Source organism: Streptomyces sp. BR1 (assembly GCF_052373795.1).
Taxonomy (GTDB): Bacteria; Actinomycetota; Actinomycetes; order Streptomycetales; family Streptomycetaceae; genus Streptomyces.
Genome location: NZ_CM126252.1, coordinates 6729539 through 6844881, shown reverse-complemented (window position 1 = coordinate 6844881; position 115343 = coordinate 6729539). Strand labels below are relative to the sequence as shown.

At 70.6% G+C, this 115343-nt stretch carries 97 protein-coding genes and 1 pseudogene (1 of these 98 cut by a window edge); 49 read left to right on the top strand and 49 right to left on the bottom strand.

The features are described from left to right. The first annotated feature begins 23 nt into the window (after window positions 1–23). Window positions 24–2714, top strand: coding sequence for an ATP/GTP-binding protein (locus ACT1U9_RS30110; RefSeq protein WP_444535775.1), 2691 nt, complete (start codon window positions 24–26; stop codon window positions 2712–2714). A 4-nt stretch (window positions 2715–2718) separates the two neighbouring features. Beyond that, window positions 2719–3663: a phosphotransferase gene (locus ACT1U9_RS30105; protein ID WP_444535774.1), complete on the top strand. Its 945-nt coding sequence runs from the start codon at window positions 2719–2721 to the stop codon at window positions 3661–3663. Here the strand turns inward: ACT1U9_RS30105 and ACT1U9_RS30100 are convergent. From ACT1U9_RS30100 to ACT1U9_RS30085, 4 genes are all read right to left on the bottom strand, one after another. Further along, window positions 3660–4607 (bottom strand): phosphotransferase, encoded by a 948-nt coding sequence (locus ACT1U9_RS30100; RefSeq protein WP_444535773.1) that lies wholly within the window; start codon window positions 4605–4607, stop codon window positions 3660–3662. The two genes, ACT1U9_RS30105 and ACT1U9_RS30100, sit on opposite strands and share 4 nt — an antisense overlap. Window positions 4608–4649: 42 nt before the next feature. Next, window positions 4650–5696 (bottom strand): hypothetical protein, encoded by a 1047-nt coding sequence (locus ACT1U9_RS30095; RefSeq protein ID WP_444535772.1) that lies wholly within the window; start codon window positions 5694–5696, stop codon window positions 4650–4652. Between the two features lie 344 nt (window positions 5697–6040). Beyond that, window positions 6041–6841, bottom strand: coding sequence for a 2OG-Fe dioxygenase family protein (locus ACT1U9_RS30090; RefSeq protein WP_444535771.1), 801 nt, complete (start codon window positions 6839–6841; stop codon window positions 6041–6043). 29 nt (window positions 6842–6870) lie between these two features. Next, window positions 6871–7761, bottom strand: coding sequence for an ATP-grasp domain-containing protein (locus ACT1U9_RS30085; protein WP_444535770.1), 891 nt, complete (start codon window positions 7759–7761; stop codon window positions 6871–6873). 179 nt (window positions 7762–7940) lie between these two features. Here ACT1U9_RS30085 and ACT1U9_RS30080 point away from each other — a divergent pair, with 179 nt between their 5' ends. After that, window positions 7941–8360: a chaplin gene (locus ACT1U9_RS30080; RefSeq protein WP_444535769.1), complete on the top strand. Its 420-nt coding sequence runs from the start codon at window positions 7941–7943 to the stop codon at window positions 8358–8360. Window positions 8361–8423: 63 nt separating this feature from the next. Here ACT1U9_RS30080 and ACT1U9_RS30075 read toward each other — a convergent pair whose 3' ends face one another. Then, entirely contained in the window at window positions 8424–9920 is a 1497-nt protein-coding gene (locus ACT1U9_RS30075; RefSeq protein WP_444535768.1) for a DUF6851 domain-containing protein, read from the bottom strand. Between the two features lie 256 nt (window positions 9921–10176). Between ACT1U9_RS30075 and ACT1U9_RS30070 the strand changes: the two genes are divergently transcribed. The 6 genes and pseudogenes from ACT1U9_RS30070 (at window position 10177) to ACT1U9_RS30045 (ending at window position 14943) form a co-directional block, all read left to right on the top strand. Continuing rightward, window positions 10177–10647: a Crp/Fnr family transcriptional regulator gene (locus ACT1U9_RS30070; RefSeq protein WP_444535767.1), complete on the top strand. Its 471-nt coding sequence runs from the start codon at window positions 10177–10179 to the stop codon at window positions 10645–10647. Between the two features lie 144 nt (window positions 10648–10791). Beyond that, complete coding sequence (locus tag ACT1U9_RS30065; RefSeq protein WP_444535766.1) at window positions 10792–12303, top strand: alpha/beta hydrolase; 1512 nt, start codon at window positions 10792–10794, stop codon at window positions 12301–12303. A 128-nt stretch (window positions 12304–12431) separates the two neighbouring features. Beyond that, window positions 12432–12797 carry a YrdB family protein gene (locus tag ACT1U9_RS30060; protein WP_444535765.1) on the top strand — a complete coding sequence of 122 codons (366 nt, stop codon included), beginning with the start codon at window positions 12432–12434 and terminating at the stop codon, window positions 12795–12797. A 39-nt stretch (window positions 12798–12836) separates the two neighbouring features. Beyond that, a pseudogene (locus ACT1U9_RS30055) lies at window positions 12837–13032 on the top strand (IS5/IS1182 family transposase); the annotation flags it as partial. Window positions 13033–13151: 119 nt separating this feature from the next. Continuing rightward, complete coding sequence (locus ACT1U9_RS30050) at window positions 13152–13853, top strand: hypothetical protein (RefSeq protein WP_444535764.1); 702 nt, start codon at window positions 13152–13154, stop codon at window positions 13851–13853. A 67-nt stretch (window positions 13854–13920) separates the two neighbouring features. Next, window positions 13921–14943: a radical SAM protein gene (locus ACT1U9_RS30045; RefSeq protein ID WP_444535763.1), complete on the top strand. Its 1023-nt coding sequence runs from the start codon at window positions 13921–13923 to the stop codon at window positions 14941–14943. A gap of 48 nt (window positions 14944–14991) precedes the next feature. Here ACT1U9_RS30045 and ACT1U9_RS30040 read toward each other — a convergent pair whose 3' ends face one another. Beyond that, on the bottom strand, window positions 14992–15507 hold the full coding sequence (locus tag ACT1U9_RS30040) for a GNAT family N-acetyltransferase (protein ID WP_444535762.1): 516 nt from the start codon (window positions 15505–15507) through the stop codon (window positions 14992–14994). Between the two features lie 290 nt (window positions 15508–15797). On the opposite strand from ACT1U9_RS30040, the gene ACT1U9_RS30035 reads away from it, so the two are divergent. The 4 genes from ACT1U9_RS30035 to ACT1U9_RS30020 all read left to right on the top strand — a co-directional run bounded on the left by ACT1U9_RS30035 (window position 15798) and on the right by ACT1U9_RS30020 (window position 19129). After that, complete coding sequence (locus tag ACT1U9_RS30035; RefSeq protein WP_444535761.1) at window positions 15798–16772, top strand: ADP-ribosylglycohydrolase family protein; 975 nt, start codon at window positions 15798–15800, stop codon at window positions 16770–16772. A 153-nt stretch (window positions 16773–16925) separates the two neighbouring features. After that, window positions 16926–18215, top strand: coding sequence for a cytochrome P450 (locus tag ACT1U9_RS30030; RefSeq protein ID WP_444535760.1), 1290 nt, complete (start codon window positions 16926–16928; stop codon window positions 18213–18215). Between the two features lie 63 nt (window positions 18216–18278). Next, complete coding sequence (locus ACT1U9_RS30025) at window positions 18279–18599, top strand: ArsR/SmtB family transcription factor (RefSeq protein WP_444535759.1); 321 nt, start codon at window positions 18279–18281, stop codon at window positions 18597–18599. After that, window positions 18596–19129, top strand: coding sequence for an SRPBCC domain-containing protein (locus tag ACT1U9_RS30020; RefSeq protein ID WP_444535758.1), 534 nt, complete (start codon window positions 18596–18598; stop codon window positions 19127–19129). The genes ACT1U9_RS30025 and ACT1U9_RS30020 overlap by 4 nt, the downstream gene beginning before the upstream one ends. Before the next feature lie 8 nt (window positions 19130–19137). Here the strand turns inward: ACT1U9_RS30020 and ACT1U9_RS30015 are convergent, their stop codons facing one another. Continuing rightward, window positions 19138–19512: an HGxxPAAW family protein gene (locus ACT1U9_RS30015; protein WP_444535757.1), complete on the bottom strand. Its 375-nt coding sequence runs from the start codon at window positions 19510–19512 to the stop codon at window positions 19138–19140. 108 nt (window positions 19513–19620) lie between these two features. On the opposite strand from ACT1U9_RS30015, the gene ACT1U9_RS30010 reads away from it, so the two are divergent. Beyond that, window positions 19621–20112, top strand: a complete 492-nt coding sequence (locus tag ACT1U9_RS30010; protein ID WP_444535756.1) for a MarR family winged helix-turn-helix transcriptional regulator — start codon at window positions 19621–19623, stop codon at window positions 20110–20112. 43 nt (window positions 20113–20155) lie between these two features. On the opposite strand, the gene ACT1U9_RS30005 is transcribed toward ACT1U9_RS30010, so the two are convergent. Continuing rightward, on the bottom strand, window positions 20156–22378 hold the full coding sequence (locus ACT1U9_RS30005; protein ID WP_444535755.1) for an RICIN domain-containing protein: 2223 nt from the start codon (window positions 22376–22378) through the stop codon (window positions 20156–20158). Between the two features lie 234 nt (window positions 22379–22612). Here ACT1U9_RS30005 and ACT1U9_RS30000 point away from each other — a divergent pair, with 234 nt between their 5' ends. After that, window positions 22613–24976, top strand: coding sequence for a family 20 glycosylhydrolase (locus ACT1U9_RS30000; protein ID WP_444535754.1), 2364 nt, complete (start codon window positions 22613–22615; stop codon window positions 24974–24976). Between the two features lie 7 nt (window positions 24977–24983). On the opposite strand, the gene ACT1U9_RS29995 is transcribed toward ACT1U9_RS30000, so the two are convergent. Further along, window positions 24984–25901, bottom strand: coding sequence for an AraC family transcriptional regulator (locus tag ACT1U9_RS29995; protein ID WP_444535753.1), 918 nt, complete (start codon window positions 25899–25901; stop codon window positions 24984–24986). A 101-nt stretch (window positions 25902–26002) separates the two neighbouring features. On the opposite strand from ACT1U9_RS29995, the gene ACT1U9_RS29990 reads away from it, so the two are divergent. Then, window positions 26003–26917 (top strand): MBL fold metallo-hydrolase, encoded by a 915-nt coding sequence (locus ACT1U9_RS29990; protein WP_444535752.1) that lies wholly within the window; start codon window positions 26003–26005, stop codon window positions 26915–26917. 50 nt (window positions 26918–26967) lie between these two features. On the opposite strand, the gene ACT1U9_RS29985 is transcribed toward ACT1U9_RS29990, so the two are convergent. The 9 genes from ACT1U9_RS29985 to ACT1U9_RS29945 all read right to left on the bottom strand — a co-directional run bounded on the left by ACT1U9_RS29985 (window position 26968) and on the right by ACT1U9_RS29945 (window position 37010). Beyond that, entirely contained in the window at window positions 26968–28026 is a 1059-nt protein-coding gene (locus ACT1U9_RS29985; RefSeq protein ID WP_444535751.1) for a threonine aldolase family protein, read from the bottom strand. A 53-nt stretch (window positions 28027–28079) separates the two neighbouring features. Next, window positions 28080–29360 carry an MFS transporter gene (locus ACT1U9_RS29980; protein WP_444535750.1) on the bottom strand — a complete coding sequence of 427 codons (1281 nt, stop codon included), beginning with the start codon at window positions 29358–29360 and terminating at the stop codon, window positions 28080–28082. Beyond that, the gene (locus tag ACT1U9_RS29975; RefSeq protein ID WP_444535749.1) at window positions 29353–30606 is read right to left on the bottom strand and encodes an ATP-grasp domain-containing protein; all 1254 of its coding nucleotides are present in this window, start codon (window positions 30604–30606) and stop codon (window positions 29353–29355) included. Before ACT1U9_RS29975 ends, ACT1U9_RS29980 begins: the two co-directional genes overlap by 8 nt. Beyond that, the gene (locus tag ACT1U9_RS29970) at window positions 30603–32237 is read right to left on the bottom strand and encodes a class I tRNA ligase family protein (protein WP_444535748.1); all 1635 of its coding nucleotides are present in this window, start codon (window positions 32235–32237) and stop codon (window positions 30603–30605) included. The genes ACT1U9_RS29975 and ACT1U9_RS29970 overlap by 4 nt, the downstream gene beginning before the upstream one ends. Further along, window positions 32234–33346: an FAD-dependent oxidoreductase gene (locus ACT1U9_RS29965; protein WP_444535747.1), complete on the bottom strand. Its 1113-nt coding sequence runs from the start codon at window positions 33344–33346 to the stop codon at window positions 32234–32236. Before ACT1U9_RS29965 ends, ACT1U9_RS29970 begins: the two co-directional genes overlap by 4 nt. After that, window positions 33339–33713 (bottom strand): cupin domain-containing protein, encoded by a 375-nt coding sequence (locus ACT1U9_RS29960; protein ID WP_444535746.1) that lies wholly within the window; start codon window positions 33711–33713, stop codon window positions 33339–33341. The genes ACT1U9_RS29965 and ACT1U9_RS29960 overlap by 8 nt, the downstream gene beginning before the upstream one ends. After that, window positions 33710–34939 carry a lysine N(6)-hydroxylase/L-ornithine N(5)-oxygenase family protein gene (locus ACT1U9_RS29955; RefSeq protein WP_444535745.1) on the bottom strand — a complete coding sequence of 410 codons (1230 nt, stop codon included), beginning with the start codon at window positions 34937–34939 and terminating at the stop codon, window positions 33710–33712. Before ACT1U9_RS29955 ends, ACT1U9_RS29960 begins: the two co-directional genes overlap by 4 nt. A 17-nt stretch (window positions 34940–34956) precedes the next feature. Beyond that, window positions 34957–36180, bottom strand: coding sequence for an ATP-grasp domain-containing protein (locus ACT1U9_RS29950; protein ID WP_444535744.1), 1224 nt, complete (start codon window positions 36178–36180; stop codon window positions 34957–34959). Between the two features lie 413 nt (window positions 36181–36593). Then, complete coding sequence (locus tag ACT1U9_RS29945) at window positions 36594–37010, bottom strand: hypothetical protein (RefSeq protein WP_444535743.1); 417 nt, start codon at window positions 37008–37010, stop codon at window positions 36594–36596. A 294-nt stretch (window positions 37011–37304) separates the two neighbouring features. Between ACT1U9_RS29945 and ACT1U9_RS29940 the strand changes: the two genes are divergently transcribed. From ACT1U9_RS29940 to ACT1U9_RS29925, 4 genes are all read left to right on the top strand, one after another. Next, a complete protein-coding gene (locus ACT1U9_RS29940) occupies window positions 37305–38285 on the top strand; it encodes a trypsin-like serine peptidase (protein ID WP_444535742.1) in 981 nt (326 codons plus the stop codon). Window positions 38286–38383: 98 nt separating this feature from the next. Beyond that, window positions 38384–38572: a DUF6381 family protein gene (locus ACT1U9_RS29935; protein WP_444535741.1), complete on the top strand. Its 189-nt coding sequence runs from the start codon at window positions 38384–38386 to the stop codon at window positions 38570–38572. Between the two features lie 215 nt (window positions 38573–38787). Then, window positions 38788–38919 (top strand): hypothetical protein, encoded by a 132-nt coding sequence (locus tag ACT1U9_RS29930; protein ID WP_444535740.1) that lies wholly within the window; start codon window positions 38788–38790, stop codon window positions 38917–38919. A gap of 16 nt (window positions 38920–38935) precedes the next feature. Then, complete coding sequence (locus ACT1U9_RS29925) at window positions 38936–39805, top strand: methyltransferase domain-containing protein (protein WP_444535739.1); 870 nt, start codon at window positions 38936–38938, stop codon at window positions 39803–39805. Window positions 39806–39841: 36 nt separating this feature from the next. Here the strand turns inward: ACT1U9_RS29925 and ACT1U9_RS29920 are convergent, their stop codons facing one another. After that, window positions 39842–41941 carry a phosphocholine-specific phospholipase C gene (locus ACT1U9_RS29920; protein ID WP_444539289.1) on the bottom strand — a complete coding sequence of 700 codons (2100 nt, stop codon included), beginning with the start codon at window positions 41939–41941 and terminating at the stop codon, window positions 39842–39844. A gap of 227 nt (window positions 41942–42168) precedes the next feature. Here ACT1U9_RS29920 and ACT1U9_RS29915 point away from each other — a divergent pair, with 227 nt between their 5' ends. Next, complete coding sequence (locus ACT1U9_RS29915) at window positions 42169–42876, top strand: alpha/beta fold hydrolase (protein ID WP_444535738.1); 708 nt, start codon at window positions 42169–42171, stop codon at window positions 42874–42876. A gap of 22 nt (window positions 42877–42898) precedes the next feature. Here the strand turns inward: ACT1U9_RS29915 and ACT1U9_RS29910 are convergent, their stop codons facing one another. After that, window positions 42899–43681 (bottom strand): vWA domain-containing protein, encoded by a 783-nt coding sequence (locus ACT1U9_RS29910; protein ID WP_444535737.1) that lies wholly within the window; start codon window positions 43679–43681, stop codon window positions 42899–42901. A 29-nt stretch (window positions 43682–43710) separates the two neighbouring features. Beyond that, window positions 43711–45060, bottom strand: a complete 1350-nt coding sequence (locus ACT1U9_RS29905; RefSeq protein WP_444535736.1) for a glutamate-cysteine ligase family protein — start codon at window positions 45058–45060, stop codon at window positions 43711–43713. A gap of 214 nt (window positions 45061–45274) precedes the next feature. Here ACT1U9_RS29905 and ACT1U9_RS29900 point away from each other — a divergent pair, with 214 nt between their 5' ends. From ACT1U9_RS29900 to ACT1U9_RS29890, 3 genes are all read left to right on the top strand, one after another. Next, on the top strand, window positions 45275–46438 hold the full coding sequence (locus tag ACT1U9_RS29900; RefSeq protein ID WP_444535735.1) for a thioester domain-containing protein: 1164 nt from the start codon (window positions 45275–45277) through the stop codon (window positions 46436–46438). An 88-nt stretch (window positions 46439–46526) separates the two neighbouring features. Further along, window positions 46527–47645 carry a trypsin-like serine peptidase gene (locus ACT1U9_RS29895; RefSeq protein ID WP_444535734.1) on the top strand — a complete coding sequence of 373 codons (1119 nt, stop codon included), beginning with the start codon at window positions 46527–46529 and terminating at the stop codon, window positions 47643–47645. Between the two features lie 43 nt (window positions 47646–47688). Further along, window positions 47689–48435, top strand: a complete 747-nt coding sequence (locus ACT1U9_RS29890; RefSeq protein ID WP_444535733.1) for a DUF4142 domain-containing protein — start codon at window positions 47689–47691, stop codon at window positions 48433–48435. A 13-nt stretch (window positions 48436–48448) separates the two neighbouring features. Here the strand turns inward: ACT1U9_RS29890 and ACT1U9_RS29885 are convergent, their stop codons facing one another. From ACT1U9_RS29885 to ACT1U9_RS29825, 13 genes are all read right to left on the bottom strand, one after another. Then, a complete protein-coding gene (locus ACT1U9_RS29885; protein ID WP_444535732.1) occupies window positions 48449–50365 on the bottom strand; it encodes an InlB B-repeat-containing protein in 1917 nt (638 codons plus the stop codon). 148 nt (window positions 50366–50513) lie between these two features. Next, window positions 50514–51380 carry a geranyl diphosphate 2-C-methyltransferase gene (locus tag ACT1U9_RS29880; RefSeq protein WP_188273706.1) on the bottom strand — a complete coding sequence of 289 codons (867 nt, stop codon included), beginning with the start codon at window positions 51378–51380 and terminating at the stop codon, window positions 50514–50516. Window positions 51381–51446: 66 nt separating this feature from the next. Then, window positions 51447–52655, bottom strand: coding sequence for a family 2 encapsulin nanocompartment cargo protein terpene cyclase (locus tag ACT1U9_RS29875; protein ID WP_444535731.1), 1209 nt, complete (start codon window positions 52653–52655; stop codon window positions 51447–51449). 53 nt (window positions 52656–52708) lie between these two features. Next, window positions 52709–54109, bottom strand: coding sequence for a family 2B encapsulin nanocompartment shell protein (locus tag ACT1U9_RS29870; protein WP_444535730.1), 1401 nt, complete (start codon window positions 54107–54109; stop codon window positions 52709–52711). A 310-nt stretch (window positions 54110–54419) separates the two neighbouring features. Continuing rightward, window positions 54420–55580 carry a CapA family protein gene (locus tag ACT1U9_RS29865; protein WP_444535729.1) on the bottom strand — a complete coding sequence of 387 codons (1161 nt, stop codon included), beginning with the start codon at window positions 55578–55580 and terminating at the stop codon, window positions 54420–54422. After that, window positions 55577–56371, bottom strand: a complete 795-nt coding sequence (locus ACT1U9_RS29860) for a DUF3050 domain-containing protein (protein ID WP_444535728.1) — start codon at window positions 56369–56371, stop codon at window positions 55577–55579. The genes ACT1U9_RS29865 and ACT1U9_RS29860 overlap by 4 nt, the downstream gene beginning before the upstream one ends. After that, window positions 56368–58074 (bottom strand): M3 family metallopeptidase, encoded by a 1707-nt coding sequence (locus ACT1U9_RS29855; protein WP_444535727.1) that lies wholly within the window; start codon window positions 58072–58074, stop codon window positions 56368–56370. The genes ACT1U9_RS29860 and ACT1U9_RS29855 overlap by 4 nt, the downstream gene beginning before the upstream one ends. Window positions 58075–58081: 7 nt before the next feature. Further along, window positions 58082–58936 (bottom strand): methyltransferase domain-containing protein, encoded by an 855-nt coding sequence (locus ACT1U9_RS29850; protein WP_444535726.1) that lies wholly within the window; start codon window positions 58934–58936, stop codon window positions 58082–58084. 22 nt (window positions 58937–58958) lie between these two features. Then, window positions 58959–60116: a HesA/MoeB/ThiF family protein gene (locus ACT1U9_RS29845; RefSeq protein WP_444535725.1), complete on the bottom strand. Its 1158-nt coding sequence runs from the start codon at window positions 60114–60116 to the stop codon at window positions 58959–58961. 305 nt (window positions 60117–60421) lie between these two features. After that, on the bottom strand, window positions 60422–63169 hold the full coding sequence (locus ACT1U9_RS29840) for a LuxR C-terminal-related transcriptional regulator (RefSeq protein ID WP_444535724.1): 2748 nt from the start codon (window positions 63167–63169) through the stop codon (window positions 60422–60424). 186 nt (window positions 63170–63355) lie between these two features. Continuing rightward, the gene (locus ACT1U9_RS29835; protein WP_444535723.1) at window positions 63356–63748 is read right to left on the bottom strand and encodes a hypothetical protein; all 393 of its coding nucleotides are present in this window, start codon (window positions 63746–63748) and stop codon (window positions 63356–63358) included. 143 nt (window positions 63749–63891) lie between these two features. Next, a complete protein-coding gene (locus ACT1U9_RS29830; RefSeq protein ID WP_444535722.1) occupies window positions 63892–64950 on the bottom strand; it encodes a helix-turn-helix transcriptional regulator in 1059 nt (352 codons plus the stop codon). Window positions 64951–65015: 65 nt separating this feature from the next. Next, entirely contained in the window at window positions 65016–65399 is a 384-nt protein-coding gene (locus tag ACT1U9_RS29825; protein WP_444535721.1) for a peptidoglycan-binding domain-containing protein, read from the bottom strand. A gap of 235 nt (window positions 65400–65634) precedes the next feature. Here ACT1U9_RS29825 and ACT1U9_RS29820 point away from each other — a divergent pair, with 235 nt between their 5' ends. The 3 genes from ACT1U9_RS29820 to ACT1U9_RS29810 all read left to right on the top strand — a co-directional run bounded on the left by ACT1U9_RS29820 (window position 65635) and on the right by ACT1U9_RS29810 (window position 68626). Further along, on the top strand, window positions 65635–66480 hold the full coding sequence (locus tag ACT1U9_RS29820; RefSeq protein WP_444535720.1) for an alpha/beta fold hydrolase: 846 nt from the start codon (window positions 65635–65637) through the stop codon (window positions 66478–66480). An 81-nt stretch (window positions 66481–66561) separates the two neighbouring features. Next, on the top strand, window positions 66562–67377 hold the full coding sequence (locus ACT1U9_RS29815; RefSeq protein ID WP_444535719.1) for an alpha/beta fold hydrolase: 816 nt from the start codon (window positions 66562–66564) through the stop codon (window positions 67375–67377). 130 nt (window positions 67378–67507) lie between these two features. Continuing rightward, entirely contained in the window at window positions 67508–68626 is a 1119-nt protein-coding gene (locus tag ACT1U9_RS29810; RefSeq protein ID WP_444535718.1) for a PP2C family protein-serine/threonine phosphatase, read from the top strand. A gap of 139 nt (window positions 68627–68765) precedes the next feature. On the opposite strand, the gene ACT1U9_RS29805 is transcribed toward ACT1U9_RS29810, so the two are convergent. The 3 genes from ACT1U9_RS29805 to ACT1U9_RS29795 all read right to left on the bottom strand — a co-directional run bounded on the left by ACT1U9_RS29805 (window position 68766) and on the right by ACT1U9_RS29795 (window position 72584). Further along, window positions 68766–69254 carry a lamin tail domain-containing protein gene (locus ACT1U9_RS29805; RefSeq protein WP_444535717.1) on the bottom strand — a complete coding sequence of 163 codons (489 nt, stop codon included), beginning with the start codon at window positions 69252–69254 and terminating at the stop codon, window positions 68766–68768. A 287-nt stretch (window positions 69255–69541) separates the two neighbouring features. Next, window positions 69542–70330 carry a class I SAM-dependent methyltransferase gene (locus ACT1U9_RS29800; protein WP_444535716.1) on the bottom strand — a complete coding sequence of 263 codons (789 nt, stop codon included), beginning with the start codon at window positions 70328–70330 and terminating at the stop codon, window positions 69542–69544. Window positions 70331–70454: 124 nt separating this feature from the next. Continuing rightward, complete coding sequence (locus ACT1U9_RS29795; RefSeq protein WP_444535715.1) at window positions 70455–72584, bottom strand: FGLLP motif-containing membrane protein; 2130 nt, start codon at window positions 72582–72584, stop codon at window positions 70455–70457. A 572-nt stretch (window positions 72585–73156) separates the two neighbouring features. On the opposite strand from ACT1U9_RS29795, the gene ACT1U9_RS29790 reads away from it, so the two are divergent. Beyond that, on the top strand, window positions 73157–73960 hold the full coding sequence (locus ACT1U9_RS29790) for a hypothetical protein (RefSeq protein WP_444535714.1): 804 nt from the start codon (window positions 73157–73159) through the stop codon (window positions 73958–73960). 67 nt (window positions 73961–74027) lie between these two features. On the opposite strand, the gene ACT1U9_RS29785 is transcribed toward ACT1U9_RS29790, so the two are convergent. The 4 genes from ACT1U9_RS29785 to ACT1U9_RS29770 all read right to left on the bottom strand — a co-directional run bounded on the left by ACT1U9_RS29785 (window position 74028) and on the right by ACT1U9_RS29770 (window position 78222). Further along, complete coding sequence (locus ACT1U9_RS29785) at window positions 74028–75284, bottom strand: S1 family peptidase (protein ID WP_444535713.1); 1257 nt, start codon at window positions 75282–75284, stop codon at window positions 74028–74030. A 127-nt stretch (window positions 75285–75411) separates the two neighbouring features. Beyond that, a complete protein-coding gene (locus ACT1U9_RS29780) occupies window positions 75412–75657 on the bottom strand; it encodes a WhiB family transcriptional regulator (RefSeq protein WP_444535712.1) in 246 nt (81 codons plus the stop codon). 193 nt (window positions 75658–75850) lie between these two features. Next, window positions 75851–77089, bottom strand: coding sequence for a phosphodiester glycosidase family protein (locus ACT1U9_RS29775; RefSeq protein ID WP_444535711.1), 1239 nt, complete (start codon window positions 77087–77089; stop codon window positions 75851–75853). 179 nt (window positions 77090–77268) lie between these two features. Further along, on the bottom strand, window positions 77269–78222 hold the full coding sequence (locus ACT1U9_RS29770) for an NADP-dependent oxidoreductase (protein ID WP_444539288.1): 954 nt from the start codon (window positions 78220–78222) through the stop codon (window positions 77269–77271). Between the two features lie 199 nt (window positions 78223–78421). Here ACT1U9_RS29770 and ACT1U9_RS29765 point away from each other — a divergent pair, with 199 nt between their 5' ends. After that, entirely contained in the window at window positions 78422–78787 is a 366-nt protein-coding gene (locus ACT1U9_RS29765; protein ID WP_444535710.1) for a winged helix-turn-helix transcriptional regulator, read from the top strand. A 178-nt stretch (window positions 78788–78965) separates the two neighbouring features. Next, entirely contained in the window at window positions 78966–79790 is an 825-nt protein-coding gene (locus ACT1U9_RS29760) for a COG4705 family protein (protein ID WP_444535709.1), read from the top strand. 47 nt (window positions 79791–79837) lie between these two features. Here ACT1U9_RS29760 and ACT1U9_RS29755 read toward each other — a convergent pair whose 3' ends face one another. Then, complete coding sequence (locus ACT1U9_RS29755; RefSeq protein WP_444535708.1) at window positions 79838–81415, bottom strand: serine hydrolase; 1578 nt, start codon at window positions 81413–81415, stop codon at window positions 79838–79840. Between the two features lie 126 nt (window positions 81416–81541). Between ACT1U9_RS29755 and ACT1U9_RS29750 the strand changes: the two genes are divergently transcribed. Together ACT1U9_RS29750 and ACT1U9_RS29745 are read left to right on the top strand one after the other, a co-directional pair. Then, complete coding sequence (locus ACT1U9_RS29750) at window positions 81542–82627, top strand: hypothetical protein (RefSeq protein ID WP_444535707.1); 1086 nt, start codon at window positions 81542–81544, stop codon at window positions 82625–82627. A 17-nt stretch (window positions 82628–82644) separates the two neighbouring features. Next, complete coding sequence (locus ACT1U9_RS29745) at window positions 82645–83328, top strand: YoaK family protein (RefSeq protein ID WP_444539287.1); 684 nt, start codon at window positions 82645–82647, stop codon at window positions 83326–83328. Between the two features lie 15 nt (window positions 83329–83343). On the opposite strand, the gene ACT1U9_RS29740 is transcribed toward ACT1U9_RS29745, so the two are convergent. Then, entirely contained in the window at window positions 83344–83871 is a 528-nt protein-coding gene (locus ACT1U9_RS29740; RefSeq protein WP_444535706.1) for an RNA polymerase sigma factor, read from the bottom strand. Window positions 83872–83955: 84 nt separating this feature from the next. Further along, window positions 83956–85218: a phthiocerol/phthiodiolone dimycocerosyl transferase family protein gene (locus ACT1U9_RS29735; RefSeq protein ID WP_444535705.1), complete on the bottom strand. Its 1263-nt coding sequence runs from the start codon at window positions 85216–85218 to the stop codon at window positions 83956–83958. Between the two features lie 855 nt (window positions 85219–86073). On the opposite strand from ACT1U9_RS29735, the gene ACT1U9_RS29730 reads away from it, so the two are divergent. Genes ACT1U9_RS29730 through ccrA form a run of 3 tightly spaced genes read left to right on the top strand, consistent with a single transcriptional unit; the run spans window position 86074 to window position 99822 of the window. Continuing rightward, a complete protein-coding gene (locus tag ACT1U9_RS29730) occupies window positions 86074–94797 on the top strand; it encodes an amino acid adenylation domain-containing protein (RefSeq protein WP_444535704.1) in 8724 nt (2907 codons plus the stop codon). Then, window positions 94790–98554 carry a type I polyketide synthase gene (locus ACT1U9_RS29725; protein WP_444535703.1) on the top strand — a complete coding sequence of 1255 codons (3765 nt, stop codon included), beginning with the start codon at window positions 94790–94792 and terminating at the stop codon, window positions 98552–98554. The genes ACT1U9_RS29730 and ACT1U9_RS29725 overlap by 8 nt, the downstream gene beginning before the upstream one ends. After that, window positions 98551–99822, top strand: a complete 1272-nt coding sequence (ccrA, locus tag ACT1U9_RS29720) for a crotonyl-CoA carboxylase/reductase (protein ID WP_444535702.1) — start codon at window positions 98551–98553, stop codon at window positions 99820–99822. Before ACT1U9_RS29725 ends, ccrA begins: the two co-directional genes overlap by 4 nt. Here ccrA and ACT1U9_RS29715 read toward each other — a convergent pair. From ACT1U9_RS29715 to ACT1U9_RS29705, 3 genes are read right to left on the bottom strand one after another with little or no spacing between them, the layout of a single operon-like run. After that, window positions 99806–100540: a 4'-phosphopantetheinyl transferase family protein gene (locus tag ACT1U9_RS29715; protein ID WP_444535701.1), complete on the bottom strand. Its 735-nt coding sequence runs from the start codon at window positions 100538–100540 to the stop codon at window positions 99806–99808. The genes ccrA and ACT1U9_RS29715 overlap by 17 nt on opposite strands. Beyond that, the gene (locus tag ACT1U9_RS29710) at window positions 100533–102002 is read right to left on the bottom strand and encodes a class I adenylate-forming enzyme family protein (RefSeq protein WP_444535700.1); all 1470 of its coding nucleotides are present in this window, start codon (window positions 102000–102002) and stop codon (window positions 100533–100535) included. The genes ACT1U9_RS29715 and ACT1U9_RS29710 overlap by 8 nt, the downstream gene beginning before the upstream one ends. Next, window positions 102002–102253, bottom strand: coding sequence for an acyl carrier protein (locus tag ACT1U9_RS29705; protein ID WP_444535699.1), 252 nt, complete (start codon window positions 102251–102253; stop codon window positions 102002–102004). Before ACT1U9_RS29705 ends, ACT1U9_RS29710 begins: the two co-directional genes overlap by 1 nt. Window positions 102254–102442: 189 nt before the next feature. Between ACT1U9_RS29705 and paaA the strand changes: the two genes are divergently transcribed. From paaA to ACT1U9_RS29655, 10 genes are all read left to right on the top strand, one after another. Next, a complete protein-coding gene (gene paaA / locus ACT1U9_RS29700) occupies window positions 102443–103429 on the top strand; it encodes a 1,2-phenylacetyl-CoA epoxidase subunit PaaA (protein ID WP_444535698.1) in 987 nt (328 codons plus the stop codon). Then, entirely contained in the window at window positions 103426–103728 is a 303-nt protein-coding gene (paaB, locus tag ACT1U9_RS29695) for a 1,2-phenylacetyl-CoA epoxidase subunit PaaB (RefSeq protein ID WP_188277614.1), read from the top strand. Before paaA ends, paaB begins: the two co-directional genes overlap by 4 nt. Continuing rightward, window positions 103718–104494, top strand: a complete 777-nt coding sequence (gene paaC, locus ACT1U9_RS29690) for a 1,2-phenylacetyl-CoA epoxidase subunit PaaC (protein ID WP_444535697.1) — start codon at window positions 103718–103720, stop codon at window positions 104492–104494. Before paaB ends, paaC begins: the two co-directional genes overlap by 11 nt. Continuing rightward, a complete protein-coding gene (gene paaD / locus ACT1U9_RS29685; protein WP_444535696.1) occupies window positions 104491–104988 on the top strand; it encodes a 1,2-phenylacetyl-CoA epoxidase subunit PaaD in 498 nt (165 codons plus the stop codon). Before paaC ends, paaD begins: the two co-directional genes overlap by 4 nt. 9 nt (window positions 104989–104997) lie before the next feature. Continuing rightward, window positions 104998–106116: a 2Fe-2S iron-sulfur cluster-binding protein gene (locus tag ACT1U9_RS29680; RefSeq protein WP_444535695.1), complete on the top strand. Its 1119-nt coding sequence runs from the start codon at window positions 104998–105000 to the stop codon at window positions 106114–106116. Between the two features lie 61 nt (window positions 106117–106177). Beyond that, entirely contained in the window at window positions 106178–106960 is a 783-nt protein-coding gene (locus ACT1U9_RS29675; protein WP_444539286.1) for an SDR family oxidoreductase, read from the top strand. Window positions 106961–106991: 31 nt separating this feature from the next. Further along, window positions 106992–107843: a tryptophan 2,3-dioxygenase gene (locus ACT1U9_RS29670; RefSeq protein ID WP_444535694.1), complete on the top strand. Its 852-nt coding sequence runs from the start codon at window positions 106992–106994 to the stop codon at window positions 107841–107843. Continuing rightward, on the top strand, window positions 107836–108639 hold the full coding sequence (locus ACT1U9_RS29665; RefSeq protein WP_444535693.1) for an alpha/beta hydrolase: 804 nt from the start codon (window positions 107836–107838) through the stop codon (window positions 108637–108639). The genes ACT1U9_RS29670 and ACT1U9_RS29665 overlap by 8 nt, the downstream gene beginning before the upstream one ends. 97 nt (window positions 108640–108736) lie before the next feature. Further along, entirely contained in the window at window positions 108737–110224 is a 1488-nt protein-coding gene (locus ACT1U9_RS29660) for an MFS transporter (protein WP_444535692.1), read from the top strand. Beyond that, complete coding sequence (locus ACT1U9_RS29655) at window positions 110221–110793, top strand: TetR/AcrR family transcriptional regulator (protein WP_444535691.1); 573 nt, start codon at window positions 110221–110223, stop codon at window positions 110791–110793. Before ACT1U9_RS29660 ends, ACT1U9_RS29655 begins: the two co-directional genes overlap by 4 nt. Before the next feature lie 15 nt (window positions 110794–110808). Here ACT1U9_RS29655 and ACT1U9_RS29650 read toward each other — a convergent pair whose 3' ends face one another. Both ACT1U9_RS29650 and ACT1U9_RS29645 read right to left on the bottom strand, forming a co-directional pair. Beyond that, complete coding sequence (locus ACT1U9_RS29650; RefSeq protein WP_444535690.1) at window positions 110809–112014, bottom strand: ATP-binding protein; 1206 nt, start codon at window positions 112012–112014, stop codon at window positions 110809–110811. Next, on the bottom strand, window positions 112011–112670 hold the full coding sequence (locus ACT1U9_RS29645) for a response regulator transcription factor (RefSeq protein ID WP_444535689.1): 660 nt from the start codon (window positions 112668–112670) through the stop codon (window positions 112011–112013). The genes ACT1U9_RS29650 and ACT1U9_RS29645 overlap by 4 nt, the downstream gene beginning before the upstream one ends. Window positions 112671–112759: 89 nt before the next feature. Between ACT1U9_RS29645 and ACT1U9_RS29640 the strand changes: the two genes are divergently transcribed. The 4 genes in view from ACT1U9_RS29640 to ACT1U9_RS29625 are tightly spaced (each overlapping or abutting the next) and all read left to right on the top strand, a layout consistent with a single transcriptional unit that may run on beyond the window. Beyond that, complete coding sequence (locus ACT1U9_RS29640; RefSeq protein ID WP_444535688.1) at window positions 112760–113257, top strand: hypothetical protein; 498 nt, start codon at window positions 112760–112762, stop codon at window positions 113255–113257. Next, window positions 113254–114312 carry an efflux RND transporter periplasmic adaptor subunit gene (locus ACT1U9_RS29635; RefSeq protein ID WP_444535687.1) on the top strand — a complete coding sequence of 353 codons (1059 nt, stop codon included), beginning with the start codon at window positions 113254–113256 and terminating at the stop codon, window positions 114310–114312. The genes ACT1U9_RS29640 and ACT1U9_RS29635 overlap by 4 nt, the downstream gene beginning before the upstream one ends. Further along, complete coding sequence (locus tag ACT1U9_RS29630; protein ID WP_444535686.1) at window positions 114309–114998, top strand: ABC transporter ATP-binding protein; 690 nt, start codon at window positions 114309–114311, stop codon at window positions 114996–114998. Before ACT1U9_RS29635 ends, ACT1U9_RS29630 begins: the two co-directional genes overlap by 4 nt. Continuing rightward, window positions 114998–115343, top strand: the beginning of a protein-coding gene (locus ACT1U9_RS29625) for an ABC transporter permease (RefSeq protein WP_444535685.1). Its footprint extends 896 nt past the window's final position; 346 of the gene's 1242 nt are visible here — the first part of the coding sequence; its start codon is at window positions 114998–115000; its stop codon lies off the right edge, out of view. The genes ACT1U9_RS29630 and ACT1U9_RS29625 overlap by 1 nt, the downstream gene beginning before the upstream one ends.

The following is a 115343-nucleotide window of genomic DNA, read 5'->3' as shown; positions in this document are numbered from 1 at the left end:
CGACCTAGGGGTGGGGAGTCGCGGTGTCTTCACGGGCGGATCTGCGTGCGCTGTTCCGGTCCAACGACCGGGAGTTACGGGCGGTCGACTTCTTCGCCGACCGACGTGACGAATGGGTCACCGTGGCCTCCAGCCTCGTACGCCACATACGGTGGGTGAACGATCCCGCCTTCGACGTCCAGGACCTGGAGACACCCCGGCGCAACGTACTGGTCTTCTACGGCGTGGGCGGTATCGGGAAGTCCACGCTCTCCCGTGGTGTGGCGGAGCACCTGGTGGACGCCGGGGCCCACGGGGCGAACTGGCCGCCGCTGGATCCGCAGGTCGGGCCGGTCATTCCGGTCCGGGTGGATCTGGCGCGGGACGCCGGTACGGACTTCGAGGCACTGATCCTGGCCCTGCGCCTCGCCGTGGCGGAGCTCGGGGTCCCGATGCCCACCTTCGACATCGCCTTCCAGCGGTACTGGGAGCGCAACCACCCCGGTGAGCCGATCGAGGAGTACTTACGTCGGCGTACGTGGTTCAGTCGTTTCCCCGCGACCCGCTCGATGCCCCGGCAGATGCAGTCCGCCCTGTCCGATGTCGCCCAGGCACTCCAACTGCCGGGTACGGCAGGCGCGTTGGTGGGGCAGGGACTGCGCGCCGTGGTGCGCGGGCTGCGCGAGCACCGGCGTCAGGTGCGCGCCCTGGCCGACTGCCGCCGCCTCGCCGACCTGCTGGAGGCCGATCCGGACCTGGAGGCGCTGAGCTACTACGCCCATCTGCTGGCCTGGGACCTCAGCCGGGTGTCGGCCCGGAACCGGGCTGTGCTCGTGGTGCTCCTGGACACCTTCGAGGACGTCGGCAGCCGGGTGCACCGGGATCTGGAGCGGCTGATCCAGCGCGTGGTCTGGCTGATGCCGAACGCGCTGTTCATCATCACCGGCCGCAACCGACTCCCTTGGGACGACCCGCAGTTGGAGGGCCAGCTGGACTGGGCGGGTCCGCAGTACTGGCCGCTGCTGGCCGGCGGCTCCGAGGAGGATCCGCGCCAGCACCCGGTGGGCTACCTGTCGGCGGGCGACTGCGAGACGTATCTGTGCCATCGGCTCACGCTCGGCGGCAGCCCGCTGATAGACGACCACACCCGTCGGCTGATCACCGCGAACTCCCACGGTCTGCCGCTCTATCTCGATCTGGCCGTCATGCGGTTCCTGGACCTCTACCGGCGCGACGGCCGCGCTCCCGAGCCCACCGACTTCAACCTCGACTTCCCCGCCCTGGTCGCACGCACCTTCCGTGATCTCACCGCCGATGTGCGGCGGGTGCTGCGCGCGGTGAGTCTGCTCGACTCGTTCTCGGTGGAGCTGGCGACCGCGTCCGCCGGGCTGGAGCACGACGCGCCCGCCCTCGATCTGGTCGAGCGGCCGTTCGTCGACAGCGACCACGGCGCGCCCTGGCCGTACCACCTGCACGATCTCGTACGGGACGCCGTACGCGAGGCCGACTGCACCAGCGACGACCGGTGGAGCCCCGCCGACTGGCAACGCGCCGCGCGACGCACCTTCGACGCCCTGGGCTCCCAGACCACGGGTGAACGGCCGCGCTTGGTGGCCGCACTGCGCCAGGGCTTGCGGCTGGCCCGTGACTACCGGCTCGATCTGGCGTGGCTGGCCGACGCGGCATTCCGCTATGTGGACGATTTCGTCTGGGAACCCATCGAGTTACCGGCCGCCGCCGGAACGGCTCTCCAGGCACCCCAGCCACCCCAGGCACCTCCGGGCATCGACAGCCCGGCCGAAGCGCTCGCCGTGACGCTCTCGGTGATCGCCCGGCGCCAGCGCCGCCACCGGGGTGAGACCGCCGAGCAGCTGCGCACCGTGCTCGCCAGCGGCCAACTGCCCGATGAACTCCTGGAGTTACCCAGGTACTTCCTCGCCGAATGCGACCGCGATCTGGGCCACTTCGACGCGTCGCTGGAAGGGATGCGGCAGGTCGCCGAGGCCGGTGGTCACCTCGCCCCCACGGCCGCCCGGGGTCTGGTGCATCTGGCGCGCCGCATCGGCCGGTTCGGGCACGTCCGTACCGCCGCCGAGGCACTTGGCCCCGAGGGTCGCCGCGACCGGGTCCTCGGCGATCTGTGGTGGACCCAGGGCAGCATGGGGCTCGCCTGCTCCGCGTACGCCGCCGCCCGCGACGAAGCGCTGCGCGCTGGTCAGCCGGGTGAGGCGGCGTTGTCCCAGGCGTGTCTGGCCTACGCCGCCGCCTTCCAGGACCGGCCCCGCTCCGCCGAACAGATCGCCCGGGCCGAGGACATGCTCGCCGGGGTCTCCATCCGCTGGGCCGAGGTCCAGAACCACATCGCGGCCCTGATCCGGGACGCGGGCGTGGCCTCGGATCTGCCCGAGCGGGCCGATGACCTCCTCGCCCAGGCACGCGAGGCGGGTCTCACCTCATCCATCGCGTATGTGCGCCTCGCCATGTGCCTGCACGCGGCCGTTCTGGGGCATCCCGATCAGCTCGACGACGCCCGGGCCCGGTTGCGTACGTGCGTACGGGGTGAGGAGTTTGCGTATCTGGCCGAGCTCTCCTATCTGATGGCCGACGAGGAGCCGCCCGCCGATCTGCCCCGAGCCCACTGGCTCGACGGCCGGCCACAGGTGCGGGCGCGCTGGACGGCCGTCGTGCAGGACCGGCGCCGCGAAGCCGCCGCGCGTGCCGTGAGGGGGGAATGAGCCGATGGCGACCTACACCACGCTCGACGACACCGACCTGTCCGCCGTCGCCTACCACTACGGCCTCGGCCCGATCCGGCTCGCCCCACTGCCCGGCGGCGCCGCCAACTCCAGTTTCCGTGTCACGGCGGCGACCGGCACGTACGTCCTGACGATCCTCGACAACCACGACACCGCGAGCGCACGCCGGCTCTCCGCGCACACCCAGGCGCTCTTCCGGCTGGGTGTGCCGACCAACGAGGTCGTCCCGACCGTGGACGGCGCACCGATCACCCGGTTACGCGGCCGTGGGGCGGTCCTGAAGAAGTGGATCGAAGGGACCGTCAGGCAACCGCTGCCCTTGGCCCACCTCCCCGCGGCGGGCCGTATGCTCGCCGAACTCCACGCGCTCCCAGCCGCGTCACCCGGCCTCGCCGACATCCCGGTCGGTACACGTCGGCTGACCCCTCAACACGAGGTGCTCATCCGGGAGTTCACGGACAAGGAATTCGCCGCCTGGCTCACCGACCACCTCGACCGCGTCCACACCGCAGAGGCCGCCAACCGTCGTACGCCCAGGATCGTGCACGGCGACTTCTTCGACGACAACATCGTGATACGTGCCGACGGCGGCCTCTCCCTGCTCGACTGGGAGACACTCACCCTCGACGACCCCCTCCTCGATCTGGGTGCGGCGGCGGTGGGTGTGGCACGGGAGGCGGGTCTGCTCGCACCGGCTCGGCTGCGCGCGCTGGTCAGCGGTTACGAGCAGGTCGCCCCGTTGTCGGATGCCGACCGGGGCGACCTGCCCATGGAGATCATCCACGCGGCGCTGATCATCGCGTTCCACCGCTACCGCCGCCATCACATCCGCTTCCCCGACCCGCGCAAGAGCGGCTACCACATGGAGATGATCACGTTCGTGGACTCGGTGGCGGAAGGCACCCGGACGCTGCGCGAGCGGAACTAGCCGGACACGACGGCGGGCGTCATGGCCTCGGCCCATTCCCTGCGCATCTGGTCGATGAACGGCGGGATCTCCCGGTAGAGGTGGTGGTTGGCAGGGTCGGGGTGCGTGAGGTGGTGTCGTACGTAACGGTGGTAGGCGATCACCAGTGAGGCGTAGACCGCCGCGTCGAGCAGTTCGGCGGGGTCGATCTCCGCGTCCGTGGCGGCTTCCGCGTACCCCTCCACGAGTCGCCGGGCACGCCCCGCGTGGAACTCGGCGCCGACACGGCACAGCCCGACGATGGCCATGCCGAGGTCGATGAGCGGATCGTCGAGCGAGGCCGTCTCCCAGTCCAGGATGACCAGTTCACCGTCCTCGCCGACCACGATGTTGTCGGCGAAGAGGTCCCCGTGCACCAGGACGGGCTTCACGTCCCGCACGGTGATGCGGTCGACGCTCCCCCACACAGCGGTCAGCCAGGCCGCGAATCCCCGGTCGGGGAAGGTCTCACAGCGCTGCCGGGCATCGGCGGGCAACCGGCGCCCGTACAGCGGCACATCGGGGACGCCGTCGACGGGCAGCACATGAACGGCGGCCAGCGCCGCGCCTGCCGCAGGAAGCAGGTGGACGGGCAGTACGTCATGACACCGGCCGGACACATAAGGCTTGACGATCACAGGGCGGTGTTCGTGGTCCGAAACCGACGAACCATCAGACATGGTCAATGGAGCGGGAGTTGACACTCCCTCGCCGCTGAGGTGATGCAGCAGACGAACCAGGGAGTACGCGGATTCGGCGCTGTGGTTGTCGAGGACGGTCAGTACGTGCGGGCCTTCGAGGCAGGACACCAGGTAGCTTGAGTTGGCCATTCCGCCGTTCAGCGGTGATACCTGATGAACCGTCAACTCATAGCCCTGACACAGACGCTGGACATCGTCGGACTCAAGCGTGGTGTAGCGGGCCATGGTGAGCGGCACTCCTTGTGGTGGGTGTGGTCAGGTTGGCGATCAGGGGTGGGCGAGGTGCGCCCGGCGTTGTTCGACGATCTCGCGCCAGCGCGCCGCCGTGCTCTGTGCCGAGTCGATCCAGTCGGACACCGACGCGGCCCGCCGGTGTTGCGCAGCCCCCTCGGCGAGCCAGAAGTCGATGATTTCCAGCAGATAAACGAACTGCCCGGAATCCACCTGCGCGGCGAGGTTGTCACGAGCGACGCTCATCACCGAGGGGTCGCGCCGCACAGCGGCGTGAAAGGCCCGAGCGAATTCGGCGTAAGCGGCGCTCGAACTCAGCCCGGCGGACCGGGACTTGGCGACCACCTCGTCGCAACGGGCATGGAATTCACCGTCCGCACCCGCCTTCCCCGCATCCGCGAGAAGCACGGCGAGGGTCACCTGAATCTCGGCCCAGGTGATGTCCACGGCGGTGAGCAGTTCCCGCGCCGACTCCACCGTACGCGCGGCATACGCGGGACTGCCGAACCCGGCCGCGAAAGCACGGCAGGCTTCCGAGAGAGCGGATTCACCCACCGCCCCCTGAGACCAGGCCAGATCGCGAGCGGTCAGATAGCACTCATCGGCGCGGTCGAAGCACGCCTGTGTCCACCACAGATCCCCGGCGAGCCGCGACCAGACAGGCGCCGGAGGCAGTGTCTCCAGATCAGCGTGCATCGCGCGGAACTGCCCGGCTCTTCGCCGCAGATGGATCAGGCCCTTCATTGCGGTGTCGGCGATTCTGCGTCCGCCCTCCGCCAGCGTCCGCAGTTCGGCCTCCGATTCGGTGAATCTCCCCAGGTCACGGGCGCACTCGGCATGGAAGTAGGACACCAGGTCATACGCCTCGCCGCTCAGCAGATCCGCGTCCAGACACCGTTCGAGGACGCTCTCCGTCACCCGGCGATGCGTGTGCTGGCGCGCCACCACGGCCACCAGGGCCAGGGCAAACGCCTGCCCGGCGGTGGTCAGTGGAACATCGGGGTCCCCGTCCGCCCCCGGCACACGTGGGCGCAGTGTCCCTTCCCAGACGTGGTCCGCCGTGAATCCGTACGCCGCGTCCACCAGCCATCCCAGGCCGAGCCGGCGTTCATGGGCGAGCTCAAGCCCCTGGTTGAGGCAGTCGATCAGCGTCTGCCTGTCCTGGGCGCCATACGTTTCGTATACGGACCCCAAACGGCGGAAGGCTCGCTCTGCCGCCGCGTGCTCACTGGCCGAGGTCGGGGGATTCTCATGCACAAGCGCGTTCCGTCCGGGCTGCGGGTGGCAAGAAGGAGTCCAGGCATGCGGGGCCGAGGTCTCGGCGAGGGGTGCTCTGGAGAACGCAGAGGCTAGCAGCTCCCCACCGGAGCACCGCCCGTGTTCCGCCGGGCGAGGGCGAGTTGGGGCCAGCGGGAGACCCGGGTGGATCAACCGTTGCGCCGAGTGCCGGTGGTCAACCCGTCCACACTCGTCGAGCGCCGCATACCGACAAGGAGTACGTCACGCAGGCCCCGCGACGGACCGGCCGCCACGACGGTGTGCCGACGTCGTACGGGCGTGGTGAAGTGCCTCAGCCGACGGTCGTCCACCAGGAGGGAGTCCAGTGGGCGCGTCAGGCGTACGCGCCCCAATTCCCGCCCCTCGTCGTCGAATACGCTGCTCACACCTCCTTCGACCCCACTCGCCTCGATCAGGTGAATGGCGATGGCGTCCAGGCCGTCCCGGTGCACCCCTTCCGGAGCCGGCCGGCCAAGGCCGCCGGGCCCCGGCGCGATCCGCACCATATGCATGTCCACCTCCCAGAGCCCCTGCCCCGCCCCGGCCGCGGCCAGGTCGAAGCGCAGCAGCCGCAGTACCAGAGCGCTGCCGCTGATGTGCTCAGGCAGCGGCGCAAACATACGGTCGATGCCGCCCGCGAGGGCGTTGACCTCCGCCTTCTGGTGATACGGGAGATGCGGCAGGCGCAGCAATCGACCCCGGAACCGGCCCGCGCGCGCATTTCCCTGCCACAGCAGACGGCCGTAGCGCCGGTATCGGCCGGTGTCCGGTGGTGCATAGGGGTCGGCGGGCAATGACTCCCAGGTGTCGTGCGAGTCGGCCCGAAATCGCGAGAAGGCTTTCGCCAGCGCGAAGCGGTCGCCGTTCACGAACGTCCAGCCCTGTCCCGAAAGTCTCCGCGCGACCTCCTCCGTCGCCGATTCGGCCAGTAAGTGCTCACCACCGGGCACGCCGCCCCCAATTTCCCAGTGGCCGGTGGCTATGCCCGAGTTCTGCGGCTCTCGGCGGCCACGGCCTCGACGAAACGCTCCAGTCCGCGCGGGTCCGTATCAAGGAACAGATTCGGCTCGACGAGTTCCAGCTCCATCACCATCGGCTGCCGGTTCTCCCCCAGCGCCAGATCCACTCGGGCGAAGAGCAGATCGCCCGGCGGGGGAACCGCCGCCAGTGCCGCCCGTGCTGCGTGCAACTCCGCCTGAGTCGGCTCGTACGGAGCGACACCCGGATGCGGGACGCGCTCGTTGTCGATCACCCCGGCCTCGGTCAGCACCGGCCCCTTGCGGATCGCGTGGCTGAAGTCGCCCGCGACGAAGACCAGCGCCCGCTCCCCCTCCTCCACCAGCGGCAGATACGGCTGGACCATCACCGTGCGGCCCTGCGCAAGGAGCATCCGCGCATGTCCCGCCGCATCCGCGTGCCGACCGGGCAGATAGCGCGCGGTGTCACGCGCCCCGGCGGACACCGCCGGTTTGACCACCACACCATCGGCCTTGTCGAAGACTTCCCCGTCGATCGCCTCGTCCGGTGCGAGAAACCGCGTCGGTACGACGGGAACCCCGCGCTCACCGAGCTCCAGCAGATACCGCTTGTCGCTGTTCCAGTGCACCACCGGCGCCGGATTCCACAGCCGGGTGGCCCGGGACGCCGTGTCCACCCAGGTCAGATACTCGTCGTGGCGTTCCGCGTAGTCCCAGGTGGAGCGGATGACCGCCAGGTCGTACCGCTCCCAGCTGCCGCGATCCGCGTCCCACGTCACCGCTTGCGCGTCCATACCGTCGGCGCGCAGCGCGTCCACGATCAGAGGCAGATCGACGTCGTACTCAAGCCCGGCATCGCTCGTCACCACCGCGACTTTGGTAACGCCGCTCATGCCACCCCCTGGTCATACGTTGGGACGCGCCCTCGACGACATAAGTGTCATGGACCCATCGGGTCGGGGCAAGAACGGCCCGGCCGCACCGGAGGCGGCTTGAATCAACACTCGGACAAACGGGTGTATCTGCGGTGTCGCTACACACTACGACACCATTCCTCCTCTTTCCTGCTTATATGACAAACCCCAAGAAGTACCTCGTCTGCGCCCTCGTCGGCGCCACCCTGTCCATCGGCTTCGCCGCCCCCGCCATGGCCGACGGCCATGGCAACCACGGCTACGGCGACGAGCGCAACCACAACAGCCGGGAGCACCACGGCTACGGCGACCGGGACCACCACAACTACGGTGACCGCGACCGCCGGGACCACAACAGCTACGGCGACCGCGACCACCACGGCTACGGCAACCGCTTCGAGCGCTACGACCGCTTCGACCGCTTCAGCGAGGAAGGCCGGACCTGCCGCAACGAGGGCGGCGGCGCCGAAGCCTTCGGACGCGTCTCCGACTCCCCCGGCGTCCTGTCCGGCAACCTCGTCCAGGTCCCGATCGACATCCCCATCAACGTCTGCGGCAACAGCATCGGCATTCTCTGACGCACCGCATGACCACCGGTCGGCACCGCCGCGCACACCACAGCGGCGGTGCCGGCCGGGGGCCTACTTCGTGCGGTGCGGATCGATGTGGCGCTGGACGAACGCGTAGGCCCGCGTGCCGAACTGCGGGCCCAGCTTCGACGACGCCTTGACGGCGGACGGGAAGTGCACCCCGGCCCACACCCTCGACTGGCCGCAGGTCGCGGCGTAGTCGGTCCAGGTGTCATACGTCAGCGTGAGGTCGTGCGCCGGTGTGACGCCCGGTTCGATGTGCGACGAACCCGCCTTCCGCGGAATGGAGATACCGATGGTGTCGCTGCCGAGGAAGAGCCGCGCCGCCTGCGCGTACGCATAGCAGGCGGCCGTCGAGGCGGACGGGTACTCGGGGTGGTTGGTGACCGGCAGATAGCTCTGCCACTGGTTCCCCGTGATGTCGTCCACGGTTCCCTTGCCCGGACCGCCCCAGGCGGTCACCGGTGTGTCGCCGTAGAGGTAGCGGATCGCACTGAACGGCCGTACCGAGTCGTAGCGCGTCTTCTCGTTCCACACGACGATCGTGGTGTCGAACAACGCGATCTCGATGGTCGCGATGAACTGCACGAACCCCTGGACGTCCAGGTGCCCGGCCTTGACCGCGGCCACCCCCGGGACTTCCGCGAGGGCGATGAACTTGTCGCCGAACATCTCGGCGGCCATCTTTTGACGATCCGTCAACTCTGCAGAGGCCGCGAGGATTTCATCGGCCTGCTTCTTGTACGCCCGCCGGTTGTGGTAGTTGCTGTCGACCGGTGGCGGCACATGGAACCGGCCCGGGTCGTCATAGGTGAACGGTGTGACCAGACGCATCTGCGGGGTCACGAACTTCTGCGCCTCGAAGGTGCCGTCGCCCCGGGGAACGAGGGCAGGCTGCCAGCGTGACGGGTCGCGCAGCTCATACGCGGTGTTGACCGGCTCGTATCCGGTGTAGTCCGCGTACGGCGCCTGTTGGCTCCCGCCCTCGTCGCCCAACCGGTTCATACCGTCGTGGTACCGGGCCTGCATGACGCGCCGGGCCGCGAGATTGCCGAAGCCGATCGCGGTCCGGGTGTTCTCCTGGTGGTCGTCGGGGTCCAGGCCGACCGAGGTCATCATCGACCGCCAGGCCGCCGCGGCCTGCGGGATACGGGCGGTGAAGACGCGGTAGGACGCGTAGAGAACCGCGATGTTCCGGTTCCGGGTGGTGCGCTCGGCCGCCGGGCGGCGGCCCAGGTTCGAGTAGATGCCCACCGCTGTGTCGTGGTACGGCGCGATGGAGTCGAACCAGGAGATCTCAAGCAGCATGCCGTAGTCGACGATGAGCGTGATATCGGAGCCGTCCCGCGAGATCGCCGCCCTCTCCTGCTGCTGGAGCGCCGGGTAGACCACTTCGAGCGCGGCGTTGCCGGTGTCGAAGTCGAACGACTGCGCCGTGCGCTGTGCGGCGGGGTTGCGCTGTGCGCCGGGGGCGCCGGAGGCCGGGTCGGCCGACGCGAGGCCGGCGGACGTCCCGAACAACAGGACCGCGCTGCAGGTGGCCGCCAACCGTAGAGATCCCGGCCGCCTCAGCCGCCTTCGCTTCCTCATGGGTCAATCTCCCTTCGTAGGGATTTGGCCAACGAAGGCACGGTAGAGCCTGCGACCATTCGCGGTGCCTCGGGATCCGGTCGACTTGACGGTGTACGTCCAACCACGTTTCGCCCCGCGAAGACGCCCGGGCCGCGCGGCCCCCACCGGTCGCACCCGCGCGTGAGCGCCTCCTGGGCGACACTGAAAGGGGACTCGAACAAGGAGGTTGTCCATGAGCAGCCCTGCGCTTCCCTCGATCACCACCGCGCTGCCGACCGAATACCGCGAGCGCCTGATGGACATCGCCCGCGAGGTGAATCACCCCGCCGGGACGCGGATCTTCAACGAAGGCGGTCACGCCGACCGGTTCTGGATCGTCCGCTCCGGCACCATCACGCTCGACATGCACATCCCCGGCCGACGCCCGGCCGTGATCGAGCAACTGGGCTCCGGTGAACTGGTCGGCTGGTCCTGGATGTTCCGCCCCTTCGTGTGGCAGCTGGGCGCCGAGGCGATGACACCGGTCCGTACGCACGAGTTCGACGCGGCGACCGTGCGGACGATGATGGACGACGACCCCGCGTTCGCCGCCGCGATCGGTTCCTGGGTGGGCCGCGTCCTCGCCCACCGCCTGCACGCGGCCCGCATCCGGCTGCTGGATCTGTACGGCCCGTACGGCAGTGGCAGCCAGAACCTGCTCTGACTCGTACACCTTCCGCTACTCACCGTAATCATGCGTGCCGGTGGTCCACCGGGCAGAAACCCCCGGCAGGCCCCCGGCCATGCACCGTCGGACCCGGGGGTCTGCCTCCTGGGGTGCGGGCCGGGCCGTCCCTAGCATGAGGACATGGGACACAGCAAAGCCCGCGCCGTACTCACGCTGGCGCTCGCCGCCGTCGCCACCGGATTAGCACCGGGCACCACTGCGAAGGCCGCCGCGCCCGACGACCTCGACCGGTTCCGCCACCAACCGCTGGAGTGGACCGCATGCAAGGATGCGCAGCTCACCGAGAGCGGCACCGAGTGCGCAACGCTCAAAGTGCCGCTGGACTACGCCCGGCCCCAGGGCCGCACCCTCGATCTGGCGATCTCCCGCATCAAAGCCACCAGCTCGGTGAAGCGGCGGGGCATCCTCCAGACCAACCCCGGCGGCCCCGGGGCTCGTGGCCTGAGTCTGCCGTCCGACCTGCGGCAGAAGATGTCACCCGAGGTGGCGGCCGCGTACGACGTCATCGGGATGGACGCCCGTGGGGTCGGCGAGAGCAGTCCGCTGAACTGCGGTCTGAATCGGGCGAGTTGGCTGCGGTCGGTGGGCACGACCCGGGCGGGCTTCGACGAGAGCTGGCGCCTCGCGAAGAACGACGCCACCGCCTGCTGGAGCAAATACCCCGACGTACTCCCCTACTTCACCACCCGCAATACCGCCCGTGACATGGACCTCGTGCGCAGTGTGCTGGGCGAGCGGAAGACCTCGTTCTTCGGGCAGTCGTACGGGACCTACCTGGGTGCCACGTATGCGCAGATGTTCCCGGGCCGGGTGGACCGGCTGGTCCTCGACAGCTCGCTCGACCCGGTCAGGTACGGGATGCGGATGATGCAGGACATGGGCCCGGCGAACGAGCGGGCGATCGACGACTTCGCCGGCTGGGCCGCGCGCCATGATGCCGAGTACCGTCTGGGCGCCACCCCGGCGGCCGTCCGGGCCACCATCGAGGGGCTGGTCCGTCGCGCGGAGGCGAAGCCGATCCCGATCGCGGGGTTCCGGCTGGACGGCTACATGCTGCCGTACGCACTCTTCGCCTTCGGTACCGACGAAGCCGAAAACGCGCAATACGCGGGCGCGCTGCGGCAGTTGCTGGACGCGGCCGACGGCAAACCGGTCGAGGCGACCCCGGAGCTTCGTGAGCTGCTGACCCTCATGTTCCATCCGCAGGGCACCGGCGCCGACATCGATCTGTCGGCCACACTCGCGGTGCTGTGCGGCGATGTCACCATGCCCCGCGACCCCGAGTGGTACCGCACGGCCATCGAACGGGCCCGGCCCACGCAGCCGGTGTTCGGCCCGATGCACAACGGCCCCACTCCCTGCGCGTTCTGGAAGGAGAAGCCGCGCGAGAAGCCGACGAGGATCGACAACGACGTCCCGGCGCTCCAGATCCAGGCCACCGGCGACACCCATGCCCCGTACGAGGAGGGCCTTGGCATGCACCGCGCGATGCGCGGCTCGCGCCTGGTGACCGTACCCGTCCGCGTCCACACCGTGTACCTCTCCGACCACAGCCCCTGCGCGAAGAAGACGGTCGACGACTACCTGGCGGAGGGGAGGCTTCCGGCGAGGGACACGACGTGCGGAGGTTGAGCGACGACGGGGGCGACGGGGTGCCTGCCGAAAACCCGTCGGCCGAACCGGTTCTCCTCGGCTGGCGCGTTCTGTTCTAATGGCGCGTTCTGTTCACGTGGCTCGCCACCGTACGGAAGGACCGCGCGATGCTGCCCAGACCCCTGCACGTCCTCAACGAGGGATCGGCGTTCCTCCTGGAACTGTGCGCACTGGCCGCACTCGCGTGGTGGGGGTACCGGACGGGCGGGAACACCGCCGTGAGCCTGTTGCTCGCGGTCGCCGCGCCGGGGGCGGCGGCTGTGGTGTGGGGTTTGTTCGCCGCGCCCAAGGCACGAATCCCCGTCCCCTTGGCGGGCGTTCTGACCGTGAAGGCGCTGGTGTTCGCCGCCGCCGTGGCCGGGCTGTACACCGTCGGCCACCACACCCTGGCCATCGCCTTCGCGGCCGTGGCCCTGCTGAACACCACCGTGGCGACGCTGGACCGGCGCGCCCGGATGCACCTGGGGCGCTGACCACGACACACGCGTTGGCGCGGCGTTGAAGGCACCGACGAGTCGGTCTCCCGCCCGGCCGATGCCGCAGAGCGGCCTTGGATCGTGGACGACACGCTGGTCCCGGGCCGCGACCGGGAACGTGGCCGCTTCCAGCCGCGACTACCGTTTCTCGGCAAACGTGCAGGTCATCGTGGACGCATACACCCAAGACCAGAACCGATCCACCGCCGCCTCCAACCTGCCAGTTACCGGCCTTGGGCAACACGCTTTAGAGACGCCGATCGGTCCATTTGGCGGATTGCAGATGGGCAGCCGGTTTGCCCTGAGCGTAACGTTGGGCTACCCGTCCGCCACCTTTCGTTAGGTTGCCAAATGAGTGCTGATGTTCGCGAACCGTTGATTTTGCACCGTCCGGGAATCACCGATCGCGTGGATGAACTCTTCAAGGCGATGTCAATAGACGCCGAGTTGCGTGAGCGATTCGTGAAAGATCCGGCACAAGTGCTGGCCACTTACACCGAGGGTGTACAGCTACCGCCACAGGAGGCGTCCGCCACAAACCAATTGGTGTACGCCGTACTCTCGAATCGACCACTACTGGAGTGGCTGCAGAAGTACGCACAAGAGCACCAAGGCGAACCGCCCTCTCGCCGGACTTTCGGGGTCGACTTCAGTCGTGCGGTGGTCGATCACGGCGGTGACCACGCCATCCTGAAGCTGATCAGAAATTCCGCAACACCTCGGAACTCCCCCGGCCGCGCCGATGAAACCTTCATCACCAGCAGCTCGATTTTCGCGAGCGGCTTCGCTTTTCCGACCGATCATCAGGCGGAAGGGCTCCACCAAATCCAATCGTTCCAGCATTCGTCAGAGTTCGACCACACCGGTGGGCCCAGCACCGAGGGGCACCCTACAGAAGTCCGAACCCGAGAGAATTCCGCTGCCGCGGGCATCTACGGCTCGCCTTACGTGCGCGTGACAATCGATGCGCTGGTCCGCCATGCCACCGAGCTGCGTGAGGCTGGCGTTCTGGGCACGACTCCCGTCCAAGGTGGCTCCGAACATGCCGACTGAAGCAACCCGCGAGGATCAGCTGGGACCACAGCGACACGTGTATCGCGGACCACGGACGCTGTCCGTCATGCCGACATTCACCTGCCCGGCGGCATGCTCCGACTGCGGCACACTGTCCAGCCCGCAAGAGCGGACACGGCTCGAATCCGACCACATCATCTCTGCCATCGACGAAGCAAAGGACCTGGGCTTCTACAACGTTGTCTTCACCGGCGGGGAAGCCACATTGCGGTGGAAGGACCTTCTCCGCGGCATCAGCCATGCGAGGGATCTCGGCTTCCCAGTCCGTCTCGTAACCAATGCTCATTGGGCACGCGATCTCGACACTGCGCGCAAGAAGCTCGGGCTACTCATCGATGCGGGTCTATCAGAGATCAACTACAGCACGGGTGACGAGCACGTCAAGTTCGTACCCATCGACCGCGTCGCACACGCCATCGTGGCCGCCTGTGAGCGTGCCTTTCGAGTTCATGTCATGGTCGAGCTCAAAAGCGATAACAGTGTCACCCGGGACGCGGTGCTGAAGCACCCACTGGTCGCTGCGCTCGACCCCGAGCAGCTTGAGTTTCTCTCGGTCGAGTTCAGCCCGTGGATGCCCATGAGCCACAGCTCCACCCACCGATATCCAGCGGGCGCTGCCGTAGACCGGCGCAACATCGGAAGGCGCCCAGGGTGCGACAGCATCCTGCAGACCTATACCGTGCAGGCCGATGGAAGAATCGGCGCCTGCTGCGGCCTCGGCATGAGAACCATCCCCGAACTCAGTGTGAGTAACGTGGATCAACCGAACTTCCTGCGTCGTGCGATCACGGAGTCCGAGGAGGATCTTCTCAAGCTGTGGATCCACTACGAGGGGCCAGAGCGAATCGTCGCCTGGGCAGCGCGCCACAATCCCGAAATCACCTGGGAAGGCCGTTACGCCCACCACTGTCAGTTCTGCCATCGCTTGTACCACGATGATGCCGTTCGGCAGGTCATCCTCGATCACTGGGAAGAGGCAATCGCGGAAGTACTCCGATCTGCGTGGCTCGACGAGATCCATGTACCGCAGGCCGTCGCGGACGCGCTGCACACACCCATGCCCAATTGAACCCGCTCCGCTTCGATGGGTCTGTGCCCAGACCCATCGAAGCGCCTCCTAAATCCCGAACGGCGCCGGGTAGTGGACGGTGCCGCTCGGCAGCGGGTGGGACTCGTCGAGGGTCATGGCCATCATGGCCTCGTCGGGGACCTCGACCGTCAGGCCGATGCCGTACGTGGAGGCCCGGGTGAAGCCGAAGCGCGGGTAGTACGCCGGGTGCCCGAGGACGACCACGTAATGCTCGCCCAGATCCGCCGCGGCCTTCAACGCGGCCCGGATCGCGGCCGACCCGGCACCGGTCCGCTGGCACTCGGGCCGTACGGACACGGGCGCCAGGCACAGGGCCGGGGTGTCATCGATGTGGCACCGGGTCAGCAGCGCATGCCCGACGACTTCACCATCGTCGTCGACGCTGACGACGGACAACCCGTCGATCCAGGAGCCGTCGCCCCGCAACGCATCGACGAGATCGGCTTCATACGGCTTCTCGAACGCGGCGAGAGTGATCTCACGGATGGCAGGAACATCGGCACCGGTCTCGGCGCGCGTGATCCAGTTCTTGTGTGTACGCATGACGGGATGAGGATCCGTTTCATGTGAGGTTCGTGTGGTGGGGTGTGTACGCGGACGGCCTCGCGAGCTCACGCTCCGCACGAGGCGGTACGGCTACGTCAGACCATCACCCGGGACGCAAGGTCGTTCCGGGCACGACTCGCCGCAGCGGCCTTGAGCACGGTCATCAACCCCACCTCCCCTTCATCCTCATCCGACTCATCGGAAACCGTACGAACGCGCCGAACGTAGCACAGCGCCTGGGCCTTCTTCCTTCGAATTTCCTGGGCGTTTGTCGATAGCCTGCGCTGGTGGAGCGTACGCAGCGGACGGCCGGCGCCGTCATCGGTTCGGCGGTGGGCGACGCGCTCGGGGGCCCTTTCGAGTTCGGCCCGCAAGGCGCGTTCTCCGCACGCTTTCCCCGGCAGGGCACGGACAGTGAGATGCGCGGAGGCGGTGGCTGGGATCCCGGCGAAGCGACGGACGACACCCAAATGGCCGTCCAGGTGGCCGAGTCGCTGCTTGAGCGGGGCGGGCTGGATCCGCCGGACGTCTTCGCCCGCTTCCAGCGCTGGGCGGCGTCCGAGCCCAAGGACATCGGATTGCAGACCGAGGACGTCCTGACCAACGGCATGCCCTGGGACCTGGCGGCCGGCGTGCATTTCCAGGTGAACACCCGAGCGGCGGGCAATGGTTCACTGATGCGGGCGTCGACATCAGCTGTCCACTTCGCCCGTGCCGGCCGGCACACCACGATGGACGCGGCCCGCCGCATCGCCGTCCTCACCCACGGCGACCGCGCCGCGTGGGAAGGCACCGCGATCTTCCATGAACTCGTACGCGTCGCTCTGGACGGCGGCGACCCCCTGGCCGCATTGCCCGCCACCCGGGATCTCGTCCATCCCGAGCACCGGCCCCGATACGCCTCGGTCCTCGCCCCCAGCTGGCACCCGGACCAGGCCACCGAGTCCAACGGCGCCGTCTGGCCCTGCCTCGGCTCCGCCGTCTGGGCTCTGCGCACCACCGCGAGCTTCGAGGATGCGATCCGTGCCGCGATCGACCTCGGCGGCGACACCGACACCGTGGCCGCCGTCACAGGAGGCCTGGCCGGTGGGTATTACGGACTCGATGCCATCCCGGTCCGCTGGACCGATCCGCTCCATGTCCCCCTGCCCGGATTCGACGGCCGGGTGCTGCGGTTGCCGGAACTGCTGGACCTCGCACACCGCCTCGATACCGAGTCCCCCTTCTCCCGGGATGACCCAACTCCTGTTCCTACTGGCTGACTTGGCGGGAGCCCCGTCACACTCCCGAGCGGCACACGAGGGCGCGAGCCCCCGTGGCCCGATCGGGTTGTCGTTCTTCGGGCGTCACTAATCGGCCCGCTGAACATCCAGGATCTTGGGTGGCGTCCATCACCCGAGCGATAGGGTCCGTTTATGAGGAACTTCCGTTCCCTCGTCACCGCCCAGCTGGCCCGTATCTATCTTGCGCGAGTCCGCCGAAGGGGCGGCGGTGGTTCCGGTGAGACTCTGCTTCCCGACTCGTTGTCGATGGCCTTACGGCGCGACGGGCTGGAGCCCGTCGCGGACTTGGACCGGGAGCGGGAGGACGCGCCGGTGGTCAGGGCGGCGCGGTGGTTCGGGGTGAGCGCCTGGCTGGTGACCGGGTATGACGAGGTGAAGGCGGTTCTCGCTGCGGCGGGTGCGGTCAGCAATGACTACTCGCGGCTGGTGGAGCGGGCCGGGCTCGACGCGGGGACTAATCCCGGTGGCCTGGGGTTCAGCGACCCGCCCGACCATACGAGGCTTCGGCGGCTGCTGACGCCGGAGTTCACCATGCGCAGGCTCGGACGGCTCGCCCCGCGGATCCAGGAGATCGTCGAGGGGCAACTCGACGCCATGGCTGAGCACACAGGGCCCGTTGACCTCATGCGGGCCTTCGCCCTGCCCGTACCCGCTCTGACGATTTGCGAACTGCTCGGAGTGCCGCACGCGAACAGCCCCGAGTTCCAGCGGTTGAGCGTGGCGCACTTCGATGTGTCCGGCGAACCGGACGACGTATTGCGTGCGGCGTCGACGTCCTTGTCCCATCTCATGCATCTCGTGCGGGAGCAGCGCGAGTCACCGGGTGACGGACTGCTCGGCACGCTGGTGCGCGAGCACGGCGACGAGATCAGCGACCGGGAACTCGCCGGACTGGCCGACGGCGTACTCACCGGCGGACTGGAGACGACAGCCAGCATGCTGGCCCTCGGCACCGTCGCCCTGCTCAGCAACCCCGTACACCTCCGGCTGAGCCAAGGCGAGGCGGGCGGACCTGAAGTCGACCGGCTGGTCGAGGAGTTGCTGCGCTATCTGTCGGTGGTGCAGGTCGCGTTCCCGCGATTCGTCCGCCACGACATCGACATCTGCGGAGTGACGATGAAGAAGGGGGATGTCGTGGTGTGCTCCCTCAGCGGTGCCAACCGCGATCATTCCCTCGGGTCGGGGGCCCAGGGGTTCGATCCGACTCGGCGCGCCTCCGCTCACCCTTCCCATCTGGCCTTCGGCCATGGCATCCACCGCTGCATCGGCGCCGAGCTGGCGCGGATGGAGCTGCGCATCGCCTATCCCGCGCTGCTACGCCGCTTCCCGGCCATGCGCCTCGCCATCGAGCCGCACGACATCCGGTTCCGGAAGCTGTCGATCGTCTACGGGGTCGAGGCCCTGCCCGTGTTTCTGCGCTGACGACCACGAGTCGGCTGCTTACATGCCCTTGCAGACATATAGCCCAGCAGGTATATTTGCTGCATGCACACCCCCGCAAGCGACGTCATCGAAGTGCTCGCCGAGCCCAACCGGCGACGCATCCTCAACCTCCTCAAGGACGGCGAGCGGCCGGTCGGCGAGCTGGTCGACGCACTGGGGCTGGCACAGCCGACCGTCTCCAAGCACCTGCGCACCCTCCGCGACGCCGGGCTCGTGGAGGTCAGGGTCGACGCGCAGCGGCGGCTGTACCGCATACACCCGGAACCGCTGGCCGCGCTCGACGCCTGGCTCGCCCCGTACCGAAAGCTGTGGAGCGCGAGTCTGGACCGGCTCGAACGCCATCTGGAAGAAGGAGCATCATGAACGACTCCATCACCCCGAACACAGAAGGCACCCCCGCCGACGGCACCCTGAGTACGGACGGAGCCCGCCCGGTCCTCCGGTTCGAGCGGGTCCTCGCCCAGCCACCCGAGGCGGTCTGGCGCGCGATCACCGATCGCGAGGAGCTCAAGGCGTGGTTCCCGTGCGATGTCATCGCCGACGCCTGGAAGCCGGGCGCCGCGATCAGCTTCCCGTTCGCGGGCGACGGGGCACCCACCCTCGCCGGGACCGTCCTCGAAGTCGACGAGCCCCGGCTCCTCGCCTACACCTGGGGCGAGGAGACCCTCCGCTTCGCCCTGACGCCCGAACCGGGCGGCCGCACCCGGCTGGTGTTCACCGACGAGCTGGATCCGGCGGCCGCCGCCCGTAACGCGGCCGGCTGGCAGGTCTGCCTCGCCCGGCTGACCGGCGAGACCTCCGCCGACGGCGCCTGGAAGGCCTTCTTCGACCGGTACGTCGCCGCGTTCGAGCCGGAGCTCGGCCCCCAGGAGGGCCCTCCGGCCGGGCACTGAGCAGCAGGTCAGGTGCGGACCCGTGCCCGCTCGGCGACCTGCACCTGAGCGGGAACCGACCGAGCCGCCTCACCTGCAGAAGGCCGTCGCCCCGCCATGCGGCAGCCGAGGCAGTCGGGGTGGCCATGCCGCGCGGCGGTGTCGCGGGTGCGCCAGTGACGGTCGGCCATCGGGCGCGTCCCGGTGGGCTTGCCCCAGCCCGTCAAGTGCAACACCCAACTGGCGAGCGGCCCGAGGGCGACGACCGACCAGCCCAGCCACAGCCCTGCCGCCGAGTCGCCCGCCAACCCCGCGCCGACGCCTACGGTTCCGGTGAGGACCAGGGCGGTGCCGGTCCAACCCGCGACCGTATGACCCATGTCGTGGTCGCCATGTGCACTCATGCCGCTCCTTTGATGTGATGGTTCCTGCCGCCGGCTGCCGCAGGGCAGAGCGGTGGCGCAGCGTTTTATCTCACGATCTAAGTAACTTAGATGCTAAGGAGTCAGTCGGTGGATGGCAAGCCGCGCCCGGACGCCACGTACGAGCAGGCGCTCTTCGCGATGGACCGCATGATCGCGCTCGCGAACTTCGGACAGCAGGACATCGCCGCGCGGCTCGGGCTCAACGTCACCGACCTCACCTGCCTCGGCTTCATCATCGAGGCCGCGATGGCCGGCAAGAACCTCACGGCCGGCGACCTCGCCGAACAGGGTCGCCTCACCACCGGTGCCGTGACCGGCGTACTGAACAGGCTGGAGAAGACCGGCTACGCCCGCCGCCAGGCCGACCCGAACGACCGGCGCCGGGTGCATGTGGTGATGGAGGAGACCGCGCAGGCGCGGGTGATGGCGGTCTACACACCGTTCTACGAGCGTCTCTGCACGCTGTTCGAGGACTACACCCCGGACGAGATCGCCGTGATGGCGGACTGGTTCACGCGGGCGAGGGCGGCGATGCAGGTGTCACTGGAGGAGATCCGCGAAAGCGGCGCAGCGAGCTGACTCAACGTCAACTGCTGCGCCGCGCTGGGCCGTTAGGGACTCGTCAGCTGATCGTCCAGTGCTGCGACGCCGCGTTCGTGTCGGCCTGCTGCGTCACGAGACCGCCGTCGGAAGTCGACGACGTCGTCACCAGCAGACCGCTGTGCACATTGGCGATCGTGTAGGCGCCGGAGCCGAGTCGCGTCACCTTCCAGTGCTGGTTGTCGGCGCCGGTGCAGGTCCACTGGATCACGGAAGTACCGGGTGCGGTGAAGCCGCCGTTGTCATCGGCGCACAGGTTCGCGTACGCGTTGACGAGGGTGTACGAGCCGTCGGGCTGCTGGGTGAAGTTCCAGTTCTGGTTCTGGCCGCCGTTCAGCGACCAGGTGACGAGCTGAACACCGGTGGCCTTCGACCAGTTGGGGTCGTCAAGAGCCTTACCGGAGACGGAGATCGTGTGCGTGCCGTTCAGGTTGCCGCCGCTCGTCCCGGACGCGGTGAAGGTCATCGTCTGCTCGGCGGCGGTCCGCGATCCACCGACGACGTTGCCGGTCGTGTTGGTCCAGCTCCGGTTCGGGGTGGTCTCGGCGAGCCGAGTCGTGTCCGATGACATACCGAGAACCAACCCGCTGTACCGGTTGACGAGCCGATACGTACCGCTCCGTACACCGATGGAGGACACGTTCGGCACGATGAACCACTGCTGCCCGACGGTGGCGCCACCGGATCCCGGCGCGGTGACGTACGGTTTGGTCGCCCACGCACGGTCGGCCGTCGAGCCTGAGTCGACACCGAGGAGCTGCCCGGTGGCGGTGTTGGTGATCCGGTACGAACCGTCGCCGTTGCCCGTGAAACTCCAGGTCTGCAAGGTCGAGCCGGTCGCGCTCGGCACCGATGCGGTTGCCGTACTGCCCGAAACCTGGGCGAGGACTCGGCCCGATCCGCTGCCGATGACGTAGGTCCGGCTCGGGTCGACGGGGGACGCGGCAGGCGCGGACGATCCCACCGTGATGTTGGCGTACTCGCCGTCGGAGTGGGCGCACGCGATGGAGCAGTACGAGCGGAACGTCTTGCCGATGATGGTCGAGTTGGTCCTGTTCGCACCGTCGACGAGCCAGCGGTACCAGGACCCGGAGGTGTAGCTGCCCGAGTCGCCGATCAGGGACCACTTCTGGGTGGAGAGGTCGTCGGTCACATAGAAGCGCTGCGGCGCCGTGCCGGAGACGACCTCGGGCTCGCCGATGTACAGGCCGAGGTGGGCGTCGTAGGCGATGTTCATGATGAACAGGTCTGATTTGGCGGGGAGTTGGCCCGCCGCGACCTGCTGGTCGACGGTCCCGCTGTTCGCGGGGTTGTAGTCGTGGGAGACCGGCGTGTAGCCCGTCGGATTGGCCGAGGTCGCCGGAACCATGTTGCTCTCCAGACCACCGACACCGGGCTGCGACCACGATCCGTCGTACCACTTCGACCAGGAGCCGGTCGCCATCTTCGACGAGATCGGCGCCCGTGCGACATGCGCAAGACCGCCGGTGCTGCCGCCGACGCCGCCCTTGGGGACGATCCGCGAGCCGTAGTAGACGTAGAAGTAGCCCGACGCCGGGTCGACGAAGAGCCGCTGGTCGCCGTCGCCGTAGTCGTACGTCTGGTTCGGGAAGGCCGACGAGTCGTTGCGGGACGTGCTGTACGGGGACGTGATCGCGTGGCCCAGGATGGTCCACACCTTGCCCTGGTTCTTCGACACCGCGTAGTCGATCGCGTCGTAGTGCAGCCCGTCGCCGAACGGCTGCGGGGTGAACTCGTTGTGCACCAGGCCGTACCAGTCCCCCGTGTCCGGGTCGACCCACACCCCCACCAGGTCGCAGAAGTTCTTCTGGGAGTAGCCCGAGCCCGACCCCGCCGACGTCGCCCCGACTCCGGTCGGGCTGTTGTTGCAGCGCCAGGTCGTGTCGTTGTTGCGGTCGCTGGAGTTGGCGGGGTTCACCGCGTTGCTGATCGCGCTCGACCGCTTGGCGTCGTCGAAGTCCGTGCCGGTGTAGAAGTCCCAGTACCGGGGCTCCGTGGAGCCATAGAGGGCGGCGGACTGCTGGAAGTAGAACGTGCCGTCCTTGTCGATGTACGAGGAGGCGGGTGTGTCGGTGGGATACGCGTACGGGCTGACCGAGCCGACCGAGATCGTGTAGGTCGCGGCTGGTACGGTCGCCGACGCCGGGGCCGCGAGGCCCGCGACGATCACCGAGACCGCTGCGGCCGTGGCCGCGAGCGCTCTTTTCACGCGATGAAGAGCCATGGTTGTCCTCCGAGTTCACCCCGAGCGGTCATTGCCCGATCCCACCGCTCGCGAGGAGCCGGAGTACATGTGTTTTCGTCATGGCGTCTTGGGTTTTCTTCACGGTCACCGCCGCCCCTCGGCTGCGCGTTTGTGCTCGTTCCAGCGGCATTGCCGTCATCTCTTGACATGAACGCGGCACTGCGCTGCACTTGTGCGCCGATCCCCTGCGGCCCTGACCTGGCTGGAGGCACGATGCCGCGTCCACCCTCGCACCCGGCACCACCGCACGCGAAGCGCCTGCTCAGATTGCTGATCGCCGCCGTCTGCACGGTGGCCGCCCTCGCCCTGCCCACCCTCTCCTCACCCGCCGTCGCCGCCGGCCCCGCGCACGCGGCCGCCCCGTCGGCGCCACAGACCGTTCCTGCGCTACGGCAGTGGGCGGCCACATCCGGTGCGTACACCTTCACCGCCACCAGCCGGATCGTCGTCGATCCCGCCTACTCAGCCCAACTGGGCGGTGAGGCAAGCACGTTGGCCGACGATCTGTCGGCGCTGACCGGACGTACCGTGGCCGTCGCCACGGGGACCGCGAGCACCGGCGACATCGCACTCACCCTCGGTGACAGCAGTCTGCCCGCCGAGGGCTATCGGATGACGGTGGGTCAGACTCTCGCCATCCAGGGCGGAACCGCCACCGGTGTCTTCTACGGGACCCGTACGGTCCTCCAACTGCTCCACCAGTCGGCTTCGGTACCGGCCGGGACGGCGGCGGACTGGCCGACCAAGCCCGAGCGCGGGCTCATGATCGACCAGGGGCGGAAGTTCTTCACGGTGTCCTGGGTGAAGCAGCACATCAAGGAGCTGGCCTACCTCAAGCTCAACTACTTCCACTTCCATCTCTCGGACACGTACGGCTTCCGGCTCGAAAGCTCCACCCACCCGGAGATCGTCTCCACCGACCACTACTCCAAGCAGGACATCGCCGACCTCGTCGCACTCGGGCGGAAATACCACGTCACCCTGGTCCCCGAGATCGACACCCCGGGCCATATGAACGCGATCCTGGCCGCACACCCCGAGCTCAAGCTCAAGAACAGCTCGGGCAGTGCCAGCGCCGACTTCATCGACCTCTCGCTGCCCGGCTCGTATACCCTGATCAAGGACCTGATCAACGAGTATCTGCCGCTGTTCCCCGCCACGTACTGGCACATCGGCGCGGACGAATACGTCACCGACTACAGCCAGTACCCCCAGCTGCTCAGCTACGCCCGCGCCCACTACGGCGCGAACGCCACCGCCAAGGACACCTACTACGGGTATGTGAACTGGGCCGACGCGTTGGTGCGGGCGGGCGGCAAGACCACCCGGATGTGGAACGACGGGATCAAGTCCGGCGACGGCACGATCACTCCAAACGCCGACATCGTGGTCGAGTACTGGTACAACTACGGCCTCACACCGGAGCAGTTGGCGGCGGCCGGGCACACCGTCGCCAATGAGTCCTGGACGCCCACCTACTACGTCCTCGGGGGCGCCAAACCCGACACCAAGTGGATGTACGAGACCTGGACCCCGGACCTCTTCCAGGGCGGCACCACCGTCGACGACCCGGCCAGGAACCCCGGTTCGCTGATCCATGTCTGGTGCGACAACCCCTCCGCCGAGACCGAGGACCAGATCGCCTCAGGCATCATGTATCCGCTGCGCGCCCTCGCCCAGCAGACCTGGGGGTCGCCGAAGCCGGTGAGCACCTACGCCGCCTTCACCCCGATCGTGGCCGCCGTCGGCCACAACCCCGCCTGGCCCGGGCTCGCCCAGCCGGGCAACCTCGCCCGCAACCGCCCGACCACCGCCTCCAGCACCGAGACGCCCAACTTCCCGGCCGCGCTGGCCACGGACGGCGATCCCGGCACCCGCTGGTCAAGCGCCTACAGCGACCCGCAGTGGCTCCAGGTCGACCTCGGCAGCACACAGAACATCGGGCGTGTGGTGCTGCGCTGGGAGACGGCGTACGGGAAGTCGTTCCAGATCCAGGTCTCCGACGACGCCGCCACTTGGCGCACCCTCTACTCCACCACCAGCGGCACCGGCGGGGTACAGGACCTCACCGGCCTGTCCGGCGCCGGGCGCTACATCCGCATGTACGGCACCCAGCGCGGCACGGGGTACGGCTATTCGCTGTACGAATTCGAGGTGTACGGCGGCCAGTTGAGCGGAACCAGGGCGCTCACGGCGGGTGGAAAGGCGCTCGACGACCCGGCGAGCTCCGCCTCGTCCGGCACCCAGCTGATCACCTGGACACCACACGGCGGCCCCAACCAGCAGTGGCAGCTGACCCTCGACTCGGACGGCAGCTACACCATGGTCAACGGCGCCTCGAAGCTGTGCGCGGACGTCGCGGACGGCTCCACCTCGGCCGGTGCGGCCGTCGTCCAGGCCACCTGCACGGGCGGCGACAGCCAGCGGTGGCAGATCAACGCGCTCGGCAACGGCGGCTACTCGGTGGCCGACAAGAAGAGCGGGCTGCTGCTGACCACCGCCTCCGGTACGGACGGGTCCCTCGTCACCCAGCAGCCTTCCAACGGCTCGGCGTTCCAGCAGTGGCAGATCGCCTGACCCTCGCTCATGACGGCCGGGCCGCTGCCTCTCGGTAGCGGCCCGGTGTCGTGCCGAACTCCCTGTTGAAGGCGTGGGAGAGCGCGTACGGGGTGCCGTAGCCGACGTGGTGGGCGATGGCGGACAGGGGGTCCGGGGTGTCGCGGAGCAGGGTGGCCGCGCGGGTCAGGCGCCACCAGGTGAGATAGGCCATCGGGGCCCTGCCGACCAGCGTGGTGAACCGGCGGGTCAGGGTGGAGCGGGAGACGCCCACCTCGGCGGCCAGCCGGTCGCTGGTCCAGGGCGCGGCCGGGTCCGTGTGGAGCGCCCGCAGCGCGGCGGCCGCCACAGGGTCGCCGAGGACGCCCGGCCAGGCCCCGGTCGTGCTCTCCTCCATCCAGGCCCGGATCATATAGACGAGCAGGAGGTCCAGCAGGCTGGGCACGGCGATGCACGCGCCGGGCCGCGCCGCGCCCACCTCGCCGCCCAACAGGTCGATGGCGGACCGGAGTTCGGGGTGGACGCCGACACGGTTGGGCAGATGGACGACCTGCGGCAGCTCCGCCATCAGCGGGTGGACGCGGTTGCGGTCGAGGCGGTACTTGCCGCAGAGCACCTGGACGTCACCACTGCCTGCCGGAGCCGCGTCCGTACCGTCGAGCCATCGCTCGAACGGTATCGCCCGCTCGACCGCCGCCGCGTCCACCGGTGAATCGGCGATCACATGCCCCGCGCCATGCGGCAGCAGCACCACGTCACCCGCCCCGAGTGTGACCGGCGGGCCACCGCCGTCGGGCAGCAGCCAGCAGGCGCCTTCCAGTACGACATGGAAACCGGCGCCGTCGTACGACGTGAGGCGGGTACACCATGTCCCGCTCACCCGCACCCTGTTGGAGGAGGGCTGTCCGATGCGTACAGCCGATATCGCGTCACTCACCACATCCACTCGGGCAGGGTATCGCCCGTCTCGCATGTGAGCCGGATGCGTATTCAGAAGACCCGGATGAGCATTGAGAGGGTCAGTCGACCCCTTCTAAGTTCATTTATATGAACCAAGAGAACGTGCAGAGCACCATGGTGGGGGACGTCGAAGTCATCCGGGTCGTCGAGTGGCAGGGGGCGTTCACGCCCGCCCGGGACTTCATCCCGGGGTCCGACGCCGAGGTGTGGAAGGCCAACGAGGACTGGCTGGCGCCGGATCACTGGGAGACCGAGACCGACCGGGCCACGGTCACCCTGCAGACCTGGGTGCTGCGCAGCGCCGGACGGACCATCGTGGTCGACACCGGTGTGGGCAACGGCCGCGAGCGTCCCGGCTCGCCCCGGTTCCACCACTGGCAGGGCGACTTCCTCGGCGGGCTCGCACGGGCGGGTGTGCGCCCGCAGGACGTCGACGTCGTGGTCAACACCCATGTGCACGGCGATCACATCGGCTGGAACACCCACTGGGCCGGGGACGACTGGGCGCCGACGTTCCCCAACGCCCAGTACCTCGTCCCGGCCGCCGACGACTTCCACTTCGGCCCGGACAACGCGTACGCGGGCGGCCTCAGGGTGGACGACCGGCTGATGTACGAGGACAGCATCGCGCCCGTCCACCGCGCCGGGCAGGTCGTGCTGTGGGACCGCGAGTACCGCATCGACCAGCACCTCACCCTGGAGTCCGCGCCCGGCCACACCCCCGGCTCGTCCGTGCTGCGGTTGGCGTCCGGGAGCGATCGGGCGGTGTTCGTGGGCGATCTGCTGCACAGCCCGGTGCAGATCCTCGAACCGTCCTGCAACAGCTGCTTCTGCATGGACGCGGACCAGGCGGTGGCCAGCCGCCGCCGGATCCTCGAACGGGCCGCCGACGAGCGGGAGTTGGTGGTTCCCGCGCACTTCGGCGGGGCGGGTGCCGTCGAAGTGCGGCGGGACGGCAGCCGGTTCGCCCTCGGACCGGCCGGTGTCACTCTGAGGCAGTGAGCTTCAGGCGGCGGCCGGGACGTCGGCCGCCGCCACAAGCAGCGTGCGACTCAGCCCGCCGCCAGCTCCTCGGCGATCGCCGCCGCGAAGGCGTCGACGTCGGCCTCGGTGGTGTCGTACGAGGTCATCCAGCGGACCTCGCCGATCTGCTCGTTCCAGGTGTAGAAGCGGAAGCGCTTCTGCAGGCGCTCGGTGACCGCGGGCGGCAGGATCGCGAAGATCTGGTTGGCCTGCACCGGGCGGGGGATCTCCAGGCCCGGCAGATCGCGGACCGCCTCGTACAGGCGCTGGGTCATCTCGTTGGAGCGCGCGGCCGAGCGCAGCCAGAGGTCACTGCCGAGCAGGGCCTCGAACTGCACCGACATGAAACGCATCTTCGAGCCGAGCTGCATGCTCGCCTTGCGTATGTGGGCCATGCCGCGTACCGCGTCCTCGTTGAGGACGATGACGGCCTCGCCGAAGAGCAGGCCGTTCTTGGTGCCGCCGTAGGAGAGGACGTCGACACCGGCGTCGGTGGTCATCTCGCGCAGGGACACACCGAGGGTGGCGGCGGCGTTGGCAAGGCGGGCGCCGTCCAGGTAGACGAGCATGCCGAGGCTGTGGGCGTGGTCGCAGATCGCACGGATCTCGTCCGGGGTGTAGCAGGTGCCGACCTCGGTGGACTGGGCGATGGAGACGACCTTGGGCTTGGCCCGGTGCTCGTCGTCGAAGCCCCAGGCCTGACGGTCGATCAGCTCAGGCGTCAGCTTGCCGTCCCAGGCGGGCACCGTGAGGAGCTTGATGCCGGCCATCTTCTCCGGCGCGCCGCACTCGTCGACGTGGATGTGGGCCGTCTCGGCGCACACCACGGCCTCCCAGCGGTCGAGCATGGCCGACAGCGCGACCACGTTGGCGCCGGTGCCGTTGAAGACCGGGAACGTCTGCGCGGTGGGGCCGAAGTGGTCGCGCATGACTTCCTGGAGGCGCTCGGTGTAGACGTCCCCGCCGTAGCTGACCTGGTGGCCGCCGTTGGCCTGGGCGATCGCCGCCAGCACCTCGGGGTGCACACCCGCGTAGTTGTCACTGGCGAAGCCGCGGGCATCCGGGTCGTGTCGTCGCTCTACGGTCATCGTGCTCACTCGTTTCGGTCGTACGGTGTGTCGATTGCGGGCCGGAGCCCGGTTCACAGCGCCACGGGCTCCATCCGGGCGCGGGCCTTCTCCAGGCCGCGCACCAGCGGCGGCCCGGCCAGGCCGAGCAGCGCGAACAGCACTGCCAGAACCACCCACCCGGTCGCCGCGGCGCCGACGATCAGCGAGGTCATCAGCCACGGCCCGGCGAACTGCTGGAGTCCGCGCCCCAGGGAGAACACCGCCTGGTACTCCCCCTGCCGGTCCGCCGGGGCGAGCCCGAAGGCGAGCCCCCAGCCCGCGGACGCCTGACACAGCTCGCCCAGGACCAGGACCAGCGCGCCGCCCAGCAGGGCCGCACTGTCCAGGAGACCGCCGTGCCCCGCGCTCAGCGCGAAGACCAGGCAGGACGCCCCCAGCGACCAGCCCGCCCAACGCAGCATACGTGCTGCTCCGGCGGGGGTCCGAGCGCCCTTGCTGACCATGACCTGGAAGAGCAGCACCAGGACGGTGTCGAGGATCAGCAGGCCCGAGACCATCAGCGCGGGCGCGTCGGTGCGGGTGACGATCCACAGCGGGAGGCCGACGGTGAGCAGCGGTTGGTACAGCTCCAGTGCCCCGCACACCAACGCGATCGCGACATAGCGCACGTCCCGTAGCGCGGAGCTGCGCAGCACGCCGGCCGCTTCCTCGCTCTGCGGAGCTTCCTCGGCGGCCCTGGGAGTGCCGCGCATCGTCAACAGGACGGCCACGGAGACGAGTTGGAGCGCCGCGTTGGTCAGGACGGTGGCGTACAGCACGGTCGAGGTGTCGGCCGCGATGGCCGCTCCGGCCAGCACCGCGCCGCCGAGGAATCCCAGATTGAAGAGGCTGCGCATCTGCGCGCTGACCCTCACGCGCTCCTCCTCGCCGACCAGCGCGTCGGTGAGCGAGGCCTGGAGGGCGCCCGCCGAGGTTTCGAGTACGGCGATGCCACAGGCGACCGCCAGGAACCCGGCGAAGTTGTCGACCGCGCAGTACGCGGTGAAGCCGACGGCGGCGAGCAGGAAGTTGGCGGTCAGTACCCGGCCCGCGCCGAGCCGGTCGGCGAGGCGGCCGATCGGCACGGTGCAGAGCAGCCCGCACAGCCCGGCCACCGACAGGGCCAGGCCCACGCGCTGGGCGGAGATGCCGATGGTCTGCGTGAAGAACACCGCGCTGGAGGTGAGGAACACCCCGAGCCCGAGCGACTGGATCAGGGTGAGCACCCCGAGCCTGCGCGCGTTGCCGGCGGCCGGAAGGGTCTCCTGGAGCCAGCCGCGCAGCACGGGGCCGATGCGGTGTGCGTCAGCCATGCGACGGCTCGGTGCGCAGCCCGTACACGTTCATCACCGCGAGCACGGCCCGGCGCACGTCGGCGGCGCTGTCGCCCCGCAGACGGAAGATGCCGCTGCCGTCGTCGTAACTGCCCGGGCCGGTCATGTGCTGCCCGATCGCGGGCAGCTCCTCGTGGTAGACCTCCGGGACGCTCGCGCGGGGCGAGGTGCGGTGGGTGACCGTGCTGGGCAGCTCGCGCGGGGCGGGGTAGATCAGCCACCCTCCCCCGGCCGGTGCCGTGCCGTTGGCCCGCCACAGCGGGGGCAGGCCGATGGCCGCGCGGAACGCCTCGGCGAACAGGTCGATGCCGTAGAGGTCGACGTGCAGGAACGGCACCTGGGCGCCGCCGGGCCGCATTCCGACCTCCAGGAACACCAGCTCGCCGTTGGCGCGGCGGATCGCCTCCAGGTGGAAGGCGCCGTCGCTGAGACCGAGGGCCCGCAGACAGCCGTCGGCGAAAGCGGTGAGCCCGTCGCGCTCCGGCCCCTCGTCGAGGAGGACCGATCCCAGCGGCAGGCCGTGGGCGTAGTCGAGGCAGGTGTTGACGTATTGGGAGGCGCTGACGAAGTGGAGGGCGCCTTCGCGGTAGACGCCGTCGACGTGGAAGATCTCTCCTTCCACGTACTCCTCGCATTCGTACGCCACGGGGTCGACGCCGTGCAGTGCTTCGCGCAGCGCCTCCATCGTGCCGACGACGGTGACGCCTTCGGAGCCCGCCGCGGCGCGCGGCTTGAGGACCAGCGGCAGACCGCCCAGCTCCTCGGCCACCGTCTCGGCGCTCGGCGCGTCGTCGAGGTGGCGGAAGCGGGGCACGCGTATCCCGGCCTCGCCGACCACGCTCTTCATGGCGGGCTTGTCCTTGAACCGGCGTACGAGATCGAGGCCGTAGCCACCCGCGACGCCGAGCTCCGCAGAGAGGCGGGCGGCCGTGAAGATGTCGTACTCGGACTGGCCGAAGACGGCGTCCGGGATGCCGTGCCAGACCGCGATCTCGCGCAGCACGGGCAGCACGTCGTCGTAGGCGAGGCTGTCGAGCACCCGGATCTCCAGGGCGCTCTCCTTGTCGAGCGCGGGCAGCCCGCCAGGGGTGGTGAGGTACACCATCCGGCAGGGGGTGCCGTCGAGGAAGCGGTGGTACTCGCCGAACTCGTCGCCGGAGCGGTTGAGGACGACGTACAGCGGAAGCGGCTCGTTGCCGTACAGGGGAAGGGTCTGGTCGCTCACGCGTCCGCTCCCGGTCGCAGGGTGTCGGGCAGGCAGGCGTCGAGGTCGGCGGCGCTCACCCGGGTGAAGCCGGGGGCGGGCAGGGTCCGGTCGGCCGGGGTCGGGGCGAGGAAGGCGGCCGCGCGCGGCTCGCCGGTGCCGCCGAGCGCCTGCCAGATCTGCTCGGCGAGGTCCGGCATCGCCGGGAACGCGAGCAGGGACAGGCCCTTGAGCCACCAGTACGCGCCGTCCTCGGCCGCGTGCGCCACCGCGTCGTCGGCGCACCAGCGGTCCAGGGCCGTGACCGCGCGGCGGGTGGAGACCCGGGTGGCGTCCAGGGCGGCGGACTGCTCGGCGAGCAGCGATTCGAGGAGTTCGACCGTGGCCGTGGCGGGTGCGTGCGGCGGGCCGTCGGGGAGCCTGCCCCAGGCGGCGGCGATCCGCTTGCCGAGGTCGTCGGCGAGCGTCGCGTTGGCCGTGGTCAGGAAGTCCGCCGTCTCGAAGCTCGCCGGTGCGGACTCCAGGTCGGCCCCGGCGAGGAAGTACCGTACGGCGTCCACCGCGATGGCCGGCGACGCGGCGACATCGGCGGCCCAGATGGCGTGCCGGGCGCTGGTGGAGAACTTGCGGCCGGCCAGTTGGTAGAAGTGGTTGATCAGGCACCGGTCGTACGGCTTCATGTCGCCGTGCAGCAGGCTGGTGCCGACGATCGAGACCAGCGTGGGGATCACGTTGTCGATGCCCAGCGTGGTGATGGTGGTGACCCCGGATTCGGGGTCGAAGGCGTTCACCCCGGTGCCGGAGAGCTGTCCGTGGACGGCTCCGGCGAGCCGCGCGAACATGAAGATCCCGGCGTACGGGAAGAGGGCGTGCGGGACGTCCGCCTCGGGGGCGGGCAGCGGCACGCCCCACTTCTGCGGGGCGCTGAGCCGTACGGTCAGGCCGTCGCGCTCCAGGAACCGCGCCACGGTCTCCCGGTAGCGGTCGGCGATGTCCAGCTCGGCGAGAGTGGCGTCGAGGACATCGCGCTCGGGCACCCGCAGGAACAGGCTGGAGATCTCCCGCCAGGTCAGCGGGCCCTCATCGAGCAGCGGGCGCGGCTCGACGACCGACTCGGGCAGGAAGTGCGCGCTGCACTCCTCGCAGAAGTAACTGGCCACACCCGCACCGCACTCGGGGCAGCGCCCCTGGAGCCAGCCGCCCACGACCCAGCGGTCCGACGCCTCGCAGTACGGCACGCGCTCGGTGCGGGTCAGCACCGCGCCCCGGTCCTTCAGCCGCGCGATGGAGGTGGCGACCTCCTGCTCGAACAGGTCGCGCCACGGCTCCTGGTCGGGGCTGATGAAGGCGTCGACACCGATGCGCAGGGCGGCCAGGTCGTCCTGGATGCGGCGGCCGTAGCGGGCGGCGACCTCGGTGGGCGTCGAGTCCTCGGCGTGCGCCCTGAGCGTCACGTACGACTCGTACACATCGCTGCCGGTGATCACGAGCGGCAGGTCGCCGCGGACGCGCAGATGCCGCGCGATCATGTCCGACCACAGGAAGGGGCCGCCGATGTGGCCCAGGTGCAGCGGGCCGTTGGGGGTGGCCTCCGGCGGCACCAGGAGGTAGTGCTGGGGGACGTGCGCGTCCCCCGTCAGCAGCAGGCTCATATCCGCGTTCTCCTGTAGAGCAGGTCCAGTGCGTCCTCGGCCATGGCCGGGGCGAGTCGGTAGCCGGAGCCCGAGCCGCCGATCGCCATCACCACGTCGTCGTCGCCGACGGTGTCGACGACGGGAAGGCGGCCGGGGGTGAAGCAGTCGCCGAGGACGCGCCCGCCGAGCAGGTGCGGGACGAATCCCGGTACGTGCCGCTCCAGCAGGGTGACGGCGAGGTCCCGGTCGCGGGCGTCGATGGCGAGCGGTTCGTCGGGGCCCCGGTCCCAGTCGGGCGAGGTGATGCTGAAGATCCAGTGGCCGCCGGGGTGGTGGGGCAGCAGGAAGGCGTCGGCGTCCTCGAAGATCAGCGCGGGGGCGTGCGGCGGGGGCGTCGCCATGATGTGGAACGCCACCACCTTCTTCACCCGGGCGCCCCGCTCACGAGCGGCGTCCGCCACCGGGCCGTCAAGGGCCCAGGGACCGGGCGCGACGACGGCCTTGTCGGTCGTGACCCGGCTGCCGTCGGTGGCGACCAGCTCGATGTGTCCACCTGTACGACCGATGGAGGCGACCCGGAATCCTTCGAGGAGGGTGTTTCCGGGGGTGCTCAGCACCTCGTCAAGCAGGTGGTCCGCGAGGAGTTGGGGCTGCCCGGCCGTCATGGGGGCGGAGGCGAGCAGCACCTCGTCGCCGCCGTGGGCGAGCCCGGGGAACGCCTCCTCCAGCATGCGCCGCTGCTGCGGCTCCACGGAGGAGGTCGTGCCGCCGTCGGCCATCGTCGCGTCGAGCGCCGCGATGTTGTCGCGGCCCAACAGCCAGTAGACATCGACTGGTTGGCGCCCGGCGTCCGGCAGGTCCGTCAGCTCGGTGGCGAGCTTGTCGAACAGTGCGGTGCTGCGGGCGGCCAGCTCGCGTTGGGCGGGGTTGTGTCCGGTGGGTGTGTCGAACCCGGCGGACAGGCGGGTGGCGCCCGTCCCGCGCGCCGCGTGGGTGATCACGAGGACGCGCCTGGCGGGATCCTGGCGTACGGCGTAGTACGCGGTGAGGGCGCCCACCACGCCCGCGCCGACGACGGCCAGGTCGTAGTGGGAAGCCACACCGGCACCGCTCGTGGTGTCAGGCATCGGGGGCCGACCACCAGAAGGAGAAGATGACCAGTTCCTCGCCCTGGTCGGCGAAGACCTCGTGCTGCACCTGCGAGGGCCAGCCGACCACCGAGCCGGGGCCGACGACCGACCGCTCGCCGTCCACCACCAGCGTGCCGGATCCGGCGTGCATCACCCAGATCTCCTGCACATCGTGCTGGTCCGGCGAGCTGGTGCCGCCGGGCGGCACCGTGAAGCGGGCCATCTTGAACGGCACGGACGGGAAGCACGAGCGGGCGAAGTCCGCCTCGGCGACGGTGACCCCGTCCGGCTCGATGTCGGTGGGCAGGAAGGGCACGGCGGCCATGGGCACCCCGGACGCAGCCTGCTGCTGACGGGCCGTCATACCTGGTACCTCGTCTCACCGAGCATGCTGTTGAGGATGACCGCGCTGCGCCACGCCAGCAGACTCAGGTTGGGGTCGGCGACGCCCCAGGCGTGCCGGGCGCCGTTCTGGATGTAGATGCGGTTCCCGTCCGGCCCGTCCCAGTCGAGGGAGAAGTCGTCGCGGACGGAGAGCAGCCCGTCGGTGCGCCGCAGCCGGGGTGCGAGCCTCTCCATGAAGTCGGGGAGCTCATAGGCGTATCCGGTGCACAGGATGACGATGTCGGCGGCGAGCATGGCGGGTGCGTCGAGGCCGGAGGACTCCGTGTGGAGCTTGAACTCGTCCGGGCCGCCCTCCAGGGCGGTGACCGCGCAGTCCGGCAGGAACCGCAGTCGGCCGGGGTTGTTCTCCAGGTACTCGTCGCGGTAGCTCAACCGGTAGATGTCCTGGAGGACTTGGAGGTCGATGCCGTCGCTGGTGTACTTCTGCCGCTCCAGGAGGCGGGCCTTGCGCTCGGCGGGCAGCGCGTGGAAGTGGCGGACATACTCCGGGGAGTAGAGGTCGTTGGCGAACGGCGAGTCGTCCATCGGCTGGAACGAGGTGCGCCGGCTGGCCCAGGTGATGCTCTCCGGGGCGGCGTCGGTGGCGAGGTGGCGCACGATCTCCGCCCCGCTCTGCCCACCGCCGACCACGACGACCCGCTTGCCGCTCACATCGGGCGCCCGCAGCAGGAACTCCCCGGAGTGGAACACCGAGGGCCCCAGGAACGGCCGGAACGTCTCGGGGATGGAGGGCGTCAGACCCGTACCGAGTACGAGATGACGAGCCGTCACCTCGCTGTCACCCGTGCGGACTTGGAAGGCGCCATCGTGGAAGTCCACGCTCTGCACGTCCGCGCCGAACGTCAGGCTGGGCAGCCGGTCGGCGACCCACTGGAGGTACTGGTTGAACTCCGCGCGCAGCACGGCCGGGAAGTCCGCCGCGAGGAACCGGTAGAGCCGTCCCTCGGTCGCCAGGAACGACAGGAAGGAGAACGGGCTGGTGGGATCGACGAGGGTCACCAGGTCCTTGAGCAGCGAGACCTGGAGGGTGGCCTCGGGCAGCAGCAGACCGGGGTGCCAGGAGAAGGTCTCCCGGCGCTCCAGATGGGCGCCCCGCAGGCCGTCGACGGGGTGCGCGAGGGCGGCCAGGCTCATGTTGGCGGGCCCGACGCCGACGGCGGCGTAGTCAAGTATGTGTGCGTTCATGGTCCGGTCCCCGAGGGTCAGTTGGGGACGACGAGGTCGCCCAGTGCCTGCCAGCGCTCCAGCGCGCCCTGCGGCGAGTCCGCCGTGAACAGGGCGTGGCCAAGCCGCGAGCGGCAGTCCTCGACGCCGGGGATGGTCTCGCCGGGCGCGAAGTACACCGAGGTCTCGGCGACTTCGGGCAGCGCCGCCATCTCCTGCCAGCCGGTCAGTTCGCGGTACGAGGAGCGGCCCTCGGCGGCGAAGAACCGGATGCCGGCGCTCTTGGCCTCGGGCTCGGTGAAGACTCCGGCCTCCTCGAAGCCGATGCCGAGACCTGCGGCGATGGCCACCTTGGGCAGGCTCACGCCGGTGACCAGGCGCAGCAGTTCCACGATCCGGTCGCCGGGCAGCCGGGCACCGATCTCGATGAGGACCGGCCCGTCGGCGGCGATCCGCAGCTCGCAGTGGAACGGGCCACCGGTGACGCCGACGGCGCGGACGACATCACCCACGTACACCTCGACGGCCGCGAGCGTCTCGTCGTCGACCAGGGCCGGGGTGAGGTGGCCCATCTCCATGAAGTCGGGCTCGGGGCCGAGCAGAGTGCGGGTGAGCGCGACGACCTTCACCTCGCCGCTGTCCAGGACGTAGCCGTCGGCGCTGAACTCGGGCCCCTGGACGTACTCCTCGACGAGCACCCGGTGCTCGTGCAGCTGGCCCATGTCCGGGACGGGGTCGGTGACCAGGCGGTGGAAGGCGGCGGCGAGCTGCTCCGTGCCGTCGGCCCGGCTGACGTGGATGCTGCCGGAGCAGGCCACCGGCTTCATCACACAGGGGAAGCCGACATGCTCGGCGGCCGTACGGAGTTCGTCGTCGGTGGTGGCCTGGGCGAACCGGGGCGTACGCAGCCCGGCTTCGGCCACGGCGGCACGCATGACGCTCTTGTCCCGGACGCGGTCGACGCTCTCCACCGGCAGACCCGGCAGGCCGAGAGCCGCGGCGACGCGCGCGGTGGCCGAGACATAGATGTCGGAGCCCGGCAGAACCGCCTCGAACGGCTCCTGCTGGTGCAGTGCGAGCACGGCGGCTTCCAGCACCGACTGGTCGTTGGTCTCCACCGTGAGGACCGACTCCGCCGCGCCACGCACGGCGTCGGAGAGCCGACGGTCACCGGAGTCGGCGGAGGCGACGACCACCCGCAGGCCCATCTCGGCGGCGACGCCGATGAGGGTCGCACCTCCGGAGGAAGCGGGTTCGACCACGACGACGCGCGCGGGACGGAGTGAATCTATGCGTGGCAAGGCGAAATCTCTCGGGTCAGAGGTGAGTCGGGCCGGCCTTGTGGGCTGAACAGGCCCGGAGAGCCGGGTGTTTCCCCGGCAGGACGGGCATCGGAGCCGCTGGTGTGACTCGCCTTGATCTTTCTATCCGGGACGCTTGATCTCGGTCAATGGCTGGCGGGAAGAATGTCCGCACCATGCGATGTGAACCGCACAACTTCCCGCGTGCGGTCTGTTTTTGGGCGATTTCATACGGTGAGTGGGGGTGCGGGGCGGGTCGTACGGCATGCGCGGGTGACTCCGCTCTCCGGCTGAACGGCCTGAACATGACTGTGCTCCGGCGCCTGTTCTGTCGGCGTCGGAGCACAGTGGATGGGTCTGCCCAGTCAGGTCGGTCAGCGCACGGTGACGTTGAAGACGGGCGAGGCGGTGCTGCCGCTGACGATGCGCAGGTTGTTCTTGCCCTTCAGGCCGAGCTTGACGCCCAGCGAGTAGGAACCGTTGTGCGCGACGGGCACGGAGGCGGGCAGGGTGACCCACTTGGCACCCTGCTTCTGCTGCAGGGCCACCTTGGTGCCCGCCTTGAGGCCGGTCGTCGCACCGGTGACCCGGAACAGCTGCCACGCCTTGACCGAGGTCACCGACGGCTTCGCGCTGATGGTGGCCTTGACTGCCGGCGCCTTCTGCGCGACGGACGCGGTGGGGGCGGCCGGGGCGGCGGCCATCGCGGCGGTGCCCGCCAGGGCGACGGAGGCGGCGCTGATGACACCGACGGCGGCGATACGGAGGGAGTGGCGCTTGGTGACGGTCATGGATGTCCCTTTCCAAAGCACAGTTCTCAATTGGCCGCCATGGCACGATATTTACCCTTGGCGCCCTTCTCACCTGAAAAGACGATCCATCACACGAATGCGTTGTAGGCGCAATTGTCACTGTCTTGCAACAGCCACCGACCCCTCACGACTCGACCGGCACTCCGGACCGGACGGGCCCCGTGACGTCACCCGGTTACCGCGACGCAGCACTCTGGCCACTCCTGGCGCTGCTTCCCGCCTCCCTCGCGCCCTATGGTGAACCGTCATTTGCGTCCGCCCAGAGGGGAACTGATGGTGCGTAGGACCAGATTCATCCGGCACGCCGCCGTGGCCGCGGCGGCTCTCCTGCTCTCCGCCGGGCTCGCCCCGGCCGCCTCCGCCGACGGCGTCACGACCGGGCCGGACCCGGTCGCGGTGCAGCTCGACGCGTACTGGACCGCGGCCCGTATGGCGGCCGCACTGCCCGGCGACGCTGGCAAGGGCGCCGTGGCCGGGCCGTCCACCCGGGCCGCCACCCCCAAGGTGGACGGGCCCCGGCCCGGCGAGTACATCCCGCCCAGCCACAGCTTCGACGGCATGCCCCAGGCGGGCACGTTCTTCTGGACCGACGCCACCAATACGGGACGCACGTGCAGCGGCTCGGTGGTGCGCAGCCCGGATCACGACCTGGTGCTCAGCGCCGGGCACTGCCTGGCGGGCTACTCCGGCACCTCCCCCAAGCGCCATCTGGCCTTCGTGCCGCAGTACCACGACGGGCTCAAGCCGTTCGGCATCTTCCCGATCAAGACCAACGGCGTCTATGTCTCGCAGGAGTACTACGACCTGGGCGAGCACGCGGGCGCGGAGTACGACTTCGGGTTCGCCGTCACCGAGCCCAACCAGGACGGGACACTCCTCCAGGACGCGGTCGGCGGAGTGAAGCTGCTGACGGACACCGGCTACTTCCACGCCCCCGTACGCATGATCGGGTATCCGGGAGGGGCGCAGAAGCCGCTCGAATGCTGGAGCTGGACCACCAAATGGGCCAGTGACGACCCGGCCGACCCGGGCACCTTCCCGCGTATCGCCTGCGACGCGTTCGTGGGCGGGACCAGCGGCGGGCCGATGCTGGTGCCGACCTTCGACGGCTGGGGCGTCATCGGGGTCATCGGCGGCTACCACACCGGCGGCAACACCCCTCAGATCTCCTACAGCGCCTACTTCGGCGACGCGACCCTCGACCTGTACCGCGACGCGATCAGCGGTGAGCCGCCGGCGGGCCCGGCCGCGTGAGCAGCGGCCGTCACGGCGAGTGAGGGTTCAAGATGCGGCCGTACTCCCCGGCTGATTCGCTGGCTCTGCCCGCTCTCCCCCAGATCCGAGGAGTGATCATGAGCGTTGCCGGAGAATCCCGCGAACGAGCTCAGCAGATGCGCGACAAGGCGCAGCAGCTCAACGACGCGGCGGAACGTGCCACCGACCCGGAGCAGCGCAAGCGCCTCCAGGAGAAGGCCCGCCGCATCGAGCAGCAGAGCCAGCGGGAGAGCGGCACGGGGCCCGAGAACATCGACCCCATGTAACAGGCTGTACTCGACCGAGCCGGGGGTGTCCGGCTGGGTCGGCTTCGTGCCCTCGCGCACGTCACGCGCGCGAGGGCACCGGCGCGCCGGAGGCCATGGCCGGCGAGCCGTCCGAGCGCGCCTCACGCGCGCGTGGACGTCGGCCGCCCTCTGGCGATCAGCTCCCGCCCTCACGCACACTGAGTCCCGGCCAACACCCTTGAGGGGGAACCGAGATGGGGCACAGGCGGGACGGCAACGGCGAAGTGGGCGGCGACTACTCCAGCCCCGGAGACCCGGGCAACCCCGTCCCCGACGACCACAGCCACGACGACACCGGCGACGACGCACCCGACGACGAGGACTAGGGCCACTCCGGCGGCGATGATGGACGCGGCCACACTGCGCGCCCGGTGCGCGGCGAAGATAGCGGCCCGGAAAGTCGGTCACTTCCAGGACCGCCCCTGGCTGTACGAGGCGTTTCTGACCGTCCCACGGGAACACTTCGTCCCCGATGTGGTCTGGTGGCCGGTCCAGGACGACACCGGACTCTTTCCCGTCCTCGACCGTACCGCCGCCCCCGACCCATGGCTGAAAGCCGTCTACGACCCCCGCACACCCCTCATCACTCAGATCGCCGACGGAGCCGTACGCCCCGAGGACGGGCCCACCGACCGCGCCGACTTCACCAGCTCCATCTCGTGCGCGGCCGTCGTGGTCGACATGCTCCACCACCTCGACCCGCAGGAACCGGACAGGGTCCTGGAGATAGGCACCGGCACCGGCTACAGCGCGGCGCTGCTGTCCCACCGGGTCCGCGCCGACCAGGTGGTCACCGTGGAGATCAGCCCCGAACTCGCCGACCACGCCGACCGCAAGCTCCATGACATGGGCGTGCGCCCGCTGGTCGTCACGGGCGACGGCGAGCAGGGCTGGGCCGCGCGCGCCCCGTACGACCGCGTCCTGTCCACCGTCGCGGTCCGCCGCGTCCCCCAGGCGTGGCTCGACCAGACGACGGCGGGCGGAACCATCCTCACGCCGCTGGACACCCCGTTCGGCCACGAGGCCCTGTTACGGCTCGTCACCGACGGGAAGGGTGGCGCCGAGGGGAACCTCGTCACAGGCGTCTCGTTCATGAAGACCCGCGCCCAACGCCCCCCTCGCCCGTACGCCGAACTGGGCTGGCCCACCTGGACCGAGTACCGCGTCACCGTCCGCGACGGCACCCAGCGGATCTGGGCGCCGCGCGAGTGACGAGGGCGCCTTTGCCCTTCAGAGCGAGGGTCGGGCTCAACCCGAGACGCTGGTCCGGCCGTTCTCGATGTGGCCCATCAGACGTCGGCGGAAGCCGCCCGAGCGGTCGGCGGTGATCTCCAGGTCGTACCAGCCGTGCGCGTCCGCGGCCGAGTGCGCGATCGTCCGCGTGCGGCCCTGCTTGACGGTGATCGTACGGGTCCAGTCGCGCAGGTCGGACTCGTCGGCGTAGCCGAGGGGGCGGACCGAGAAGGCCACCGTGGTGGTGCCGGTGTTGCGCAGGGTGAGGTGGAGGTCGCGGTGGTCGGGGTCCACATGCGAGGTCACCTCCGGACCCCTCGCCGTCGCGGTGCCCTGGAACTCCCGCCGGAAGCCGTTGGGGCCGGTGACGGTGAAGTGGTATGCGGCATCGGCGAGTTGGGCCGTCGGCACGCTCCACTCGCCCTTGCCACGGACGTCCTTGTGCTGGGGTGCGGTGAACTCCTTGGCGTATGGGTACAGCGCGAAGTGGGCGCTAGCGCGGCCGGTGTTGGCCAGCTCCACCTTCAGGCTGCCGTCCGCCACGCGCGCGTAGGCGTCGGGCTGGTACGGCAGCGGACGTGCGGGACGCGTGCCCTCCTCCTGGACGGGCATGTGCTGCACGGCCGGGGGCAGCGGGCGCCAGCGGTCGCTCATCGGCGGGATCGGGCCCGGGTGCGTCACCTCGGGGCGGTGCCGGGTGCGGGAGAAGTCGAACGCCGAGGTCAGATCGCCGGTGACGGTGCGCCGCCACTGGCTGATGTTGAGCTCGCGCACCCCCGTCCACCTCTCCAGGAAGCGGATCACCGAGGTGTGGTCGAAGACCTCGGAGCAGACGTAACCGCCGACGCTCCACGGCGAGATCACGAGCATCGGCACGCGCGCGCCGAGGCCCGTCGGCTTGCCGTCCCACTGCTCCTCGGTGACCTCGGGCGGGGCCACCGGCGGCGGGACGTGGTCGAAGAAGCCGTCGTTCTCGTCGTAGTTGAGCAGGACGACGGTGTGCCGCCAGACGTCCGGGTTGCGGCCGAGCGCGTCGAGGACCTTGTAGACGATCGTTGCACTGTGCACCGGCGACGAGACGCTGGGGTGCTCGGAGTCGAGCGCGGAGGGCACCAGGTAGGAGACCTCGGGAAGGGTGCCGGCCGCCACGTCCTTCGCGAAGGACTCGGCGAGCGTGCCGGTCGGCAGCCGTCGCAGTCCGCGCTCGAACAGGCTGCGCTCGGCCTTGGTCAGCGTGGCGACGCCCTGCTCCAGGAGGCCGAGCAGGCGCGTGCGTTCGGCGTTGTCAGTGGTGCCGCGTACAACGGAGTAGAAGGACTCCATGTACGTGTGTCCGCCGGTCTTGGCGAGGGCCTTGCGGGCGATGGCTTTGAAGGTGGTGAAGAACTCGATCTGGTTGTCGGTGAAGTTCTCCCATTCCGTGTACGTCTTCCAGCTGTGCCCGGCCGTCTCCAGCCGCTCGGCGTACGTGCCCCAGCCGTATCCGGCGTGCGTGCCCTCGTCGTAGGCGTCGTTGCCGACGGCCCGCTTGCCGTTGGCCTCGAACCCCGTCTTACCGCTCCAGAGGTGGTTGCGGTTGGGGCTGGTCGAGGAGTGGATGGAGGAGTGGTAGGCGTCGCAGACGGTGAAGGTGTCCGCGAGCTCGTAGTGCAGCGGGATGTCCTGGCGGTCGTAGTACGCCATGGTGGCCGAGGTCTTGGCGGAGACCCAGTTGTCCATCCAGCCGCCGTTCCACGCCTTGGCGCCGCCGCTCCAGGAGTGGTCGAGGGCGCCTATGTACTGCAGGTCCTTCTTCTGCGCGGCGGCGGCGCCGCGTACGGGGAAGGGCAGCACGGTGGTGCCCAGCGGTCCCGGCTGCTCGAACACGGGCTTGCCGCCGGGCAGTTGGAGCGCGTTGCGGTCACCGAAGCCGCGCACTCCGCGCAGGGTGCCGAAGTAGTGGTCGAACGAACGGTTCTCCTGCATCAGGATCACGACGTGCTTGACCGCCCGGAGCCCGCCGGACGCCGGTTCGGCGGCCATCGCGGCCTGGAGCGACGGCGGGAGCAGTGAGCCGCCGACGGCGGCCGCCCCGAGTGCGCCGCCGCCGAGGGCGAACAGGCGCCGCCGCGAAATACCGGTGCCCGCGCCGTCCGTGCCGTCTGCGATGTCCGTGGTCAAGGGGTCCTCCTGGGCCGTACGTGGTGAGGTGCTACGACCGTGACGCTACTGACATGCGATGTCCAGGAGAAGACCGGGTTCCGGATTGCTGGTGAACGTCCACAGGTCCGTGCCGGAAGTCCAAGGCCTGCCCGGACGCCGGATCCGGGGCAGTGTCAGACCCCCCAACTACGCTTCCCTCCATGACTGAATTCGTACTTGTGGCAGGCGCTTGGCTCGGGTCCGGCGCATGGGACGACGTGGTGCCGGGGCTGCGCGCGGCCGGTCATGGCGTGCATCCGCTGACGCTGTCGGGTCTCGCCGAGAAGCAGGGCGTGCCGGCCGGGCAGCGGACGCATGTGCGGGACATCGTCGACGAGATCGAGCGTCTCGATCTGCGCGACGTCGTCCTGGTCGGGCACAGCTACTCGGGCATCCCCGTCGGTCAGGCCGCCGAGCGGATCGGCGACCGACTGGCCCGGGTGGTGTTCGTCGACTCCAACGTGCCGACCGACGGCGAGTCGTTCGTGTCCCGCTGGCCCGAGTGGCGCGCGGTCCTTGAGGCGTCGATCGCCGAGAACGGGGGCTTCTGGCCGCCGCTGCCCGCGGCCGAGTTCGAGGGCCACGGTCTCGACGAGAAGCAGATCGCCCGGATCCTGGACGGTGCGACGCCGCACCCCGGCGACTCGCTGACCGAACCGGCGGTGCTGACCCGCCCGCTGGGCGAGCTTCCGGCGACGTATGTGAAGTGCCTGCTCGACGGCGCCGAACCGACCGATGACGTGGCCCAGTTGCTGACCAGCGACAACTGGCGGCTGGTCACGCTGGACACGGGTCACTGGCCCATGTTCTCCCAGCCGCGCGAGCTGACCGCGATCCTTCTGGAGGCGGCGGCCGCTCCCGCGATATGAGCTCGTGGCTCCACAGCCCGGGTCACAGGCTCCGCGCGATCGTGCTGATCACCTCGTCCAGCGCGATGGCCTCCAGGCCCGTGCCTGCCCGGGAGGGGACGAACAAGGTCTTGTCCCAGGTCTCGGCCATGTCACGCCACGGCTCGGCTTCGGGGGCGAACACGAGCAGACGCTTGGCGGACTGGTCCATGACGGCACCGTCGTGGCCGGGACGGCCCCACTGCCCGTGCAGCTCGTCCAGACTGCGCGGGTACACGTCACCGTCGTAACCGGGCACGGGCACCAGCCCCGAGGCCGGCCCGGCGTCGCCCTCGCCCCGGCGCCGCCCCAGCCACGACCGTGTGCGCGCCGCGATCGGGGCCTTCTGCCAGCCGGGGGTGTGCTTGCCCAGCGGGTGGGCCGAGGCGTCGGTGAACATCACGATGATGTGCCGCTCGGCGCCGCCGCGCTCCTCCCCTGACCACGGCGACTGAACGGCCAGGGCCAGCGCCTCCAGACCCGACTCGGGAGCGTCGCCGCCACCGGTCGCCTTCAGAGCGTTCACGAAGTCCTTGAACTCCTTGACCTGCTGCGGGAGTTCGAGGAACGGGGTGCGCTCGATGGAGCGGTCGCCGTCCGAACCGAAGTCACGGAAGGCGATCACCCGCAGCCGGAGCCGCCCCATGGCCATATCCCGCTTGACCATCACCGACTCCAGCCGCTGATGAAAGGAGAGCGCCCCCTTCTTCACCTTCTCCAGCACCGGGCCCATGCTGCCGGTCACATCGATGCACAGCACGATGTCGACGCCACAGCCGTCACTCACACCGGACTCCGCCAACGCCCCCAGCCCCCTCAGACACGGAACGCGTCGACATAGCGGCGCGGATCGCGTCGCAGGTCCCCGTCCCAGCGCTCGGTGCACTGCTCGGCGAAAGTCTTTCCCGTACGCAGCACCTCGTCCAGAGGATGGAGGAAGTCCAGTACCTCGGGCGCTTCCAGGCCCGCGTCCACGCGCGCCCGCAGGCCCGCTCGGGCCAACCTGACCAGCTCCAGGGCGAGTTCGTCCATCCGGTCCTTGCCGAGCAGGGTGCGCAGCCCATCGACGGGCAGCCTGGCCGTCGCCGCGGCATGCTCCGCCACGCTGTACTGCTTCAGGAGCTCCCAGGCCGCCTCCCGGGACGGCGGGTGGTAGGTGAGTCCCACCCACAGCGCCGGGACGGCCGGGATGTTCCGGTACGACGGGCCGTCCGCCGAGCGCAGCTCCAGGGTGCGGCGCGGCCGTACATGCGTCCACACCTGGGTCAGATGGGAGACCCAGTGGTCGAAGGTGGGCATGAGTCCGTCGTCGAAGCCCTGCTCCATGATGGTGGCGAACGTCCGCTGCGGGGCCGGACGGTACCGCCCCTCCGCATCGACGTAGTAGATCATCGGGAGGCCCAGCGCCCAGTCGATGATGTCGTCGACGCTCACGTCACCGCACAGCGCGGGCCGCAGCAGCCCGCAGCGCTGCGGATCCACCCACAGCCAGTCCCGCGAACGCTGCGAGAGCAGCCCGTTCAACTGGCCGCCATGGAAAGGTGAGTTGACCATCAGTGCGGCGACCACCGGCGACGCGGCCGCCTGCATCCGCAGCTTGCGAGTGAAGTCCTCGTCGGAGAGGTAGTCGAGATGCACCTGCGTGCTCATCGCCAGGGTCAGGATCTCGGGTGCGTAGCTGCCGACCGAGCCGATACGGCTGAAGTGCCGCCGCATCACCCTCCCCCGGGTCATGGGCACCCAGGAAATGGTGTCGACACGGTCGAACGGGAAGCGCGAGCCGGGCACCAGTGCCCAGCCGAACCGCCCGGCGAGCTCGCTCAGGCGCTCCAGGGCCGCCCGCATGTCGGCCACCGCGCCGGTGACATTGGCGGCCGGGACCGACGAGTACTCGATCTGGCCGCCGTGTTCCAGTGTTATCCGTATGCCGTCAGGCAGTGCCACGCCGGTCAGTTCACCGGCGTCCTGCTCGGGTTCGCCGTCCCATTCGTCGAGCATGGCCTCCAGGACGGCCTTCACTCCGGTCTTGCCCAGATACGGGGCGGCTCGCCCGGTATCCGGATCCACGAGCCCGCTCTCCACTTCCAGCCCGACGCCTTCGGAGGTGTCCGTCGGCCGGGCGAACAGTGATCGGAGCTCGTCGCGCTTCAGCTGGTCGGTGCGCACAGCAGCCCTCCCGCTCGTCGTCCGCTCACAGCGTGAATGACCCGGCGTCGGCCAGCAACAGGGCAGTCCCGGACACCCGTTCGTTCCACCCCACTGGGTGCTTTCCGCCCCGGTGTTGAGCGTGCCGCCCCGGTTTTGCGTACTGAGGTGAATGAGTCACCTCGATGGAGAACGTGCCTTGGCCGGGCGCCGCCGACCTCGGGTAGGGAAGCGGGTGCCCGCCCGGCGAGCCGTCGCGATCCTGACGTTCGTGGTCGTGGTGGCGAGTGCGCCCACAGAGGCGGTCGCCGCAGATCCGTCATCGGGCCAGCAGGCCGCCGTGACGGCCACCCTGCGTGGGCTGCGGCGCGGGGCCTTCGACCGGGCCGTCATCCATGGGCGCGACAGGAACGCGGTCGTGCCCGCCGGGCTGCTGCTGATGGACACCGACGGCGGCGGCACCCTGGAGACGTACGGGATCGACCTGCGCGACTCGACGCGGTCCGGGGCGAAGTACCGACAGTCCGCCACCGGCGCGACGCCGCTGAACGGCAACCCGAACGCGGGCCGCATCCGCTGGATCGCGCAGAACTCGTTCCCGCAGGTCGACGACCTCGCCGGGCTCGCCAGGCGGGCCGGTCTGCCGTCCCCGCTCAGCGCGGCGGAAGCGGCCGCCGGCACCCAGGTGGCCATCTGGCGCCTCGCGAACAACGTCGACGTCGACGCGACCGACCCGCAGGCCGACCGGTTCGCCGACTGGCTGCGGGACCAGGCGCAGAGTGTGGACGAGCCCTCGGATCCACTGCGGCTCGACAACGCCTCGGTATCCGGCAAGCCGGGAACACGGCTTGGCCCCGTCGTCGTGCGCACCGCCCCGGGCGGCCGGGTCACCGTCACCCCCTCCGGCGAGTTGACCGGCCAGAACGTCACGGTCGTCGACGCGGCGGGCCATCAGGTCAGTGGCGATGTCGGCGACGGCAGCACCCTCTTCTTCGACGTGCCCGCCGCCGCGTCGGACGGCGGCGGCGCGGTGACGTTCCGTACGACGGCATCGGGTCTCGTCGGCCGCGTGTTCACCAGCGAGGGCAGCCAGGCTCAAATCGTCGCCGGGGCAAGCGGGTCCACCACTTCGGCCCAGGCCACCGTCTCCTGGTCGGCGTCCGGCCCGACCTCGTCGCCGAGCCCGTCCGCGTCGGCGAGCGGCTGCACCGGAGAGGGGTGCGCCACGTCTGCACCCGGCGTCGGCAAGGGCTCGCAGAGGCAGGGCCTCGGCTCGGCCGTAACGCGTGACGACTTCGTGCAGACCGCCCTCTCCAGGACCAACTCGCTCATCGGAGGAGCGGTGTTCGTGCTGATGGGCGCCATGGTCTTCGTGCTGCGCCGACTGCGGCTGCGGTGAGACGGATCGGTGGGCGCTGAACATTCCGCGCTCCCGCACCGTATGGCTCCCCGAGTCGAGTCGTCCCCCAGGGCAGGAGGCCACCCTCATGTCACTCACGCGCCGCGCGTCATACGCCTGGGCCGCGTTCATCGCCACGTTGGTGCTGCTCGGCGCCGGGTATCTCGTGGTCGGCGGTTCGTCGGACGACAGAGCCCTCGCGGGAGCGGCGCTTCCCGCGGGCCCGCACGGGACCGGCGGTCCGTCCGGCGACTGGCGGAACTGGGACCCACGCCAATGGCTGCGCCGGGCGGGCGACTTCATCAACCCGGTGATCGACGGCGTATGGGGTACGGACCGGATGCGCGCGGCGCAGGGGTGGAGCAACACGGTCGGCGCGGGTGTCGCCGACGCCCAGGGGGTGTCCGACCCGGTGCCCTCGCCCGTACCGGCTCAGCCGGAGAACCATCCCTACCGTGAGCATGCCGCCGCCTCCGGCAAGATCTTCTTCGACACTCCGGAGGGGCCCGCCGTCTGCTCCGGCACCGTGGTGCACGATCCCGCGCATCCAGGGCGGTCGAATCTCGTATGGACGGCCGGTCACTGCGTCCACGCGGGGCGCGCCGGGGGCTGGTACCGCAATGTCGTGTTCGTCCCCGACTTCAACGACACGGGAGACAACGGGCGCGCCAGGGGCTCCCTGTCCGCGCTCGTCCCGCTGGGCACCTGGTGGGCCGACTGGGCCGAGACCTCGCCCGAGTGGATCAGTACGGGCGCCGCGACCGGAGGCGCGGGTGCGCCGTTCGACTTCGCGGTCTTCCATGTACGCCAGGCACGCGGGATCACCGGCTCGCTGGAGGAGACGATCGGTACCGCCGCGCCGCAGGTCGACTTCGCGACCTCGCCGGCAGCGAGCGGTGTACCGGTGGGGGTGTGGGGCTATCCGGCCCGTAAACCCTTCGACGGTTTCTCGATGTTCCGCTGCACCGGCCCCGCCGGGCGGCTCTCCGTGGCCGACGACCAGCCGACGTTGTACCGCGTGGGCTGCACGATGAACGGCGGCGCCTCCGGTGGTGGCTGGCTCACCCGCCGCGCGGACGGCACGCTCGCACTCATCTCCAACACCTCCATCGGCCCGACTCCGGCCGCCTGGCTGGCCGGACCGCGACTGGGCCCGGAGGCCCGAAAGGTCTTCGACACGGTCAGCGCACGGTTCGCCGACCACTGAGCCACCCCCATACCCCCCAACCACCCCACTCCAGGAGGAACCTTTGCGGCGCATCGTCTTTTCCGGCACCGGCCTCGTCGTGGTCGCACTGATGGCGACCATCGCCGCGCTGGCCTTCCCGATCTGGTCGTACGCCGACCGCTCCGGAACCGGCCTCGCCAACCTCAACGCCAGTACCGTGCCGACCCGTTGGGGACCCCTGTCCGCCGCCGACCGCGACTTCGTCGCCCGGGTGCGCCTCGCCGGGCTCTGGGAGATGCCCGCGGGACAGCAGGCCATCGAGCGCGCCCCCACCACGGCGGTCAAGACGGCCGGTGAGCACCTGGTCCAGGGACACACCTTCCTCGACGCGCGCGTACGCGAAGTCGCGTCCCAGCTGAACATGGAACTCCCCAGCCAGCCCAACGCCTTGCAACAGGACTGGCTGCGCACGTTGTCGGGCGACAACGGCAAGAAGTACGAGAGCGACTTCGCCAACTTCCTGCGTTCGGCGCACGGGCAGGTGTTCGCCCTGATCGCCCAGATACGCGCGAACACCCGCAACACCCTGGTGCGGGAGCTGGCCGACGACGCTAACACCACCGTGCTCGACCATATGAAGGTCCTGGAGAGGACGGGGTTCGTGGACTTTGATGGGATCGCCCGGGGCGCGGCCACCGCGACAGCCAGCCCCACCGGCCCGCCGCCGCCCGTCGCGGGCTCGAACCCCCCGCCGGCCGCCCCCGTCCAACCCGGACCGTCCATGAGCCCGCAGCAGCCGGGGGCCGACCCCGGTACGCCCGGCTATTGACCGGACCGCGCGGTCAAGACGTATACGTGAAGTCGGCCGATGCGGTCAGCGTCCCGTTCGCCACCGTCGCGATCTGCACGGCTGCCGCCGTCGGCCAGGCGGGTGCGGTGAAGGTGACCGTCGAGTCGTCGACCGCCTTCACCCCGCTCGCCGGGCGGCCGCTGAAGCCGTTGGCGGTGCGTGTGCCGATGTATACGGCCGTCGTACTGGACAGACCCGCACCGGTGAGGGTGACGGTGTAGCCGCCCGACTTCGAGCCGGTGGTCGGAGACACCTTGGTGATGGTCGCCGGGAGCTGGGTGAGTTTGGCCGTGGTCTCGACGAAGTGCGCGCTCACGTAGTGGTTGCCGTCCATGGTGACCGTGAACTCGGGCGCCCGGCTGGACTGGATCCGGCCCTCGACGGTCCAGTAGTCGAGCTGGTAGCCCGACTTCGGCGCGGCGGTGACCGTGACCTGGTCGCCCTTGTCGAACATACCGGTCGCCGCGGGGGTCACCGTGCCGCGCTCGGGGTTGTCCGGCGCCGCCGTGAGCGCGTAGCGGACCGGGGCCGTACTACCTGACGGCGTACGGTAGTTGGCGAGGACGGGACCGGTGAGGTTCATGACGCGTACGCAGTCGGCCGGTTGCGGCTGACCCAGAGGCACACCCCTTGGGGCATCTTCATAGCTCTGCCGGGGGTTGGAGAACCAGAGCTTGGTCTCGCAGTGGTCCTCGTCGGCGCAGGCCATCGTGTAGCCCATGATGTCCGTCCAGGTGCGGCTCTTGGGCAGAAAACCGTGGTTGTCGGGGTAGTACGGGTTGAGGTTTCCGGGCCGGTATCCCTTGGCGGCGGGGTCGATGGGGTCGGTGAGGTAGTCGTGGTTGAGGCCGAAGTTGTGCCCGATCTCATGGGCGAGGTGGTAGGTGCCGAGGGTGTCGGACTGCTGCGCGCCGAACGCCGCGTGATCCGTGCTGAACGCGGGGTCGGCGCCCGGGATGAGACGTACCAGCGAGGGTGTGTTCGCGGTTCCGGCTGTGTAGAGCGTGCCGGGCGCGGGGGTGAACTGGGTCAGTACGTGCAGCAGGTCCGCGCCCTTGTCGTCGCGGTTCTTGCGGGCGTCGACAGCGAACGCGCTGGAGTAGTTGCTGTCCTTCGGGTCGGACAGCGCGCTGGTGATGCCGTCCGTGTCCCCGGCCTTGCCGGTCCACTCCTTGGTGGTGAAGGTGCCGGCCAGGTTGAGCCGGGCCGTCACCAGGCTCGTGGCGTACGCGGTGTTCGTCCCCTCCACGGCGGCCTTCACCTTCAGGTCGAGCGCCGCTACACCGCCCTTGGTGTTGCGGACGGTCCTCGGTGTGTAGCCGATGAGCAGATCGATGACGGGCGCGCTGATCGCGGCGCGCGGTCGCGGTGCGGGGAGCGCCGCGCGGGGACCGGCCGGGTCGGCGACGCGTACGGCGTCGTCGTGCAGCAGGCTCCGGCGGTTCACCGGGAGCTCGCGCACGGTGGAGGCGCCGGGCCGGTCGGCGTCGATGCTGTACTCCGTACGGCCCAGATGCACCTCACCGGCCACGCGGGGCACACCCCGCCCGCAGGCACGGTCCACCGCGAGGGTGACCGGCTGGTCGGGGCGGCCGACGATGTGCCCGGACCACAGCAGCGTGCCCTGCCGGTCCCGTGACACACGGTCGGCCACCACATCGACCCGGGTGTCGTCGAACAACCGCAGGGTCCGGCGGTCGGGCCCCGTCCCGTGCCGGGTCCCGCACACCGCGCCGAAGGCGCCCGCTGCCCAGTCGACACGACCGATACGGGATGGTCCGGGCGCTACGGCTCCGGTCCGGTGGAGCCCGATGGAGGCCGCCGGGGCGGCGACGGCGGGCGGCACGGTGGACATGAGGGCGACGGCTGCCATGAGCGCGGCGCCGGGCAGCTGCATGGGACGGGGCACGCGGGGTCTCCTTGGGACGTCATCGAAACGATCACGCCCAGGCTCGGCCAGGACCGCCACCCCGGCGCGGTGGCGGCGACTGGACGAGTGGCGACCAGATGGAGCAGAGGAGTGCGCCGGTCCCTCCCGTGAGGGACCGGCGCGGCCGTCAGACCAGGTCGGCGGCGATGAGCAGGTACTGGAAGCTGCCGTCCTTGTAGGCGCTGAGGAAGGCGTCCTCGATGCCGGTGGCCAGCGGCGAGCGGGCGCGCAGCTCCCAGTACGGGATGGTGGCCTGCGTGAGGTCGAGCACGCTCACCGGGACGAGGCGGTTGGCCGCCATCTCCTTGAAGTAGGCGCTGCGCGGGTGGATGTTGCAGATGTAGTGGGCGTTGATCTCGCTCACGGCCCGGGACGGCAGCCCGTACGCGTCGTTGTAGCAGCCGGTGATGGTCACATACCGGCCGCCGTGTTCGAGCATGCGGGCGTACTCGGGAAACAGCACCGAGAGATCGACGTACATCGTGCTCTCGTTGTTCCAGATGGCCCGGAAGCTGTTCGACTCGAAGCCCGTGTCGATCATGTTCTTCAGATGGAAGCGCACCTGGTCGGAGACACCACGGTCCTCGGCCTGGCCGTTGGCGAAGGCGACCTGCGTCTCGGAGATGGAGATGCCGTCGACGCGGCAGCCGAAGCGCTGGTTGGCCACGAAGCTGCTGCCGCCGCGCCCCGAACCGGAGTCCAGCAGCCGGTCGTCGGGGGCGATGTCACCGAGGTTGGTCATGAGCACATCCGCCTGGGCGCATTCCAGGCGGTGCAGCTCCTCGGTGATCCGCTTCTCGCGGGTCTCCTCGGGCCCCTCCAGGACGGACCAGTCCACGGATCCGATGCCGTAGTGGTGGTGGTAGATGCCGTCCACTTCACCGAGACGCAGGTTGACGGGGTTCTTCTCGCGGTTCCAGTACTCGGCCACGGACTTCTGGTAGGCACTGGCGAGGAACGGAGCAGGGGTGTTGGTGGTGTCCTGAATCGTCATAGTGGTTCTCCTGATTGCCGCTGCATCTGTGGTGTCATACGTACGTGGTGCGTCGGGCGCCCTGCGTCAAACGCCGTGGTACCGGGGGCTCGTGGCGTGCCACTCCTTGCTGCCGCCCATCCAGGCCCACAACCCGGCCAGATAGCGCCGCAGTTGGGGGGATCCCGCCGCACTGAGGAGGGCGCACTCGGCCTCCACCGTGTGCATCAGCTCGTCGTGGAGGGAAGCCGCCTTGTCGACGGCCTCCTGGAGCGAGCACTGCTCCTCGGCGGCGATGAGGTTGGGCAGGTTGGTGTCGGTCGGGTCTTCCTTCGCCATCGAGTACAGGTCGTTGAGCAGGACGTTGGCCGTACCCGCGTACAGATACGTACGGCGCACCCGTGCGTCGGCGAACTCGTGGGCGGGCAGTTCATAGCCGCCCACGGGGTCGATGAGGACCATGCAGGGGTAGAAGGCGTTCTCGTAGCGGTGCAGCAGGTACTCCCACACCGCGGGCCTGCGGGCCGAGTTGCGCCACTCCCCCTCCTGGCCGTAGCCCACGAACATGACGGCGAGTTCATGCCGCAGCCGGGCGACCTGGGTGGGGCTGGCGATCTGTTCGAGGTGGAACAGGCAGGAGCGGAACGCCCGCAGTACGGGTTCCTGGTCGACGACCTCCTCGAACTTCGGCAGGTACCGGGCCGGCAGGCGGACCGGGTCGACCACCGCGTGGGCCATGGCGAGGCGCGAACCGAGCAACTCCGGTTCGGTGTTGTCCCCTTCGTCCACCCAGTGGTCGTCCACGGCCCATTCGGCCAGCCCGCACCGGGCGGCTGCCAACAGCAGGTCGGGGTCGTCGCAGTCGGGGTGCGCGAGCATGAAAAGACGCCCGAAGTTGTGCGAGCGCAGCCGTTCGAGGCGCCCCTGGAAGATCCCGATCTCCTGGGCCCAGTCGACCAGGCGCTCGTTGACCTCCTCGGCGAGCGCCGGGTCGTCGCGGACCGCGTCGGGACAATAGAGCTGTGGTACGCGGAGCGTGGATTCGGTCGAATCCGAGTGCGCGGGGGTGGAAGACGGGTCGGGGGCGTCGGCCGCCGGTTGTTCGACCTCGCTCAGCGAGCGCGGGCCGAACAGCCGGGCGGCCGAGGTTCCCAGCCCCGTGGGGCCGGAGAGGAGGCCGTGGAGCGCCTCCGTCCCGGCGGCCGCAGCGTCACGTACGGGGGCGGGTGCGGGCGGGCGGGACAGCGTCGGCGGCCCGTCCCACCCTGGTACACGGGCACCGATGAACTCGGGCATGGGGGTTCTGCCTTTCCGCAGATGGCTGGCTGAGGCCGAGGAACACCACGTCGTCAGCCGCGCCAGCGGCTGACTTCCACGTTCTCCAGCACCCCGAGCGCGTCCGGCACGAGGATCGCGGCCGAGTAGTAGGCGGTGACCAGGTACGAGATGATCGCCTGCTCGTCGATCCCCATGAACCGCACCGACAGACTCGGCTCGATCTCGTCCGGGATACCGCTCTGGCGCAGGCCGATCACGCCCTGCTCGTCCTCGCCCGTACGCATACAGATGATCGACGTCGTCCGCTCCGGCGTGACCGGGATCTTCCCGCACGGGAAAATCGGCACCCCCCGCCACGTCGGGATCCGGTTCCCGTTGATCTCAATCGACTCCGGGACCAGGCCGCGCTTGTTGCACTCACGCCCGAACGCCGCGATCGCCCGCGGATGCGCCAGGAACAACTTGCTGCCCCGCCGCCGCGACAGCAACTCATCCATGTCATCCGGCGACGGCACCCCGTCATGCGGCTGCAACCGCTGCCCGTAATCACAGTTCGCCAGCAACCCGAACTCCCGGTTGTTGACCAGCTCATCCTCCTGGCGCTCCCGCAACGCCTCCACCGTCAGCCGCAACTGCTGCTCGGTCTGGTTCATCGGCTGGTTGTACAGATCCGCCACCCGTGAATGGACCTTCAACACCGTCTGGGCGACGGATAGTTCGTACTCACGCGGCGCACCCTCGTAATCGACATACGTATGCGGGATCACAGGCTCGCCCACATGGCCCGCCGCGAGGTCGATCGCGGCCTCGCCGTACTTGTTGGTGCGCTGCTGCGGCACCAACGCCACACCCGCCAGATGCTCATGCAGCGACGGCGCCCGCTCCGCCAGGTTCAGCACATCCGCCCGGGCGAGCACCAGCACCGTGCACGCGGTCGCGGCGCGGGCGGTCGCGTCCCACACCGCCTCACCCGACAGCAGCGCCTGCTCACCGAGGTATGCCCCATCCGCAAGCACCCCGAGAACGGCCTCGTCGCCGTAGGGGCCGGTGCCGATCCGCTCCACACGCCCATGCGCCAGCAGATACACCGCATCCACCGGATCACCCGCCGCCGCCAGCACCTGCCCCGCCGCGAACTCCCGCTGCTCACACCGGTTCGCCAGCTCCGTCAGCGCCGCCTCGTCCTCGTAATCCCGCAGCGCCGGCAGCTCCCCCAGCTCCGCCGGGATCACACTCACCCGCTCACCCGTCTGCACAAAGGTGACCTTCCCGTCACCCACCGAGTAGCTCAGCCGCCGGTTCACCCGATACGTACCACCCTGCACCTGCACCCACGGCAGCATCCGCAACAGCCACCGAGAGGTGATCTCCTGCATCTGAGGAGCGGACTTGGTGGTGGTCGCCAGATTCCGCGCCGCCGCGGTACCAAGACTCTGCTGCGCGCGGTTCTCGGACCCTGCCTCGACCGACATGTGATTCCCTCTCGATCATTCACCGCAGTCCATCTGCCCGCCCAGCCTTGCAGGAGGGCGGCGCCCCATCTATTACCCGAAGGACTTACCTACGGATTGAATGTTCGAAGGGAGAACAAGACAGCGGAGGCGATTCGAAACGGAACTCCCGGTGAATTGACGTGATTTCGGCGATCAGCGGGAGGCTCCGGCGTGAATTCGCCGCAATTGCGCGCGCTCCGAGATTTTCAGTCATCGCCAGAGTACGCATTCTCGCCATGCCAAGAAATACCGTTCGAGGGACACGAAGACCGAGGAAGCACCCCTCATCTCATACCCTCAGCGTCACCAGCGGGCAGCCCGCGAACGTCTCTCCCCCGTCCACGACCTCGGTGCCGAGACGTGGGTGGGTCATGGACTTGCGGATGTGGCCGAGGACTTCGGCCCAGCGGGCGTCGGTGCGGGCGACAGGTCGCGCGATACCGTCCCGGTCGATCAGACACGGCACCAGGCCGCACCGCCCGATCCCGTCGTCGTCGAGCTCCACGACGGCTACCGCGGTGATACGGGTGGTGGGGTGGAACGGAAAGGCGGCGCTGTCCGGGCGCGGGTAGAAGCCGTACTCGCCGAACGTCTCCACCAGCTCGTCCTGGCTCGCCCGGTCGATGTCGAAACCGGCGGCCCGCAGGTCGTCGGGGAAGCGGGGCATGTCGAACACGATGTGCCCGAGCCCGTAGAACACCGGTGTCCCACCGATGAACTGGGCGCCGCGCAGGGCGTGTTGATGGTGGCCGAGTACGAGATCCGCGCCCGCCCCGGCGATCAGCTCCGCGCACAGTCGCTCGTGCTCGGTGATCACCCAGGGTTGGGTATGGTCGCCCCAGTGCACACTCACCACCACCAGGTCGGCCCGCGCACGGGCGTCCGCGATGGCCTTCTCGACCCGTGCCCAGTCCCCCTCGTCCAGGACCGACACCACCTTGGCCGGCACACCCGGGCACACATACCCCGGGACGGGCGCGGTGTAGCAGTCCTCCGCGCGCAGCGCCGCCACGCCCGGCGTCGATGGTCCGGCCTGGGCGCCGACGGCCAGCACGGAGGTGCAGGCCACCACCGCGACCCGCCGCTCCCCCACCCGTACCGTGGCGGGCCGCAGTGCCTCGGCCGACGACATACCGGCGCCGACCGTGCGTACACCCCGTGCGGCGAGCGTCGCCGTGGTGTCGGCGAGACCTCCGTATCCCGCGTCCATGGCGTGGTTGTTGGCCAGGGACATCACGTCGAACACCGACAGGGGGGTGGCGTTGGCGGTCGTCACCACGGTCGACGTGGGTGATCCCGGTGTTGCGCCGAAAGTGTCCGTCAGTACGCCCTCGAAGTTGCCGAAGACGAGGTCGGCCGCCGCGAGTACCGGCTGGACTCCTTCGAGCGCGCGGTCCGGCTCACTGCGGTCGATCAGCACATCGCCGACCGCCGCGATGGTGCGCTTCATATGCGTGCGATCTCCTCGGCCACCGCGCTCCACAGCTCGTGCCGGGCGGCGAGGGCACGTCGTACGGTCGTCGCGCACTCGGACCACTTGTGCTCGTCGTCCGCGCACAGGTCGATCAGCATCTGCATCGCCATCGGGGTGTGCTGCTCGCCATCGATGTCGATGTGGCGGACCAAGTAGTCCTTGAACGAGGTGAGTTGATGCTGCGCGCCCTCGATCCGCAGTACGCGCTCGAACATGTCGGGGATCAGGTCCTCGCGGCCGAAAGCGAAGGCGGCCGCCTGGCAGTGCACCGGGGCGGACTCGATGATGTCCCACGTATGCGCGACGAAGTCGGCCGCCGCCGACGGTGCGCCGGAGAGTTTGAGGGCTTCGGCCACCGAGGCTCCGCCACGCAGCCGCTCGATGAACGTATGGATCGGGGCGGTGTCCGCGCCGGCCTCGGCCATGGCGGTGAGGTAGAGCTCGAAGTGGCTCAGATAGCCGTCCCCGATCTCGTCGCTCTCCTCCGTCAGCACGATGTCGTTGATGAGCCGCCGACTGGTCGAGGGACCCTGGGGCACCCAGGGCACACTGACGCAGGTGAGCTCCCGCTGGAGGCTCTTGAGCAGGGACATGAAGTCCCAGACGGCGAAGACGTGGTGTTCCAGGAAGACGCCGATACGGTCGAGGCGGTCGAGGTCGCGGTACATCCGGTGGTTCACGATCATCTCCCGGTCGGGTGTGATCGCCTGTTGCAGTCCGGTGAGTCCGGGGTGTGTGCGGTTCCAGTGGTAGCGGTCGGTCGTCATGTTCGGCTCCGATACGGAAGTCGGGCGGTGGTGAGGGTGTTCAGACGTGCGCGGATCTCGCCGAGCGCCGAGCGCCAGGTCTCGGGATCGTCGATCGGCAGTCCGAGCCGGGCCAGTTGTTCGTCGGGCGAGGCCGTTCCGCCTGCCCGCAGGAACGCGGTGAAGGCGGAACCGAAGGCGACCGGGTCATTCCGTCGCAGCCGGTGCAGCCCGAGGGCGGTCAGTCCCGCGAAGGGGTAGGCGTAGTTGTAGAAACGGCCCTGGAAGAAGTGGGGGATGCGCATCCACTCCAGCCGTTGCAGCGCGCCCGGGGCGAGGGCGGTGCCGTAGCAGTCGCGGTGGGCCTGCTGCCACAGATCCCCCAGCGCCTCGTCGTCGAGGACCCGCTCCTCCCCGCGCAGGTCGTACGTGGCCTGCTCGAACGAGGTGATCATGGTCTGCCGGAACACGGTCCGCATACAGCGCTCGATCCACTGCGCCTCGGCGTCGGCCGCCTGTGTCGGGTCGCCTTCGGTGGCGAGCCAGTCGAGGACGGCCAGTTCGGCGAAGCACGCGGGTACTTCACCGAGCGCGGTCGGGGCGTCGAAGACGAGCGTGGGCTGGGCTTCGGCGGCCAGGACGAAGGCGACCGCGTGGCCGAGCTCATGTGCCAGGTCGAGCAGATCGGCGGGCCTGCCGCCGAAGCTGACCAGGACGAAGCACGTCCGCTCGGACGGCACCGGCAGGGAGAAGGTGCGGGAGATCCGTCCCGGGCGGGGCACGGTGTCGATGCGGCCGTCCTCGACGATGCGCCGTGCGACCCGCGCGATCTCCGGCGAGATCCGTGCGAAGGCCGCGAGGACCGTCTCGATCGCCGCCGCCAGCGTCATACGTCCGGCCCCCGGCAGCGGGGCCCGCTCGTCCCAGGCGGCCAGCGACTCCACGCCGAGCAGCCGCGCCTTGTGCACGAACCAGCGCTCCGCCAGGCCGTGTTGGAGCGTGATCTCGGTCAGCATGCGGTCGACGGTCGTCGAGTCGAGCCGGTTGTCGAAGTCGCTCATCGCGCGCGGCCGCGCGAGCCCCCGGAGCCGGTCCACCGCCAGCCGGTCCGCGACCAGCGTGTCGTAGGCGAGCGCCAGCGTCCGGGCATGCGGCTCAAGGCCGTGTACCAGCGCGTCATACGCGGACCGGCGGACAGCCGGATCGGTGTGGGTGAGGTCGGCCCAGGCCTGGTCCAGGGGTGAGAGCAGCCGGTCGTGCAGCAGCCCCCACGCCTGTGCCAGCGGCTCGCGCGCGGCCAGCGTCCGTTCCTGTTCCTCGGGCAGCGGGCGCGCCCTCGACTCCCGTGCGCTGAGCAGCAGATGGCGGTAGGGCGCCAGAGCGGGGGCCGCGAGCAGCTGCGCCACCCGTTCGTCGGACAGCGCCTGCCATTCCGTATCGAAGAAGCGCAGGGCGTCCTCGACGGATTCGGCGACCGCGTCCGCGCCGAGGGCGAGCTCCGCGCCGGTCTGGCCGAAGATGTCGAGGCTCTGGTGCAGTGCCGCGTACGCGATGAGATGCGTCAACCCGGCTCGTGCCTGGCCGAGTTCGGCGAGGAGGCGGGAGAGGTCGTGTGGCCCGATGCCGCCGACCCGGCCGCGCCAGCGTTCGGCGCACCCCCTGGCCCGGGCGGCGACGGCGGGGCCCGTGGGCGGCGGCGCCAGTGTGGACAGATCCCACTGCATGGCCCGCTCAGCCCTTCGGCCGGGTCGCGCGCATCGAGAAGAGCAGCGGCAGCTCGCCCTCGATGTGCGCCGGCAGCCAGTACCCGCCGTCCTCGCGCTGCTCCAGATAGGGCAGCACCGGGAACCAGGCGGACGGGAACTCATGGACGAACTCCAGGCGCAGCCCGGCGTCGACGACGCTCGTCACGATCGCGCCGAGCGAGTGCGCCCAGGTGTATCCGGACTCGACGACGTCGTCGTCGGCGTTGGTGTACGTGCCGTGGAGCTCATGGGCGATCGGCTGCGCACGGTCGAAGTAGGGGTAGCGGACGATGGGTTCGCGCACATCGTCGTCGAAGTCGAGGACGTGCAGGACCGGGTGGTATTCGGCGACGTACAGAACCCCGCCCGGCGTGAGCAGACGCGCCGCCGCCTGGGCCCACTGGCGGATGTCGGGCAGCCAGACGACCGAGCCGAACGAGACGTAGACGATGTCGAAGCGGCCTTCGAGGTCTTTGGGCAGCCGGTAGATCTCCGCGCACCGGAAGTCGGCGTCGAGTCCCGCCACGTCCGCGATGCTCTTCGCCTGCGCGACGGCGGCGGGCGAGAAGTCGACGCCGGTCACGCGGGCGCCGCGCCGGGCCCAGCTGAGGGTGTCGAGTCCGAAGTGGCACTGGAGGTGGATCAGGGAGCGCCCGGAGACCTCGCCGAGTTCATCGAGCTCGAACGACCGCAGGGTGCTGCCGCCCTCCAGGAATCCCTGTACGTGGTAGTGGTCGCTGCCCACGTGGAACCCGGTCCAGTTGTCCCACAGGCCGCGGTTGCGCTCGATGCAGCGGTCGGCGTCGGCGGGGGCCAGGGTGGTGACGCGCGGTGTACGCATCGGATCGACCTCCTTGTCCGGCTCAGGCCGTCGCGCGCGCGGCGAAAGCGGGTGCGGTGGGGACGTGTGCGCACACCGGGCAGTCGGGCCGGCGGCTCCACCGCTCGGACTCGCGCGGTACGGCGTCGTCGAAGTACGCCTCCATCAGCCGCCCCTGGGACAGCGGCGGCGCGATGCCGGTGGCCAGCCGGACGACCTCGGCCTGGACGTGCGCGGTGTACAGCGTGACCAGCGCGCCGAACGCCGACATGTCCTCGGGGAAGCGCGGCTCGTCGGGGGTCGCCTCCGCCCATTCGGTCTTCTTGACGCTGAGGTCGGCGGACAGCCGGTCGTGCTCCGCCACGTCCGCCTTCCAGCACTCCACGCACCCGGTCACGCCGGGGATCATCGTGTAGTACGCGATACGGCGGCTGTCCACGCCACCCGTGATCAGCGTCGCGCCCGCGGTGACACAGGCCTGGTTGATCCAGTTGACGACCTGCATCTTCGGCATGTCCACCGCCGAAAGCACGAGGTCGCGACCCTCGACCACGGCCAGCGCCTCGTCGGCGCAGCCGATGTAGGTCGAGCGGGCGTCCAGCTTGACCAGCGGGTCGTAGGCGAGGATCCGCTCGGTGGCGACCTCGATCTTCGGGCGGCCGATGTCGCTCTCGCGGTAGAGGATCTGCCGGTTGAGGTTGGACAGTTCGACGGTGTCGAAGTCCACCACCCGGATGTCACGCGCCCCGAGCCCGACCAGGTCGAACAGCATATGGCTGCCCACACCGCCGAGGCCGAGCAGGACCACCCGGTAGTCGCGCAGCTTGCGCTGAAGGGTGTACTTGCTGGTCGCGAGCGAGCTGTAGTTCTCGAAGAAACCCAGGTTGCGCTTCCAGCGCTCCAGGCTGTGGCCGTCGAGCCCGGGCGCCACGGCTCCGTCCTCGATGAGCCCGGCGCGGTCGAACTCCTCGATCGCGGCGTCGACCTCCTCCCGCGTGAGCTCGCGCCCGGCCGCCCGCAGATCGCGCTGCACCTCGGGCACGGTACGGGTGCCGTCGAGCAGGCCCACGAACAGCCCGACACCGCCGTCGGCGTCCGACAACTCGACGCACTTTCCCGGCAGTTGGATGTAGACGTGGTCCGAGACCCGGTAGACCGGGAGGGTCGGCTTGATGCGTGGCTTGACCTGATCGTGCGTCATCGTTCTGTCCCCCGTGTTCGGTGTGGATTACGTACGTGGTGCGGGGTGCGGCTGGTGCCGCCCGGGGCGGGCGCACGGCCGGAGCCGCACGCCCGCGTCGGTCGGATCAGGTGGCGACGGCGCGGCCGGCGATGCTCGTCTTGCGGGTCTTGAGGACGATCGACATGGTCATTCACCTCCCCGATGTGTGGTGCGAACGGGTTCCAGAGTGCGGGGCGGGGACCGGTCGCGGGTATTGGCACATACCCCAGGTCGTGGCGCGTCAGGTCGTGAGCACGTCAGTCGTGGCGTCGGTCGTGTCCGCGTCAGGAGTACGCCGCCCGGACGACCGCGCTGGCCAGTGCGGCCCGCGAGGTGACGCCGAGCTTTCCGAAGGCGTTGGAGAGGTGCATCTGGACGGTCTTCTCGGTCACTTGCAGCCGATGCGCGATCTGACGGTTTGTCAGTCCTTCGCTGACCAGCGCCGCGACCTCGCCCTCGCGCCGGGTCAGGGCTGCCAGACCGCCGGGCCGTGCGACCTCTTGCGGCGGTCGCGTCGCCGCGATGCGGCGCCGCTCGACCGAAGCCCGGCGCGCGAGCGAGCGTGCTCCGCAGGCGGTGAACGTCCGGTGTGCCGTGGCCAGTTCGGCCGCCGCCCGCCGCGTCTCACCGCGAGCCGTCAGCGACGCGGCAGCCGTCAGCCGGGCCCGGTTGGCGTCGATCACCAGGCCCGCCTCGGTGAGCGCGTCGTACGCCGCGACGCTCGCCCGGAACGCCGAGTCGGAGCGCTGATGGGCGAGCACCTGGGCCCGGGCGAGCAGCGCCAGTCCGACGCGGCCCGGCAGGGCGAGCGGGCGGGCGGCCGCCATGGCCCGGTCGGCCCACCGCTCGGCCACATCGTCACGCCCGGCGGCCAGCGAGGCACGGGTGAACAGCTCGCACCAGTCGACCCTCGACCACACGTCCACCGCGGTCAGTTCGACGCCGCCCACTGCCCGTACGGCCGCGAGGCACGCCGTGGCATCGCCCGCGTCGAGCCGGGCCTCGGCGAGCGCGCGGGCGACGGACGCACCCGACCAGCCACCCGCCCCGGCCCCGCCCGGCAGATACTCCGTCGCCGCCGCCCCCGCCCGCAGCGCCGCGTCCACATCGCCCGTGACGACCGCGATACGGCAGCTCACGGCCAGCGCGCCGCTACGGGCCTCCTCGGCTCCGGACCGGACCGCCAGTTCCAGCGCCTCCGCCGCGGCCGCCTCGGCCTCGTGCAGCCGCCCCGACAACTGGGCCACGAAGGCGCGCGCCGTCAGCAGATGCGTCAGGGCGAACTCCCGTCCCGAGCGGCGCGCGACCGCGATCCCCCGGTCCAGATGGCCCATCGCGACCGATGTCCGCCCCAGCATCCCCTCGCTCCACCCGAGCCACAGCACCGCGTGGAGGTCACCGGCGAGTTGCCCATCCAGGAGACCGTCCACCAGACGTGCGGCGGACGCGCTGTGGGCCTGGGCCGAGGGGATGTCTCCGGTGAGTACACCGGTCAGCGACAGAAGCCCGTGCGCGGTCGCCGCCGGTCCCCGGCTGCCGCACCGCTCGGCGGCGGCCAGCGCGCGCCCGGCCCGCGCGGCGCAGTCGGCGGGGCGGCCGTCGCCGAGCTCGTCGCGGGCCAGCGCGAACTCCAGGACCCCGGCCGCGTCGGCGTCCCGCGCCGCAGCCCCGTCGAACGCGTCGACCAGCAGCGAACGGGACTCGGCATACCTGCCAAGGGCCCGCTCGACCAGCGCACACGCGGCCACCGCCTCCGCGTACCGCCCGGCGGGCTCGCGCGGCAGCACTTCCAGTACCGCGTGCAGCAGTTCACGGCTCTCGCGCAGCCGGCCGACCGCGCACAGCAGCCGCGCCAGCCGGAACTGCAGCCGGGCCCGCTGGGTCACGGCATCGGTCGGCAGCAGCCGCAGCGCGGCATTCAACCAGCGCACCGCACTGTCGGGCTGGCGAAAGCGCACCAGGTGAGCGGCCTCCGCCAGAATGCGCACCGCGTCGCGGTCACCGGGCCGTGCGGTGCGCTCCACATGGAACGCGCAGGCCGCCGCGTCCGCCTGACGACGCGTCAGTGCGGCGGCGACGGCGGTGTGCGCGGCGAGCCGCCAGCCCGGCAGGGCGCTCTCGTACACGACATCGCGCAGCAGCGGGTGCCGGAAGGTGAACGTCCGCGGTGCCTCGACCGGCCGTACGAGATCCTCGCCCGCCAGCTCGTCGATGGCCGAGAGGGTTGCGATCTCGGGGAGACCGGCGGTTGCGGCGACCAGTTCGGAGGTGAAGTGCTCCCCCACCACGGCGGCGGCGCGCGCCACTTGGCGTGCGGTCGCGGATACTCGCGCGAGCTCTGCGGCGACCTCGACCTCGAAGGCCGCGGCGTGGGTGTCGACAGCGGTCTCGGCGGCGTGGCCGTCGGCCTGCGCCAGGATCTTCAGATAGAGCGGATTGCCGCCGCCCACCCGTAAGAGCTCGGGTAACCGGCTCCCCGTGCCCCCAATTCGGTCCGCCAGGGCCTTCGCTTCGCTCACACCGAGCGGACCGAGGCAGACCCGTTCCACTTCCCACCCCCCGGCCACGGCGCTCCTCAGCAGTGCGCGCAAGCGCGGCGACGCCTGGCGGGGCCGGTGGGCGAGGGCGAACAGTACGGGCACCCCCGGCGGCCGTCGGAGCAGATCGTCGAGCGCGGCCAGAAGACCGTCGTCCGCCCACTGGAGACCGTCCAGCAGGAAGACGAGTCCGGAGGGCGGCGACGCCGCCTCCAGCCGCTTGCGGATGTCACCCGGGGAACCGTCGCCCCACACGTCCCCGAACAGCTCCCACGGCCTGCCGCCACCGGTCGCGGTCGCCTGGCCCGTCCGCACCACGTGCCCCCGGGCGGACGCAAGGCGTCCCAGTTCGGCGAGCAGGCGGGTCTTCCCGATCCCCGGCTCGCCGGTGATCTCCACCACCTGCGCCGCACCACCCGCGAACCGCCCTACCACGCGGCCCAGTTGGCGGCATTCCGATTCACGGCCGATCAATGGCTCCGACGTCGATGTCACTTCCGTCCTCCCCGTATGGACGTGTCGCAGGTACCTCGCCATGTCCAGCAGGCGATGTCCGCTCCAACACCATGAATACGGCTGCCGGGTCTCCCGTGTTCATCCCGGGCCGTACGAAACGCCGCGGCCCCCGCCGCGCACGGAGTGTGCGTGACGGGGGCCGCGTACCGGGAAAGCGGCTGAGCGTCAGAGCAGGCGCTGCGGGGCCTGGAACTGGTCGACCGGCGCGACGTTGCACGCGGCCTTGGGGCCGCCGAGCAGGTGTCCGCCGATGCCCTCGCCCTCGGGCAGCGGCACCAGGCAGCGGCCGTCGATGTTCACGAACGGGGCGCCGTAGGAGTTGAGGATGCCGCCCGGGTCACCGGCGATGGCGGTGTCGCCGTACCGGGTGCCGAAGTCCGAGGCACCCGACCCGTTGGTGGTCGGGCCCTCGGCCACGCGGGCCGCGCGGATGCTGTTGTGCGCGTTGTTGGTGGTGTTCTCGGCCTCGGGGCCGCCCGTGTGCGCCGAGGCGGGCCCGGCGACAGCCATGGTGGCGGCGGTGGCGAGTGCCGCGCCGGCCAGAACCTGCTTGATCACTATGGTGCTCCTGTTTGGGGTTGTTCCAGGGAGAAGTGCACGTGACAGGCCGCTTCGAACAAGCGAGCCTCTCCTCGCCACCCCAAACAGAGTGGATACGAAATAGGACACGATTTAGCACCCGTTCAGGCCAAAGGGCACGGTCAGGAGTCGAGTACGGCCGTCAGCTCGTCGCGGCCGCTGACCCCGGTCTTGCGGAACACCGCCTTCACATGGGTGTTCACGGTGTGCACCGACACCTCCAGACTGCGGGCGATCTGCTTGGGCGCCGCGCCGGAATACAGATGCTCAACGAGTTGGCGCTCGCGAGCGGTCAGGCCGTGCCAGGCCGAGAACGTGGACAGGAGGAGGGGGCCGGTGGCTTCCTGGAGGACCACGGCGACGTCGCCCTTGCCGTCCTCGTCGAGCGGTTGGGCGTGCACCACGACCCGGCGCCCGAGAAAGGCGGCGGGGCTGTAGGCCAGCGGCTTCGGGGCCGCCGGATCGATCCGGTGGCGGCGAGCGGCGAGCGTGATCTCGCGCATCGACACCAGCGGCATCCACTCCGGCGCGAGGCCGCGCGCAGGATCGATCTCCCGCATCCAGGCCTGCGCCTCGGGGGTGAGCGAGCGCACTTCGTGGTCGGGGCCGACGACGACCACCCCCGCGGGCAGCCGCATACCACCCGCCCTTGGTGCCCGGCCGATCGCGTACCGGCGCAACAGCGCGATCAGCAGCGGGGAGATCTGGACCAGCCGGTCCGCGTCGTCCCGGTCGAAGGATCTGCCGCCCTCCGCCCGCAGCAACGCCAGCAGCCCCCAGAGCCCCTGGCTGTCCCGGAGCAGCAGCCTCAGCTCGCACCCGGCGCCGTGCGCCGCCAGGATCTCCCGGGCGCGCCGATGTCCCCGGGTGGCCTCGGCCGTACGACCGCGCCCGCCGAGCAGTCCGACCGGTGCGCGCAGCCGCGCGATGTCGACCGGACTGAACGGGTCGTCGCCCAGATACGAGTCGTACAGCTGCGCCCGGACGAGATACGGGCTGAAGTCGTGCAGAAACCCGAACGAGACCGCACCGGTCACCGGGTTCATCCCGAACAGCCGCAACCCGTCATGTGCCACCCAGGGACCGACGGCCTCGGAGACCAGTGCCGCCAGCTCATCCCGTACGAAACGTTCCCCTACCGCCGCCTCCAGACAGCGAGCCAGTCGCTGCACATCCCCCACGCAGCCACTATCGCCCGCGCCCCGCAGGCCCGGACAGAGACTATTCGGGCATCCGCGCGGCTCGTTCAGTTGAGGGTCGGGACCGCCGCCCAGCAGCCGTTGGCGCGCCACACGTCCTTGCCGCCGTTGTTCTGCGCCACCATGAACTCGATGGTGCCGCCGGTCTGCCGCCCGACGACCCCGTCGACCGGGAGCCGCCAGAACCGCTGGAAGTTCTGCACGGCCGTCTTGGTGTTCGTGCCGTAGACGCCGTCTACGGCGAGCTTGGTCCCCGCGTACGCGTTGAAGGCGCGCTGGACGCATTTGATGCCGGTCTTGTTGTGCGAGCCGGTGCCGATGTTGGCGACACCGGGTCCGGCCTGCGCTGCGGTGGCGCCGAACAGGCCGCCGACCAGCAGTGCGGCCGCTCCTAGAGTCACCGATACACGTCGGGTGGTGTCGAGGCTCATGTCGTCTCCCGTTGTCACGTCTTGTGAGGTCCAAAGTCCGGCGGGAGTACGGTAGTTCATACCTTCTGACGGGTCATCGGACCCGGGGATGGCGATGCACGTGAACCAGCACGGTAGACGGCGGTGCGCTACCGCGCTGGTTGTACGACGGCGGGCACGGCGGTATGAAGCCCCGGCTCAGCACCCGCCCAAACCCTCTTGCCCCGATCGCCGCGCGACCACCAGGATGGCGGCCATGCCTACCTTCACCGCCGTCGACGGCACCGAACTCGCCTATCACCTCGTGGGCGAGGGCGAGCCCCTGCTCTGTCTGCCCGGTGGCGCCATGCGCGCCTCCGCCTATCTCGGGGATCTCGGCGGACTGTCGAAGCGGCGCACCCTGGTACTGCTCGATCTGCGCGGTACCGGCGACTCCGGTATACCCGCCGACCCGGCCACCTACCGCGTCGACCGGCAGGTAGCCGATGTCGAGGCCCTGCGCGCACACCTCGGCCTCGACCGGGTCGACGTCCTCACGCACTCGGCGGGCGGCGATCTCGCCCTGCTCTACGCCGCCGCGCACCCGGACCGCGTGCGCTCCCTCACCCTCATCACCCCGCGCGCCCGCGCCCTCGGCATCGACTTCACCCAGGAGCACCGCCGGGAGGCCGCCGCACTGCGGGCGGCCGAGCCGTGGTTCACGGCTGCGTACGACGCGTACGAGCGCATCTGGGGCGGCTCCGACGCCGATGCCGACTGGGACGCCGTCATCCCCTTCTTCTACGGGCGTTGGGACGCGGCTGCGCAGGCGCATGCCGCGCTCGACGTCTCGCAGACCAATATGAAGGCCGCCGACCTGTACGCGTCCCCCGAGGCGTACTCCCCCGAGACGGCCCGGGCGGCCATCGCCGGCTCGGGCGCGCGGGTGCTCATCCTGGCGGGCGAGCTCGACAGCGGCCCGCTCCCCCGCGTCGCCGAGGCCATGGCGAACCTGCTGCCCGGCGCCGAACTCGCCGTCCAGCGCGGCGCCGGCCACTTCCCGTGGCTCGACGACCCCGCGTACTTCACCCGGACCGTGGAAACGTTCCTCCGCTCCTGCTGACGGCGATGAGTTCTCGGCGCGCCGGAAGTCCTTCCTCTGTCACCGCGATCGCGGACGACCCCGTACGGAAGGACCGCTGGAATGACCACCATCCAGAGCATCGACGTCCCCGGCGCGCGCCTGCGCTACGAAGTACGCGGCGCGGGGCCGCTGCTGCTGGTCATGGGGGCGCCGATGGACGCGGCGGCGTTCGCACCGCTGGCCGAGGCGCTCGCGGACGACCATACCGTCGTCACCCATGACCCCCGGGGCATCTCGGGCAGCACCCTCACCGACCCCGAGCAGGATTCCACCCCCGAGCTGCGGGCGGACGACGTCGCCGCCCTCCTAGACGCCCTCGGCGCCGAGAACGCCGACGTGTTCGGCAGCAGCGGCGGCGCGGTGACGGGGCTCGCGCTCGTCGCCCGGCATCCCGGACGGGTCCGCACCCTCGTCGCGCACGAGCCTCCGCTGTTCGAGCTGCTGCCCGACGCCGCCGTGCGGCACGCCGAGACCGATGACCTCGTCGCGACCTTCCACCGCGAGGGCCAGGGGGCGGCGTGGATAAAATTCATGGCCAACGCCGGATTCGTCACCGGCGATGACGACGGTGTACCCGCCACGCCCCCGTCCGAGCCCACGCCGCAGGCCATCGCCAACGGCGCCCGCTTCTTCGAGTACGAGCTGCGCGGCACCACCCGCCATCTGCCCGACATCGCCGCGCTGACCGCGGGCCCGGCCCGGGTCGTCGTCGGCATCGGCGCCGACTCGCGCGCCCTGATCACGTATCGGACCTCCATGGCCCTGGCCGAGCGGATCGGTACGACGCCGGTCGAGTTCCCCGGCGACCACGGGGGCTTCGTCGGCCGGCCGAAGCAGTTCGCCGAGGTGCTGCGGCGGGTGCTGGCGGGGAACTGAGGGGGAGGCCGACACGCGCCGGCGTCCGTGCCCGCCGGAACCCGTTCGATGGCCCGGTCGGCAGGGGACTTCATGTGTCCGTCGGCCGGGCGTGGGGGATCCGGACCGGGGTGCGGTGTATTCAGGAGTCATGGATCTTCGGGAACCGCGCACGGATCAGCACCCGTATCACCCGCTGCGCCATGCGTTGCTGGTGGCACCGTTCGCGTTGATGGCCGTGGTGTCGGTGCTGGACGTCCTCGCGCCGCCCAATGTCCACCTCGGGCCGTTCCTGGCGGCAGCCCCGGCCATCACCGCGTCGTTCGCCGGTCCCCGGACGACCGGCCTCGTCGGCGCGGTCGCCGTACTGGCCCAGGTGGTGGTCGCGATGGTGCGGGGCAGCGTCACCGATCTCAACCACTCGGTCCAGATCGTCTCGCTGATCCTCATCTCGGTGTTCGTGACGCTCTTCGCCCATCTGCGCGAGGTGCACGAGCGGGAGCTGATCCAGCTGCGTTACGTGGCCGAGGCCGCGCAGCGGGTGGTGCTGCGCCCGTTGCGCGAACGGATCGGCCCGTTGCGCATGGCGTCCATGTATCTGTCCGCCGAGGCGGAGGCGCAGATCGGCGGCGACCTGTACGCCGCCGCCCGTACGCCGCAGGGCACCCGGCTGATCATCGGCGACGTACGCGGCAAGGGCATGGAGGCCGTGGGGGACGCCGCCGTCGTGCTCGGCACGTTCCGGGCCGCCGCGCATCAGGAGGCCGAACTGTCCGGCCTGGTCGCCTATCTGGAGGGCGCGGTCTGCCCGGACCTGGCCGACGTCGGCCCGAACGGCGACGAAGTCGACGACCGGGCCGAGGCGTTCATCACCGCCGCCGTCCTCGACATCCCCGATCGCGAACCGGCGCTCCGCCTCATCAACTGCGGCCATCCCCCGCCGCTGCTCCTGCGCGAGGGCCGCGTCATCTCCTTGGACGTGACCCAACCGGCGCCGCCCCTGGGCCTGGCGGGCCTCGCGGAACCCGCCCTCGTCGCGGAGACGTTCGCCTTCGAGAAGGGCGACATCATGCTCCTCTACACCGACGGCGTCATCGAGGCGCGGGACGGGGCGGGCACGTTCTATCCCCTGCCGGAGCGCCTGGCCACCTGGTCGGGCACGGGCCCCGCGTCGCTGCTGCGCCACCTCTGCGACGACCTGATCGCCCACGCGGCGGGCCACAGACTCGGAGACGACGCGGCAATGGTGGCGATCGAGCGCCTGCACTGAGCACGGGCGCCGGTGCGCTCGAAACGCGGCGTGCCCGCGGCCTGTTGTGGCCGCGGGCACGCCGCGCGGTGATACGTACCGGTGGTGGGGCCGGACGGCGGTTACGTCCTCGCCTTACGGGCGCTGCCGTCGGCCGGGGTCAGCGGTGGTGGTGACGCAGGTGGTGGGCGCCGCGGCCCCAGGACGCGGTGTCGAGGATCCGGCCGTGGGCGCTGCGCAGAGTGGCCGTGTCGCGGTTGTTGTCCCAGACATAGTGGTGACGGTCCTGGTAGACGTCGTGGCGCGTGTCGCGGCCGACGCCACTGTGGACCTTGACGGCGGAGTGGCCTTCGAGGAGCAGGCCGTGGAAGCGGTAGCGGGTGCCGTCGCTCGCGGTGAGCGTGAAGCCGCGCAGTTGGACCGCTCGGTGGCCGGTGTTCTTCACCTCCACCCACTCGCCGTTGAGGCTCCGGTTGGAACGGTCGTCACGGCCCGGGCTGTTGTACTGCACCTTGCCGATCACCACGGCCGAACGCGGGGCGTGCCGGTGGGGGCCGGCGGCGACGGCCGGCAGCGCGGCGGCACCGATCAGGGTGCCGGAGGCGACGAGGGTGGCGATGATGCGGCGGCTGGTGCGCGAAGCAGACATGTGCGTGCTCTCTCAAGGACAAGCCCCCAACGGCCTTGTTCGGGCCGGGTGATGGGGCGGGCCAGGTTCCCGGCTGCTGCCGAGGACCACACCTTCGCCCGCCCACTCACCGTCGGCGACGGTGAACCGACCCACTTTACGAATTCCGGACATTTCCGTAACTCTTGGTTGTGCCTGGAATCAACCTGAAAATGCACCTTCCGCCCGGTGAACACAGCGCTCGGCCTCCCCCAGCAGCCCGCACCGCGACGGAACTTCTGTAACGACGAACCCCCAGCGACAACACGTCACGCCTTGACGGCCGACGTCACCACCAGCGGCGGCCGTGCCCGCTCGGCGGCCCAGTCGCGGCTGCGCACATGCTCGGGGTCGGCCACGCCCACCGCCTCGTCGGGCGTCGCGTGGTGCTGTCCGACCTCGGTGAAGCCGACCTGTTCGAGCAGCGGCGGGAACACCCCGACGGGCCACGCGTAGTTGCGCACGGACTGCCAGGTCCCGTCGGTGCGGCGCAGCCGTACGGTCAGCGGCTCGCCCGGCCGGTACGTGACGCCCGGCTCGCCCACCCGCAGCGAGGCGTACTCGATGCCGGAGCAGGCCGGGTCGGTGGAGAGCAGCGCGAGCGGGGCTCCGGGCCGCAGCAGCCGGTGGATCTCGCCGAACACCTCCAGGAGGGTGGCTTCGTCGGGCAGCGACGCCAGCACGTGGTTGCACATCGCCGCGTCCGCGCACGCGTCCGGCAGCTCACTCACCCGGCCGTCGGCCACCAGGTGGTACTCGGCGTCCGGCGTGCCCTGCTCCCGGGCCAGGATGAGCATGTCCGGGGAGGCGTCCACCCCGATGATCCGCATCCCGAGCGCCCGGGCCGCCTCATCGGCCACATGCCCCGGCCCACAGCCGAAGTCGAGGAGGGTGCCACCCTTATGGCTCCCCCGCGCCACGGCCCGGAACACGAACGGATAGCCGAGCAGCCAGTCGCTCGCCGCGTCCACCGCCGCGAACGCCTCGGCGCCGTCGTGTCCCGCCCAGGCCCGACCCGGCTCGGGAGAGGACCGCCCACTTGCTCGTTCCTGCGACATCGTCTGGTCCTGTCTCTCAGGTACGCAACCGGCACGGGCTGGTACGTACCCGGCACGGGCCTCCCATCATCGACTCCGCCCCGGCGCGGCGCACGCCGCCGCCCCGGGCCACATCCGTCCCCGCTCAGCCCATCGCCGCCGTCCGGCGCTCAAGTCGGGCCACATAGCTGCGCAGCCCTGTCGAGAAGGCCCAGGCGGCCACGAACAACCCCGTCGCGATGGCCAGGGTGCACCAGCGCAGATCGTTCGAGACCACGAAACCGGGGCCGAACCCGGGGTGCGCGGAGTGCAGCAGGACATGGAAGAACAACGTCAGGGCGATCAGATACAGGCCGTACCAGGCCGGTTTGCTCCAGCTCTTGAGCGCGTGTCCGTCCATGCCGGCCAGCGGGAGCATCCCGAAGACCACGACCTCGATGCCGCCGACGACTATCAGGCAGACCGTATACGCGAGGAGGTACGGCGCGGTTCCGGGCGCGGCCGTACGCCCGCGCTCGATCAGCGGTGCGCCCACGGCCCACACGAGCAGTGCCGCGCTGAGGACGCAGATCCCGCCGATCATCACCGCCTGCCCCTTCGGCATGGCGTTGTACGGACGGCGCCCCGGAGGCACGGCGCCGAGCACCATGTAGACCGCCACCAGGCCGTAGACGTACGGGACCGGGAACGCCAGGCCACGCGAGAGCGCGGCCATGAGCACCGCGAGGACGAGGCCCGCGGGAACCACCCTCAACTCGGCCGGTACACCGCCCCGGCCGGGCCGCAGCAGGGAGTCCTTCGTCTTCTCGTACGTCACGAGGATCAGCAGCGTGCCCACCGCCGCACCCAGCGCCTTGGCCAGGGTGGACATGCCCCAGTGAGCCGTGGCGTCGGCCCAGACGACGAGGGCTCCGCCGAGCGCGGCGAAGGCGCCCATCCGGACCCAGCCGGGCAACCGGGCCGCCCGATCCCGCACCCGGCGTTGCCGCCGACGCTGACGCCACCAACGGCCCAGCGCGTTCTCCGCCAGCTGCGAGGGGAACGCCTTCTCCAGCAGCAGCACGAGCAGCAGGAACCACAGGGCCATGCCCACCGACCCCGCCACGTCCCTGAGCGCCCAGGAGATCTGGGCGGGGGTGCGTATGCTCCCCACGAGTCCGGCCGGGTGGTCGTGCCCAACATCGGGACCTGGCTTCTTGCCGCCGCCATTGCCCTTGCCGTTGCCTGTGCCCGTGCCGCCGCCCTGGTCGTGCGGCCCCGACGACTGCCCGGGTGTGTGCGAAGCGCTCCCGGACGGCGAACTCCCGTCGTCGTCCGAGGCGGTGGGAGCGGGATCCCGCGTAACAGTGCGAGTGGGGCCCGGTATGTCGGAGGCGGGCGAGGTCGGTGTGACCCCTGGAGTGGTGACCGCTGGAGTGGAGGGATCGGGCAGGCCCCCGGTCCCGCCCCCGTTCGGCGGAGTGACAGGTGGTGGCGAAACGGGTGGCGAAACAGGCGGTGAGACAGGTGGTGAAACGGGCGGTTGGGTCACGGTGAACGGTCGCGACACCGCGATACCTGCCGCCCCCGCCGCCACCGAACGGGCGGTCGACGCCGCCGCGCAGCTCACCGTCACCTGGTGCGCCCCGGCCGCCGCATCGGGCGGCACGGTGAACGACGTGGTGAGCGTGCCGTCCGCGGTGGGAGTGGCTTCGGCGTTCGGCAGCGCCGTCCCGTCCCACGCCACACGGGCCGCGCCATCGCACAGGAAGCCCTTGCCCGACACTTCCACCTGTGTTTTCGGCTCACCTGAGTCGGGCGTCAGGGTGAAGGTGGGATCCACGTGCGGCGGCCTCGACGCCTTCACGTAGCAGACCACCTCCACGGTCGTGGAGGGCCGACTGTCGCAGGTCGCGACAATCGTGTACGCGCCTGGAGCTGCGTCCTTGGGCACCTTGATCCGCTGCGAGAACCCGCCGTAGGCGTCGGTCACCAACGTGAACGAGGCCATCAGGTCTCCCGACAGGGCGAGCGGCCCGGCCAACGATTCTCCCTCCGTCGCACAGTCGAAGTGCCTGCCGACGAGAGTCAGATACGTGTCCTGTTCCGCCTCCACCGGGCTCACGGACAGCTCAGGTTTCACCGGAGTGCGGGTCGGCGGTGGGGTCGTCTTGTGCGGGTGCGGGGTCGCCTGCGACGGCGGCACCACCGCAGCGGGTGAGGACGGCGAAGGCGACGGCGCCACCCCGAAGCTCGCCCCCGACGCACAGACCAGCAGCGCCACCACGAGCGCCACGACAGGTAATCCCCTCACCCATAACCTGTTTCGCACAGCCGTCCCCCTCGTCCCCCTGCGGCCTCCCCGGACCGCCCCCATTCGGGTGTACTTCTCAGACGAACGGGCACCGCGCCGTCGTTTCCGGTGCGTGCAGCGCATCGGAGCGTGCTCCGACATCGTGCGCGCCCCGTGCGCCCCCATGCCCACGTCCCTCGGGCCAGGCACTTCGCGCCGGAGCAATCTGGCCAGAGTCACCGACGGAGAGGCGAGGTTCGGCAAACCGAAGCCACATGGGGCATCGGCCGGTTCACACTCACAGGAAGTACGCCGGGACACCGACACGGAAGGACGTGCAACCAGCGATCACACCGCCAACTACCCACACTCGCAACGGAGTTCACACCACCCCCTCGTACGCAACAAACCGTCCCGCACATACCGGGATCGGCGATCGGCGTTGTACCGTCGGGGGGTTGGCGGGGGTACGCCGACCCGCCAACGTGTGAAACTTATGCGTACTCACCTGTGCTGTTGCCGCAGAGATGGGTAGCATCCGGCGGCAACATCCAGCACGAAGAAAGCGAACTCTCATGGCGGACGAGCCGGACACCACCACTCTCAAGGACCAGTACGCGGCACGTGTTGCCGCCGACCTGGACGCCAACCAGCAGGACCAGGCACGTATCCGCACGGAACTCGACACACTCCAGACCCAACTCCAGGACCTGGAGCGGGACCACGGTCTGCTGCAGACCATGCGGAACACCCTCACCGACGCAACCCCCGCACCCGCGACGGCGACACCTCGTAAGCGCGGCCCGGTGAAGACGGCGGCGCAGGCCGCACCGAAGAGCCCGGCGAAGACGGCGAAGGCGCCCACCGCGCCCACCCCCGCCCCCGCTGCCGACACCACCCCCGTATCGGCCTCCGCCGCCGCACCCGCTCCTGCCCGGGCCACCGTGCCCAAGCCGCGGGCGCAGAAGGCGGACACCAAGGCGCGCAAGACGGCGAAGACCGCCGCCACCAAGGCCGCCAAGAGCGTCAAGAAGACGGCCGCGCCCGCCAAGGACCCGGCCCGTTCGGGTGCGGAGAGCGGTGGGCCCACCCTGCGCGAGCTGGTCCTCGGCCTCTTCGCGGACCACAAGGAGCCCCGCACGGTCGCGGACATCGTCGGCGAACTGGCCACGGCCCACCCGGACCGTACGACCAGCTCCCAGGTCGTGCGCAACACCCTGGAAGCGCTCGTCGCCAAGGGCGACCTGGAGCGGGAGCGCAAGCAGGGTTCGGTGTTCTACACCGCGCCCCAGCACGACGCCGCCACCGAGCAGGCTCAGGCACCTGCCCCCGACGCCAAGGCCGAGGCCGACGCCACGGCCGCTCCCGTGGAGGCGTGACACCACACACCGCGACCGGTGGGCGGGGCGAGCGCAACTGCCGTCACCCCGCCCGCCGGTGACGGACTCACCCCCGTCCACCACCACCATTGGGCGGCGCCGGTGCCGCAGGCGGCGCGGCCGATCCGTCGCCCGCGCCTCCCCCGCCGCCGTCACCCGAGCCTTGCCCGCCTCCGTTACCCGCGCCTCCGCCGCCCGCTCCGATCGTGGCTCCCGTGGCGGCCAGCGCGGCGGTGACCGGCTGGAAGAACGTCTCACCTCCTGCCTTGCAGTCGCCGCTGCCGCCGGACGTCAGGCCGACCGCGCTCCCGTCGGCGGTGAAGAGGCTGCCGCCGCTGTCGCCCGGCTCGGCGCAGACGTTGGTCTGTATGAGCCCGGTGACGGTGCCTTCGGGGTAGTTGACCGTGGCATTGAGGCCGGTGACCGTACCGTCGTGGAGGCCGGTAGTGCTGCCCATACGCAGGACGCGCTGTCCCACCGAGGCGTCGGCGGCACGGTTGATCTGCACTGCCCGTCCGCCGCCCGTGTTGACCGTACTGGGCGCGTTGGTGGCCGGGTTGTCGTAAGTGAGCAGGGAGAAGTCGGCGTTGCCGGGGAAGGTGGCCTTCTGGACGGTCGCGGCGGGTGCGCCGTTAGGGCTCAGCGACCACTGCTTGGCGGCGACGCCGCAGTGGCCCGCTGTCAGGAAACCGGGGCTGCCGTCCTGCGTCTTGACGTTGAAGCCGAGCGAACAGCGTGCCCCACCCCCGAATATGGCGTCACCGCCCGCGCTGAAGGGGGTGAACTGACCTGCGGATTTCTTGATTTGAGCCATGCCACCGCCGAGTGATCTGACGGCCTTCTCCAACCGGGCCAGCTGCCCGCCCTTGACCGTCCGGTCCGCCGAGACGACGATCCGGTTGGTCCGGGGGTCCACTGCCCACGCGGTTCCCGGGATGGTCACGGTGCGGGCGAGGGTGTGCGCGGCGGACCGCAGGTCGGCCGCGCTGTTGCGGACCGCACGCGGTACCGCTCCGGCCTTCTTGACCTGCGCGTTCGCCGCGTCGTCGGCACCGGCCACGTTCACGACGACCTGCTGTTTGCCGACGTCGAAGTACGCCCCCGCGAAGGCGTCGCCTAGCTGCTTGGCCAGAGTGTCGACCAGCGCCGACGCCGACGCGGCGTTCGCCTTGCCGGACGCGGGCGCGGCCCCGGCATCCGGCGGGGGTTCGGCCTCGGCCTGTGACGCGTTCGCGTGCGGGATCAGTACGGCCGCCGCGATGAGGCCCGCGGCCCCGGCTCCCGCCAATGCGACCCGCCGCTTGGGTATGCGCCTGTGAGTCAACTCGCCGCCTCCTGGGATGAGTTACGTCGCCGATCGAAACCGACGGAAGGTGTGCGCCTCTAGGTACGCATGCGATGGGAGTTGCGTTCATTGCCGTTGCAAAAAGGCTTCCCGCACGGCTGCCGCCTCACGCCACCCCCACCCCGCCCATCCGCCTTCTCAGGCTGCGCAGTTCGTACTCGCTGAGCCCGCCCCACACCCCCCGCTTCTCGCCGTTCGTCAACGCCCAGTGCAGGCAGGCCCGCTTGACCGGGCACTGCCGGCAGACCGCCTTGGCGTCCGCCAGCTGCTGCTCCGCCAGCCGCCTGCTGTACGTGGGGAAGAACAACTCCGGATCCGCTGTGCTGCACGCCGCACGCTCTCGCCAGTTCACCAGAAGATTCCCTTCTCGATGACAAGTGACCGAGATCGACCGGATCAGCGAGGCTTCGGATCAACTGCCGTTGGGCCCGAGGTCTCTCTGCTCCCTGATCCCTACCGCGTTGTTACGTCGGCCATCGACCGACCGTTCAACGCCCGTAGCCTCGATCCCTCGCGAGCGGTACCGCCCGACCACACGGCAGCGGTCAAGGCCGGGCGAACACACCGATCCCATTGGCCACGGATCGTTCGAAACTTCCCGGCGGCCGATTGCGTACGACGACATGCCGCTCGCCCGGGACCCGGGTGGCCAGAGTCGACGACCCACCACCGTCCAGGTTGACCGCGTCCTCGGCCCCGATGTCCCGCATCAGGCGGGCGAGTTCGGCGAGGGTCAGGCCCGCGTCGTTCTCGGCCGCGCCGTTCAGGGCGAGGAGGTAGAGACGCTTGCCCTGTGAGCCGATGCCCGCGCCGGTGCGCGTGGCGGCCGTACGGTCGTCGAGCCCGTCCAGCGGGCTGCGCCCGCGCAGCACCGGCAGACCGCCCACCGCGAACGTCAACGGCCCTTTGCGGCCGCGCAGCTGGTGGGCGAGGCCCACGCGCGCGTGGAGCCCCAGCGCGCGCAGAGCACGCGCGCCCTTCTCGCGTCCCACCAGAACGAACGTGTCGGCCGGGATCGGCCCCCGCCCCAGCGTGGCCGACGTCTTGACGACCTGGCCCCGCCGCACGGTCACCTCGTACGTGTCCTTGGTGCACGGCGCACCCCGCGCGCTGTCCGTGCCGCAGGCCGCGCGCGCCCGGGAGGCGTCCCCCCACTTCGTGGTGAACGCGCCCACTCCGCCCACCGGCACGGCGTACTGGTTGAACCCGTCGAGCCGCAGCTCGCCCTGGTCGGTCTCGACGCTTCCCTGGAGCCGCAGCCGGTCCACATAGGCGACCCGCCCGGTGGTGATGCCGAGGACGTCGCGCGCGCTGGTGCCGGGCGGCAGGGAGGGGCCGAAGCGCTGGCCGTCGGGCACGGCGGCCTTGAGCTCGCGGCCCGAGGCGATGGCGGGACCCACCGGGGCACCGGTGACCTCGACGCCGGGATGCTGCACCTCGCTTATGTCGAAGAAGTCCCCGTTGACGGCCGCGACCGCGTCCCGCGCGTCGGCCATGGCGGACACCCGGGCCCGCGCCGCCACCGCACCCGGGGTCAGGAGGTCCACCCTGACCCGGGGGTTGCGCAGATCGACCACGACCAGGTGGCCGTGGGTCGCCCCGTGCGACGCGGTGACGGTGAAGCTCCGGTAGTAGACACCCGGCCCGATCGCCACCGTACGGCCGTACGCCACGGCGGGGGCGCTCTGCGCCGCCCCGGGCGCGAGCACGCCCGTACCGACCACCGTCCCCGCCGCGGCGATCCCGACCACCGCACCACGCACCCACCGCAGGGGCCACCCCATAGCGCCTCGTCTCCTGGGACCACTCCTGGACCGGCAGCGTAGCGAGACTCGGGGCCGCTGAACGGCAGGCTCGACACGTTGGCCAAGAACAGTCCAGCGCTCGGCGACGCTCTGCGAGGCGTATGGGGTACGTGTGCTGACGACTCATCAGAGAGTCGTGTGCGAGATTACTTGTGGCACTACTCGGCCACGCGCAGGACGATCTTGCCCCGGGTGCGGCCCCCGGCCACCCGGACGTGCGCCTCGGCGGCCTCCTCCAGCGGGAGCACGTCGGCCACCTCGACCTTGATCGCACCGGCGTCGATGAGCCCGGCGAGGGCGGTGAGGGCGGTGCCGTCCGGCTCCACCAGGTAGGGCCGCGCTCGCACGCCCGCCTCCGCCGCCTTCTCGGCGAGGTCGTCCGACACCCCGGACGGGACCGCGACCAGCAGGCCGCCCGGGCGCAGCACCGCGAGGGAGCGCGTGCTGGTGGCGTCGATCTCCTCGCCGACGAGGTCGACCGCGACGTCGACGCCGGAGAGCTCCTTCTCGAACCGGGTGGCGGTGTAGTCGACGACCTCGTCCGCGCCCAGTTCCCGCAGCCACGCGTGCTTCGCGGCGCTCGCGGTGGCGATGACGTACGCGCCGAGGTGCTTGGCGATCTGGACGGCGAAGTGTCCGACGCCACCGGCCGCGGCGTGCACGAGGACGCGGTCGCCGGGGCGGACGTCGGCGGTGTCGACCAGGATCTGCCAGGCGGTGAGGGCCGCGAGCGGGACGGCGGCGGCCTCGTCGTGGCTCAGCGTGGCGGGCTTGCGGGCGAACTGGCGGGCCGGGGCCGTGACATACTCGGCGTAGCCTCCGGCCGCGCGCGGGAACCACGGCATCCCGTACACCTCGTCGCCGACGGCCAGGGTGTGCACACCGAAACCGACCTCCTCGACGACCCCGGAGACGTCCCACCCGAGGACGAACGGCGGCTCCCCGAGGACGCCCGCCATACCGGCGCCGCCGCGCGTCTTCACATCGACCGGATTGACCCCGGCGGAGACGACGCGGACGAGCACCTCGGTCGGCAGCGGCGCGGGGCGCGGCACCTCCGCGAGGTGCAGGACCTCGGGGCCGCCGAAGGTCTGCTGGGTGATGGCGCGCATGGTGGACGTGGCGGGTGTGACGGCGGACACGGGTGGCTCCTCGGTAGTTCCCTGGCGGGTGATGGACCCCGCCGTGATCTGTGCCGCAAAGCTACGTTCCGGGTAGTAGTAACCTGCAAGGGCACCTACTACCTTTTGGGTAGCATCACAGCTCAGAGAGCTTCCGCTACCGCCACTGCGACTCCGAGGACGTTCCCGTATGGGCAGGACCTGCGACACCGGCAGCCACGACAAGCACGACGTGTACGCGGCCCTGTGCCCGTGCCGCAATGTGCTCGATCTGCTGGCCAACAAGTGGAGCGCCCTCGCGATCGGCGCCATGGAGGACGGCCCGGTGCGCTTCGGAGCGCTCCAGCGGTTCCTGGAGGGCATCAGCCCCAAGGTGCTCACGCAGACGCTGCGGCGCCTCGAAGAAGCCGGGCTCGTCTCCCGCACGGTCTACCCCGCCGTCCCGCCGCACGTCGAGTACGCCCTCACCGAGCTGGGCCACAGCGCCGCCGAGCCGCTGGCGCACATGCGGAACTGGGCCGAGCGGAACATGGATCTGCTCTACGCCGGCGAGTGATCCACGGGGCCACGCACCCCGCACCCCCGCCGCCGCATCGCTCACAGCCAGATCGTCTACAGTCATGTAGACGTTGGCCCGGTCGGTCGCGCCCGCCCGGACCGGGCGGCTCAACCATGCCCGGACGGCGGACAGTTGCGGACTGCGGCGCAGCGGCGCCGGAAGGGCGGGAACGAGCATGGCACAGCCGGGCGGCGCGGCGACCAGGCCGGTAGGAGAAGGACGGCACCGGGGCACGGTGCCCCGCCAGGGCGCGAGCTCGGCCCTGAGCAAGGTTCCGGAGGTCACCGCCCTGTTCTGGGTGGTGAAGGTGCTCACCACGGGCGTGGGCGAGACCGCGTCCGACTACCTGGGCCGCACCCTCGGCCCCATACCCGCGGGCACCCTGGGCCTCGCCGGGCTTGTGGCCCTGCTCACGCTGCAGTTCCGCGCGGTGCGCTACCGGCCGTGGACGTACTGGTCGGCGATCGTGATGGTCAGCGTGTTCGGCACCATGGCCGCCGACGTCATCCACGTCGTGGCCCATATCCCCTACGCGGTGTCGGCGGTGGCATTCTCCGTGGCACTGGCCGCCATCCTGATCGCCTGGTACGCCAGCGAGGGCACGCTGTCCATCCACAGCATCCGCACCCCGCGCCGCGAGACGTTCTACTGGGCGACCGTCCTCACCACGTTCGCGCTCGGCACGGCGGTGGGCGACCTCACGGCGGGCACGCTGAACCTCGGCTACTTCCCGTCCGGTGTCCTGTTCGCCGCCCTCATCGCGGTACCGGCGCTCGCCGGACGCTTCCTCGGGCTCAACGCGGTGGCCGCGTTCTGGTGGGCGTACGTCCTGACCCGCCCGCTCGGTGCGTCGTTCGCCGACTGGATGGGCGTCCCCACCACCCGCCACGGCCTCGGCTGGGGCACCGGCCCGGTCACCCTGGCACTCTGCGTCCCGATCGCCCTGCTCATCGGCTACTTGGCGAACACGCACAAGCGCCAGTCGCTCCAGGCGGTTTGAACCACTGACACCGACAAAAGGCCGGCGGGCATCGCTCCCGGGCGAGGCTAGCCGGCCTTGGTGAAGGTGCCGAGACCGTTGTGGTCGAGGTATTCCACCGTGACCGTGTTGTCCTTGAAGGTGACCCCGGTGGGCCCGATCGCGTTCTCGCCGGTCGTCTCGAAGCTGAAGACGTCACCGCTGTAGTGGGTCAGCGGGAACCGCATGTGCCGGGGCCCGAGTTCGGCGACGAGGCCCGACGCCGACTCGGTGACGGTGAGGCGGCCGTAGTACGCGTTGTCATACGTGCCGGTGTACGCGCTGGTGGCGCGGGCGGGCTTCGCGTCGGCCGGCGGATGCGCGTAATCCGTGCTGGAGCGGCCCTGGTTGAGCTGCTTCTCCAGCGCTCCGCCGATGAGCGGCAGCCAGTCCCGTGTCGGTTTGCCGGACTGCGCGGTGTCGAAGAAGTCCTGCGCCACGGTCTCCGGCACACCGATGGGCGCGCCGTTGGTGAGCACCACGATGCCGAGCTGTTCGGCGGGGAGCATGGTCACATTCGTCGCGGCACCGAGCGCGAAGCCGCCCGAGTGGCCCAGGCGCAGCCGGCCGCTCTCGTCGTAGGAGACGTTCCAGCCGAGGCCGTAGAAACCGGCGCGGTCGGTGGGTGCGGCCGGGGGCTGCGAGATGACCTGCGGAAGGCGCGTCTGGGCGAGCCCGGCCGGGTCGATGATCTGGTGTCCGCCGAGTTTGCCGTTGGCCAGCTGGAGGCGCAGCCAGCGGGACATGTCCTTGGCCGTGGAGCTGACGCCGCCCGCCGGTGACTGGGCGTCGGCATCACGGACGAACCGGGCGCTCCAGGTGCCGTCGGCGTTCTTGACGTGGGTGACGGCCTTGTTCTTGGCCTTCTCGAAGTCGGCGAAGCGCGAGCTGGTGGAGTTCATACCGGCGGGCTTGTACAGCGTGTCCTCGCTCAGCTTCTCCCAGCTGACGCCCTTGGCCCGGGCGACGGCCTCCGCGGCCGCCGTGAGACCGAAGTTGGTGTACGCGTAACTGGCGCGGAAGGGTGTCAACGGCTCGTACCGCAGATGGTCCAGGATGTACGCGCGGTCGTAGCCCAGGTCTTCAAGGAGATCGCCCGCGTGGTCCGGCAGACCGCTGCGGTGCGCGAACAGGTCCGCGACGGTGACGTGCGAACTCACCCACGGGTCCTTGAGCGCGAAGCCGGACAACTGCCCCGCGACCGGGGTGTCCCAGGTGAGCTTGCTGTCCTTGCCCGCGCCCACCGCACCCGCGACCACGGTGGAGGCGACGGGCTTGGACACCGAGGCGATCTCGAAGACCGTGTCGGGGTCGATCTTGCCCTGTTCACCGACGTGCCGGACCCCGAAGCCCTTCAGGTACACCACCCGGTCCTTGTGGACGACACCCACGGCGACGCCCGGGACTCCCGTGCGTTTCATGATGGCTGATACGACCGAGTCGAGCTGGTCGACGGCCTTGTTCACCTGGTCGTCGGTGAGCTGGGGAGCCGGTGGCGGCGGGCCGGACGGGGAGGGGCCCGCGGCGCCCGCGCCCGTTCCGCTCGCCCCGGCCAGCAGGGCCGCCAGGGCACAGACGGTGAGCGCACGGCTCCGGCTCGGTCGCATGCCCGGTGCGGCATGCATACCTTTCATTGAACACCCGTGCTACGACGCTGTCGCGCGGTGTCCGCCCCCGGGCGGGCGGTGCGCTTGAATGATCTCGACGAGTGACCGGGAAGGAACAGAGCTGCGGTGCGTGTACTACAGGGCATCACGGGTGCCGTCATCGTTCTGGGGATCTTCTCCTCGGTGCTGCGGACACTGGTCATCCCCCGGCCGACGCGTTCCGGCTTCACCCACATCGTCCAGCGCCTGGTCCACCGGCCCTTCCAGTTGGTCGCCGACCGGCTTCCGGACGCCGAGGCGAAGGACCGCATACTCGCCCCGGTGGCGCCGCTGTCCATCGTCGTGACGCTGATGGGCTGGCTCGCGTGCTTCATGGTGGGCTACGCGCTCCTTGAAGCGGCCGTCAGCAACCTCCCCATCAGGGACGCGATGGTCGAGTCCGGCTCCTCGCTCTTCACCCTCGGCTTCGCCAGCGGCACCCGCGTATCGCTCAACGTCATCGACTTCTGCGCCGCCGCGACCGGTCCCGTGGTGATCGGCCTCCAGGTGGGGTATCTGCCCACCTTGTACGGTGCCTACCAGCGCCGCGAGACCGAGGTGACGCTCCTTCAGGCCCGCGCGGGCAGCCCGCCGTGGGGCCCGGAGATCCTGGCCCGTTACGCGCAGGTCGAGATGGTGCACAGCGTCACCGAGCTCTTCCGCAACTGGGAGCGGTGGAGCGCCGAGGTGAGCGAGAGCCACACCACCTACCCGGTGCTGCTGCACTTCCGCTCCCCCAAGGCGAACCGCAACTGGCTGATCGCCCTGCTGTCGGTGATGGACGCGGCGGCGCTGCGTCTCGCCTTCAACCCCTCGCAGCCGCAGCCCGAGGTACGGATGGCCCTGCGGGCCGGGTTCGTGTGCCTGCGCGACATCGCCGATATGCGCGGCATCCCGTACGACCGCGACCCGCACCCCGACGACCCCGTCCAGCTCACGTACGAGGACTTCCTGCACGGTGTGGCGCGCATGGCCGACCAGGGGTATCCGATGGAGCGCACACCCCAGGAGGCGTGGCCGCACTTCCGTGGCTGGCGGGTCAACTACGAGCAGTTGGCGCACTGGCTGGCGCGGGACATCGACGCGGTGCCCGCGCCCTGGTCCGGACCGCGCCGCACCTCCGTGGCCATCCGCACCCCGGTCACGCCGGTCGACCGCCGCCCGGTCGGATGAAGGGAAGGCGTATGAACGTGGACACCCTGCTCGCCCGTGCCGCCGCCCGGATGTTCCCGGGCACTCCGGGACACCACGGGGTGCTGCCGCCGCTGCTCGTCGTGCTCACCTTCGTCACCGGGCTTGTGGACGCGGTCAGTTATCTGGGGCTCCATCACGTCTTCGTCGCCAACATGACGGGCAATGTGGTCTTCCTCGGCTTCGCGCTGGCGGGCGGGACCGGGCTGTCCGCCGTCGCCTCCACCCTCGCCGGGGTCGCCTTCCTGACCGGCGCGCTGGCGGGTGGACGCCTCGCACCTCGTATCGCCGAGCCGGTACGGCTGTTCGCCCTGCTGGTCGCGGCGCACGCCGTGCTGGTGGCGGCGGCTCTGGTGACCGCGCTGGCGGCGCATGTGACGTACGTACTGATCGTGCTGCTCGCCCTCGGTATGGGGATGCAGAACGCGGTGGTACGCAGGCTCGCGGTGCCCGACCTCACCACGACGGTGCTCACCATGACGCTGACCGGTCTGGCCGCCGACCCGCCGGGTCCTGCCGGGGTGCGACGGCTGCTGTCGGTCGCGGCGATGTTCGGCGGCGCCCTGGCCGGTGGTCTGCTCCAGCGCCACCACGGCACGGCCGCCGCGCTGGCGCCGGCCGTGCTGCTGCTCGTCGCCGTCGTACTGGCGGCGGGAGCCTCCGCGCGGCCCGTTCCGGCGTGACCGGCACCCGCCGGGTCAGGACGCCTGCTGGTGCCAGGCGTGCTGGAAGTTGCGGCGGGCCCGGTGAAGGCGGGAGCGGACGGTGCCGACCGGGAGCGCCAGGGTGGCCGCCATCTCCTCCTCGTTCATGCCGTACACGGCCCGCAGCATGAGCACCTGGCGGTGCTGGTCGGGCAGCCGGTCCATGGCGTCGCTGATGTGCACGGTGTCCAGGGGATTGCCGTCCAGGGCCCGGTCGGTCAGGTCGTCGGTGGGTCCCTGGTTCAGCCGTTTCGAGGTGCGGACCGCCTCGCGTACGGTCACCGCGCGCACCCACCCGTAGAAGGCCTCGGGCTCGCGCAGCCCCCCGATGCCCCGGAAGATGGCGAGCAGCGCCTCCTGCGCGGCGTCCGAGCTGTGGCTCCGGGCGATCGGCAGACAGAGCCGGCCGACGAAGGGCGCGATGTGCAGAAGGATCTCGTTCATGGCCCGGTCGTCCCCGGCCTGCGCGCGGGGCAGCAGGGCGGTGGTGACAGGGACCCGCGAATCGTTCGTCGTTATCACCGCAGGACTACTCCTGAACTCAGCCTGCTGATACAGGGTGCGTGGATGGTGCGTACCGCGTGGGAAGGGCGTCCTCGGACGCACTCACGCCGGGACCGCCACCGCGCCCTCGGCGTCGCCGCGGTGTGCGGAGAAACCGAGCAGGGTGGCGTGCAGGCTGTCGCGGATCTCGCTCATCTGACGGCGGGTGAAACATGCGGTGCTGTAAGGGAGTTCCACGCACAGGCGGCCGTCGAAGCTGGTCACGCAGCTCATCAGCGGGCCGCGTCCGGCCTGGGGGAAGTAGTTCTCGCGCGCCGGGACCAGCCGTACGTCGACGATCTCAAGGCCGGGCGGGGTCACCGGGCCCGCGACGCGGCCCATGTTGGTGACGATGACGCTGGTGGCCAGCAGGGCGGGATGTTCGGGCACCCGGGGAAGGAGCCGCATCTCGTGCAGGAAGTCGCCCCGGTCGAGGGCGGTGTGCAGGTTCTCGGTGATCTGCCGGGCCAGGGCCAGCGGATCGGAGTCGTTGCTCACCTCCAGCACGTCCAGGCAGGACGTGACCGCGGGCACCATCACTTCGCGAGCCAGCGGAGGTGTGATCCGGGAGCGCAGATCCACCGGTGACATACAGCCGAGCGAGCGCGGGCCGGGGTCGCCGTCGAGCCGGTGGCGCACCGCCTTGAGCATCGCGGCGCCCACGAACCCGTGCACGGACACACCCTCGGCCTTGGCCGAGCGCAGCAGCCGCTCGGTCTCGCCGGGTCCCAACAGCACGCGCTGTATGGCCAGTTCGGGAGAGTCGGGGTCCGTACCCACCGCGTCGTACGGCAGACAGGTCACCGGGTGCTGCCGGGCCCGCTCGATGCGGCGCGCGAGGTAGTCCTCGGTCTCCTGCTCGGAGGCGGCGGGAAGCAGCTCGGAGACGGGACTCGGCCATTCAGCGGCCGCCTCGACGGACGTTCCTTCGGCGAGTGCCGTATACGTCTCCCACAGTGCGTTCTGCAGGGCGATGCCGCTGTGGCCGTCGGTGATGGTGTGGTCCACGCTGAGCATCACGGTGTGTTCACCCGCGCCCCGCAGCAGCACCGCACGGACCAGCGGACCGCCCACGGGCAGCGGGATGTTGAACTCCTCGATGAAGGCGTCGGGCCCGCCGTCCCGCACCAGCAGCGCCGGCACCTCGGCCTCGGCCAGCGGCTCCAGCACGGCCGCCCCGCCCTCGACGGCGATCCGGCAGCGCAGCGAGGGATGCTCGGCGACCTTGGCCGCGAACGCGGCGGCGAGCAGCTTCTCGTCGAGGTCGCCCCGGACCGTGCAGGAGAGCACGGCGCGGCTGCGTTGCGCCACGTAGATCGTTTCCACCGGGCATAACTTGCGCTGCATTTGAATACCTTTCAATTTTCATCCACGCGTCACACCGCGCCCGTCCGCGCCTCCCCCGCCCGGCGACGGCTGCTCACACGGTACGCCAGAGCGGGTACGCGAAAACACGGAAACCCTTCGCGCATTACTCCACGGCCGCATTGGCCCGCGCCCGGGATCCCGAATCGGCTTCAGTGAAGCGGGAATTACGACCTCTCGCAAGAGGCAGAAGGGTACCTCGGCGAGTGACCTATCCCTCAGAAGCGAGTGGGCAGGTTCCGCATCCACCGCTCAGGGAATACCCATCGCCACCCGGGCGCTAACCGGCCGGGACCGATCTTCCCCGTCACGCAACCGTATTTGGCTGAACATGATCGCCTCATCGACCCTCAGAACCCGCTGTATACAGGGGTTCTGGCAGGCTGGCACTTGCCAGGAGCACGATTGACAATCGGCCATGACCGATTCATGAACACACCCTGAACGCCCGAAGCTGGCCGGATTCCTATGGCTGTGCACATGCCATGGGGCACGATGAACCCCGTAATCACAGGGGATTGAGGCCACCGTCCTGCGACACACGCGGGAGATCCTCCCCTTGACCGCCCGACTTCTCCTCATGCAGGGTTACTGACCTGAGAAAGGTTGGCCTCACCACGGCACCACCCGGGCTCCTCGAAGTCCCGCCTCACCAGCGGCATTTCGGCGACGCATTTCGGTGCCGTCTTTGTGGATCACAATTCCGCTGACGCAGTGAGCGGGCCGCACACGCCTGCCCGACGGCTTCCCGAGCGGCGGCCCACGGGAACTTCGCGTGTGCCGAGAATTTACCTACGCCTAATGAGGGTTGGTGCCATGTCTGTCCAGGAGGACACCAGTAGCCCGCTGTCCGGAGCCCAGCAGGGCCTCTGGTTCGCCCAGCGGCTCGACCCCGCGAACGCCGCCTACAACACCGCCGAGTACGTGGAGATCCACGGCTCCGTCGACACCGCGCTCTTCGAGAGCGCGCTGCGGCGCACCGTCGGCGAGGCGCAGACGTTCGCCCTGCGCTTCACCGACACCCCGGACGGGCCGCGTTGTGCGCCGGCGGCGGGCGACGACTGGCCTCTGCGGCTCGTGGACGTCAGCGGCGAGCCGGACCCCGCGGCCGCCGCTGAGGCATGGATTCGCGCCGACATGGCCACCCCGGCCGACCTCTCCGGGGGGCCGCTGTTCACCCACGCCCTGTTCACCGTGGCGCCCGACCGCTACTTCTGGTTCCTGCGGGCCCACCACATCCTGCTCGACGGCTACAGCTACAAGCTCGTGGCCCGGCGTCTGTCCGAGGTCTACGCGGCGCTCGCCGGCGGCCAGGATGTACCTCCGACCCCGTTCGCGCCGCTGAGCCGTCTCCTCGACGAGGAGACGGCGTATCGCGGTTCGGAGCGTTTCACGCGCGATCGCGCGTACTGGACCGGGCGGTTCGCCGACGCGCCCGGCGCGGTCGGCCTCACCGAGGGCAGCGCGCCGCCCGCGCCCGCCTTCCTGCGCCGCACCGTCCTGCTCTCAGCCGCCGACACCGAACGCCTCTCGGCCGCTGCCGCGCGGCTCGGCGCGGCCCGCAACGACCTTCTCGTCGCGGCCGTCGCCGCCTATCTGTACCGGGCCACCGGGCAGCGCGACATCGTGCTCGGCCTGCCCACCATGAGCCGCCTGGGCTCCTCGGCGCTGCGCACCCCCGGCACCGCGTCCAACATCCTGCCGCTGCGCCTCGCGGTCACCCCCGCCACGACGGCCGGTGAGCTGGTCCGATCCGTCGCGGCCGAGTTACGCGACGTCCGCCGCCACCAGCAGTACCGCGCCGAGGATCTGCGCCGCGACCTCAAACTCATCGGCGGCGACCGCCGGTTGTACGGTCCGGTCGTCAACCTCGTCCCGTTCGACGAGGAGCCGCCCTTCGGCGGCCACCGCACGACCTCGCACCATCTGTCCGGCGGCGCGGTCGAGGACCTCCAGATCAGCGTACGTCCGGGAGCGGGCGGCGAAGGACTGTGGCTCGCCTTCGACGCCAACCCGGCGCTCTACACCGAAGCCGACCTCGCCGACCACCAGCAGCGCCTGCTGCTCCTGCTCGACCAACTCATCGACGCAGACGCAGAGTTGGCGATCTCCCGCACCAGCCTCCTGCACCCCGACGAGCACCCCTCGTACGAAGCCGTCGAGAGCGCGCGCACCGCGCCCGACGCCGTGCTGTCCACCCGGTTCGAGGCCCAGGCGGCCCGCACCCCGGACGCGGTCGCCGTCACCCACCGGGACACCCACCTCACGTACGCGGAGCTCAACGCCCGCGCCAACCGGCTGGCCCGTCTCCTCGTCGAGCGCGGTGCGGGACCCGGGCACATCGTGGCCCTGGCGCTGCCGCGCTCCGCCGAACTCGTCGTCGGTCTGCTCGCGGTGCTCAAGTCCGGTGCGGCATACCTGCCGTTGGACCCCGCTTACCCGGCCGAGCGCATCCGCTCCGTCGCCGAGGACGCCGCGCCCAACCTCCTCGTGACCGACGCGCTCACGGCGCCCACGCTGCCGGACACCGGCGCGGCACCCGTCGTGCTCGGCGACGAGGCCGTCGAGCGCGAACTGGCCGCACGGCCGGCCACCGACCTGAGCAACGCCGACCGCCCGACGCCGCTCACTCCGCAGGACGCCGCGTACATCATCCACACCTCCGGCTCCACCGGACGCCCCAAGGGTGTGGTGATCCCGCACTCCAACGTCGTCCGGCTCTTCGAGACGTCCGCCGCCCACTTCGACTTCGGCGCCGACGACGTATGGACGCTCTTCCACTCGTACGCCTTCGACTTCTCCGTCTGGGAGATCTGGGGGCCGCTGCTGTACGGCGGCCGGCTCGTCGTCGTGCCGTACGAGACCAGCCGCTCGCCGCGCGACTTCCTGGAGCTGCTGCGCACGGAAGGTGTCACCGTCCTCAACCAGACGCCCTCGGCGTTCCAGCAACTCGCGCAGGAGGAAGCACACGACGACGGCCCGCTGGCTCTGCGCTACATCGTGTTCGGCGGTGAGGCGCTGGAGCCCGCGCACCTGCGGTCGTGGGTCGAGCGGTACGGCGACGCGTCGCCCGCGCTCATCAACATGTACGGCATCACCGAGACCACCGTGCACGTCACCCACCAGCGCATGACCCGCGAACTCATCGAGGACCCGGACGCGCGCAGCGTCATCGGGACCGCGCTGCCGGATCTTCGGGTGTACGTCCTGGACCACTGCCTTCAGCCGGTTCCGCCCGGCCGGGTGGGCGAGATGTATGTGGCGGGGCCGGGGCTCGCCCGGGGGTATCTGAACCGCCCCGAGCTCACCGCGGAGCGCTTCGTCGACGATCCCTTCGGCCCGGCCGGTGAGCGGATGTACCGCACCGGCGACCTGGCGCGGCGCTCGGCCGACGGCATCCTGGAGTACGCGGGCCGCTGCGACCAGCAGGTGAAGATCCGCGGATTCCGGATCGAGCCCGGTGAGATCGAAGCCGCGCTCCTCGCCCACCCCGCCGTCTCCCGCGCGGCCGTGGTGACCCGCCAGACGGAAGGCGCCGCCGACCGGATCCTCGTCGCCTACGCCGTCCCCGCGCCGGGCACCCGTCCGGAACCGGCCGAACTGCGGGCCCACTGCGCCACATCGCTGCCCGAGCACATGGTGCCCAGCGCGTGCGTCCTGCTCGACGCGCTGCCCCTGACGGCCAACGGCAAGCTCGACACCAAGGCCCTGCCCGACCCCGACTTCTCCGCCGCCGCGAGCGGGGGCGCACCGGCCACCGAGTCCCAGGCGCTGGTGTGCGGGCTCTACGAGGAGCTGCTGCGGCTTCCGCAGGGCTCCGTCGGTGTCGACGACAACTTCTTCGACCTCGGCGGGCACTCGCTGCTCGCGACCCGTCTGATGACCCGGCTGCGTACGGCCACCGGCGCCGAGATCTCCATGGCGACGTTCTTCGCGCTGCCCACTCCGGCCGCGATCGCCACCCACCTCGCACCGGGCCAGGGCCCCGCCCGGCCGCCCCTCGTACGCGCCGAGCGCCCCGACCCGGTGCCACTCTCCTTCACCCAGCAGAGCATGTGGTTCCTCAACCAGCTGGACGGGGCGGCCGCGACGTACAACATCCCGCTGGTCGTCCCGGTGGAGCGCGACCTCGATGTGGACGCGCTGCGGGCGGCGCTGGCCGATGTCGCCGACCGGCACGAGACCCTGCGCACCCTGCTGCCGGAGTCCGGCGGTGTGCCCCGGCAGGAGATACGCCCGGCGGGCGCCCTGCGGCCCGTGCTGCACGTCGTCGACTGCCCGGCCGAGGAGGTCGCGGCTCACGTCGACGCGGCGCGCCGCCACCGCTTCGACCTGACGCGGGACCAGCCGCTGTGGGCCGGTCTGTACGGGACCGGCGCCGCCCGGACGCTGGTGATCGTGCTGCACCACAGCGCGGCCGACGGCTGGTCGCTGCAACCGCTCGGCGACGACCTCTCCACGGCGTACGCGGCCCGTCTGTCGGGCCAGGCTCCGACGTGGGAGCAACTGCCGGTCCAGTACGCCGATTACGCACTGTGGCAGCGCGGTCTGTTCGAGGAGCAGGACGGGCTGATGGATCGTCAGTTCTCCTTCTGGAAGGAGGCGCTAACCGCGCTTCCGGTGGAGATCCCGCTGCCCGCCGACCGGCCGCGCCCCCAGACACCCGCCCGGCGCGGCGCCCACCACACCCTCGATGTCGCCCCCGGTCTGCACCACGCGCTCCTCGACCTCGGGGACGCCAGCGGCGCGAGCCTGTTCATGGTGCTGCAGAGCGCGCTCGCCGCCCTGCTCACCCGGTGGGGCGCGGGCACCGACATTCCGATCGGCACCCCGGTGGCCGGGCGGGCCGATGAGGCACTGGACGACCTCGTCGGGCTGATGGCCAACTCCCTCGTCCTGCGCACCGACACCTCGGGCGACCCTGAGTTCCGCGAACTGCTCGCCCGGGTGCGGTCGTTCGACCTGGCCGCCTACGACCACCAGGACCTGCCCTTCGACCGGCTGGTGGAGGAGCTCAACCCGGCCCGCACCCCGGCCCGGCACCCGCTCTTCCAGGTGATGCTCGCCCTGCAGAACAACACCGAGGCCGTGCTGCGGCTCGGTGACAACCGGGCGCCGCTGCGGCCCAGCGCCACCGGCACCGCCAAGTTCGACCTCTTCGTCGACGTGGTGGAGAACCGAAGTGCGGACGGCGACCCGGACGGGCTCGTCTGCCACATCGAGTACAGCGCCGACCTGTTCGACCGGGACACCGTCGAGCGCGCGGCCCGGGCACTGCACGACCTGCTCACCGCCGTGGCCGCAGACCCCGGTCTGCGGGTCGGCGAGCTGCCCGCCCCGGACACCGCGTCCCGGGTCCACAGCACGGCGGACACCGCATTCGACCCGGCGGACCTGGAGCGCGAACTCCTCGCCCAGAACGACATCCGCGACGCCGTGGCAATCCTCGGCCCCGACGGGCGGCCCACGGTATTCGCTGTCCCCACTCGGGCGGCGGCGACCGAGCAGGCGGCCCGCGCCCTGCGACGGACCACCGAGGCCCTTCGGGTCGCCGCCGTCGGCGATCTGCCCAGGAACCCGGACGGCACCCTCGACACCGCCGCCCTGGCACAGCTTCCCGTCATCGACGCCGAGGCCGCCGAGCAGTGGGAGCAGAGTCTCGCGCGGATTCCCGGAGTGCGCTCGGCGACCGTAAGCCTGGAGGAGGTCGCCGAGCCCGCCGGCCGGCTCTACATCGGCTCGTCGTCCTCACGTACGGACGCGCCCGCGCACAGTGGCGGCGACGCGAGCACCGACGCCGTCCCCGCGCTGAGCGAAGGGCCGCCGCTGCCCGAACCGACCGTCGCCGACTGGGCGCAGGCGCTGCGCCGGGCCGCCGAGGGCGGGCCGCACGCCGAGGTCGTCCATGTGCGCGCCGACGGCACGGAGACCCGGCGGACGTATGCCTCGCTCATCGAGGAGGCCTCGCGCGTCCTCGGCGGGCTGCGCGCGCTGGGGATGCGCCCCGGTGACCAGGTGATCCTCCAGTGCGAGGACACCGAGGACTTCCTGGCCACGCTGTGGGGGTGCATGCTCGGCGGCTTCGTGACCGTGCCGCTGACCGTCCCCGTCTCGTACGCGACCCCGTCCGCGCCGGTCACCAAGCTGGAGGGCGTGTGGCAGATGCTGCACCGCCCCTGGATCATCACCTCCGCGTCCGGCGAGGCGGGGCTGCGCGACCTCGCCGAGCGGCGGGAGTGGGACGGCCTGCGCCTGACCACCACGGACGCGCTGCGCGCCGGACCCGAGGACGGCGACTGGCACCCGGCACAGCCCGACGACGTGGTCCTGATGCTGCTCACCTCGGGCAGCACCGGTCTGCCCAAGGCCGTCCGGCTCACCCACCGCAACGTCCTGACCCGGGCCGCCGCGACCGCGTCCCTCAACTCCCTCACCGAGCACGACGTCTCGGTCAACTGGATCCCGCTGGACCATGTCACCGGTGTGGTGATGTTCCATCTGCGGGACGTGTATCTGGGCTGCCGGCAGGTGCACGCGCCGACCTCCTGGATCCTGGAGGACCCGCTGCGCTGGATGGAGCTGGTCCATCGGCACCGGGCCAGCGTCACCTGGGCGCCCAACTTCGCCTTCGGCCTGGTCAGCGAGCAGGCGCACCGGATGGCCGGGCGCACCTGGGACCTGTCCCCTGTCCGCCTGGTGATGAACGCGGGCGAGGTGGTCGTCGCCGCGACAGCCCGGCGGTTCCTGGAGGTGCTCAAGCCCTTCGGACTGCCGCAGGACGTCATGCACCCGTGCTGGGGGATGTCGGAGACCTCCTCGGTCGTCACCGACACCATCCTCGCGGCCGAGCCGCAGCCCGGCGAGGAGACGTTCGTCAGCTGCGGGCTGCCCTACCCCGGCTTCGCCATGCGGATCGTGGACGACCAGGAACGTATCGTCGCCGAGGGCGCGGCGGGACGGCTCCAGGTGCGCGGCACCACGGTGACCCACGGCTACCACGACAACGCGAAGGCGAACGCCGAGTCGTTCACGCCCGAGGGCTGGTTCGAGACGGGCGACCTGGCGTTCCTGCGCGCGGGCGAGCTGTACATCACCGGCCGTGCCAAGGACGTCATCATCGTCAACGGCGTCAACCACTACAGCCATGAGATCGAGTCCTGCGTCGAGGAACTGCCCTTCGTCGTACGGAGTTTCACCGCCGCCTGCGCGGTGCGCACCGACCCCTCGGCGGGCACCGACGAACTCGCGCTCTTCTTCCACCTCGAAGAGGGCACCGACGTCACCCAGGCCCTGCGTGCGATCCGCGGCAAGGTGACCCGTGAGATCGGCATCAGCCCCGCGCATCTCATGCCGGTCGCGGCGGCGACGATTCCCAAGACGGAGATCGGCAAGATCCAGCGGACGCAGCTGCGCAAGCGGTTCGAGGCGGGCGAGTTCGACCGGATCGCGCAGGAGTCGGAGATCCTGCTCGGCAGCACCGCGACCGTGCCGGACTGGTTCCTGCGCCCGGTGTGGCAGCGCGCCGAGCCCGTCCACCGCCCGGCCGCGCCCGGCGGGCACACCCTGGTCCTGGCCGGGCGTCACACCCGGGCGGCCGAGGTCGCCGACGCCGTCGCGGCCCGGCTGCGTACGGAGGGCGCGCGCTGCACGGTCGTCACGGCCGGTACGGAGTTCACCCGCACCGACGCGGCCCGCTACACCGTGCGTATCGACACGGCCGACGACTACGGCCGATTGCTGGACCAACTGACGGCGGACGACCGGCCCGTGGACACCGTTCTCCACCTGGGCGCGCTCAGCGCACCGTCCGGCGAGCCGGGCAGTGTCGTGGAGCTCCTGGACGCCCAGCGCGACGGAGCCGACTCCCTGCTCTGCCTCACCCAGGCTCTGACGCCTCGTCAGACCGGAAGGATCGCTCTGCACTTCGTCAGCGCCGCGAGCCAGGCGGTCAGCCCCGGCGAGCAGCCCTCGTACGCGCACGGCGCCGCAGGCGGCCTCCTCAAGAGCCTGCGGGAGGAACTGCCCTGGCTGCGCACGGTCCATGTGGACCTCGCGCCCGAAGGCACCCCCGACGAGGCCGCCGAGCAGCTGCTCGGCGAGCTGGCGGCGCCCGCCGCCGACGCCGAGGTGACGTTCCGCGACGGCCAGCGCTGGATCCGGCGCCTGGCCCCGCTGCCCGATCCGCTGCCGCGCAGCGAGGTGGACGTGGCCGACGGCTTCCACCTGGTCAGCGGTGGCCTCGGTGGAGTGGCCGGGCCGCTCGCCGAGCATCTGCTCAAGACGCCCGGCACCCGGCTGCTCCTCGTCGGGCGCACCCAACTGCCCGACGAGGACAGCTGGGACAAGCACGTCGCCGAGGGCGGGGCTCTTGCCCGCCGGATCGAGACGTACCGCCGACTGCGCGAGCTGGGTGAGGTGCGGTACGCGAGCGCCGACATCACCGACGCCGAGCAGGTGCGCGGCGTCATCGACAAGGCATCCGCCGAGTGGTCCGCACCGCTCGCCTCGGTGGTCCACCTCGCGGGCCGCTTCGAGCAGCGGGCCGTGGCCGACCTGGGCCTCGACGAGTGGCGTGCCGCGCTGGCCGCGAAGGTCACCGGCGGCTGGGTCCTGCACCGGCTCACGCAGGAGTACGGGGCCGCATCGTTCCTGTCGTTCTCCTCCGTCAACGGCTACTTCGGTGGCTCCATGAGCGCCTCCTACGCCGCCGCGAACGCGTTCCTCGACGCCCTGGCCACGCATCAGCGCGGCTCCGGCCTCGACGCGCGGAGCCTGGCCTGGAGCATGTGGGACGAGCTGGGCATGAGCGAGGGGTACGGGCTCAAGTCGCTCACGGAGGCGCGGGGTTACCGCGTCCTGGACACCGCGTCCGCACTGCGCTCCTTCGATCTGGCGCGCACCGTGGACGCGCCCCATGTGCTCATCGGCACCGACCGCGCCAAGCCGTGGGTGCGCGGCCACGTCCAGGCACCGGCCCGCCCGGCGCACCGGCTCGCCGGACGCGTGGTCCTCGACGACGGGGCCGACCTCGGTGCTCTGCACACCGCCGCCCATGCGTCGGCCGAAGCAGTCGGGGCGAGTGGCAACTGGGTGCTGCGGGCGGCCGGTTCATCGGCGGCCGACGCACCCTCCGGGGACGACTCCGCCGAGGGGACCCGCCGTCTGGAGAAGATCCTCAGCGCCATCTGGTGCCGGGTCCTGGAGCGCGACCAGGTGGGCGTCGAGGAGAACTTCTTCGACCTCGGCGGCCACTCGCTGCTCCTGGTGCGCGCCCAGGGCGCGGTCAACGAGGAACTGGGCTGCGACGTGAGCGTGGTGGACCTGTTCAGCCACCCGAGCGTGCGCGCCCTGGCCCGCCACCTCACGGAAACCGGTGCCGTCGCCGACCTCGCGGAGAGCACGCCCGCCGAGAGCGCCCCGGCATCCGGGCTGGACCGCGCCCGCCAGCGGGCCGAACGCCAGCGCGCCGCGCGGGCCTCCCGCCGCCCCGCCCCCAACACCGAGCACACCGAGCACGAAGGGCCCCGCAACGATGGCTGAGGCAGCACCCCCGCAGGACGGGTACGACACCGCCGTCGCGGTGGTCGCGATGGCGGCCCGCTTCCCGGGCGCGGACACGGTGGAGGAGTTCTGGGACAACCTCGCCGCCGGGCGGGAGTCGATCCGGCCCATCACCGACGAGGAGTTCCTGGCGGCGGGCGGCGACCCGGCCGCGCTCACCGACCCGGACGTGGTGCGGATGGCCTCGGTCATCGAGGGCATCGACCGCTTCGACTCCGCGTTCTTCGGCTACAGCCCGGCCGAGGCCGAAGTCGTCGACCCGCAGCAGCGGCTGCTCCTGGAGTGCGCGTACCACGCCCTGGAGCAGGCCGGATACGCGGGCGGACACGGCGACCTGCAGGTCGGGGTCTACGCGGGCGCGGGCGACAGCCGGTACTACCCGGCCCATGTCCACCCCCGCTTCGCCGGGCAGAGCGCGTCGGTCGCCCTGGTCCACGCGGCCACCAGCAACTCACTCGGCACCCTGGCCACCCGGATCTCGTACGAACTCGGTCTGACCGGGCCCAGTTTGTCGATCCAGACGGCCTGTTCGACCGCGCTCGTCGGGATCCACACCGCGTGCCAGGACCTGATCGACTACCGCTGCGACCTCGCGCTCGCCGGGGCCGTGTCCCTCAACCCGTCGGCGCTGCTCGGCTACCGGCATGTGCCCGACGGGCCGTTCTCGCCCGACGGACGCTGCCGGGCCTTCGCCGCCGACGCGGCGGGCACGTCCTCGGGCGACGGCGTCGGCATGGTCGTCCTCAAGCGTCTGGAGGACGCGATCGCCGACGGCGACCGTATCCGGGCCGTGATCCGCGGCTCCGCCATCAACAACGACGGCCGCCGCAAGGTCGGCTTCACCGCGCCCAGCACCGAGGGCCAGACCGAGGCGATCCTGGCGGCCCAGGTGGCGGCGGGTGTCGACGCGGACTCGATCGGATATGTGGAAGCCCACGGCACCGCCACCCGCATCGGCGATCCCATCGAAGTGGCCGCCCTGACAAAGGCGTTCCGCGAGAGCAGCGACCGCGAGGGGTACTGCGCCCTGGGGTCGGTGAAGTCCAACATCGGCCACCTCGGCGCCGCCGCCGGTATAGCGAGCTTCATCAAGGCCGTACTGGCCCTGGAGCACCGGCAGATCCCGCCCACGCTGCACTTCACCCGCCCCAACCCGCTGATCGACTTCGCCACGGGCCCGTTCCGGGTGCCCACTTCGCTGGAGGAGTGGGAGTCGGGGGCGGCGCCGCGCCGGGCCGCCATCAGCGCCTTCGGGGTGGGCGGCACCAACGCGCATGTGATCGTGGAGGAGGCCCCGCCCGTGCCCGCTGCTCAGCCGCAGCGGACGGAGGGATGGCACATCCTGCCGCTCTCCGCCCGCACACCCGGGGCGCTGCGCGGACAGGCCGAGAACCTGGGGCGGCACCTCACCCGCCACCCCGATCTGGACCTGGCCGACGTCGCCCACTCGCTGCGCACCGATCGCCCCGCGATGCCGCATCGCGCGGCCGTCGCCGCCCGCAGCACCGACCAGGCCGCGCAGATCCTGCTCCACCCGCTCCAGGCTCCGGCGAAAATACGCGGCGAGGACGCTCCGCCGGTGGCGTTCCTGCTGCCCGGCGGCGGCACCCAGTACATCGGGATGGGCGCCGACCTCTACCGCGAACTCCCGGTCTACCGGGACGCGGTCGACCGATGCGCCGAGATCCTGCTCCGGGCGACCGGACGCGATGTGCGCACGGCACTGTACGAGCACACCGAACCCGGCAGCGTCGACGCCTTCCTGGCGCTGGTCGTCACCGAATTCGCCCTGGCCACCGCGCTGATGGAGCAGGGCGTACGGCCCGCCGCGTTCATCGGCCACTCGCTCGGCGAGTACACCGCGGCCTGTCTGGCGGGGGTGATGTCGCTGGAGGAGATGCTGCCGCTGGTCGCCGAGCGGATCCGGCTGATCGCGTCGGCCGGCGGCGCCACGGTCTCGGTCGCGCTCGGTGAGGAGGCCCTGGGCGGCCACCTCACCGACGAGCTGTCGCTCGCGGCCGTCAACGGCCCGGCGGCATGCACCGTCGGCGGCCGCGAGGACGCGGTCGCGGCCCTGGAGGCGCGGCTGCTCGCCGACTCGGTACCGTTCCGGCGGCTGCGGATGCCGGCGGCCGCGCACTCCCACGTCCTGGACCCGATCCTCGGTGCCTTCGGGGACGCCCTGCGCACGGTGACCCTGCGGCCGCCGCGCATCCCGTACGTCACCAATGTGACGGGCACCTGGATCACCGATGAGCAGGCGACGAGTGTGGCGCACTGGCTCGACCACACCCGGCACACCGTCCGCTTCACCGACGGCATCGCCTCCCTGTGGGAACGCGGCAACCCCGTCCTCGTCGAGATCGGCCCCGGCGACGGCCTCGCCAAACTCGCCGGGGCCCGCCTCGGGGACGTCACCACGGTCCCCACCATGCGGCACGCCAAGGCCGAGACCCCCGACGGGCAGGTGTTCGCGGAGGCCCTGGGACGGTTGTGGAGCGCGGGCGTGGCCGTCGACATCACCGGTGGGGACACCCAGCCGCGCCGGGTGCCGCTGCCGGGGTACGCCTTCGACCGCCGTCGGCACTGGATCGACGCGCCGGGCGCCAAGCCGCTCGCCGAGGCCGAGGCGGAACAGAGCGAGGAACAGCCGAGCCGCGCACCCCGCCCGTATCTCACGACCGAGTACACCGAACCCCGCAACGCTCTGGAGCGGACGGTCGCCGGGTACTGGGAGGAGGCGCTCGGCATCGACGGCATCGGCGTCCACGACAACTACTTCGATCTGGGCGGCGATTCGATGCGGGCCGTGCTGCTCGCGGGCCGGATGCGCGGGGACAAGGTCGTGGACGTCCCGGCCGCCGCGTTCTTGTCGGCGCCTACGATTGCCGGGCTGGTCACCCTCGCCGGACGCGGCGGTGTGAGCGGTCAGGAAGCGTTCGCCCCGCTGCTCCCGCTGCGCGCCGACGGCGATCAGCGCCCGCTGTTCTGCGTCCAGCCCGGCGCGGGCATCGCCTGGCGCTACTCCGGACTGCTCCCCCATCTCGGCGCCCGGCAGCCGGTGTACGGCATCCAGGCGCACGGCCTGGACGGCACCCTGCCCCTGGCCGCCGACGCCAAGGAAATGGTCGGCTTCTACCTGGCGCATCTGCGCGAAGTGCAGCCCGAGGGCCCGTATCGCCTGCTCGGCTGGTCCTACGGCGGTTTCGTGGCCCACGCGATGGCCGTGGCGCTGCAACGCCAGGGCGAGCAGGTCGAGTTGCTGGCCATGCTGGACTCGCCCCTGCCGCAGGACGGGCCCGCCGACCCGTCGGAGACGGAGCGCCAGGTGGCGTCCCTGCTCGTACGGGTCGTGGGTCTGGAGATGCCCGAGGGCGGCGCGACCGACGTCGACGAGGTGATCCGGCTGATCGGCGAGAGCTCCGGACCGTCGCCGATCACCCGGGACGAGGCGGTGACGATCGCCCGGGTGATGCGCAACAACCTCACCATCGCCCATCAGTTCAGCCCCGAGACGTTCCACGGCGACGTGCTGTTCTTCAGCGCCACCGATGACGGCGGCGACCCGGACGACGTGGCGCTCGCCCTGCGCAAGGCCGACGCCTGGCGCCCGTATGTCGACGGTGTCCTCACCGACCACGACGTGCCCTGCACGCACTACGAGATGACCGAGCCGGAGCCGACGGCACGTATCGCCGCTGTCCTGGCGGCCGCGCTGCGGCCGTCCACCGGATGAGCCCCGTACACCCCACTCCCCGACCCCGCACCGTCAGGAGCCTCCTTGTGACCCAGGACCTCTATGAACTCGGCGACGCGCCCCCGCTGGGCGAGGCGCCCAAGCGCATGTACGCCTCGCTCATCCGGCCCGAGCGCTACGGCCCGCCGATCGACGCCTTCCGCACCGAGGTCGTGGACGTGCCCCCGGTGGGACCGGGCCAGGTCCTCATCAAGGTGATGGCGGCGGGCGTCAACTACAACAACGTCTGGGCCTCGCTCGGCGACCCGGTCGACGTGATAGCCGCACGCCAGAAGCAGGGCGCCGTCGAGGACTTCCACATCGGCGGCTCCGACGCGTCGGGCATCGTCTGGGCGGTGGGCGAGGGCGTACGGCTCAAGCCCGGCGACGAGATCGTGCTGCTCGCCTCCACGTGGGACGAGGGCGCCGAGGACATCCGGCTCGGCGCCGACCCGTGCACCTCCACCTCGCAGCGGGTGTGGGGTTACGAGGAGAACTTCGGCTCGTTCGCCCAGTTCGCGGTCGTCGACGAGTACCAGTGCCACCCCAAGCCGAAGCGTCTCTCGTGGGCGGAGTCCGCCTGCTACATGGCGACCGCCGCCACCGCCTACCGCCAGCTCATGGGCTGGGAGCCGCACACCGTGCGCCCCGGTGACCCGGTCCTGATCTGGGGCGGGGCGGGTGGTCTGGGCTGTATGGCGATCCAGTTGGTACGGCAGTACGGCGGCATCCCCGTCGCCGTCGTCTCCAGCGACGAGCGCGGCGAGTACTGCGTGGGCCTGGGCGCCAAGGGGTATATCAACCGGCGCGAGTTCGACCACTGGGGCCGGCTGCCGCACACCTCGGACGACGAGGCCATGGCGAAGTGGCTCAAGGGTGCCCGCGCGTTCGGGCGCCGCTTCTGGGAGGTCCTCGGCGAGCGCCGGGCGCCCAGGATCGTCCTGGAGCACTCGGGCGCCGACACCATCCCCACCTCGATGTACATGTGCGACAACGCGGGCATGGTCGTCATCTGCGGCGGCACCACCGGCTACAACGGCGATGTGGACCTGCGGTTCCTGTGGATGCGCCAGAAGCGCCTCCAGGGCTCCCATGTCTCCAACGCGCGCGAGGCCCGTGAGGTGACCCGCCTCATCGACCAGGGTCTGATCGACCCGTGCCTGTCGCTCACGCTCGGCTTCGACGAGATCGGCAAGGCGCACCAGCTGATCCACGACAACGAGCACCCCGCCGGGAACATGGCCGTACTGGTCAACGCCAAGGCGTAGCAGACCAGTTGGGCCGTCGCACCACGGGGGTGACGGCCCAACTGAACACCCCGGGACCGGCCGGACGCACCTGTACGTCGACGACCTGCCCGGCCGTCCAGGCACGGAAGCCACCGGGCACCGGCCGTATCCCGATGGCGAGCAGGGTCGCGGGCGGCGACTCCGGGAGCAGTCCACCGAACGCCTTGAAGGCCGCCTCCTTGGCCGAGAACGCGGCGAGCAACCTACGCGCCGCCAGCGGGTCCGGAGTGCTGTCCGTCCAGGTCCGCTCGTCGGGACCGAGCACGATGTGCGCGGTGTTCAGGGGGAGTTCGCGCAGTTCGAGGTCGCATCCCACGGCATGGAAGCGCCCGGCGGGTGCGGCCAGGGCGACGGCGAGGCCGCCGGAGTGGCTGATCGAGCCGACGCGGCCGGCGGGGAACCTCGGCCGTCTGCCGTCCCGCAGGATCTCCGCCTCGGGCCGACCCGGCTCGGCCAGCGCCCGGCGGGCCGCGAGGCGTCCGGCGAGGAAGTCACGGCGGCGGACCGGCCCCATGGTGGCCGCGAGTTCCCGCTCCCCCGGCCCGGCCGGGCACGCCGAAGCGTCCTGCGCGTACGCCAGGCCGAGAGAAAGGCCCTGGTCGCGCAGGACGGGTTGCAACAGGAGCAGCGCCCGTTCCGCCGACGCCGAGCCGAAAGAGGTGTCCTCCGGCTCGGCGCCGAAGCGGCGGTCAGGCACGCAGCAGCTTCTTGATGATCTTCCCGGCCGGGTTGCGCGGCACCTGGTCGATGAACTCGATGCGCCGGGGACGCTTGTACGCGGCGAGATGCTGGGTCAGATACTTCTGCAACTCGACCGATCCGGTGCCCTCTTCGGCCACCACATACGCGAGTGGGACCTCGCCGAAGTCCTCGTCGGGGACACCGACGACGGCCGCGTCGCGCACCGCCGGGTGGGCCTGGAGGGCGCGCTCGATCTCCGAGGGGTAGACGTTCTGGCCGGCCCGGATGATCAGGTCCTTGCTGCGGTCGATCAGCCGGATGAGCCCGTCGCGGTCGATGAACCCGAGGTCGCCGGTGCGGATCCAGCCGTCGACGGTGATCTCGGCCGTGGCGGCGTCGTTGCCCCAGTAGCCGCGCATGAGGCCGGGGCCGCGTACGACGATCTCCCCGATGGCGCCCGGCTCGACCTCGTTGTCCTGCGGATCGAGAGCCCGCGCCGACATCCCGGGGATGACCCGTCCGGCCGGGATCACCTCGGGCACCGCGCCGGGCGCCGGGTGCTCGTCGGGGCCCAGGGTGACGAACGGCCCGCCGACCTCGGTCATTCCGTACACCTGCCGGAATCCGCAGCCGAGCCGTTCGACGGCCTCCTCGTAGATGTCGAGCGGCATGGGCGCGGCGCCGTACAGGATCTCGCGCAGGGTCGAAAGGTCGGTGTTCTCCGCCGACTTGGCCCGCAGCACGAAGCGCAGCATCTGCGGGACCAGCCAGATGTGCGTGGCGCGGTGCGTCTCGATCGCAGCCAGGGCCGTCTGCGGCTTGAACCCGGGCATCAGCACCACGGTCGCGCCCGCCGCCATGTACGTGAGGGAGACGACCATGCTGCCGTGGTAGAGAGGGCAGCAGTTGACCAGGACCATGTCGTCGGCGGGCCGCGCCACAGCCAGCCAGCCGAGCGCGATGGCCCGGAACGAGGCGTGGTCGACGGTGACGCCCTTGGCCTGGCCGGTGGTGGCCGAGGTGTGCAGGATCGCGGCGGGGGCGTCGTCCGGGATGTCCGCCAACTCCGGGCCGCCGTCGGCTCCCAGCTTCGCGAACTCCTCGTCGTCCAGCGGGATCCGGGTACGGACCGGAAGGTCGGGGTGGCGGGCGAGCAGGGCGCTCTCGCCGATCACCGCGACCGCGCCGGTGCGCTCCACGATGCCCGTCACCTCGGCGGGGGTCAGGCTGTGGTTGAGCGGCACGAACAGCGCCCCGATGCGGGCGAGGGCGAAGTAGGACTCCAGCACCTCGATCCGGTCGAGCGAGAGCACCGCGACCCGGTCCCCGCGCCGGATCCCCAGACCGGCGAGTCCCCGGGCGAGGCTGATGCCCCGATCATGGAACTCGGCCCAGGTGAGGGAGCGTTGCTCGTCCACCAGGGCGATCCGGTCCGGGAAGCACTGGCGGTTGCGCTCCGCCAGCTGGGCCAGCCACATCAGGCGGCGCCCGGCTGCTCGGTGGCGGCGGCGCGCTCGGCGAGGAAGCGCTCGTAGTCGGCGATGGTGGTCAGGCCCTCCATGTCCTCGGCGGTGACCTCGGCGCCGGTGCGCTGCTCGATGAGCAGGATGAGCCGCACCAGGTCGCCGGAGTCGATCCCGCTGGCGCTGAGGTCCTCGTCGTCACCGATGGCCTCGGCGAACTCGGGCGTTCCGGTCAGCTCGACCAGCATCGTCCTGATGGTGCTCATGGTGTTCCCCTTCTCGTTTCACTGACTACGGAAGAGAGAGGCGCGCCCCGCCGCGCACACTCCCCGGCCCCCGCGTGACCTTCGTCACGGCCGCACGGCATATGCGCAGGGATTGAACCCCCCAGGTCAGAACTCTTCATACGTAAAGGCGCTGCCACCACGGCGGTTCCGGGACGAAGGGGTGATGGGGTGGTCGACGGCGTGGAGCAGCTCAACGCGCACTTCGAGGCGCTGCTCGCGGCCGGGGAGCAGATCGAGCCGAGGGACTGGATGCCCGACGGCTACCGGCGGATGCTGGTCCGGCAGATCTCCCAGCACGCGCACTCCGAGATCATCGGTATGCAGCCCGAGGGCGCCTGGCTCACCCGGGCCCCCTCGCTGCACCGCAAGGCCAGCCTCCTCGCCAAGGTGCAGGACGAGGCCGGTCACGGGCTCTACCTCTACTCGGCGGCCGAAACGCTCGGAGTGGACCGCGCCGACCTCCTGGACGCCCTGCACAGCGGCCATCAGCGTTATGCCGCCACCTTCAACCACCCTGCCCTGACCTGGGCCGACACCGGCGCCATCGCGTGGCTGACGGACGGAGCGGCGGTGGTGAACCAGGCACCGCTGTGCCACACCTCGTACGGCCCGTACGCCCGGGCGATGCGCCGGGTCTGCCAGGAGGAGGCGTTCCACGTCCGCCAGGGCTACGACGTGCTGTGGTCGCTGTGCCAAGGCACCGACGGACAGCGGGAGATGGCGCAGGACGCCGTCAACCGGTGGTGGCTGCCGGCGGTGGCGCTGATGTTCGGCCCGCCCGACACAGTGGCGGGCGGCGCGGACGACCGTACGGCGGCGATGGGCGCGGCGGTGTCGCAGCGCTCGATGGCCTGGGGCATCAAGCGGCACACCAACGACGAGCTGCGCCAGCGGTTCGTCGACAACTGTGTGCCGCAGGCCGAGCGGCTGGGGGTGACCCTGCCCGACCCGGCGATCCGCTGGAACGAGGAGCGCGGGCACTACGACTTCAGCCCGATCGACTGGCAGATGTTCCGCGGCGCGCTCGGCGACGGCTCGCAGTGCAGCCGCCAGCGGCTGGCCCACCGGGTGGCCGCGCACGACGACGGTGCCTGGGTGCGTGCGGCGGTCGACGCGTACGCGGCGGGCTTGGACGACGAGAGGCACGTGTCATGAGCGAGCGGTCCGCGCGGGTGCAGACGCCGTGGGAGGTGTTCATCCGGCCGCGCCGGGGCCTGGCCCATCAGCATGTGGGCTCGGTCCACGGGGCGGACGCCGACATGGCGCTCGCCAACGCCCGTGATCTGTACACCCGTCGGGGCGAGACCGTCTCGGTGTGGGTGGTGCGCTCGGAGGCGGTGCACGCCGCGTCGCCGAGCGAGAAGGACCCGTTCTTCAGCAACGCCTCCCACAAGCCGTACCGATACCCCGAGCACTACATCCCGTTGAACGAGGAAAGCGGCCATGACGGCTAGCCCGACCGGAACTCCGGACCCCGACCTCGCCGCGTACGCGCTGCGGCTCGGCGACGACGCGCTGGTCCTCAGCCAGCGGCTGTGCGCCCTGGTGACCCGGGCGCCCACCATCGAGGAGGACCTGGCGCTCGCCAACATCGCCCTCGACCTGCTCGGCCACGCCCGCCTTCTGCTCACGTACAGCGGCGAGTCGGACGGCACAAACCGCAGCGACGACGAGCTCGCCTACCACCGCACCGAGCGCGAGTTCCGCAACACCCTGCTGATGGAGCTCCCGCCCGCCGATTTCGCGGTGACCATCGCCCGGCAGCTGGTGTACGCGCACTACAGCAGGCTGCTGTTCGGCGCGCTGGAGAAGTCCTCCGACGAGACACTGTCGGCCTTCGCCGCGCGGGCGGCCCGCGAGGGCGAGTACCACCAGATGCACGCCTCCCAGTGGACCGTACGCCTGGGCCGGGGCACCCAGGAGAGCCGCCGCCGGATGCAGGCGGCGCTGGAGCACATCTGGCCTTACGCGGCCGAGCTGTTCGAGCCCGACGACCTGGCGGAGCGGCTGGACGCCGAGGGCAGGGCCGTCGCCCCGGCGCGGCTTCGCGCGGAGTGGGAGCGGGAGGTCGCCGCCGTGATCGACGACGCGCGTCTGAGTGTTCCCACCGCTTCCTGGCAGGCGACCGGTGGCCGCTCGGGACTGCACACCGAGGCGTTCGGGCCGCTGATGGCCGAGTTCCGGTCCGTGCGGCTGCAGTACCCGGGAGGCACCTGGTGAGCGCCCCGGCCCGACTCCCCGCCGAGCAGGTGCGGGAGCGTGTGAACACCGTCCCGGACCCCGAACTGCCCATGGTGTCGCTGGCCGACCTCGGCGTGATCCGCGCGGTGGAGACGGCCGCCGACGGCGCCCTGGAAGTCGTCATCACCCCGACGTTCCTGGGCTGCCCGGCCATGCCCGCGATCGAGGCCGGGATCCGGGACGTGCTCGCCGAGAGCGGCCATCCCGACGGACGGGTGCGCCAAGTGCTCGCGCCCGCCTGGACCACCGACTGGATCAGCGACGAGGGCCGTCGCAAGCTCTCCGAGCACGGCATCGTGCCGCCCGGCCCCGCCAAAGCGCCGCTGTCGGTCCGGGTCGGCCTGGGTGTCGCCTGCCCCAACTGCGGCTCCGTGGCGACCCGTCCGCAGAGCCCGTTCGGGGCGACCCGCTGCCAAGCCGTCCTGGTCTGCACCGCGTGCCAGGAGACCTTCGCGCATCTGAAGGCGATGTGACGCACCATCATGACGACATCGACGACACCGGACGTAGACGCTGTGCTCGCTGCCCCGGCGCGGCGCGCGACCGGCTGGCACCGGCTGCCGGTCACCCGGGTGCAGCCGGTCGGCGACGAGTCCGTGGCGATCAGCCTCGCCGTCCCCGCCCGCCTCGCGGACGTCTTCGCGCACCGCGCCGGCCAGCACGTGGTCGTACGGCACCGGCCCGAGGGGCGGGAGCTGCGCCGCAGCTACTCGGTCTGTCTGCCGCCGCACGACCCGTCGGGTCTGCGCCTGGTGGTCAAGCGCCTGGGCGCCGACGGCTTCGCCGAGTACGCCACGACGGAGCTGGCCGCGGGCGACACCCTCGAACTCGGCCCGCCCACCGGTGACTTCCAGCTGGCACCGAAACCCGGTGCCCACCACATCCTGGTCGCCGGAGGCAGCGGCATCACCCCGCTGCTGAGCATGGCGGCGGCCGCGCTGCGCGACGACCCCGACTGCCGGGTCTCACTGATCTACGCCAACCGCTCGGCGCAGTCCGTACTGCTCGCGGACGAACTGACCGATCTCAAGGACGCATACGTCGAGCGGTTCTTCGTGCTGCACGTACTGTCCCGGGAGACGCGCGAGAGCGAGCTGCTCTCCGGCCGGATCGACGGCGCACGGCTGCCGAGGCTGCTCGCGCTGCTCGGCGCGGAGCCGGACGACAGCGCGCACTTCTATCTCTGCGGCCCGTGGGGCCTGGTGGAGACGGTGCGCGAAGCCCTCACCCGGTGGGGCGCCGACCCGGACCGGGTGCGCTTCGAGCTCTTCTCCACCGGCGGCGGGCTGCCCCCGGCCCCGCCTCCCGAGCCACTGGGCCGCACCGGCCTCATCTCCGCCCGGCTGGCAGGACGGACCACCGAGACCGTGATGCGGCCCGAGGACCGGGTGGTGCTCGACGCGGTGCTGCGGGCCCGCCCCGAGACGCCGTACTCCTGCCGCGACGGACTGTGCGGCAGCTGCCGGGCCAAGGTGACCCGGGGCAGTGCCGTGATGGACCGTCAATATGCCCTGGGCTCAGCCGAGTTGGCCGCCGGATACACCCTCCCCTGCCGGGCCCGGCCCGAGTCGGACGAGATCGCGCTCGACTTCGACGCGTGACCGTCCGCGACACCCGGGCAACGGCACACCCCCGTCCAGACACCACAGGAGCGTAGTGACCATGACGAATGCGGGCAGGCTGAGCGACCGTACGGCGCTGGTGACCGGCGGCAGCCGGGGAATCGGCCGGGCGATCTCGCTGCGGCTCGCCGCCGAGGGCGCGCTGGTGGGCGTCCACTACGGAACCCGCACCGAGACCGCCGAGCAGACCGTCGCCGAGATCGAGGCGGCGGGCGGCAAGGCGTTCGCGCTGCGGGCCGAGCTCGGTGTGCCGGGCGACGCCGAGGCGCTGTGGACCGCGTTCGACAAGGAACTTGAGGCGTACGGCGCCCGCCCCGGCGTGGACGTCCTCGTCAACAACGCCGGGATCACCCTGCCCAAGCGGATCGGCGACGTCGGCGAGGAGGAGTACGACCGGCTCTTCGCGATCAACGTCAAGGCCCCGTTCTTCGTGATCCAGCAGGGGCTCGGCCGACTGCGCGACGGCGGCCGGATCATCAACATCTCGTCCGCCGTCACCCGGATCGCCGTGCCCCACATCTCCGCGTACGCGATGACCAAGGGCGCCCTCGACACGCTCACCCTGGCTCTGGCCCAGGACCTGGGCCCGCGCGGCATCACCGTCAACTCGGTGGCGCCCGGGTTCACGTTCACGGAGATCAACCCGACGCTCAAGGTGCAGAGCGTGGTGGACAGGTACGCGGCCGCCTCCGTCTTCAACCGGATGGGCCGGCCGTCGGACATCGCCGACGTGGTGGCGTTCGTGGCGAGCGACGACGCCCGCTGGGTCACCGGCCAGTGCCTGGACGCGACCGGGGGCGCGCACATCGGAATGCCGTCCTGACCACCGGCCCTTCCCCGACCTACGGAGACCCATGACCGAGCACACCACGGCCGTTGCCGCGTCCTCAGCCCCCGACGGAGCGCCCCAGCTGCGCTTCGAGGGCACGACACCGTACGAGGACTACATCCACGCCTCGGTGCTGTCCTCCCTCCAGCGACCGCTCTCCAACGACCCCGGCGAGATGGCGTTCATCGTCACCACCCAGGTCATGGAGCTGTGGTTCACCCTCATCGTGTACGAGTGGCGGGCCGCGCGGGACGCGTTGCTCAAGGACGACCTCGAACTCGCCATGGACGCGTTACGCCGCAGCCAGCGGTCCCACCAGGCGCTCAACCACTCCTGGCAGCCGCTGGCCGCGCTGACGCCCGCTCAGTTCAATGGCTTCAGGGCCGCGTTCGGCGAGGCGTCGGGGTTCCAGTCGGCGCAGTACCGCCACATGGAGTTCCTGCTCGCCGACAAGTCCCGCTCCCTGGTGCAGGCGCACCGGGGCCACCCTGCGGTGTACGCGGAGCTTGAGGAGGCGCTGGCCGAGCCGTCGCTCTACGACGAGGTGCTGCGCTATCTGTACCGGCGCGGGCTGCCCGTCCCCGAGCATGTGCTGGAGCGGGACGTGACCCAGCCGTACCAGCCCGACGGATGGGTCGAGGAGGTGTGGCGGCAGATCTACGCCGGGCCGCAGAACGACCCGCTGGTGCAGCTCGGCGAGACACTGACCGAGGTGGCCGAGCTGGTGCTGCGCTGGCGCAGCGACCATCTGCTCGCCACCCGCCGGGCCATGGGCGCCAAGGCGGGCAGCGGCGGCTCCCCGGGCGTGGCGTGGCTGGAGAAGCGCGCCAACCGGTCCGTGTTCCCCGAGCTCTGGACGGCGCGCGGCTATGTCTAGGACCCCTTCCGCGTTCGCGGCCGAGGAGGAGCGCCGGGTCCTGAGTATCCGGCCGGTGCTGGCCCCCGTACACCGCAAGTACGGCTCGCATCCGCACCAGGTGTACGACATGTGGCCCGCCGAGGACCCCGACGCTCCGGTGGTGATGCTGCTGCACGGCGGCTACTGGCGCTACGACCGGATGCATCTGACGCCGTTCGCGGCGCATCTGGCACAGCACGGGCTGACCACGATCCTGCCGGGCTTCCGCCGCTCGGGCGGCGCGGGCGGGTATCCCGCCACGTTCGACGACATCGCGCTCGCCGTGGACACGATCACCGACGGGCGCCCCTTCGTCCTGGCGGGCCACTGCTCGGGCGGGCATCTCGCCCTGTGGGCGGGCGCCCGCGCCCTGCTGCCCGAGGACTCGCCCTGGTACACTACCCGGCTGCCCTCGGCGGTCCTGGGCCTGGCCCCGCTCACCGACCTGCGGGCCACCATCCGCGACGACCTCAGCGACGGCGCGGGCGTGCAACTGCTGGGCGGCGCCGACCAGGTCGAGGCGAGGCTCCCGCTGGTCGACCCGCTCACGATCCTGCGCGACAAGGGTTCCACGGGCGTACGGACGGTGGTGCTGCACGGCGAGGTCGACGAGGAAGTTCCGCTCGACCAGTTCTCCGACTACGCGGCCGTCCACCACGACGCCGAGCTCGTCACCCTGCCCGGCATCGGCCACTACACCCTGATCGAACCGGGCTCGAAGGCGTCGGTGGCGGTGATCGACACGTTGAAGCGCCTGTCGGCGCCGCAGCCGTAGCGCTCCCGCAAAGGCGGGGACACGGGGGTGCACAAGCGTTTACCCTAAGAGGGGGTAAACGCTTGTGCACCCCTTTGTGGACCAACCCTGGAGCAGCATGACCCCGGCGACCGCCGCACCGACCCCCACCGGCGCCCACCCCTCCCGCGCGCGGTTCGTCGTCCCCGTCCTCGCGTTCTGCGGTGTCGTCGTCGCCGTGATGCAGACCCTCGTCGTACCGCTCCTGCCGCATGTGCCGGCCCTCACCGGAAGCACCCCGGGAGCGGCGGGCTGGCTGGTCACCATCACCCTGCTCACCGGCGCGGTCTTCACCCCGGTCCTGGGCCGGGTCGGCGACATGTACGGCAAGCGGCGCGTCCTGCTCGCCTCGCTGTGGGTGCTGACCGCCGGATCCGTGCTGTGCGCCGCGACCTCCGACATCGGGGTGCTGATAGCGGGCCGGGCGCTGCAGGGCGCGGCCCTCGCCGTCATCCCGCTCGGGATCAGCATCATCCGCGACGAGCTGCCGCCCGAGCGGGTGCTGCCGTCCATCGCGCTGATGAGCTCCACGCTCGGCATCGGCGCCGCCGTGGGACTGCCGGTGGCCGCCGTGGTGGTGGAGAACTTCGACTGGCACACCATGTTCTGGGCGTCGGCCGCGCTCGGACTCCTCGACCTCGTCCTGGTGCTGTGGATCGTGCCGGAGTCGCCGGTGCGCACCCCGGGCCGCTTCGACGTGCTCGGCACCCTGGGGCTCACCGCCGCGCTGGTCGGCCTGCTGCTCGCGATCACCCAGGGCGCCGACTGGGGCTGGACCTCCGCACGCACCCTCGGCCTGCTCGGCGGGGCCCTGGTCATCGCCCTGTTCTGGGGCCGCTACGAGCTGCGCACCGCGTCCCCGATGGTCGACCTGCGCGTCTCGGCGCGCCCCGCCGTGCTGCTCACCAACATCGCCGCACTTCTCATCGGATTCGCCTTCTACGCCAACTCGTTGGTGACCGCGCAGATGGTCCAGGAGCCCAAGGCGACCGGCTACGGCCTCGGCGCCTCCATCGTGGTCAGCGGTCTGTGTCTGCTGCCCGGCGGCCTGTCGATGGTGGCGCTCTCGCCGGTCTCCGCGAAGATATCGGCGGCGTACGGCCCGAAGACGGCGCTCGCGATCGCCGCCTCCATCATGGCGGTCGGCTATGTCATACGGTTCTTCACCAGCCACAGCCTCTGGCTGATCGTGGCCGGCGCGACCGTCGTCTCGGCCGGTACCGCCATCGCGTACTCGGCGCTCCCGGCGCTCGTGATGCGGGCCGTTCCGGTGAGCGAGACGGGCGCCGCCAACGGCCTCAACACCCTGATGCGCTCGGTCGGTCAGGCCTGTTGCAGCGCGGTGGTCACGGCGGTGCTCTCGCACGTCACCTTTGTCGCGTCGGGGCGGGTGGCGCCCACGCTGCACGCGTATCTGCTGGTCTTCCTCGTCGCGGCCGGCGCTGCCCTGGCCGCTCTGGTGGCGACGCTGTTCCTGCCCTCCGGGCGAGCACCGCGCCCCGCGGCGGCCGTCCCCGGTACGGTCGGTGGGACGAGCCCGATGCCCGCGGCCCAGGAGGGCAGATGACCACCGACGACCGGGGCGAGAGCCCGGCCCCCGGGCACGGCACCGGCCGCGACGCCATCCTGCGCGCCGCCCGCCGCGCCTTCGCCCTGCGCCCGTACGCCGAGGTGACCATGCGGGGCATCGCCGCCGACGCGGGGGTCAGCGCGTCCCTCATCGTCAAGCGCTTCGGCAGCAAGGAGCAGCTGTTCACCACGGTCGCCGACTTCCGGCCCGCCGCCGACGAACTGTTCGCGGCCGCGCCCGCCGAACTCGGGCGGCATCTGGTCGTCACGATGCTGCGGCTGCGCGACGAGTTCCGCGGCGACCCGCTGCTGCGCGTGGTCTTCGCCCTCGGCAACGACGACGAGCGCGCGCTGCTGCGCGAGCGCTTCCGCGAGCAGGTCACAGCTCGCCTTGCCACGCAACTCACAGGCCGTGACGTGGAGTTGCGTGCCGAGCTGATCGCGGGTCAGCTGCTCGGGCTCGGCGCGACCCTCAGCCTGCACCGCCCGGGCGCGGGCAACAGCGCGAAGCCCGAACGCCTCGTGGAGCTGTACGCGCCCGGGCTCCAGCGGCTGATCGACGGCTGATCCCCGGCGTCGGCGTCACACGTGAGACGGCGGCGGCTCGTCCCCGGCCGCGAACACCACGCGTACGGTCAGGCCGCCGCCCACGTCGTTCGCGTACGCCGTCGCCGTGGCGCCATGGGCGCGGGCGATCGAGGCGACGATGGACATACCGAGGCCCGCGCCCTCGCCCGGGGCGTGGCGATGGCGCTGCTCAAGGCGCCGAAACGGTTCGAAGAGCAGGTGCACCGTTTCTCTGGGGATCTCCGGGCCCGTATTTGTCACCGTGATGCCGTCGGGGCCGGTGCGGACCTCCACCCGGCCGTGCGGCACGTTGTGGCGGATGCCGTTCGCGAGCAGATTGTGGAGCAGCCGGTCGAGCAGCACCGTGTCCCCGGGCACGGTCAGCGGCCCGGTGTGCAGGGCCACGGCCACGCCGCGCCCTTCGGCCTCCCGGGCCAGCGCGCCCGCCGCCTTCCGCGCGAGCTCGTGCACCCGTACCGGCTCGCGCCGCTCCAAGCCCTGGTCGGAGGCCGCGAGCAGCAGCAGCCCGTCGATGATCCGCTCGCTGTCGTCCGCGACGTCGATCAGCTTGGCCCGGATCCGCGCGACCTTCTCCGGATCCGGCTCCCCCGCGAGCCCGATCTCGGCCGCCGCCCGCTGCACCGCGACCGGGGTGCGCAGCTCATGGGCGGCGTTCGCGGCGAACCTCTGCTGCGCCGACACCAGCTGCTCCATCCGCCCCAGCATCCCGTCGAAGGTGTCCGCCAGCTGTTTCAGCTCCCCCGGCGGCCCCTCCAGCGCGATCCGCTCGTGCAGGTTCTGGCCGGAGAGCCGTCGCGCGGTCTCGGTGATCACGGCGACCGGGCGCAGCACCCGGCCCGCCATCCACCACGCGAGCGCGATGGACAGCACCGCGTAGGCGCACAGCACGATGACGGAGACCGCGAGCAGCCGCTTCAGTGCCGCGTGCTCGACCGCGTCGCTGAGCGTGCGGGTGACCGCCATGCCCCTGACCACCCCCGGTGGCAGCGGCCCCGGGCTCGCCGGTGCGGCGCTCGCCCACTCGCCGGTGGTCGGCAGGTCCTTGAACTCCTTGGCCGGTACGGCCGTCGTCACCGCCGTACTGATCGACGCGTACAGACCCTGCTGGACCAGCAGATAGACCACGGCCGTCAGCAGGACGCCCGCCAGGACCAGGAGTCCGCCGTACAGCGCGGTGAGCCGCGCGCGTTCGGACTTCATGCCGCGATCCGGTAGCCCGCGCCCGGCACGGTCTCCACCACGGGCGGCTCGCCCAGCTTGGCGCGGAGTTTGCTGAGCGTGACCCGTACGGCGTTGGTGCGGTAGCTGGTGCGCTCCTCCCACACCTGCTCGATCAGGTCCTCGCCGCTGACCACCGCGCCCTCGGCCCGCAGCAGCGCTTCGAGCACCGCGAACTCCTTGCGCGACAGATGCAGATGGCGTCCGTCGCGGCTGGCCTGGCGGCGTGCGGTGTCCACGACGATCCCGGCGCGCTCCAGTACGGGCGGCAGGCCGGGCCGGGCGCGGCGGCCGAGCGCCAGCACGCGCGCGAGGAGCTCGTCGTACGCGAAGGGCTTGGCGAGGTAGTCGTCGGCGCCGAGCCCGAGGCCTGCGACCCGGTCCCGTACCGTTCCGGCGGCCGTCAGCATCAGCACCCGGGTCAGCAGCCGCTGCTCGACGACGTGGCGGCACACGTCGTCGCCGTGCAGGCCCGGCAGATCGCGGTCGAGGACGATCACGTCGTACGCGCCGAACCGCAGCTTCTCCATCGCTTCCAGGCCGTCCGACGCGACGTCGACGGCGAGCGCGTCGCGGCGCAGCCCCTCGGCGATCATCTCCGCGAGGAATTCCTCGTCCTCCACCACCAGTACACGCATGGCCCCTGTGTAGCCGAAAGTGACCTTTCGCCGTTGTTAACACTTCCGCTGAGGGAAACGAAACACCCCCTCGCGGCAGGCTCCCGCCCATGACGACCTACCGGCGACACCTCAGCAGGACCCTGGCCGCCACGGCCCTGGCCTCCCTCGCTCTCCTGACCGCCGCCTGCTCGGGCGGCAAGGGCTCGGACGGCAAGAGCGACAGCGTGAGCGACGAGGGCAAGAAGGCCGACCAGGCCCTGGAACACCGCAAGTGTCTGCGCGGGCAGGGGCTGAAGGTGCCCGAGCCCAAGCCCGGACAGGACGACCGGGCGCTGAGCATCGACGGCGGCGACATGTCGAAGGAGAAGATGGAGAAGGCGATCAAGGCGTGCGCCGGCAAGGGCGGCTCGGGCGGCGGCAGCGGGCCCACCCAGGCCGACAAGGACAAGATGCTCAAGTACGCGCAGTGCATGCGCAAGAACGGCTTCAACATGCCCGACCCGAAGTTCGACGGCGGGATGATGTCGGCGCAGCGGATACCCGAGGGCGCCGAGAAGGAGAAGTTCGACAAGGCGAACAAGGCGTGCGAGAGCGTCGGCCGATGAGCCGGCGCAGGCTCGCCGTGGCGCTCACCACCATCGTGCTGGTCGCGGGCGGCGGCGTCGCCGTCACCGCCCTCGGCACCCCCGACCACCCTCAGCACAAGGACCGCTCGGGGCTCCCGCCCGCCACCGTCCCCATCACCCGGGGCGATCTCAGCGACAGCACCCAGCAGGACGGCACGCTCGGCTTCCTCGGCGAGCAACGGATCAACGCGGGCGCCACCGGCACCGTCAACTGGATCGCGGGCGCGGGCGCCACCGTCGGACGCGACGACCGGCTGTACGAAGTCGACGGCAAGCCGGTACGGCTGTGGTACGGATCCGAGCCGATGTACCGGACCCTCAAGAGCGGCGACAAGGGCAAGGACGTACGCCAGGTCGAGGAGAACCTGGCAGCGCTCGGCTACACCCGCTTCACCGTCGACAACGAGTACAGCGCCGCGACCGCCGCCGCGGTCAAGCGCTGGCAGAAGTCCCACGGCCTGAAGCAGACGGGCGAGATCGGCCCCGACCAGATCGCGTTCGCGGGCAGCGCCGTACGGATCAAGGAGGCGGGCGCGGCGGCGGGCGACCCGGTGGCGCCCGGCAAACCGGTGCTGACCGTGACCGGTTCGGAACGGGTCGTACGGTTCAAAGTGTCGGTGGCGGACGCCAAGTCCGCGAAGAGCGGCACCAAGGTCACCGTCGAACTGCCGGACGGCACCCGGGCGTCCGGCAAGGTGACCGGCGTCGGCAAGACCGCCAAACCCGGCGACGACGCGCAGGACAAGACCCCGAAGATCGACATCACCGTGTCCTTCGACAACCCCAAGAAGGTGACCGGCTTCGACCAGGCGCCGGTCACGGTCGAGTTGACCGGTGAGACGAAGAGCGACGTCCTGTCCGTACCCGTCAACGCGCTGCTGGCGCTGGAGGGCGGTGGTTTCGGGGTGCAGGTCGTGGAGAACGGCACCACCCGCGAGGTCTCGGTCGAGCTCGGCATGTTCGGTCAGGGGCGCGTGGAGATCACCGGTTCGGGGTTGCGCGAGGGAATGAAGGTCGGGGTGCCATCCGTATGAGCACGGTCGTCCGGCTGACGGGCGTCACCAAGGAGTACGCGGGTGACGTCCGAGCCCTCGACGGGGTCGATCTCACCATCGCGCAGGGCGAGTTGCTGGCCATCGCGGGCCCGTCCGGCTCCGGCAAGTCCACGCTGCTGCACATCGTCGGCACCCTCGACCGGCCCACCGCCGGCACGGTGGAGATAGCGGGCCACGACGTGGCCACGCTCACCGACCGCCGGCTCTCCGCACTGCGCTCCCAGCACATCGGCTTCGTCTTCCAGGCGTTCCACCTGGTCCCGGGCGTCAGCGCGCGGGACAACGTGGCCGAGGGGCTGCTCTACTCGGGGCTCCCCCGCACCCGGCGCCGCGCCATGGCCGCCGACGCGCTCGCCCGCGTCGGCCTCGCCGACCGTATGCGGCACCGCCCGCACGAGCTGTCCGGCGGCCAGAAACAGCGCGTCGCCATCGCCCGGGCGGTGGTCGGCGAGCCCGATCTGCTGCTCGCCGACGAACCGACCGGAGCCCTTGACTCGGCGTCCGGGAAAGCGGTGATGGAACTGCTCCACGATCTCAACGCGGAGGGCGCGACCATCGCCGTCATCACCCACGACACGGAGATCGCCGCGGGGCTCCCCCGCCAGGTGCGCATCCGCGACGGCCGGATCGTCGCGGACACGGCACGGGGAAAGGTCGCGGCGTGATGGCTTCCGATGCGGCGGACACGGCCAACTCCCCTCGTACGAAAGGAACTTCCCGGCTCAAAGCCGCACGGCTCAGCCCCCGGGACGTCCTCCACGTCGGCTCGGCCGGACTGCGCAGCCGACCCGTGCGGGTGGTGCTCTCGGCGCTCGGGATCGCCATCGGCATCGCCACGATGATCGCCGTGGTCGGTATCTCGGCGTCCAGCCAGGCCCAGTTGATGCGCCAGCTCGACGCGCTCGGCACCAACATGCTGGTGGCCAAGCCGGGCGAGGGCATGTTCAGCGGGCAGCAGGTCAAACTGCCCAAGGACGCGCCGGGCATGGTGGGCCGGATCGACGGGGTCC

Excerpts from the sequence above, each read along its gene's own strand:
- ACT1U9_RS30105 (WP_444535774.1), top strand. The coding sequence starts at position 2,719 with ATGGCGACCTACACCACGCTCGACGACACCGACCTGTCCGCCGTCGCC.
- ACT1U9_RS30100 (WP_444535773.1), bottom strand. The coding sequence starts at position 4,607 with ATGGCCCGCTACACCACGCTTGAGTCCGACGATGTCCAGCGTCTGTGT.
- ACT1U9_RS30085 (WP_444535770.1), bottom strand. The coding sequence starts at position 7,761 with ATGAGCGGCGTTACCAAAGTCGCGGTGGTGACGAGCGATGCCGGGCTT.
- ACT1U9_RS30080 (WP_444535769.1), top strand. The coding sequence starts at position 7,941 with ATGACAAACCCCAAGAAGTACCTCGTCTGCGCCCTCGTCGGCGCCACC.
- ACT1U9_RS30070 (WP_444535767.1), top strand. The coding sequence starts at position 10,177 with ATGAGCAGCCCTGCGCTTCCCTCGATCACCACCGCGCTGCCGACCGAA.
- ACT1U9_RS30065 (WP_444535766.1), top strand. The coding sequence starts at position 10,792 with ATGGGACACAGCAAAGCCCGCGCCGTACTCACGCTGGCGCTCGCCGCC.
- ACT1U9_RS30060 (WP_444535765.1), top strand. The coding sequence starts at position 12,432 with ATGCTGCCCAGACCCCTGCACGTCCTCAACGAGGGATCGGCGTTCCTC.
- ACT1U9_RS30050 (WP_444535764.1), top strand. The coding sequence starts at position 13,152 with ATGAGTGCTGATGTTCGCGAACCGTTGATTTTGCACCGTCCGGGAATC.
- ACT1U9_RS30045 (WP_444535763.1), top strand. The coding sequence starts at position 13,921 with ATGCCGACATTCACCTGCCCGGCGGCATGCTCCGACTGCGGCACACTG.
- ACT1U9_RS30040 (WP_444535762.1), bottom strand. The coding sequence starts at position 15,507 with ATGCGTACACACAAGAACTGGATCACGCGCGCCGAGACCGGTGCCGAT.
- ACT1U9_RS30030 (WP_444535760.1), top strand. The coding sequence starts at position 16,926 with ATGAGGAACTTCCGTTCCCTCGTCACCGCCCAGCTGGCCCGTATCTAT.
- ACT1U9_RS30025 (WP_444535759.1), top strand. The coding sequence starts at position 18,279 with ATGCACACCCCCGCAAGCGACGTCATCGAAGTGCTCGCCGAGCCCAAC.
- ACT1U9_RS30020 (WP_444535758.1), top strand. The coding sequence starts at position 18,596 with ATGAACGACTCCATCACCCCGAACACAGAAGGCACCCCCGCCGACGGC.
- ACT1U9_RS30015 (WP_444535757.1), bottom strand. The coding sequence starts at position 19,512 with ATGAGTGCACATGGCGACCACGACATGGGTCATACGGTCGCGGGTTGG.
- ACT1U9_RS30005 (WP_444535755.1), bottom strand. The coding sequence starts at position 22,378 with ATGGCTCTTCATCGCGTGAAAAGAGCGCTCGCGGCCACGGCCGCAGCG.
- ACT1U9_RS30000 (WP_444535754.1), top strand. The coding sequence starts at position 22,613 with ATGCCGCGTCCACCCTCGCACCCGGCACCACCGCACGCGAAGCGCCTG.
- ACT1U9_RS29990 (WP_444535752.1), top strand. The coding sequence starts at position 26,003 with ATGAACCAAGAGAACGTGCAGAGCACCATGGTGGGGGACGTCGAAGTC.
- ACT1U9_RS29985 (WP_444535751.1), bottom strand. The coding sequence starts at position 28,026 with ATGACCGTAGAGCGACGACACGACCCGGATGCCCGCGGCTTCGCCAGT.
- ACT1U9_RS29980 (WP_444535750.1), bottom strand. The coding sequence starts at position 29,360 with ATGGCTGACGCACACCGCATCGGCCCCGTGCTGCGCGGCTGGCTCCAG.
- ACT1U9_RS29970 (WP_444535748.1), bottom strand. The coding sequence starts at position 32,237 with ATGAGCCTGCTGCTGACGGGGGACGCGCACGTCCCCCAGCACTACCTC.
- ACT1U9_RS29965 (WP_444535747.1), bottom strand. The coding sequence starts at position 33,346 with ATGCCTGACACCACGAGCGGTGCCGGTGTGGCTTCCCACTACGACCTG.
- ACT1U9_RS29960 (WP_444535746.1), bottom strand. The coding sequence starts at position 33,713 with ATGACGGCCCGTCAGCAGCAGGCTGCGTCCGGGGTGCCCATGGCCGCC.
- ACT1U9_RS29955 (WP_444535745.1), bottom strand. The coding sequence starts at position 34,939 with ATGAACGCACACATACTTGACTACGCCGCCGTCGGCGTCGGGCCCGCC.
- ACT1U9_RS29945 (WP_444535743.1), bottom strand. The coding sequence starts at position 37,010 with ATGACCGTCACCAAGCGCCACTCCCTCCGTATCGCCGCCGTCGGTGTC.
- ACT1U9_RS29940 (WP_444535742.1), top strand. The coding sequence starts at position 37,305 with ATGGTGCGTAGGACCAGATTCATCCGGCACGCCGCCGTGGCCGCGGCG.
- ACT1U9_RS29935 (WP_444535741.1), top strand. The coding sequence starts at position 38,384 with ATGAGCGTTGCCGGAGAATCCCGCGAACGAGCTCAGCAGATGCGCGAC.
- ACT1U9_RS29930 (WP_444535740.1), top strand. The coding sequence starts at position 38,788 with ATGGGGCACAGGCGGGACGGCAACGGCGAAGTGGGCGGCGACTACTCC.
- ACT1U9_RS29925 (WP_444535739.1), top strand. The coding sequence starts at position 38,936 with ATGATGGACGCGGCCACACTGCGCGCCCGGTGCGCGGCGAAGATAGCG.
- ACT1U9_RS29915 (WP_444535738.1), top strand. The coding sequence starts at position 42,169 with ATGACTGAATTCGTACTTGTGGCAGGCGCTTGGCTCGGGTCCGGCGCA.
- ACT1U9_RS29895 (WP_444535734.1), top strand. The coding sequence starts at position 46,527 with ATGTCACTCACGCGCCGCGCGTCATACGCCTGGGCCGCGTTCATCGCC.
- ACT1U9_RS29880 (WP_188273706.1), bottom strand. The coding sequence starts at position 51,380 with ATGACGATTCAGGACACCACCAACACCCCTGCTCCGTTCCTCGCCAGT.
- ACT1U9_RS29875 (WP_444535731.1), bottom strand. The coding sequence starts at position 52,655 with ATGCCCGAGTTCATCGGTGCCCGTGTACCAGGGTGGGACGGGCCGCCG.
- ACT1U9_RS29870 (WP_444535730.1), bottom strand. The coding sequence starts at position 54,109 with ATGTCGGTCGAGGCAGGGTCCGAGAACCGCGCGCAGCAGAGTCTTGGT.
- ACT1U9_RS29865 (WP_444535729.1), bottom strand. The coding sequence starts at position 55,580 with ATGAAGCGCACCATCGCGGCGGTCGGCGATGTGCTGATCGACCGCAGT.
- ACT1U9_RS29860 (WP_444535728.1), bottom strand. The coding sequence starts at position 56,371 with ATGACGACCGACCGCTACCACTGGAACCGCACACACCCCGGACTCACC.
- ACT1U9_RS29855 (WP_444535727.1), bottom strand. The coding sequence starts at position 58,074 with ATGCAGTGGGATCTGTCCACACTGGCGCCGCCGCCCACGGGCCCCGCC.
- ACT1U9_RS29850 (WP_444535726.1), bottom strand. The coding sequence starts at position 58,936 with ATGCGTACACCGCGCGTCACCACCCTGGCCCCCGCCGACGCCGACCGC.
- ACT1U9_RS29845 (WP_444535725.1), bottom strand. The coding sequence starts at position 60,116 with ATGACGCACGATCAGGTCAAGCCACGCATCAAGCCGACCCTCCCGGTC.
- ACT1U9_RS29825 (WP_444535721.1), bottom strand. The coding sequence starts at position 65,399 with ATGAGCCTCGACACCACCCGACGTGTATCGGTGACTCTAGGAGCGGCC.
- ACT1U9_RS29820 (WP_444535720.1), top strand. The coding sequence starts at position 65,635 with ATGCCTACCTTCACCGCCGTCGACGGCACCGAACTCGCCTATCACCTC.
- ACT1U9_RS29815 (WP_444535719.1), top strand. The coding sequence starts at position 66,562 with ATGACCACCATCCAGAGCATCGACGTCCCCGGCGCGCGCCTGCGCTAC.
- ACT1U9_RS29810 (WP_444535718.1), top strand. The coding sequence starts at position 67,508 with ATGGATCTTCGGGAACCGCGCACGGATCAGCACCCGTATCACCCGCTG.
- ACT1U9_RS29805 (WP_444535717.1), bottom strand. The coding sequence starts at position 69,254 with ATGTCTGCTTCGCGCACCAGCCGCCGCATCATCGCCACCCTCGTCGCC.
- ACT1U9_RS29800 (WP_444535716.1), bottom strand. The coding sequence starts at position 70,330 with ATGTCGCAGGAACGAGCAAGTGGGCGGTCCTCTCCCGAGCCGGGTCGG.
- ACT1U9_RS29790 (WP_444535714.1), top strand. The coding sequence starts at position 73,157 with ATGGCGGACGAGCCGGACACCACCACTCTCAAGGACCAGTACGCGGCA.
- ACT1U9_RS29775 (WP_444535711.1), bottom strand. The coding sequence starts at position 77,089 with ATGGGGTGGCCCCTGCGGTGGGTGCGTGGTGCGGTGGTCGGGATCGCC.
- ACT1U9_RS29770 (WP_444539288.1), bottom strand. The coding sequence starts at position 78,222 with ATGCGCGCCATCACCCAGCAGACCTTCGGCGGCCCCGAGGTCCTGCAC.
- ACT1U9_RS29765 (WP_444535710.1), top strand. The coding sequence starts at position 78,422 with ATGGGCAGGACCTGCGACACCGGCAGCCACGACAAGCACGACGTGTAC.
- ACT1U9_RS29760 (WP_444535709.1), top strand. The coding sequence starts at position 78,966 with ATGGCACAGCCGGGCGGCGCGGCGACCAGGCCGGTAGGAGAAGGACGG.
- ACT1U9_RS29755 (WP_444535708.1), bottom strand. The coding sequence starts at position 81,415 with ATGCGACCGAGCCGGAGCCGTGCGCTCACCGTCTGTGCCCTGGCGGCC.
- ACT1U9_RS29730 (WP_444535704.1), top strand. The coding sequence starts at position 86,074 with ATGTCTGTCCAGGAGGACACCAGTAGCCCGCTGTCCGGAGCCCAGCAG.
- ACT1U9_RS29725 (WP_444535703.1), top strand. The coding sequence starts at position 94,790 with ATGGCTGAGGCAGCACCCCCGCAGGACGGGTACGACACCGCCGTCGCG.
- ccrA (WP_444535702.1), top strand. The coding sequence starts at position 98,551 with ATGAGCCCCGTACACCCCACTCCCCGACCCCGCACCGTCAGGAGCCTC.
- ACT1U9_RS29710 (WP_444535700.1), bottom strand. The coding sequence starts at position 102,002 with ATGTGGCTGGCCCAGCTGGCGGAGCGCAACCGCCAGTGCTTCCCGGAC.
- ACT1U9_RS29705 (WP_444535699.1), bottom strand. The coding sequence starts at position 102,253 with ATGAGCACCATCAGGACGATGCTGGTCGAGCTGACCGGAACGCCCGAG.
- paaB (WP_188277614.1), top strand. The coding sequence starts at position 103,426 with ATGAGCGAGCGGTCCGCGCGGGTGCAGACGCCGTGGGAGGTGTTCATC.
- paaC (WP_444535697.1), top strand. The coding sequence starts at position 103,718 with ATGACGGCTAGCCCGACCGGAACTCCGGACCCCGACCTCGCCGCGTAC.
- ACT1U9_RS29680 (WP_444535695.1), top strand. The coding sequence starts at position 104,998 with ATGACGACATCGACGACACCGGACGTAGACGCTGTGCTCGCTGCCCCG.
- ACT1U9_RS29675 (WP_444539286.1), top strand. The coding sequence starts at position 106,178 with ATGACGAATGCGGGCAGGCTGAGCGACCGTACGGCGCTGGTGACCGGC.
- ACT1U9_RS29670 (WP_444535694.1), top strand. The coding sequence starts at position 106,992 with ATGACCGAGCACACCACGGCCGTTGCCGCGTCCTCAGCCCCCGACGGA.
- ACT1U9_RS29665 (WP_444535693.1), top strand. The coding sequence starts at position 107,836 with ATGTCTAGGACCCCTTCCGCGTTCGCGGCCGAGGAGGAGCGCCGGGTC.
- ACT1U9_RS29660 (WP_444535692.1), top strand. The coding sequence starts at position 108,737 with ATGACCCCGGCGACCGCCGCACCGACCCCCACCGGCGCCCACCCCTCC.
- ACT1U9_RS29655 (WP_444535691.1), top strand. The coding sequence starts at position 110,221 with ATGACCACCGACGACCGGGGCGAGAGCCCGGCCCCCGGGCACGGCACC.
- ACT1U9_RS29650 (WP_444535690.1), bottom strand. The coding sequence starts at position 112,014 with ATGAAGTCCGAACGCGCGCGGCTCACCGCGCTGTACGGCGGACTCCTG.
- ACT1U9_RS29645 (WP_444535689.1), bottom strand. The coding sequence starts at position 112,670 with ATGCGTGTACTGGTGGTGGAGGACGAGGAATTCCTCGCGGAGATGATC.
- ACT1U9_RS29640 (WP_444535688.1), top strand. The coding sequence starts at position 112,760 with ATGACGACCTACCGGCGACACCTCAGCAGGACCCTGGCCGCCACGGCC.
- ACT1U9_RS29635 (WP_444535687.1), top strand. The coding sequence starts at position 113,254 with ATGAGCCGGCGCAGGCTCGCCGTGGCGCTCACCACCATCGTGCTGGTC.
- ACT1U9_RS29630 (WP_444535686.1), top strand. The coding sequence starts at position 114,309 with ATGAGCACGGTCGTCCGGCTGACGGGCGTCACCAAGGAGTACGCGGGT.